Source organism: Streptomyces sp. NBC_00878, assembly GCF_026341515.1.
GTDB lineage: Bacteria > Actinomycetota > Actinomycetes > Streptomycetales > Streptomycetaceae > Streptomyces.
Genome location: NZ_JAPEOK010000001.1, coordinates 7,502,640 through 7,617,643 on the forward strand (window position 1 = coordinate 7,502,640; position 115,004 = coordinate 7,617,643).

Here is a 115,004-nt window from a genome sequence, read left to right on the forward strand (position 1 = left end):
ACGGCGATGCAGACGATCGCGGGCGTCGGCCGGGACGCGCTGGAGGACATGGGCCGCATCGTCGAGGTGCTGCGGGGCACGAAGGGGTCCGACGCCGAGGACGGCAGCGATCGTCGCCGGGTCGGCCTGGCCCATCTCGAACCGCTGGTGGAGCGGGCCCGCGTCGCCGGACTCCAGGTGGAACTGCGCATCGAGGGAGAGCGGCAGGGGCTCTCGGCCGCCGACGAGCTGACCCTGTTCAGGATCGCTCAGGAGAGCATGACGAACGCGCTGCGGCATGCCGGCCCCTCGGCTCAGGTCTCCGTCGCGCTGCGGTTCGACGACGGCACCGCCGTGCTGGAGGTCGTCGACGACGGGGCCGGCAGGCTGGCCGGCTCCGCTCCGGTCGTACCCGGGTCGGGCGGCAACGGGCTCGTGGGCATGCGGGAGCGGGTCGAGGTGCACGGCGGACGGTTCACCGCCGGCCCCCGGCTCGGCCCGGGCTGGCAGGTCAGGGTCGAGCTTCCGGTGAGGACAACCGCATGAGTGACACGAGTGGCATGAACGGCATGAACGGCATGAACGGTTCGAGCGGTGCGACGAAGCCGATCCGGGTGGTCGTCGTGGACGACCAGCCGCTGGTGCGCGCCGGATTCGCCATGGTGCTGGACGCCCAGTCCGACATCGATGTGGTCGGCGAGGCCGGGGACGGGGCAGAGGCTCTCGCGCTGCTGGACAGGACTCCGGCCGATGTCGTCGTCATGGACATCCGTATGCCGGTCATGGACGGGGTGGAGGCCACCGAGCAGCTCGTCACGCGCCCGGACCCGCCCAAGATCCTTGTGCTCACCACGTTCGACACCGACGAGGACGCGTTCGCCGCGCTGCAGGCCGGCGCGAGCGGCTTCCTCATCAAGAACGTGCCACCCGAGGAATTCCTCGCCGCGATCCGGGTGGTGGCCGCGGGCGACTCCGTCGTGGCGCCCCGGGTGACCCGCCGGCTCCTCGACCGGTTCGCCGGACAGCTCAACCCCGCACCGCAGCAGGCGGACGACCGCCTCGCCGTCCTGACCGAGCGGGAGCGGGAGGTACTGGAACTGGTCGCCCAGGGGCTGTCCAACTCCGAGGTCGCCGCCCGCCTGTACGTCGCCGAAACGACCGTGAAGACGCACCTCGGGCGGATTCTGACCAAGCTGGAGTTGCGCGACCGGGTGCAGGCCGTCGTGCTGGCGTACGAGGTCGGTCTGGTCCGGCCGTCGTCCGGCTGACCCCCCTACCGCGCTGCGATGCACTCCACTGCACTGCATCGCACCGCCTACCCGCCCTCCCTGCGCTGTCCGCCGCCTGGTCCCCTACCGGCGTAGGACCCGGATCCCACCCGGCGTACGACCCGGGTCGTACGTGCCCGGCCCCCGAGGTCGTGTCCCGATCCGATGTGCCGAAAAGCCTGCCTGGCAAGAATCGTTGATGACACGAACGAACGTGTCCCGACAATTCTCTGGGGGCCTCACATGACTACATCTGGAATGCAGACCGGCACGACCGGAAGCCTGAAGGTAAAAGCGCTGGTACTCGGAGTCGTGGCGGTCGCGATTCTCGTGGTAGGAGCCGGCGGTGCCTACTGGTGGCATCAGCACAATCTGCCCAGCCAGGCCTCTGCGGCCGACTGTGCCCTGGCCCAGAAGATCATCGACGAGGCGCAGAAGCAGGACAAGTCCACCGTCACGAAGTGGCTGAAAGACGTGCGTGAACTGCGCTACGCGGAGATGAAGGACGGCTACCTCTCGGGGCAGATCGGCCGGTACGAGGGTGCGACGGCCACTCACCTGACGGGAGAGGGCGAGGCGTCGACCAAGGCGGAGCTGGCCGATATGTCGAAGCAGGCGAATGCGCACTGCACCGCCGCCAAGCGCACCCTCGTTTTCCCGCCCATCGCGGCCTGACGCCTTCCACGTCGAAGAGTCGTAAGTCCCAAGTCATAAGCCGAAAACCGCAAGCCGTAAAGCAGTTGAGGGGAAGCAGGAAATGAGTACCCGCGCCGCCGCGCACGACAATGAAAGCATTATCCGGGACGATGGCGATGTCGCCGTCGGCGCGGAGGACCTCGTCAAGGTCTACGGCCAGGGCGACACCGGAGTACGAGCCCTGGACGGGGTCACCGTCGGCTTCGCCCGCGCGCGGTTCACCGCCATCATGGGCCCGTCGGGTTCCGGCAAGTCCACCCTCATGCACTGCCTGGCCGGCCTCGACACCGCGACCTCCGGGCGGGTGCTGCTCGACGGTACCGATCTCACCGGTCTGTCCGAGCGCGCACTGACCGCCGTACGGCGAGACAAGATCGGCTTCGTCTTCCAGTCGTTCAACTTGCTGCCGCAGCTGACCGCGTTGCAGAACATCACGCTGCCGCTCGACCTGGCCGGCCGGCCCGTCGACCGGGAGCTGCTCGACCACCTCTCCGGCGTGCTGGGCATCGGCGACCGGCTGACCCACCGGCCGAGCGAGCTCTCCGGTGGCCAGCAGCAACGGGTCGCGCTGGCCCGGGCGCTGGCGTCACGGCCCGCTGTGGTCTTCGCCGACGAGCCCACCGGCAACCTGGACTCGCGCTCCGGCGCGGAGGTGCTCGGCTTCCTGCACGACTCGGTACGCGACCTCGGACAGACCGTCGTCATGGTGACCCATGACGCGGGCGCCGCCGCCTACGCCGACCGCGTCGTCGTCCTGGCCGACGGCCGGATCGTCGGCGACCTGGACGCCCCGACCCCGACGTCGGTCACCGACGCGCTGCGGAGCATGGCGGGTACCCGATGAGCCGCCGACCGGGCACCGGCAACGCCGCCGTGCTGCGCACCCAGCTTGCCGGAGTGCTCGTCCGGCCCGGCCGGCTCGTCATGACGGGTCTGGCGGTGGTCGTCGCCGCGTTCGTCGTGTTCGGCACCGTGATGGCCCAGCAGATCACCGAACGAACCGCCCTCGACCGCTTCAGCGGCACCCCCGAGGCGACCAGCCTGATCCTCACGGGGGACGGAGGCGGGGACGATTCGGCCATTACCGACGCGAAGATCAAGGCAGTCCAGGCGGTGTCCGGCGTGGCCGAGGTCGCGGCCAGGACGGAGACCGGGGTATCGCTCGCCGGTGTCTCCCCGCACTACCTGGAGCTTCAGGGCGACCCGGGCAGCGGGCGGCTGTCACGCATTCAGGTCGTGGCGGGCAGTTACCCGGACGGTCCCCGGGAGATGGCCGTGAACCGCCAGGCCTCGCAGCGGTTCGAGATCGAGCCCGGCGACCGTGTCGGCCTGCTCGTCCCGGAGGGCGAGGACGGCGGGACGAAGACGGTCACCGTGACCGTCACGGCCGTGGTGCGGGCGGACTCCGACCGGTGGGCCACTGGTTACGCCCCCGCCGCCACCATCAACTCGCTGGGCGACATGAAGGGGTATCCGCAGCTGGACGTCCGCGCGGAACCCGGGGTGTCCGCCGAAGCCCTGTCCGAGCGGCTGTCTCCAGTGCTCCAGGGCGCTGGCGGCGCGGCTGTCGTGATCACCCCCGGCGACACCGTGCGGGCCCAGGAGGCCAAGGACGCGGTCAAGCAGTACGCGGAGGTCTTCCAGCTCATCGCGATGTTCCTGGCGATCGCCGTGGTCGCCGCCGCCCTCGTCGCGACGTCGACGTTCCGCATCGTCTTCGCGCAGCGACTGGGCCAACTGGCGCTCCTGCGCACCATCGGGGCCCAACGGGGCCAGCTCGTCCGGGCACTCGCCGTCGAGGGCGCACTGGTGGGCCTGGCCTCCGGAGTAGCCGGCGTCCTGCTGGCGCTCGGTGCCGGACACGCCGCCCCGGTGATCGCGGGCGCCGCCGGGCAGACCCTCCTGGCTCCCGGGGTGCCCGTTCCCGCGGCCCTGGCGGTGGTGCTCGGCGCCGTGCTGGTGACACTGGGCGCGGTGCTCGCCCCCGCGTTGTCCGCCGCCGGCGTCTCCCCTCTGCAGGCGCTGCGCAGTGCCGGCACCGTGTCGGGGGAACGCGGCATCGGCCTGATACGCGTCGGCTCCGGCCTGTTCCTCGCCGCGGCCGCCGCCCTCCTGATCGGCCTGGTCCTCCTCGACATGCCCGAACCGGGCGACGCGAACTACGACGCGTTCGCGAGCCTCATGGTGATCGTCGCGTCGGGCGGGCTGGCCTTCCTCGCGCTGATCGCCCTCGGCCCGCTGCTCGTACGCCCGGTGCTGGCCACCGCCGGGTGGCCGCTGCGCCGGCTCGGGCCCACCGGCACCCTCGCCGTCGGCGGGGTCGGCGGAACCCCGCGCCGCGCCGCAGCCGTTTCGGTCGTCGTCGCGCTCGGCGTCACCCTGGTCTCCGGCACCCTCGTCGGCGTCGCGAGCCTGCAGGGCTGGGCGGATCGGGACCTCGCCCTGACGGCCCCGGCGGACTTCGACCTGAGCGTCGGCGGCAGCGACAGCGGCAGCGACAGCGACGGCGGCAGTGACGGCGGTAGCGACGGCGGTAGCGACGGCCTCGGTGACGAGGCCGTACGCCGGGTCAAGGCCCTGCCGCAGCTGGCCGACGCGACCGACTACCGCATGACCGACGTCTCCATCGACGGGTCCGACGTGCGTGCCACCGACCTGGACCTGGCCGCCCTGCCCACCTCACGGCAGCTGTACACGGACACCGGCAAGCTGAGCGATCTCGGTCCGGGCCGAGTGGTCGTCAACGCCCGGCTCGCCCAACTGCTCGGCGTGACGGCCGGCGACAGCATCACGATCACCACGCCCAAGAAGGGCACCGTCCGCGAAACCGTCGCCGCCACGCTGCCCAGCGAAGCGCCCATGCAGGCCGACCTGATCGCCGTACCCGCCGACCTGGAGAAAATGGGCGCCTCGTCGCGGCCGACCGGCATCCTGGCGAACGCCGCCAAGGGCGGGCAGACGGCCCGCAACGCGGCGGTGAGGGCGATCGAGAAGACCGTCGGCCCGAACACCGACGCCTCCCTGACCATCCTCGCGGAGGACCGCGACGACAGCAGGGCCGACCTTGAGGTGGCGGCCACTTCGGCGCTCGGTCTGCTCGGGCTCACCGTGCTCATCGCCGTCGTCGGCGTCGCCACCACGACCGGTCTCACCGTGCTGGAACGCACCCGCGAGTCGGGACTGCTGCGGGCGCTGGGACTCGGCCGCTCCGGGCTGCGCTTCATGATCGGCATCGAGGCCGGCCTGTACGGGGTCCTCGGCGGCGTCCTCGGCCTGGCCCTCGGCGTGCCCTACGCCTGGCTGGCGGTCCGGGTACTGAACATCGGCGCGCCGCTGCTCCTGCCCGTCGGGCAACTGCTGGCGGTCTTCGCGGGGTTGGTGGGCATCACGGCGCTCGCCGGCCTGCTGCCCGCCCGCCGCGCGGCCCGGGTCAGCCCGGTCGCGGCACTGGGCACCGCGGACTGAGCCGAGGGGGTACTGGGAGGGGGCGATGGAGGGGGGTTTCGCCCCCGCCGCCCCTACCCTCCCCCACTCTCGGCTTCGCTCGAGCGGGGGGACCCCCACCGTCCCTTTCTGGGGGCTCCGCCCCCAGACCCCCGTGTCGGCCTGAACGGCCTCGTCCTCAAGCGCCGGACGGGCTACTCAGTGACTGGGAGTTCTAGGGGCTGGCGTGCATCTCACCGTGGTTCTCTGCAAGCTCACACGTAACGTAAGCGGGTTCAGGGGGGTCTCCGATCACGGCGTGTGTGGGCCGTATGACGGCAACGGCCGTGCACTGCAACATGGAGGGTCTTCCTCGGCAGGGGGAGAAATGGAGAAGCCCCGCCCATGCGCCACGGGGGAGCACACAGACGGGGCAGTGGCGACGCTCACGGCATCGCCAGGAGGTACGCCGAACGGACAGGCGGGATCGTTCAGCGCACTCGGCTATTGCACGCCCATGGACGCGCCCCACTTCCCGCGGGACAAGTGGCACACCCCGTCCGGCGTGATACGAAGCCGCGCGCCGAGCAACGGCAGCAAGCCTTCCGCGTTGAGCTGGTGGCGGATGCGCTCAAGCGCAGTCCACAGACGTTGCGGTCCGCCCTGGTGGACTGATGGCGGGTTGGTCCCGTCGGCGGATGCTCGGGCCCATGAACCGTCCGGATGGACCAGGTAGGCGGTACGGGTCCGGTCGCGCTGTTCGTAGTCGAGTTCCACACCTGGTGTCGTGACTTGGAGCATGGAGCTCAACTCCCATGCGTTCGACAGGTCCACCACGGGATGGTTGCCCGTGCTGATGTCCTCGCCCTTCCCGTCACGGGCAAGCGTGAAGAGTTCGGCGAGGGCGGGCGGGTAGTCGTCTCCGGACCGAGTGAGCATGAAACCGGCGGTATCGCGTTCCACCTGCCCAACCACGTCACCGTTGGCGCGCTTCCACCCCGTGAGGATCAGACAGGTACGCCCGATGGTGGTGGCGATCCGTCCGCCTGGTGCGAGAGCGGCGACGCTGGGAGCGAGCCCCGGACCGGCGGGCAGCCCGACCGTGGAAAGGATCCGGTCGTATCTGCCTGGCACGTGATCGGTGGCGTCCGCCGCGATCATTTCCGGGTGGTAACCCATGGAAGCGAGCCGTTCCCCCGCCGCACTGGTCAGGTACGGGTCCACGTCCAGACTAGTCACGCACTCGTCCCCGAGTCGGTGACAGGCGTACGCGGTGAGCCCGCCCGCTCCGGTACCCAAGTCCAGGAGGGACAGCCCGTCACCAAGTCGCCCATGCCGAAGCATCCGCACCACCAGGCTTGGCAGTGTGGCGGAAGACGTGGGCATCCCGCTTGGCTGGTCGCCGGGCTTTGCGCGGTCGGCATGGTGTGGACCAACACGGGTGATCAGAGAGCGGTTTGAGTACGCGGCTTCCATCCACGCTGCGTGGTCGGTAGCCCCGTCCCGCAAACGCCACCCTCCAGACCCGTCCCGTACCCACCATCGGGGCACCAACTCATGGCGTGGGGTCTCTGCTACCGGTGCGAGCCACCGGGAATCCGGGTCGGTCACTTGGTCTGCGAGGCGTACCGCATGCTGTTGCCAATCCATCCGGCAACCTTTCTGTGAGTGCGCGGGGTCACTGCGGGTCGCACGATGGCGTGTTCGCGGGGTCGCAATCGTCGCTGTCATCGGGCGGGCACGCATTTTGTACCGGGAGCGGGACACTCGCGGCGAGCTGTACCCAAGAGTCCCCGCCGAGTAGGTCAGAGAGTCGGGTTTCCCGCACGTTGCCTACCGGGAAGTCTCGCGAGAGCACGCAGCCGGCTAAATCTCCGTTCGGCAGGATTGCCGCTCGCCCTCGCGTGCACCGCCCGCACATCTCGTCAAGGGTTGGTTTCCATCCGGGTAGTGCGGCCCGACCGACGGACCGCACCCGGTCTGTGTTGACCCGGTGAACCCCCATGGATTCCAACTCGGCCCGTGCTTCGGCAACGTGTTGCCCCGGCAGGATGTCCACGATTCCGGCCCGCACGGTCACGCCACGGTTGACGGCTTCCCGAATGTTGCACCGAGTGCGGACGTAGCTGCCCGCCTTCCCTGTGATCCGGTCGTGTTCCTCGGGGTCGTCGCTGTAGTAGCTCGTCCCGAGGGTGATCCCGTCACGCTTGAACAGGTCCCACCATGCGGGGTTGACGTTGAACAGGTTGGAGTACACCTCTACGTGCAGACCGAGCGAGAGCCCGAGTTCGGCGAACTCCCGCCACTGCGGGTGAACGGTCGGCTCGCCCCCGATGAGTTGGACGGTGCGGACGCCGAGCGTGGCAGCGTCGATGATGACCGTTCGCCAGTTCTCGGAGGTCATGTCCCCGTGGGATGCCTGCGGGCTGGACTCGGACAGGCAGTGAATACACGTGAGTTGGCATTTTCCGGTGATCTCCAGTTCAAGGGACTGGATTCCGGCGAGCGGGGATGCGGCGGTCGGTTCAATGAGCGTTGTCATGCGTCGGTTCCTTCCTGGTTGTCGGTCGCCGAGTGGTCGCCATACAGGCTGTGCGGGGTGTGATGATCGGGGGCTCAGATGCCCTTGTGCTTATCGGCCAACTCGGCTGCCGCAGCATCGGCAACCAGCTGCCCAAGCGCCTGAATTTCAGGGGCATTACTGGGGTCCTTCGCGACATTGATCCCGGCTCCGAGATCGGCGGCCAGATCAAACAACTCGTCGTCATCCATGCCGTCAGTTCCACTTGCCATTGCGTGGCTCTCGCTTCTCTCGGTTTTCATGAATGGGGGTTTCAGGCGCTGTACTCGATCGGCTTTCCCTCGCAGAGGAACGCCGTTTTCCGCCCGTCTTCAAGCACGGCCACCGCCGCCCGAATGCGATTTTCCGAGTACGGCATGGCGATCTCACTCAGCCGGTAGAGAGGAACGAACTGATACGCGGTCAACTCCGGTTCCTCTCCCGGCTCGGCGTCGGGCAGCGTGATTTCCACGCCGTTCGGCACGGTCCCGCCGTCGTACACGTAGTTGTATCCCTCGGCGGAACCGGTCTCTTCATTGCGCGGCATGTAGTCGAGCGCGAGCACCTCTCGGGGGGTGATCTCCAGCCCGGTTTCCTCGCACACCTCCCTCGCACAGGCGACGTGTGGCATTTCATCGGCGTGAGCACAGCCGCCCGGCAGACCCCAGTGACCGTTGTAGCTCTTCTCGACCATGAGCACCGCGCCGGACTCGTCGCGAATCAGCGCCAGAGCGCCAATGCGACGACCGGGCGGATTGGCAAAGTCGGTGTCTTTGTGCATGTCTCTCCCTTGTTCGTGTTCTGTACGGGGTAACCAGCCCCCATCGGGACCATTTGAGGCATGGGGGGGGAATCCTCGATTCTGGCTCATCCGGCAGAGGGCCGGGACTCAGAGTTTCCCAGTGCCCGCCAACGTGAGGAGTAGCGCGGATACGCCCCACGTCATGAATGCGAATACCGGTCCAGCGAAACGCCTCAGGATGACCCCTACACGTCGCATGGGTGTTCCAAAGGCTCGGCACTCAGTTGAGCTTTCAGCTCGTCCGGGGGCTCCATGGCCGCATAGCCCGTGCACGTCTGCGCATAACGCCAGTGCCCCCGGTTGTCCTGGGCGTGCTTTCGCATCCACTCAGTCATAGCGTCCATGCCGTAAAGAACCCCGGACGATTCGCCGCAGTCCTTTTCGTCACCTGATACGCAGGTAGCCGTGAATACCGGGTCCGCCGAGGGGTCTTGCACGATTTTGAATTCCACGAAGCGGAACGTTCTGCGTGCCATTACTCGCCTTCCCCTGAGCTGCTCTGGTGGTCGCTCACAGCCGCTCCAGGTGCTTGCGAATGGCCGCAACAAGCTGGTCAGCGCGCTCCGCCAACTCCGCAAGGGTGGGCAGGGGTTCGGCGCTCTGCTGTCCCTCTTGCGGCTCGTCGGGGGGTGTTGGGGTGCTCACGTGTCATCCCCCTTCCAGCCCGTTGCCCGGCGGTGAGGGTGGTTGCTGATTTGGTCGTTCACGCCCTGCACAGTGACCATGCTGCCCAACCGTCGCGCGGTGTCGCGCTGCCCGGCGAGAGCGGTGCAGATGCGGCAGCCGTCCAGCGGCACGGGTTCAAGGGCGGGCATGTGTACCGCCGGGGGCGTCGTGCGCTCGCTGCCGCTCACCGGTAAGGCCCGAGCCGTCTCATGCTCGCCGACGGGCTCGCCCTGGTCCGCGGGGCGCACTTCCGCGGGCTTCGCTTCCCACTCTGTCCCGCCGCCCATCGGGCGCAGGGACCAGTACGGGCCGGCGTCCCCGCGGAACTCTCCAACCCGGTCATCCCGGCTGGTGTCCATCATGAGCGTGCCGGGTTCGGGAACGCGGTCGGGCTTGTTTGTGGGAACGTTCTGCGCAGACACCGCCGCTCCTCTCCGTAGTGCTTCCGCTACTCGGGCGGCCCAGCGTGGCCTACTGTCGCGGTGTCTTCAACCTGCGGCATTTGCTCGGAGAGTTAGGAACTCTGCATGGTGAACCGGAAGGAGCTGGACCCCGAAACGTCGCCGGGGGCAGCGTTCGGCCAGCGTCTGAGGCAACTTCGGGACGAGCGTGGGTGGACGCAAGACGAGCTAGGCGCGCTCATCGGGTGCACGGGAACGCATATTTCCGCCGTCGAAACTGGTCGTCGCCCTCCAACTAGCCGCTTTGCGGCAGGTGCTGACAGGGCGTTCGGCACCGGCGACAAGTTCCAACGCATGGTGAGTGCACTACAGAACACGGCGCTACTGGAGGGGTTCCCGGAGTACGTGAGGCAGGAGGTACGAGCCGCTGAGATCAGGCTCTTTGAACTCGGGATCGTTCCGGGCTTGCTCCAGACTCCGGAGTACGCAGCAGCCATTGCCACAGGTGCAGTGCGACGGGGTGCGGTCACGGAGCAACAGGCAGACGAGCGGCTAACTCTTCTCGCCGAGCGGCAAGCGTCGCTAGAACGAACCCCACCGCCGTTCGTCTACGCGGTGTTGGACGAAAGCTGTATCCGGCGACCAGTCGGCGGGCTGGGAGTCATGGCTGCCCAGTTGGACAAGCTCGTTGCGTTCGCCGAGCTGCCAAACACCGTGCTCCAAGTCGCCCCGTACGAACTTGGCGAGCGACGACCCTTTGACCTACCCGTCAGGCTGGTCACGCTCGCCGACCGTTCGATGATCGCGTACGCAGAGTCCGCGATGCAGGGTCACCTAGACCGGAATACCGGGCTCGTTCTGCCCATGCTGACGGCCTACCATCAGTTACAGGCCGAAGCGATGCCCCAGGCGGCATCCGTGGCCATGATCGAACAGCTTCGAAAGGGCACCCCGTGACGACCGAAGACCCGCAGTGGTTCACGTCCTCGTACAGCAGCAACGGTGGCGACTGCATCGCGGTCGCCGGTAACCTCGTCGCTTCCTGCGGCGTGGTCCCCGTCCGTGACTCCAAGGACCCGTCCGGTTCGGTCCTGGAATTGTCCGCCTACTCGTTCGCTTCCTTCGTGGCGAGCGTCAAGGCTGGAGAGTTCGGGGCCGTCTGACAAGTCGGTCCGCCTGATCTGGTCAAGGCAGCCCCATCGTGCTCGGCATGGTGGGGCTTCGCTGTTCTCTCGCACGCAACGGCGAAAGCCCTGCCACACCTCCCGGTCGGGCCTCAACTGCGTCGGAGTCGGGCATCAGGGTCATTCCGATGCCGCCGTGTTCCTTTGGCATCGGTACGGACACGTAGCCGATCCCGAGCGCCGCCGCTATGTAGTCGGTCTCACGCTGCCGCTCGGGACTGGTGGTCTCGTCAGTAAGAACAGAGAGCCGGACTCACCGCACACCACGCAGGTCTTGGTGAAGACCGTGCCCGCCAGGGGTTTCCGGGGTGTAGTCGTCATGTCGGCTGTGGGGACCGACAGATTCCCGGTGGCGCTGACGAGCGGGGTGGCGAGTACGCTCACCTGCGATCACTCCAGAGTGGTACGTCTGGAGTATCGGAGGACGGGCTGGTAGTGAGCGGTGAACTATCGCCCTCGGGTTCCGGGCATGGTGCAATCGGTCGGACTTCGGACTACCGACAGCGAGCAGGGAACGCATGGAACGCGCCGACGGAGAGGGACCAAGACCGGACGACCTGGAACCGGACCTGACCATGGCCGGGGGGTTGCGGGTCGGAGTTCTCGGCGAGCTGACCGTGACGCGGCACGGACGTCCCCTGAGCCTCGGCGGGCCCCGGCAACGTGCGGTGTTCGTCCTGCTGGTGCTGGCACGGGGCACTGTGGTCACCAGCGACCGGCTGATCGACGCGGTGTGGCGAGAGGAGCCGCCGCCCAGCGCGGTCGGTGCCCTCCAGGCGTACATCTCGCGGCTGCGACGGGAACTCGAACCGGGCCGGGCGGCCGGTACCCGCAGCGGTGTCATCGTGCGGGAAGGCGCCGGCTACTCGATGTCTCTCATCGAGGACGCGGTCGACGCGTGGCGGTTCGAACGGCTGCTCAAGCGGGCCGGTTCGGCCGGTTCGACCGGTCCGGCTGCGCCGTCGGGTCCGCAGACGGTGGCCCTGCTCACCGAGGCGCTCGCCCTGTGGAAGGGCAGCCCGGCCTTCGCCGGATTCGCGGACGAACCCTGGGCACGAACGGAGGCGGCGCGCCTCGGAGAACTGCGTGAGGTGGTACGGGAACGGCTGATCGCCGCCCGCCTGGATCGAGGCGAGCACACCGAGGCTCTCCTTGCCGAGGCCGACGCCCTCGTCACCGAGCAACCCCTCCGCGAGGAGCGCTGGTCCCTGCTGGCCCTCGCGCACTACCGGGCCCACGGACAGGCCGAGGCCCTCTCCGTACTCCGCCGCGCCCGCCGTACCCTCGCCGACCGGCTGGGTATCGACCCGGGACCCGCCCTCCGCGGCGTCGAGGCCGAGATCCTGTCCCACGCGCCTTGCCCGGCCGTCCCCTTGCCGCCTGCCCCGGTGTCCCTCCGCGCGGCGGCGTCCGCACCAGTGGCCGGTGAACTCGTCGAGCGGGAGCGGGAGTTGGCCGAGTTGCGGATGTGCTTGTCGGACGCGGCCACGGGGCGCGGCGGGCTGGTGTGCGTTCAGGGCCCGGCCGGGATCGGCCGGAGCGCGCTGCTCGACGAGGTGCGGCGGCTGGGCAGTGAGTGGGGGGCGCGGGTGCTGGCCGCGGAGGGCACTTCGAGCACGGAGGGCACTTCGAGCGCGACGAGCAGCCGCCTGCACGACGGCCATGACGGCCGCGACGGCGATGACGGCCGCGACGGCCGCAGCAGCCACGACAGCGACAGCTTCGTCGTCGTGCGGCGGTTGCTCGGTCCGGCGGTCGCCGGGCTCGGTGGCGCACTGTCGGCCGGTGCGGCAGCGCCGGTGTTTCACGGGCAGGCGGCAGCCGGACCTGGCGGGCTCGCCAATCCCGCTGATCCCGCCAATCCCGCTGATCCCGCCAATTCCGCTGGTCCTGCCAATCCCTCTCATTCCTCTGATCTCTCTGATCTCTCTGGTCCCGCGGGGCCCGACGACTTTGCTGTCCTCCACGCGCTCTACCGGCTCACCGAGCGCCTCGCCACCCGCCACCACCACCATGTGCGGCGGCCTCTGCTCCTCCTCGTGGACGATCTCCAGGCGTGCGATGCGCCATCTCTTGCCTTCCTGGCCCATCTCCTGCCGCGTCTTCAGACAACGCCGCTCCTCGTCGTCACCGCGCTGCGCACCGGGGAACCCCATATCCCCAACGAGATCGAGCAGTTGCTGGCCGACATCGCGCGAGACCCGGCGGTGGTGCACATCCGTCCCGATCCGCTGAGTGCCGCCGGCGTCGCCGGACTCGTACGCCGACGGATGGGGGCGGCGGTGGACGAGGAGTTGGCCGGTGCGTTTCACCGGGCCTCGGCGGGACTGCCCCTCCTGCTGACGAGGCAACTGCGGGCGCTGGAGGGGGCGGACGGTGTGGACGTGCGGGCCGTCGTGGAGTCGGGCATTCGTGCCGTCTCCGGACTCGTGCTCGCGCGACTGGAACGGCTGCCGTCCGCCGCCACGGCCGTCGCACGGGCGATCGCCGTCCTCGACGGCGGCGATGACGGCGACGGCGATTCCGGCGGTGTCGGCGGTTTCGGCGGTGTCGGCGGGGCCGCGCTGCCGGTGGTCGCGGCCTTCACGGAGCTCTCCGAGCAGGACGTGGTGACGGCGACGGCGGTGCTCGCGCGGGCGGAAGTGGTCCGTGACCAGTACCCGTTGGCGTTCGTGCATCCCCTGGCCGGCGAGGCCGTCCTGCGGACGGTCCCGGCTCAGGAACGCCCGGCCCTGCACGAACGGGCGGCCAGACTCCTCGACGCCATGGGTGCCGCTCCGGAGAAGACCGCCGCGCATCTGCTCCTGGTCCCTTACCGAGGCGACCCCTGGGCCGTCGGAGTCCTGCGCGCCGCCGCGACCCGCGCGACCGCCCGCGGTGCGAACGACGTGGCCGCCACCCTGCTCACCCGGGCGCTGCTTGAGCCGCCCGCCCGCGACGTACGCCCCGAGGTGCTGCTGGAACTGGGCCAGGCCGAAGCACTCGTCGACGGGCGGGCGGCGGCCCGGCACCTTCGGGAGGCGTATACGACGTCGCCGCCGCGTGCGAGCGTCGCGCGCCTGCTCGCCCAGACGCTGATCTACACCGGCAGGCCGGGCGAGGCGGCCGAGTTGGCGGCACACGCCGCGGCGGAGCTGTCCGGTTCGGCCAGTACGGCCAGTACGGCCAGTAGGGCCAGTAGGGCCAGTAGGGCCAGTAGGGCCAGTACGGCCAGTACGGCCAGTACGGCCAGTGCCGTCAGCGCCGTCAGCGCGGACGATGAACGGCAGGGGCTGCTGGCCCTGGCGCGGCTCGGCGCGTTCGCGCACGGGCTCCACGGCATGGGCACCGACCACGCGGACACCCCGGCCGCGGTCCCCGTCGGAGACGGCCCCGGCGCCCGTATGCTCGCCGCCGACGTGGCGCGGGAGGCCACTACGAAGGGGCTCGACCGCGCCGCCGCCGTCGCCTCGGCGCGGTTCGCGCTCACCGACCGGGTGCTGCTGCACAGCGGCGAGGTGCTCTCCTGGTGCACGGCGGCCGTCGTGCTGCACCTCGCCGACGAGGACGTCACGCTGCTGTGGGACGAGACACTGACGTACGCGGGGCAGCGAGGGTCGCTGATCGGATCGCTGTCGGCGCACCTGTGGCAGGGGTTCACCGAGTGGCGGCACGGCGAACTGCACCGGGCCCGCCGCTCGCTCGGCACCGCGCTCGAACAGTTCGGCGCGTGGGGCGTCACGCCCGGAGCTCCGCAGTGCAGGGCGTTCCTGACCGGGGTGCTGCTGGACCTCGGGGACACCGCCGGGGCGCGTACCTGCCTGGAGCGGATGCGTGCGGGGTACGGGAGCGCCGAGGGGGCGCGGTTGCGCGGGGAGGCCGAGGCCCGGGTGCTGATCGCGGAACGGCGGTACGCGAAGGCGCTGGCCGTGCTCGACGGCGTACGGCATCTTCAGCCGGCCGTGGTCAACCCGGTGTGGTGGGAAGGGGAGTTGCTGCGGGTACGGGCCCTGACCGGGCTGGGTGAGGGGGACCGGGCCGAGCGGCTCGCACGGGAACAGCTGCGGCTGGCCCGTACGTGGGGTGCGCCCGGCACCGTAGGCCGGGTGCTGCGGCTGCTCGGCGAGGCCCGCGGGCCCGAGGGGGCACCCGAACTCCGGGAGGCGATCGGCCTGCTGGGCGATGGCCGGGCCCGTCTGGAGCAAGCCCGCGCCCAGCAGTCCCTGCACGCTTTGACCTGAGCGGATTCCTCCAGTAACGCCGTCGGACGCCGATTCCCCCCAGAGTGACCGGCGTCCGCCGGTCGTCGGCCACGAGAATGCGTCGGCCGACTTGCGATCGGCTTGCAAGCGGTTCGCAAGACAGGTGGCAGACCATGCGTGTCTCGGACGTAACTGACGTCACACGAGAACGAACGGGGGCCGGCCCCGGGACGGGCCGGGCCGGGGGGCGAAGGACATGGGCGACGGGTCGCGCAACGGGGAACAGTGGGCCGTCCCCGGCTACACAGAGGACAAGGAGCTGGGCTCCGGAGCCAGCGGCCGGGTGGTCCTGGCCACGCACGACACGACCGGCACCCGGGTCGCGATCAAGTACCTCGGCGACCAGCTCCGTGACGACACCGATTTCCGCGAGGGCTTCCGTGCCGAGGCCCGGCTGCTGGGTGAGCTCCGCTCTCCCCATGTCGTCGAGCTGTACGAGTACGTCGAGAGCCCGCGCGGCGCCGCCATCGTCATGGAACTCGTGGACGGCGTACCGCTGCGCAAGTTGCTGCGGGAGCACGGTGCCACCACCCCCGAGGCGGCGCTCGTCGTGCTCAAGGGCTCGCTGCTCGGCCTCGCCGCCGCCCACGCCGTGGGGGTCGTGCACCGCGACTACAAGCCGGACAACGTCCTGGTCGCCGCCGACGGTGCCTCCAAGCTCGTGGACTTCGGTATCGCCGTGCCCAGCGGCGTGGCCGCCAATGCCTCGGGCACTCCGCTCTACATGGCGCCCGAGCAGTGGACCGGCGGCCGGGCGGCCCCGGCGACCGACGTGTACGCGGCGACCGCCACCTTCTTCGAGTGCCTGACCGGGACCAGACCGTACCCGGGGCAGACGCTGGCCGAGCTGGCGGTCCAGCACATCGAGGCACCGATCCCGGACGAGCAGGCTCCTGAGCCGGTGCGCCCGTTGATCCGCAGGGGTCTGGCCAAGACGCCGCAGGAGCGCCCGGAGAGCGCGGCGCTGTTCGTCGAGGAGCTCGAGTCCGTCGCCGGGGCGGCGTACGGCGAGGAGTGGGAAGAGCGCGGCCGGCGTGAACTCGCCGCGCTCGCCGCCCTGTTCTTCCTCTTCTTCCCGCTCGCGGACGGCACTGCCTCGGGTACGACGGCCCTGGCCACCACCACACTCGGGCGGGGTGGCCGGCGCTTGCCCGGCCGACGCGGGAAGGTGCTGGCCGGACTCGCGGTGGGGGCCGTGCTGGTGGTCGGCGGAGTCGCGGTGACGGCGGTCGCCACGGGTTCGGGTCCCGGGGACCGGACGACGACCGGGTCCGGAAACGGACCGGGCTCGGGCGGTACCGGCGACGCGACCGATGCGACCGGTACGGCCGGCTCCCCGGACGAGGACCCCTCGGCCTCGGACGGTTCCGTGTCGCCCTCCGGGTCCGAGTCCGCCTCCGGGACCGATTCACCGTCCGCGTCGGCATCCGGGGAGGACGTCGCCTCGCCGGACGGGGGCGGGGGCTCCGGCGGGTCCGCGTCCGGTGCCACGGGCGGCACGACCGCGGGCGGATCGTCCGACGGTGGAGGAACGAGCACGACGGGCGGCACGAGCACCACCGGCGGCACGGGGACCACCGGTGGAGATACGAGCACGACGGGTGGCGGCGCGACCACGACGGGCGGCACGGGGACCACCGGTGGAGGTACGACCACGACCGGCGGCGGCACCACCGGCGGCGACACCCCGGCACCGGCGCCGGTCCTCGACGTGACCTCCGTCCGGATCAACGCGGTGGGCCCGGTCCAGACGGCCTGCACCATCGTGGCCTCCGTCAGCGTGACCACCGACGGAGCCGCCGACGGCACGCTCTACCTCAGCTGGTACGTCAGTGACTCGCCGCGCGTCGCCGGAACCGTGGTGGCCACCGATCCGATCGCGCTGCCCAAGGGGAAGACGCAGATCGCGGGCCGCTACACCCACTCCTTCTCCATTCCGACGCGCTCCGCCTACCTCGGCGTCAGGGTCACCACCGACCCGGCCGCCGACTTGGGCAACGGAGCCTTCCGGGCCACCACCGCACCCGCCGATTGCGACCCACCCCGATGAACGCCCCCATCGAGGACCCCAGAGAGCGGTTCGCCCGTACCAACCCGGCGCTCGCGAAGCAGAACGGCGACCCGGTGACCGACCCCGCCGGACCGGCGGACCTCGCCGCCACCCTCCCCCCGGCGGAACCGGCCGCCACGCTCCACCTCCCGGAGCCCGCGGCGGCCGAGGGGGCCGAGGGGGCCGGGGGGTCCGAGCGGTCCGAGGGGGAGACCCGTTTCGGCCCCGGCGTGCCCGGTGCCCGCGGTGGCACCGGTGACCGCGCGGCGGACGTCTGGCGAGGCATCGTCACACCGGGAGCGCTGGGCGCGCCGGGGACACCCGCCCGCCGACGCCGGCGGCGTGGGCTCTGGCCCTTCTTGCTGGTGCTCGCCGTGGTCGTGGCCGTCGTCATCGGCATCCGCTTCTGGATGTCGGCCGAGCCACCGCTCGACGTGTCCGACGTCCTGGTCGAGACGCCCACGGTCGACCGCTGCGCGAAGACGGTCGTCATCACGGGCGTCGTGAGCACCAACGGCAGCTCCGGCACCGTCGACTACCGCTGGAAGCGCAGCGACGGCACGACATCCGGCGTCCTCCACCAGCAGGTCGGCAAGAACGCCGGGCGTTTCGAGGCCGTACTGCGCTGGAGCTTCGACGGACGCGGCACGGTGAAGGCCACCGCCACCCTGGAAGTGCTGTCGCCGAACCCGAAGACGGCATCGGCCGACTTCACGTACGACTGTCCCTGACCCGGTCGCTGTCCCTGTCCCTGACCCGGTCCCGGTCCCGGTCCCGGTCCCTGACCCTCACCCCTGTTGCCGCGCGCCTTCCGCGAGACGCGTCGCCCCGCACTCCCGCGCGATGTGCCGTCCCCGGCTCAGGAAGGAGGCGGCCTCGTCGGCGGGGGCGTACTCGGCGAGCGCGTACAGGGCGCGGGCGTACTCCAGGCGCGCCGGACCGGTCGCCAGCAGGGCGACCGCCTCGCGGAGCCCGGGTTCGCCCGCGGCCCCGCGCAGTTCGCAGACGATCCGCAGCACTCGCCCCAGCGTGCTGGGCGCACCCCAGCCGCGGGCGACCGTCAGCTGCTCCTCGGCCAGCACCAGCGCATCGGCCCGCTTGCCCGCTCCCGCGAGCGCCCGCACCCGCAGCAGCGACCACGGCCACCACGCCGGGTTGGCCACGGCGGGCTGGAGGTGCCGTACGCCGTCGAGCGCGGCGAGCGCCTCCTCGTACCGTCCCTCCTCGATCAGCACCCGTGCCTCGCTCTCCCCGAGCAGCCGCTGACCCTCCGCGCCCCGGACCCAGCCGCGCATCCGCTCCAGGCAGGCGCGCGCCCCGGCGGTGTCGCCCAGGTCCAGCAGGACGGCGGTCAGGAAGGTGCGGCCCTGCGGCGCGCCCGGCGCCAGGCCCCAGATCTCCGACAGCTCGACCGCGTTCTCCAGTGACCGCCGTGCAGCGTCCAGATCTCCGTGGTTCCACTGGGCGAAGCCCCGCCACAGATGGGTCGCGAGCACGGAGAACAGCGAACCGCGCTCCTGGGCGCGGGCCAGTGCGGCGTCCCACAGCTCGCCGACCTCTTCGTCGGCGAGGTGCAGCACGATGGCGGCGGTGTACCAGAGCATCTCCTCCCCGGCGGCCTGGAGCACGCCGTCGGCGATGGCGAAGCGGGCGAGTGCCGCGGCCCGCGCGCGCTCGCTCCCGTCCGACGCCGCCTCCCGGGCGAGGTTGGCGGCGAGCATCCGGGCCCCGGGGCCCTCGCCCTCGACGACCGGGTCCTCGACGGTGCGCCACAGCCGCTGGTCCAGGCCGTGCATGAATCCGCTGATCCGCTCCAGCGCGAGCAGCCCCTGCCGTTCGTCGCGCAGCTCGGCGGGCAGCTCCGCCGCCGCCCGGCGGGCGAACTCCGTCGCCTGGCCGTGGCCGCTGGCGAAGACCAGGATCCGGGCGAGCAACAGCGCCGCGGCCGCCTTCCTGCCCGGGTCGGCGAGTGTTCCGTATGCCAGGCGCAGATGCTCCACGGCGGCGGGGCCGTTGCCGAGCGTCTCGGCCCGCCCGAGTTCGAGCAGCACGTCGGGACGGCACTCGGGGGGCGGCGGTTCGTCGAGCGCGCGGGTGAGATACGTCGCCGCGGCGTCGGGAGCGGCCCGGCCGACGGCCTCCCGGGCCGCCGCGCGGAGCAGATCCACCACACCCGGATCGCCCCGGTGCGGAGCGAGGAGCAACTGGGCCGCCGTACGCTCGGCCGGAGCGCCGGCGGCGGACAGTGCGCGCGCCGCCCGCTCATGGCGCAACTGCCGCTCTCCAGGAGGCAGTTCGCGATAGACGGCCTCTCCTACGAGGGGGTGTACGAAGCCGTAGGGGTGGCCCTCGCGCAGGATCTCGGCCCGTACCAGCGGCACGATCGCCCGAGCGGTCTGAGCCTCCGGCCGCTCCATGAGCGCCGCCACCTCCGAGAGCGTCGCCGCCCCGTCCCCGAGTACGGCGACGGCCTGGGCCGCGGTCCTCGCCTGCTCGGGCAGCCGGGCGAGCCGCCCCAGCACGAGTCCGGACACCGCCTGCGATCCGGTCTCCGTGACCGCCGCGCTCTGGGCGGCGCCGGGCCGTATCCCGCGCACGTGCAGCGCCCGCAGCAACTGCCGCAGCAGCAGCGGATTCCCGGCCGTGGCGCGATGGCAGGAGGCCGTGAACTCCCCGTGCGGTTCTTCGCCGAGAGTCTGCCGTACGAGATCGGCGACTCCGGTCGCCGTCAGTGGCGTGGGCGTGATCCGCACCACCGAGGGGCCTCTCGTCAGAGTCCCCGGCAACTCCCCGCCCTGCGGCGGCTCCCCGGTCCGCAGCGTCAGGGCGATGAGCACCGGGAGCCCCTCCAGGCACTCCGGCAGATGAGCCAGGAACCGCACCGAGCCGCTGTCGCACCACTGCACGTCGTCCACGGCCAGCACCAGCGGCCCCCTGGCCGCCACCAGCCTCCGGGCCAGCTGGTACAGCCCGTTCAGCACCGCGAAGCTCGCCGGCGGCCGCCCTCGCACCGCACCGAACACCGCCCCCGCCGCGACGGCGGCACCCGCGACGAGCGACACCCGGCCTCCGGGAACGTTCGCGCCGTGCGGCTCGTCGCCCACTACCCGTTCCGTCCCGTCGTCGTCCACCACCCGTTCCGTACGTTCCGTACCGTCGTTGTCCACCACCCGTTCGAACAACTGCCGAACCGTCCCGAACCCGTAGTCCTTCTCCCGCTGGCTCCCCCTGGCGGTCAGGGTCAGGATTCCTTCCTCGGCCGCCAGTCCGGCCACCTCGCTCAGCAGGCGGCTCTTGCCGATGCCGGCCGGACCCTCGATGAGCACCACACGAGGCTCGCCGTCCAGGGCCGAGCGCAGACAGCGGCGGAGCTCGGCGAGTTGGGGTGCGCGGTCCACGAGCAGGTCGGTGCGCACGGGGAGACGGGGCACCTGTCCCGCCGGGGCTGCTGCTGGCGCGGTCGGTCCCGCCGGGCCTGCTCCGGGCGCGGCGGACGTCCCATCCGACCCGCGAACGAGGTCCGCCGTCCGTCGGTCAGGAGCGTCGAGGGCGGGGGACTGGTTCAGGATCTCGGACTCCAGGGCACGCAGGGCCTGTCCCCCCGGGTGTCCCCCCGGCGTGCCGGGTCGGGCGGGCAGGATCTGTCTCGCCCGGCGGAGCGCGTCGAGGGCGTCGGCCTGGCGGTGGGCGCGGTAGAGGGCGAGAGCCAGGAGGCGCCAGCGTTCTTCCCGGAGAGGATCCTGGGAGACCAGGGATTCGAGTTCGGGGACGAGGACGGTGTCCTCGCCTCGGGCGAGGCGGGCGGCGAGCAGTCGTTCGCATGCCAGTTCGCGGAGTCCGGCGAGGCGGGCCGCCTCCTGGCGGGCCCAGGGCTCGGCGGCGTACTCGGCGTAGGCGGGGCCGCCGCGCCACAGACCGAGTCCCGTCTCCAGGACGGACACGGCCTCGGACGGCCGGTCCTCGTCGGCGTGCGTGGTGGCGGACCGCAGGGCCTGCTCGAACCGCCATGCGTCCACCGCGTCGGCCGGCAGCCGCAGCGCGTACCCCGCACCGTCGCTGACGATGATGCCGCCGCGCGTCCTCGCCTCCCGCTCCGGTTCCAGACTGCGCCGCAGATGAGAGACATGGGCCTGCAACGAAGCGGCGGCGCTCGGCGGGGGAGTGCCGCCCCAGACCTCTTCGATCAACCGGTCCCGGGCGACGACCGAGCCCCGGGCGACGATCAGCAGGGCGAGTACCGCCCGCTGCCGTCGCCCGCCCAGCTCCAGAGGCTGTGCCCGGAAGGCGGCCCCTACCTCGCCGAGCACCGTCATGCGCAGTTCCTGAAGTGACACACAGCGCATCAAATCAGACCATCGGCTTGCCGCACAGGGATGTGGTGTAGTGCATGGATTTGCGCGGAGATGTGATCATGGCCGGCCGGCCGGTCGGGTCGGTCGGGTCGGTCCGTCGGCCAGCCGGCATGGGCTGCCAAGATCTTCAAGGAATCGATGATCCTCCGTCACGGGCAGGCACTCGGCGAGCAGGTCGACGACGTCGCGCCAGGCTCGCTGCGCGTGCTGCGGGTGGTAGCCGACGCCGGGGACCGTGGGGTGGTCGACCGGCGGATGGTGGAAGGCGTGCAAGGCGCCGCCGTAGACCGCGAGGCGCCAGTCGACGCCCGCGGCCTGCATCTCAGCGGTGAACGCGTTCCGTTGTGCGGGCGGCATGATCGGGTCTTCCGACCCGACCCCGGCCCACACCGGGCAGCGAATGCGCGCCGCCTCGCCCGGTCGGCCCGTGGTCAGTGCGTTGACTGTGCCGATCGCGCGCAGGTTGACGCCGTCGCGCCCGAGTTCCAGCCCGACGGCGCCCCCGGTGCCGTAGCCGACGGCGGCGATCCGGTCGGGGTCGGTCCGCGGTTCGGTGCGCAACACGTCGAGCGCTGCATGGCCGATGCTCCGCATCCGGTCGGGATCAGCGAGCAGTGGCATGCAACGGGCCAGCATCTCCTCGGGGTCGCTCAAATAGCGCCCGCCGTGAAGGTCGAAGGCCAGCGCTATGTATCCCAGCTCGGCGAGAGCATCGGCCCGGCGGCGCTCGACGTCGCTGAGCCCCGTGCCCTCTGGTCCGAGCAGCACTGCGGGCCGGCGGTCGACACCGGCCGGGAGCGCGAGGTGCCCGATCATCGTCAGACCGTCGGCCGGGTACTCGACCGTACGCGTCGTAATCGTCGTCATGAGACTGGACTGTAGTGATCGTCGAGCCCGGTCCGGCCGCTGTTCTGCCGCTGGCAGAGCAGCGCGGACATCCCCCCGGAATACGTCGAGGGCTCACAAGAACCGTCACAAACCTCGTCCCCACGGCAGCTATCCATCCCGTTGCCCCTTTGACCCGTATCTCGGTCAGGCCTCTCACCGGTTTGAAGATGGGTTCTGAGAGGACCCCAGGTCCTGCCCGGCAAGGCGCGGGCGGCGTCCGGGAGGCGGCGGTCGGGGGAGCGGGCGTCGTAGGCCCTCAGGGTGGTGACGGACCGTTCCGTGCCCGTGTGGCGGCGTTCGGGTCGGCTCGGGCGGGGCAAGTCACAGCACACCGCCCGGAAGGGCGGGCAGCGCCGGAGCGAGCCAGCGCGTGGCGGCATGGGGCAGGGGAGAGGGCGGCGCTGATCGGGCGGTCCCGATGCTCTCCCGCCCTCGACACGGGTGGGCGGTGGCCTGCCGGCCCGCGTGACCGGCCCGCCGCACCTGCCCACCGACGCGGTCAGCGATTCGACTGCGTCGTCACGCCGGTGACGTGAGCTCCGCCTCTGGCAACGGACCGGCGCCGGCCGGACGGCGGCATCGGTGAGTGCCATGCGCGGCTGACTGTCACCGACTGCGGTCGCTGATCGCAGGTGAAACACCGTCAGCTGGGCAGTCGTCCCGTACGCACAGTTCCGTGCACGCGGGAGAGTGTTGCCACGCGACCGTGAATCGCTCCCCGGACCTCCATCAAACCTCGCGTCGACCCCGCCGTGAGCGGGACAGGCCCGGCCGTCACTCAGTGACCGCCGGGCTCCAGAGCTATCAAAGGATATTGATGGAGAATCACAGAGAAGAAAGAGAAGAAAGAGAAGAAGAGGAACGGGCGCCGAAGCGCAAGGTGCTCGACCTGACTGTCGTCCAGGTAGTGGCGAGCGCACTCGCGACTGTGGTGGGCGCGGTGCTGGCGTCTCTGCTGGGGGTGACCGGGACGATCATCGGCGCCGCCGTGGTCAGTACCAGCGCGACCACTGGCGCAGCGGTTTTCTCGCATGCTTTCCGACGGACGGGTGAGGGGATCCGTGGCCGGGTGCCGCCGGTAGGAGTGCCGAGGACGCCGGGCGAGGACCGGGCGGAACACCGCGCGGACGCCCGGGCGGTGTTCCGTTTACCTGCGGACGCTTCGGCTGCCGACGCGGCACCGTCCATCGCGCCTTCCGAAGGTGAGTCGGTCACCACCTACCGGGGTGGCTCGGTCCGGAAGTCCATGGGCTGGAAGAAGTACGCACTGGCCACGGGCCTGGTGTTCGCCCTGGCGATGGTCACGGTGACCGCGGTCGAGCTGATCATGGGCAAGCCGGTGGCGGCCGTCGTCAAGAATGAGCCGGGCAGGGGAACCTCGGTGGGCGGCGGCACGGCCGGTACCCCCGGTCCCGCCGACAGCCGCACACCCACCCCGGGTACGTCCAGTGGCGCGGCGCCGCAGACGAGCGTCTCCGCCTCGCTGGATGAGAGCGCGGCGCCGCAGACCAGCGCTGGCCCCAGCTCCCGCTCCAGCTCCAGTCCCAGCGCCAGTTCCAGGCCTTCGGCGTCGTCCGCGCCGTCCAGCGGCGGTGCCGTGAGCAGTCCCGATGCCACCGCTGATGAGCGATGACGAATTGGTCCCGGCCTCGATGGGTTGTCGTGCTGACGGTCGCGACAACGACTCCGGCGTATACACGCCGGAGTCGCCCTTCCGGGCGGTTGCACGTGAGCGTGAACCAACCCACATTCGATGTTACTCCGGTCAGTACGGCTCGGTCATGATCGTGCGTCGCATTAACCCGTACTTGGCGAAATCCGGCTCGCCAGGTGTTTCTATGTATTTCACGATTCGCTCGCTGATTCCGGCGATGTAATTCGAATGAATCGAAACCGGATTCCTGTGTTGCGTAAGACGTCAGCGGCGGAAACAGGGAATTCTGTGGGACCGAGAAGTCAAGCAGAGGCCAACCCCTCACAGGAGTTGGCCCCTCGATGACGCTGAATATCCCTGTCGCGCCGTACCGCGATGCCGCCGGACAGTCGCTTACCCGCGCGGCAGGTGCTGCGTGATCTCCCCGTAGTGCCTCAGTGCGAGTAGGAGTTCCTCTGTCTGTGTTCCGGTGTCCGGGTCCTGCCGGCTGCCGAGGGCCTTTTGGAGACGCAATGCAGATGCGGTGGGACGCGCCTGCGGGGTGCGCTGCATCGCGATCGCAGGGCTCGCGGTCGCAGGGCTCGTGGTCGCAGGGCTCGTGGTCGCAGGGCTCGCGATCGCAGGGCTCCCGGCCTGGGGCTGCCGTGCGGGTTCGGCGTCGTGTGCCATCACGTGCTCCTTCCCCTCGCGTGACGTCGGGTCAGCGGCCACGGCGCGTGGCCCTGGTCGTCGGGGGACGGCGGACGGCGCCGGGCCGGAGCGGTCGGCTGCTCGGTGACCAGCGCCTCGAAGAGGCCTCGGGCTTCGACCATGGCCTCCCACATTTGGATCAGCAGTAGGAGAAGAATCCAAAGAAGCCGCTGGGGTGAACGGAGCCTCGACGGAGGCGGCAGTCGGCTCGGTGGGCGGCGACGGCAGGATGTGGTCCTCCCACCAGGACAGGCCCATCACGGTGGCGAGCAGGACGAAGGGAACCGAAGCGGGAACGACCAGCGCGTACATGTGTACCGCCTGTTGTGGGATGCGTGCGACGCGGCGGGTAGCGGATCGTTGCCCGCTTGAGGCACATCGGGGCCGCGCCGGGATCACAGGACGATGGGCGCGTGCGGGACGGCCTCGCTCGTGGACACGGCGGATTCCGGCGCCGACGCGCGCGGTGCGCCCCCTGGGGAGCGCGATGGCGGTGCGACGCTGCCGGGGGCCGGGGCGGCACTACGCACGTTAGCCCTCCCCGCATATTCCGGATAGGTGTCAAGGAGCCATCCATGCCCGGCAGTACGCGGTCGCGTCGCACGGTATCCGCGGCCCTTGGACAGGACTACGCTGTTGAACGAGGCCCCGGTCCCCGGTTCGATGCTGTGTCCCGCTCCCGGGGAGGCCCGCCGTGTTCGTCCTCGTACTCATCCTCGTCCCGGTCTTGTTCGGCCTCGGCTTCCTCGATCCCATCTGGTGGGTGGCCGCAGCGGTGTTGGTCTTCGGGGCCACCCGCTACGGCCGCATTCGTGGCGGGGGCCTGGGCCGCGGCGGGTCCGATCTCGGGGACTACCGGGTCTATGAGGAGCGCCGGGACCGTCAGGACCGCTGGGACCGTCGCTACAGCCGGCGGCATCGAGCGCGCTGGAGGCGTGAGGACCGACGGGACCGCGAACACCGCAGGTGACCCGTGAAGCGACCCAGCAGCCGGTGAATCAGGAACGGCGTGATCCAAGAAGAGTGATGGCCCTACTGTCTGTCGGCCATGTCAAGTCGCTGGTGAAGCAGGCTCCTTCGATCGGCACCGACGACGTGCTGCCCGCCGAGCAGGAGGAAGCGATCTTCGAGCACTACGGACCGGCCTACAAGCCCGGTGCGGCCGGCGCGCGGCAACTGGCGCGCCGCTGACCGTCTATGGACAGGATGGCCGCGTTGTGAGGTACGCACCATGCACCAAGTGACCAGGCACCGCGAGGTACAGCCGCCGTTGACGGCTGTGACGTCGACGGGGGACCTGGCCCTGGCTGCCGAGGTTCTCGAACTGCGGGCCAGAAACGAGCAGTTGAGCCAGGCGCTGGTGAGTCATGCGGTGATCGACCAGGCGCGCGGCATGGCGATGGTCCTGGCACCGTGCTCCAGTGAGCGAGCCTGGGACCTGCTCGTGGACGTGTCGCAGCACTGCAACGTCAAACTCCGCGACGTGGCCGCGGCCCTGGTCGCCACCACGAAGGGCCAGGAACTCCCGGAGGCGATACGTCACGAGTGGCGTCGCGCGTTGCGGCGCCTTCACGCGCTGGAGCGGCGGTGACGGCTCACGCGTTCACGGCTGTAGATGATGTCGCCACATGTGATGGTCGACCTGCATGCCGAGGAAGTCTTCCGGCGCCGCCGCCCGCCTGACCGGCGAGGAGAACCTGCGCGGCACCCTCACCCCCGGCCGCCCGGCCGCCCGGCCGCCCGGCCGCCCGGCCGCCCGGCCGCCCGGTCGCCCGGCCGACGTCACCGTCCGGGACCGGGACCCCGCCCACCGCCCCGACGAGACCCTGCGCGATCTCAACCCCTCCCGCACCTTCGTCCGAGACCTCCCCATGCCCCCTTGCTGTACGCGGCGGGACGGATCCTGGGTGTGTGACACCTGGGGACAGGGCGGCCTGGTTCCGGGTCCGCCACGCGACGAACCTGGTGGTCAGGCAGCCGCTGTAGCTGCCGAACACTCGCCTCGGATCTGTACCGGCGCTGATTTCGCGCAGTGGGGACACCGATGAGGCGACTCCACTGAGGAGCGTGCGATGAGCATCACCGACACCCACACCGGCACTGACCCTGACACCGGCACCGTGCTCTGGAACCCCGAGGCCCTCGGCCAGATCCTCTCGAACGATGAGGGGCGTCCCGTTCTGTTCACCAACGCCCGCATTCTGACCATGGACCCGCTGATCGGGACCATGACCGGCGCCGACCTGCTGTTCGTCGGCTCCCTGGTCGTGGGGGTCGGGCCCGGCATCGTCACCGCGGCGGGTGACGACAACGCCATCGTCGTCGACTGCACCGGGTCGACCATCGCCCCCGCCGTCGTGGACACCGTGGCGCTGGCCGGCGGCCGCGGCCACCGGTCGGAATACGTCGCGACGCTGACCCCGGGCAACACACCCGACTTCCTCGTCGTGCCCGACGAACTCGCCGCCGACGTGCCGAGCGCGGTGGCCACCCTCATGACTCGGCCGGAGCAGGTCCACGCACTCGTCGCGGCGGGGCGGCCGGTCCTGTGGTCCGGTGCCGACGCCCCCGGCAGGTCCACCGCCCCGGAGGCGGGCATGCCGGCCGCCGCGGATCTGACCGGCAGCCCGCGCGTCGGTGTCTGGATCGACAAGAACGACTTCCTGCACCAGGAACTCACCGCCGACGGCCGCTACGACGAGACCCGGGGCGGGCGCCCGCACGCCTACGAGGGCCGGTACTGGATCGACGGCGACCGCATCGACTACCTGGACGACCTCGGCTTCTGGGCCTACGGGGAGTTCCAGGGCGACGAACTCCACCACGCGGGCTACGTCATGAAGCTCGGCTGACCATCCCCGGTCTGCGCCCCGGGCCCCGGCAACCCACCCCCCCCGGCCCTCCCCATCAGAGGGCTCACCCTCCCAGCCCCTCCCGCGGACGGGCCGTCCTCCTGGCCCCCTCCGCCGTATCGAAGGAAGACCTCTCATGAACGTCAACGACACCACCAGCGCCGCCGTGCTCGAAGAGCTCCGGCGCAGGCCCGCCGACCGGCGGCGCATCCTGTTCACCGGCGCGACCATCGTCACCATGGACCCCGACCTCGGTGTCATCGACGGCGGCGACCTCCTCGTCGAGGGCGACACGATCACCGCGATCGGCCGCGACCTCGACGCGGGCGACGCCGTGGTCGTCGACGCCACCGACACGATCCTCACCCCCGGCTTCGTCGACACGCACCGGCACGCCTGGGAGGCCCAACTGCGCCGGATCATGCCGGACGTCGACGACCTCGGCGGCTACGTCATGGTCACGCTCGCCGGGTACGCCACCGTCTACCGGCCCGAGGACATGTACATCGGTACGAGACTGGCGGCGCTGACCGCGATCGACAGCGGCATCACGACCATGCTCGACTTCTCCCACAACTCCCGTACCCGCGAGCACTCCGACGCCGCCATCACGGCCCTCGTCGACACAGGCATCCGCGGCGTACACGCCTCGATGGGCCCGCACTTCGGCGAGTGGGACCGGCAGTGGCCCGGCGACCTCACCCGCATCAAGGACCGGTACTTCAGCAGCGACGACCAGTTGCTGACGCTGCGCCTGGCGACCCTGGCCACCGACGAGATCGCCGGACCGGTACTCGCGTACGGTCCCGAACTCGCCCGCGTGGCAAAGGAGTTGGGCGTCGGAGTGAGCGTGGACGCCGTATTCGGCACGTCCGGCTCCGAAGCGGTGCTGCGCTGGGCCAAGGACGGCATCCTCAGCCCCGACGTCACGCTCATCCACTCCACCGGGCTGACCTCCGAGGCCTGGCGGGCGATGGGCGAGACCGGCACCACCGTCGCCCTCGCCCCGACCTCCGACGCGCAGATCGGTCTGGAGACCGCGATCCCCGCCGTCGACGAGGCCCTGGCCGTCGGCATCCGGCCCGGACTGAGCATCGACGTCGAAGTCGCCCTCGCCAGCGACATGTTCACGCAGATGCGGGCCCTGCACGCCATCCAGCGGATGCGCGCGGTCAACGCCGCCTACGGCACCGGCGGCGACCTCTCCCGCATCACCACCCACGACGTCCTCGACTTCGCCACCCTTCAGGGCGCCCGCACCAACGGCCTGGCCGCCGTCACCGGTTCACTCACCCCGGGCAAGAAGGCCGACCTGCTGGTCATCCAGGCGGAGGACCTCAACAACATGCCGCTCAACGACCCGATCGGCACGGTCGTGCTGGGCTCCGACGCCCGCAACATCAGTGCCGTCCTCATCAACGGCGAGCCCCGAAAGTGGGACGGCCAGGTCCTCGACGTCGATCTGGCCGCCCTGCGCGGCGAGGTGCACGCCTCGCGCGAGTACGTGCTGAACGCCCTGCCCGCCTGAGTTCCCCCGCTGCCCGAGCCCTCTCATCGACGGAGCTCTCCCGTCGCCTGAGCTCTCTCATCGACGGAGCTCTCCCGTCGCCTGAGCTCTCCCATCGACGGAGGTCTCCCGTCGACTGAGCAGTCGCTCGACTGAGTAGTCCCTCCATCGTCCCCCGGCCGTTCCTCTCCTCCCGCGGCCGGGGGACGGCCACCGTTTCGGCGGCGTCATCGGCCGATCGTGCCGCGTGCGAACACGCGGGGCGGCAGCCGGACGCCCCCTCCTGGAGTTCCCATGTCCCACCCCGTTCCCGCCACTACCCCCCGGCACACAGCTGCCGCGCCCAGTACCCCGGACCAGCCGCCCTCCTGGGCCCCCGCCGCCCCGGCCATCGCCCTGCTGACCGCACTCGGTGTCCTGATGGTCGGTCAGATGTACACCGTGCTCGCCCTGTTGCACCCCATGGCCACCGCGCTCGGCACCACACCGGAGCAGGTCACCTGGACCGCGACGGCGTTCGGTTTCGCCTACGCCGCCGGATTCCTCCTCGCCGGTCCGCTCTCCGACCGCTACGGTTCGCGGGCCGTGATCACCGTCGGGCTCGTGGCCGCCACGGCAGCCACGCTGGCGGTCAGCGCCGCCCCCGACCTCCCCACGGCCATCGCCCTGCGCGGCGTGCAGGGACTCGCCACCGCGACCTTCGCGCCGTCCGCGCTCTCCTACGCCGTCCACCACATCGCGCCACAGCGCCGCGGCACCGCCCTGACCTGCATCACCAGCGGCATGTTCGCCGCCGCCGTGCTCCTGCAGATCGGTGCCCAGGCCGTCGCGGCCGGGCTCGGCTGGCGCGCGGTCTTCTGGATCAGCGCCGCCCTGATGGCCCTGAGCCTGATCCTCGTACGCCGTGTTCTGCGGCCCACCTTCCGCCACGACACCGGCGGCGGTCTGCGCCAGGCGTTCGCGGCGATGCCACGGTTGCTGAGCCGGCCGCGCCTGGTCGCCCTGTACCTGTCGACCGTGGTCCTGATGTCCGCCTTCGTCGCCGTCTACACGGCGGTGGCGATCGCCGGACCGCCCGGCATCGCCGGGAACTCCTCGGCGATCCTCGCCCTGCGGGCCAGCGCGCTGCCCGCCCTGGTCGCCGTACCCGTGCTCGCGCCGGTACTCCAGCGCCTGGCCGCACCCCTGCGCGCGGTCCTCGCCATCGCACTGGCCGCCCTCGCCGTCGCGGCCGGCTCCTTCCTCGGCCCGCACACCGTGCCGCTGGCCTTCGCCCTGCTGCTGTTCGTGGCAGCCGTGGCAGCAGCGGCGCCCGCAGTCGTCGAGACGATCAACGCCGCCGCCCCGCACGCACGCGGCGCGGCCGTCGCCCTCTACGGATGCAGCATGTTCATCGGCGCCAGCCTGGGCCCGCAGCTCACCGGCGCTCTGACCGGCCTGGGCTTCGGCGGCATCCTCCGTGTCGTCGCCGCCGCGCTCGCCCTGGGCGTCTGCCTGGCCCTGCCGGCTCTCCGCCACCACCGAGCCGAATGACCTCTACTTGCACCCAAACTCAAGAAGTAACCTGTCAATAGGGTTTGTTTTGCTCATGGACTGCGCTGTTCTCGGCGCATTCTCTCTATTGACAGGCGATGGGACGACGCCTCACCCTGTCTCAGTAACCGCACAAAGTGGTTATCGCGTCGCCTCTCCATTGATGAGGAACCCCTCCCGTGCAAGATCAGATGCAAGATCAGAACGAGTACCTGTACTTCTTGCGTCGCGCCTTCGACGGCATGCTCGACGTGCTGGAGGAGCTGGGCGACGACCTGGCGAACACCCGTCCGCCGCTGCCCGGTGCGAACTCCGTCTACGCGATCGCGTACCACTGCGCGGCGGTCGCCGACTACTGGACCGGCCATGTCATCGCGGGACGCGAGGTCGACCGTGACCGCGCTTCGGAGTTCACGGCCACCGGGCACGGAAAGGACCTTCACCGACACGTCGACGCGCTGTTCGAGCGGCTCAGGGCCGATCTCGCTCAGGCGATCCCGACCTCGTCGCCGCGCAACACACCGCCCGCCGACTTCGAGGGCCCGGACCGCCCGTTGAGCGTGCGGGGCGTCCAACTCCACGTACTCGAAGAACTCGCCCAGCATCACGGGCAGATCCAGATCACCCGCGATCTGCTCAAGCAGGGAGCCTCCTCGTGACCTTCCTCGCGAACTCCGCTGAGAACGCCGAGTCGCCCGAGTCGCCCGAGTCGTACGAGCCCTCGGAGTCGCCCGAGCCCTCGGAGCCCTCGGAGTCGCCCGAGTCGCCCGAGTCGCCCGGGCTGTCCGGGCCGTCCGAGTCGCTGCGGCTGCTCGGCTTCGACGACCTGGACCGTGACTGGCTGCGCGCCCGCGCCAGTGTGAAGTGGCACCGCCCGGGGCCGAACGTGCTGCCCGCCTGGGTGGCGGACATGGACTTCCCCATACCCCCGGCGGTCACCGACGCACTGCGTGACGCCGTCGAGCGACGCGACCTCGGCTACCCGGACTGGCCGGACGGCAGCCCGCTGCGCGCCGCCTTCGCGCGACGGATGACCGACCGCTACGGATGGGCCGCCGAGGCGGACCGGGTACGCGAGCAGACCGATCTGATCCAGTGCCTCCAGCTCATCCTGCACCTGGCGACGAGCCCCGGCGACGCGGTCGCCGTCCAGACGCCCAACTACCCTCCATTCCTTGCCACGTTGGCGACCATGGGGCGGCTCGCCGTGCCCATCCCGATGCGGGACACGGACGAGGGCTGGCGCATGGACTTCGCCGCCCTGGACGCCGCCGTGGCGCGGGCGGGCTGCAAGAGTCTGGTGCTGGTCAACCCGCACAACCCGACGGGCCGCGTCCTGACCCGCGCGGAACTGGAAGAACTCGCCGCCCTCGCCCGGCGCCACGACCTGCTCGTCATCAGCGACGAGATCCACGCCGAACTGGTCTACGCCCCGCACCGGCACATCCCCTTCGCGAGCCTGTCCCCGGACGCGGCCCGCCGGACCGTGACGCTGACGTCCGCGACCAAGGCGTTCAACCTCGCAGCTATCCGTTGCGCCATCACCCACTACGGCCCGGACCGGCTGCTCGCGATGCGGGACGCGCAACCGCCGGATCTGTACGGCACCGTGTCCCCGCTCGGCGTGGTCGCCACCGAGGCCGCGTGGGGGCACGGCGACGCGTGGCAGCGGGAGTTGCTGACCGTTCTGGACCGCAACCGCCGCCGGGTCGAGCAGGTGCTGCGTACGCAACTGCCGCCCCTGCGTCATCACATGCCGGAGGCCACCTACCTGGCCTGGATCGACGCCCGCCCGCTGGGACTGGAGGAACCGCCGGTGGAGCGGGTGCGCAGGGCCGGTGGCGTTCAGCTCGATGGCGGCAGCCCCTTCGGGCCCGGCGCCGACGGGTTCCTGCGGCTGAACTTCGCGACGTCCCACGCCGTTCTGGAAGACATCCTGGCGGGCGTCGCCCGGGCGCTCAAGACCGACGAGTGATGATCCGGCAGCACCCTCACGGCGACCGTTGACCGTTGCCGGACGCCGGTCACACCGCGGACTGCTGCTGCTTCTGCCGTCGCCGGAAAGTGGCGGCCTTCTGTCTGTTCCCGCACTCCGCCATCCCGCACCATCGCCGAGCGCCGGAGCGGGACAAGTCCACGAACAGGCGCGTGCAGTCCTCGTTGGCGCACTCCCGCATCCGCGAGAACTGGGAAGAGCTCAACAAGTCCACGGCATCGCAGCCAACCGCTCCGAGGACCTCGTCGACGCTGCCGGTCCGCGTCGCCCGGCCCGACTCGTCGAGCTGACGCCTCGGCAGCGGAAGCCGGGCCGCTTCGTTCACCTCCGCGAGAGCGTCCTTGACGGTCGTATCCGCGTCGTCGCCCAGGGGCCAGTGACGGGCCAGCAGATAGACGGCCTCACGCAGCCGGCGGACTCGCTCCAGCCCTCGGGAGTCCACGGCACCGGGATCGTCCACGACGCCCGCCGCACCGATCCAACGCCGCAGGTCATCGGGGGAACCCAGCAGTTCGGTACGGAGGCTGCGCCGCCACAGCTTGGTGCCCGCCAGATCGAGGCACAGCCGGCCACTCACGAAAACGAACTCATCCACGTACCCATCTTGACAGGTGACGACACCTCGGTCCAGGGGCCTCAAAAGCTACCAAAAGAGGGGAAGTCTGCATGAGAGTAACTGTATGAAGCGGTCACTGCCGGGCGGGGTGTCCGCGCGTTTCCCTGACTCCTTCGAGCCGTTGAAATGTGTGACCTTTGGTATAGACCTTGACGTTAAATCCAACATGACCTGACACTGTCGCGCAAACCTCCACGCACGGTTCGACAAGCGCCCTTCGGTAAGCGCCCTTTCGACAAGTGCCTTTCGACCAGCGCCTCTTGACGCGAACTCTCCGAAGCTGTCCTCACCCCCCACTGGAGAAGGACGACGCATGCCCGCACCCACCCGCACCCCCACCCCCTCCCCGAGACCCCTGCCTCAGCGCTGCCTCCCGGCATTGCTGTTGGCCCTGCTACTGCCCCTGGCTCTCCTGGTCGTGCCGGCCCACACCGCGTCCGCGGCCGTGGCCGCGACCGACTGGACCGTCACGGGCCCGTCCGCCGGCTCCCCGACGGCGGCGCAGGTCACGCTGGACGACGGCACGCTCACCTTCGCCGCGTCCAGCAACGGCCAGACCGTGCTGTCACCGTCCCCGATCGGGATACGCACCGGCGCCGCCGACCTGACGAAGAACCTGACGTTCCTTCAGCGCGCCGACCGGACGGTCACCGAGTCGTACACGATGACCACGGGCAAGCAGCGCACCCAGCGGACCGCCTACACCGAGACCACCCTGTCCTTCTCGGGCACCGGCGGCGCCCGGCTCGACGTCGTGGTCCGCGCCTCGGACACCGGTGTGGCCTACCGCTATGTGCTGCCGGGCAGCGGATCGGTGACCGTGACCGGTGAGGCGTCGTCATGGACGGTCCCGGCCTCGGCCGCCGCATGGCTCGTACCGCCCCACACCGAGGACCAGGGCCAGTGGTTCGCCACCACCGCGGGCGGCGCTCCCACCGACAACTACCGCCAGCCCGCGCTGTTCCAGGTCGGCGGCGCGTACGCGCTGGTGGCCGAGACCGACCTCGACGGCCGGTACGCCTCGTCGAACCTGTCCCATACCTCCGGCTCCGGCACCTACACCACCCGGCTGGAGGGCGGGATCACCACCACGCTGCCGCTGTCGACGCCGTGGCGCACTGCGGCACTCGGCGACCTGGCGAGCGTCACCGAGTCCACGATCGTCGACGATCTGGCCGCGCCCTCCAAGGTCGCCGACACCTCCTGGGTCAAGCCGGGCGTAGTCGCCTGGTCCTGGCTGAGCGAACACGGCAGCCCGTCCAGCGCGACCCGGCAGAAGCAGTACATCGACTTCGCCCAGCGCCACGGCTGGGAGTACGTCCTCATCGACGAGGGCTGGTCCTCGTCCTGGGTGCCGGACGTCGTGTCCTACGCCAAGGCCAGAGGCGTACAGGTCATCCTGTGGTTCAACTCCTCCAGCCTGCGCACCGCACAGCAACGCGACCAGTGGCTGACACAGGTCAGGGACTGGGGCGTGGCCGGGGTGAAGATCGACTTCATCTACGAGTACACGCAGCCGACCCTGCAGTGGTACGACGCCGTCCTCGCCCAGACCGCGAGCCTGAAGCTCATGGCCAACTTCCACGGCGCCGCCATGCCACGCGGCATGCAGCGCACGTGGCCGCACGTGACCACGGCCGAGGCGGTGTACGGCGCGGAACAGTTCCGCAACCGGGCCGCCCTCAACACGATCCTGCCGTACACCCGGAACGTGGTCTCCAGCATGGACTTCACCCCCGTGGTGTTCAGCATGACCGGCCGTGACACCACCGACGCCCACGAACTGGGCACCGCCGTCGTCTTCGAGTCCGGCTGGCAGCACTTCGCCGACAGCCCCGAGAGCTACGAGGCACACCCCGAGGCGCTGCGCGTCCTCGACCAGCTTCCCACCGCCTGGGACGAGACCCGTCTGCTCGGCGGCAGCCCCGGCAAGGAGGCGTACGTGGCCCGTCGGGCCGGTGGGCGGTGGTACGTCGGCGGCATCTCGGCGCTGTCCGCCAAGACCTTCCAGACCCCGCTGTCCTTCCTCGGCACCGGGCAGTGGCTGGCCGAGACCGTCCGCGACGGCTCCGGCGGCCTGACCCGCGAGACCCGTGTGGTCACGAGCGCCGACGCCCTGTCCGTACCGGAGGCCGCCAACGGCGGTTTCGTGACGGCGCTGTGCCCCTACACCTCCGGCATGTCGACCTGCTCCCCGCAGGGGCAGGCAGGCGCGCTGAAGGGCAGCAAGTCCGGCCTGTGCGTGGATGTGCCCGGCACCAGTCAGGCCAACAGCACGCGGGTCACGCTGTGGGACTGCCACGGCCAGGTCAACCAGAACTGGACCGCGTCCCCGTCCGGGCAGCTCACGGTCTACGGCGGTGCGAAGTGCCTGGACGTCAGAGGCGGCGCCACGGCCGACGGTACGGCGGTGCAGATCTTCGACTGCAACAACTCCGCGGGCCAGCGGTGGACCGTCAACAGCGACGGCACGGTGGTCAACCCCAACTCCGGCAAGTGCCTGGACGCCACCGGAGGCAGTACCGACACCGGCACCCCGCTGCAACTGTGGACCTGCACCGGCGGCGCCAGCCAGACCTGGTACCGCTCGAACACCACCGCCGCCTACAAGGGGACTCAGTCCGGCCGTTGCCTGGACCTGCCCGGCGGCAACCAGGCAGGCGGCACCCGCCCGGTGCTGTGGGACTGCAACGGCGGCACCAACCAGACCTGGTTCTCCACGGTGACCGGTGAACTGACCGTCTTCGCCAACCGCTGTCTGGAGGCCGCCGGCGGAGCCACCGCCAACGGCACCGCCGTGCAGATCTACGACTGCAACGGCACCTACGGCCAGAAGTGGCGGGTCCGCTCCGACGGCACGATCGTCAACCTCGCCTCCGGCACCTGCCTGGACGCCTACGACAACGGCACGGCCAACGGAACGCGACTACAGCTGTGGACCTGCGACGGCGGCACCAACCAGGTGTGGACGAGGAGTTAGCCGGCCGTTGAGAACCGGCACGGCTGCGGGACCACCGCCAACGGCACCGCGGTGCAGCCCCCGGAACGTGCCGTCCGGGACGTCGGGCCGAACTCGCCCGGCGTCCCGGGCAGGTTCACCCGACGTCCCGGACAAGGTTCAGACGCGGGGCGCGGGGTGGACGAAGTGCTTGGTCTCCTGGAACTCCTCCAGGCCGCGCACCCCGTTGAGACGGCCCACGCCGGACTGTTTGAAGCCGCCCTCCTCGAACTGGTCGTGGATCACGGCCCAGACGTTGGTCCACACCGTGCCCGCCTTGATCTCCCGGCCGACGCGTACCGGCCGGTCCACGTCGCGGGTCCAGATCGAGGCGGCCAGGCCGTACTCGGTGGCATTCGCGCGCTCGATCGCCTCCGCCTCGGTGTCGAAGACCTCGAAGGTGGCGACGGGGCCGAACACCTCCTGCTGGACAATGGGCGTGGCGACATCCGTGACCTCTACCAGGGACGGCCGGATGAAGGCGCCGTTGCGCTCGCCTCGGACCACGATGTCGGCGTAGGCGGCGGCGTCGGCCACCGTGCGCTCGACGCGCTCGGCGTTGTGCTCGTCGATCATCGCGCCCATCTCGCTGGCCGGGTCGTCACCCGGGCCGATCTTGACCGCTACCAGGGCCGCGGTGAGCCGTAGGCGCAGCTCGTCGGCGATGCCGCGCTGAACCAGGATGCGGCTGCCGGTCATGCAGAACTGCCCGGTGAAGGTGGTGACGGCCTTCGTGAGCACGGGCACCGCGGCGTCCAGGTCAGCGTCGTCGAAGACGATCATCGGGGTCTTGCCGCCGAGCTCCAGGGACAGTGGCTTGAGGGTGGGCGCGGCCTGCTCCATGATCTTCCGGCCCACCGCGGTCGACCCGGTGTAGCTGAGTACGTCCACCTCGGCGGCGGAGACCAGCAGCGGGGCGCCGTCGTTGCCGGACTCGGTGAAGATGTTCAGCACGCCTGCCGGGAGGCTGGTCGTCGACGCGACGACTTCACTGAGCAGACCGTTGACCAGGCCGGTCTGGGCGGGCAGCTTCATCGCCACGGTGCAGCCCGCGGCCAGGGCCGGGGCGAAGGAGCGGACCGCGAGCACGACGGGGGAGTTCCACGGCACGATGACACCGGCGACGCCGGCCGCCTCGCGCAGCGTCATGGAGTACAGGCCGGGCCGGACCTCGGCGGCGCTGCCGTGGTCGGCGAGAGCGAGCGCGGCGTAGTAGCGCAGCTTGGGGACGGTCAGGTCGATCTCGAAGGCGGCCTCGCCGAGGATCTTGCCGTTCTCGCGGGCCAGCAGCCGGATGAACTCCTCACGGCGGGCTTCGAGCAGATCGGCCATCTCGAACAGGGCCTTGGCCCGCAGCTGGCGGTCCCGGGCCCAGTCGGTGGTGTCGAAGGTGTGGCGGGCGGCGGCGATCGCGGCCTTCGCCTCCTCGGCGCCTCCGTCGGCGAAGGTACCGAGTACCTCGCCGGTGGCGGGGTTGCGGGACTCGCTGTGCTTGCCGGAGTCGGTCCACTGTCCGGCTATGAAGTGGCGGGCGTGCGGGAGGCTGGCGGGGCTGGTCATCGCGGAGATGCTTCCTTAGTTCTCGGACGGACAACTGGTCGGTCGGGTCAGGTCGGATCAGATCTGATGAGCGATGTGCTCCAGCGCGGTCGCGCGGAGGCGGCGCGCGAGCCCGGCGCCTGCCGACAGGCGGCGGTCCGTGGTTCGGCGAGGAAGGTCAAGCCGATGCGGGGAGAGGCGGCAGGTGCGCCGGACGTGGCCGCCGGGTCCCGGCCGACCAGAGGCGGGGTGCCCTGCGAGGCGGGGCGTACCGGGCCGGCGGCGAGCACGAAGGGTGATCCCCACCTCGGTGCCGATGACCGGCGTGCCCCCGCCGATCCGGTCGAGGCCGGCGGCGTAGGCGTTGCGGGGGAAGGGGGGTCCCGCAGGCGCGGGCCGGTGAGGCGGGTGGTCGGGACGGCTTCGGCCGGGCATGCGCCGACGATGACGGTGTCATCGCGGGTGTCACCGGCCATGGCCGCCTCCGCGCGCTCCTGCTGCCTGCCTTCTCTCCGGCCGGTTGGCCGGACGACAGCGAAGGTACGAAGATGCGCGGGTTTGCGAATCGGTCACGGTATCGGTCGGTGGGGAAGCCCGGACCGATGGTCGCCTGGGTCAGCGGTCGCCCCGCGTGACCTGAACCCCGTTGCCTGAACCCCGTGGCCCGAACCGCGTGACCTGAACCCCATCGCCTGGACGCCCGTACCGACCTGGTGCCGACGGCTCGGGCGCCTCGGTCACCCGGTCAGTCGCAGGCCGCCCTCGAAGTCGACACGTGAGAGCTCGGCGCGCGAGACGATGCCGAGTTTGGGGAAGACGTTGGACAGGTGGTGGCCCACGGTGCGCGGGCTGATCAGCAGCTGTGCGGCGATCTCCCGGTTGGTGAGCCCCTCTCCGGCCAGCCGGGCGACCCTCAACTCCTGAGACGTGAGGATGTGCCGCGTGTCCTGGGCCGGACCGGGGCGGCGCAACTGCTGCCCGGTGAGCTCCTGTTCGGTCAGGGCGCGCTCCAGCAGCGGGGTGGCCTTCAGCCGGCGGAAGGTCTCAGCGGCCTCCGCGAGCTGGACACGGGCGTCGGTGCGACGGCGGGCCCGCCGCAGCCACTCGCCGTACAGGAGCCGCGTACGGGCGTGGGCGAAGGGCCGGGACGTCGCTCCGGGGACGGCCAGAGCGAGCCGGAACGAGTCCTCCGCCTCGGGACCGGAGGCGAGCAGGGCGCGGGTGAGGTGTACGGCGGAGACGGCCCAGGCCGCGTCGGTACGCCTGGCCCAGTCGTGCAGCAGCCGCGCCTGGGGCTCGATCGCCTCCGGCTGTCCGGCGTGCACCGCTGCCTCGATGGTGTCCATGGCGGCGAGGACGGCGAACGTGGGGTGCGCGGCGTCGTGGCCGGGCTCGGTGAGCCGGACCAACTGCTCCAGTGCCTCCCCGGCCCGGCCCGCGAAGAGCGCCGACATGCCCAGGTTCCAGTGGGCGGCCGCGCTCAGGGCGCGCACCCCGCGCGGTACCGACAGTTCCAGGGTGCGGGCCGCGGCGGTGGCGACGGTTTCTTCGTCGCCCCGCGCGGCGGCCAGCCAGCCCAGGCAGTTGCGGCACTGCGAGGACGGGTGGTCGGCGCCGATCTCCTCGGTGAGCCGCAGCCCTTCGGCGGCGTTGGCGGCGGCCTCCGCCCAGTTGCCCCGCGCGAGGTCCAGGGTCACGGTCTGTGCCAGGACCACGGCCAGGGCGGTCACCGAGTCCGTACGCCGCAGCTCGACGATCTTGCGCCGCAGGGCGTCGGACAGCGAGCGCTCCATGCCCCACGCGACGCACAGCGGCGTGGGCGGTGCCAGCCGCCAGGACCCTGAGCCGAGCCGGGTGAGGACATCATCGGCGGACCCGGCCGTGGCCGGGGTGAGAACCGCACCCGTGGCGGCGCCCTCGGTCCACCACTCGTACAGCAGCGGCAGCAGATCCGCTTCCGGGAAGTGGTCCGCCGGTGCCGGCGTGCCGAGCTGCCGCAGTGCCTCGGCCTGCAGATCGGGGCGGCCCGCCGACCAGCCGGCCCGTACCGCCATGCTGCCCAGCTCGATCGCCTTACGCGGATCGGACACCACCCGCATGTCACGTGCCAGGTAGCGGTACGCCTGCTCCTGGTCGCCGTGGGCGAACTCGATCAGGCCCCGCAGCCCGCCACTGAGCTCGGTGACGGTGGATTCGCACGTCAGCCGTTCGGCCCGGAGCAGGAGCTCCCGCGCCACGTCCACCTCGCCCGCCTCCCATGCGGCCAGGGCTCCGCGAGCCAGCCGCCGTGCAGCGTCGGCCACCGCGGGTGACAGCTCCGCCGCCCGCCGCAGCGCACGAGCGGCCGTGGCGCAGCCGCCACGCGTCCAGGCACGGTCGGCCGAGTGCTCCAGCAGCCTCGCCACCGACTCATCGGCTTCCTCCGCCGCCGCGGCCAGATGCCAGGCGCGCAGCTCCTCGGCGTCCTTGCCGGTCAACGCTCGGGCGAGCGCGAGGTGAGCGGCCTTCCGCTCGGAGAACGGCGCGTCCTCGTAGACGACGGCCCGGATCAACGGGTGCCGGAACCGCACCCGGTCGCCCCGCACGCTCAGCAGACCGGAGCGCAGCGCGTCGTCCCAGGCAGCCGCGTCCACGCCGAGGACGCCTCCCGCCTGACGCAGGACCTGCTGGTCCCCCCGGTCCTCGGCGGCGGCGAGCAGCAGCAGGGCGCGCGTCGGCGCGGCCAGCCCCGCGATCCCGACGTTGAAGGCGTGACGCAGCCGGGGCCCGACGGAGATCTGCTCACCGGGCAGGGCGTGCGCCGACGCATCGGCGGCCAGCAGGGCGGGGGGCAGCTCCCGGAGGGCGAGCGGGTTGCCCGCTGCCGCGCGGACCGTGCGGCGGATCAACGCCTCGCTCACGTCGGGTGCGGCGGCGGAGGCGAGCAACTGGGCGTCCTCGTCGGCCAGGCCCCGGATCTCCATGGCCGGCAACCGCTCCCAGGTGCCGCACGCCGGATCCTCGTGCGCGGTGAGCAGGGCGGCGACATGCTCGGTGCGCAGGCGCCGGGCGACGAAGGCCAGGCACCGCGCGGTCGGCTCGTCCAGCCACTGTGCGTCGTCGGCGACGATCAGTACCGGCTGCTTCTCGGTGAGGTCGCAGACCAGGGTGAGGACGGCCGCGCCGATGAGGAAGCGGTCGGCCGGGTCGTCGCTGTGCCCCAGCGCGCCGCGCAGGGCGCTGGCCTGGGGTTGCGGGAGGTCGGCGATCCGGTCCATCACCGGCCACAGCAGTTCGTGGAGCGCGGCGAAGGCCAGCCCGGACTCCAGGCGGGTGCCGCGGCAGGTCAGAACGGTGAAGTCCGCGGCGGCGGCCTCGACCGCGTGGTCCAGCAGCGTCGTCTTGCCGATGCCGGGGTCACCCCACAGCACCAGAGCGGCCCCCGTGCCCTCGCGGGCCCCGGCGAGGATCTGGTCAAGGGCCGCCTTTTCCCGCTGCCGTCCGTACAGGTCCATGTGGCAAGGAGCCTAGGCGACGGTTGTCCCGGTTGCCACGGGCGGACCTGCGCGCATTCCGCGGGCTCCGGTCGGGGCGCTGTTCGGCGAAGCCCCGGTAGACCAGCATCGCGAGCAGTCGATGCGCGGTGGACGGCGAGACGCCCAGTCGTTCGGCGGCATCGCTGACGCGCAGCGGCCCTTCCTGCTGGAGGAGTGTCGCCAAGTGCAGCGCGTGGTCGACCGAAGTGATCGGGTACGGCGCTGATTCTTCACAGCAGAAAATGTAGTCCCGTACAGAAGAATTCTGCCAGCCTTGTCTGCGAGCCGTACGACAGCCACGGGCAACGGCAGGCAACAGCGGGCCACCCCTCTTGGAGTCCGGGAGCACAGGCATGACCTCAAGCGCTTCACCGGTGACGGTCAGGGCCACCGACGCCGCCGACCAGCCCGAGCGCACCCCGCAACTGGAGGCGCTCTACCAGGGGTTCGAGTCGGAGTTGCTCGTCCCCCTGTGGACCGAGATCGGTGATCTGATGCCGGTCCACCCGAAGTCCCGTGCGCTACCGCACCTGTGGCGGTGGAAGAACCTGCTGCCGATGGCGGAGCGGGCCGGCCGCCTGGTCCCGGTCGGGCGCGGCGGAGAGCGCCGCGCGATCGCACTGGCCAACCCCGGTCTGGGCGGGCGCCCGTTCGCCACGCCGACGCTGTGGGCGGCGATCCAGTACCTCAACCCCGCGGAGGACGCACCGGTCCACCGGCACACTCAGCACGCGTTCCGGTTCGTGGTCGAGGGCGAGGGCGTCTGGACCGTCGTCAACGGGGACCCGGTCGCCATGCGCCGCGGCGACTTCCTCCCCCAGGCGGGCTGGCACTGGCACGGCCACCACAACCTCAGCGACCGGCCGATGGCCTGGATCGACGGGCTGGACATCCCCTTCCAGCACTACCTCGACTCCACCTTCTTCGAGTTCGGTCCGGAAGGGCGGGCGGAAGGGGAAGGGACGGCGGAACCGGCAGGGGCGGCGGAACCGGAAAGGGCGCAGGAGAGGGAGGAGGAAGCGGCGGAACCGGAGGAGGCCGAGGCTCGCCGGGCACCGGAGCGTTCGTACTCCGAGCGGCTGTGGGCCCATCCGGGACTGCGTCCGCTGACCCGTCTGGGGCCGACACCGTCCACCCCGCTGCTGGCCTACCGCTGGGAGCACACCGACCGTGCGCTGTCCGAGCAGTTGGCGCTGGAGGCCGAGGGCTACTCGGCGACCGTCGAACCCGGCCACGCCGCGGTCCGTTTCACCAACCCGACCACCGGCGGCGACGTCCTGCCGACCGTGCGCACCGAGTTCCACCGGCTCGCGCCCGACACCGGGACCGCCACCCGGCAAGAGGTCGGCTCCTCGGTCTTCCAGGTCTTCGAAGGCACCGGCCGGGTCACCGTCGGCGACGTCTCCTGGACCGTCGAGCACGGCGACCTCTTCGTCGTGCCGTCCTGGCAGCCCCTCACCGTGTCCACCGAGAACGGCCTGGACCTGTTCCGGTTCAGCGACGCCCCGATCTTCGAGCAGCTGCACCTCCACCGCCACCGCCAGGAAGAGAAACCGGCATGAAACTCGCGACCGTACGCACCGACAGCACCTTCCGCACCGTCCGTGTCGAGCGGCACGGGTACGTCGACCTGGGCCCCGGCGACGTCGGCAGCCTGCTGGCCCGCCCCGACTGGCAGTCACTGGCCGCGGACGCCGACGGCGAATTCCTGCAGATCGAGCGCACCCGGCTCGCCCCGGTGGTCCCGCGCCCCGGAAAGATCATTTGCGTGGGGCTGAACTACCGCACCCACATCACCGAGATGGGCCGCGACCTCCCCGAACACCCCACCCTGTTCGCCAAATATCCCGAGGCGCTCATCGGCCCGTACGACCCCCTGACGCTGCCGCCCGAGTCCGACGCGATGGACTGGGAGGCCGAACTGGCCGTGGTCGTCGGGCGACAGGTGCGGCGCGCCGACCGGGCCACCGCCGAGGCCGCCATCGCCGGGTACACCGTGCTCAACGACGTGACGGCGCGCGACTGGCAGTTCCGCACCAAGGAGTGGCTGCAAGGCAAGACCTGGGAGGCCACCACGCCACTCGGCCCCTACTTGGTGACCCCGGACGAACTCGCTCCCGATGCCGTGATCAGCTGCACGATCGACGGCGAGGTCGTGCAGAAGTCCACCATCGGAGACCTCCTGTTCGGCGCGGCCGACCTGGTCGGCTACATCTCGACCATCCTGACCCTCAACCCCGGCGACGTGATCGCCACCGGCACCACCGGAGGCGTAGGACACGCCCGCAAGCCCCCGCGCTACCTGCGGGACGGCCAGACCGTGGTCACGCGCGTCGAAGGCATCGGCGAGATGATCACCCCCGTACGGCGAGCCCCGGCCGGCGAGCCCCGGCCGGCGAGCCCTCATGACCGGGGCTGAGGCCGGGGCCGGGGCCGCACCGTTGCGAGAGCTCCGCTGGACGGCCCAGGGGCACCAGTACTTCATGTCCTGTCTGAAGCTGATCGACGACTGCCGGCTGGAAGGACCGAGCGCCCTGCCGGGGTGGTCCGGCCGGCACCTCCTCTCCCACGTCGGACACAACGCACGCGCCCTGGCACGACTGGCGCACTGGGCCGCGACCGGGGAACCGACACCGATGTACCCGAGCCCGTCCGCACGCGCCGAGGAGATCGACACGGGTGCGCGATGGCCGGTGCCGCGGCTGCGCGACTTCGTGGAGGAGGAGCAGGACCGGCTGGTCGCCGAGCTGGACCGGATCATCGACGAGAGGTGGCAGGCCGACGTCGTCACGGCCCAGGGGCGCACCGTCCCGGCGAGCACCATCCCCTGGCTGCGCAGTCGCGAGCTGTGGATCCACGCCTGCGATCTCCCGTCGGCCGGTGATCTCCGGTCGTCCTGCGATCCTCCGTCCTCCTGTGGCGACTTCGCGGCCATGCCCGACGATTTCGTCGATGCGCTGATCAGCGACGCCCTCACCCGCCGGCGCACCGTGCACTCCTGCGACCTGCGTGTACGGGCGACCGACCGTGACACCGGCCGCGAGCAGACCGGCCCCGTGCGGACCGGCCCCGTGCCGACCGGCCGCGAGCAGACCGGCCCTGTACAGACCGGCCCCGTGCGGACCGGCCGCGCGGAGACCTATGCGGCGGAGACGTACGTACAGGGTTCCGCCGCAGACCTGGCGCGCTGGCTCACCGGCCGTGGCGCGTCCCCGCGACTTCGTACGGCCGCCGGTGAACTGCCCGAGCTGCCGCCCTGGTTGTGACCGGGACGAACGAGGCCGCAGGCAGCACCGACACCAAGGACGATGATCATGACGATGAAGACCACCGCCGCCGTCGTGGAAGCCCAGGACGGACCCTTCCGGCTCACCGAGGTGACCCTCGACGACCCGCGCCCCGACGAGATGATCGTGCGCATCGCGGCCGTCGGGATGTGCCACACCGACCTGGCCGTGCGCAGCGGCTCCACCCCCTTCCCGTTGCCCGCCGTGCTGGGCCACGAGGGGGCCGGTGTGGTCGAGGCCGTCGGTTCGCGGGTCGGCCGCTTCGCACCGGGTGATCGCGTGATCATGAGTTTCAACTCCTGTGGTGCGTGCGCCGGTTGCCGGGCCGGCCGCCCGGTCTACTGCGACCACTGGGTGCCGCTGAACCTGCTCGGCGGCGCCCGTCTCGACGGCTCCGCACCGATCACCCGCCCGTCCGGACCGGTGCACGGTCACTTCTTCGGACAGTCGTCGTTCGCCTCCCATGTGCTGGTGAACCAGCGCTCCGCGATCAGGGCGCCCGACGACATCGGCCTCGATGTGCTCGCGCCGCTGGGATGCAGCGTGCAGACCGGCGTGGGAGCGGTGCTCAACGTGGCCCGGCCGCAGCCGGGAAGCACGCTGGTGGTGTTCGGCGCCGGCGGTGTGGGTCTGGCCGCGGTGATGGGGGCGAAGCTGACCGCGGCGGCGCGCGTCGTGGCCGTGGACATCAACTCCTCGCGGCTGGAGCTGGCCCGCGAACTCGGTGCCACCCACACCGTCGACTCCGCCGAGGTCGACCCGGCCAAGGCCGTGCTGGAGCTGACCGGAGGTGTCGGCGCGGACTACGCGATCGAAAGCAGCGGCCGTACGGCCGTGCTGGAAACGGCCATCTCCTCCCTGGCCGCGGCCGGCACCTGCGTCGTGGTCGGCGCGCCCCCGCTGGGTACGACCATCCCGGTCGACGTTCCGAACCTGCTCGGGCGCGGCATCCGTCTGCTGGGGACCAACCAGGGCGACAGCGACCCGCAGCTCTTCCTGCCCCGGCTGCTCGACCTGCACCGGGAGGGCCGCCTGCCGTTCGACCGGCTCATCCACCGGTTCCCCTTCGAGCAGATCAACGAAGCGGCGGCGGCAACCCTGGACGGAAGCGTGATCAAGCCGGTCCTCGTCATGCCGAGCTCCGCCTGACGTGCTCCAGGGCCGGCGGCGTGACCCGCGTCGGCCCAGGTCGGCACGGGGTGATGCGCTGGGTCGGGCAGGCGCGTGGCGGTGGCCGGCTCATAGACGTCGGCGAGCGTGGTGAACAGCTGTGCCGCCGCACGGTGACCGTACGAGCCACCGGTCCCGACGCCCACGCCGCGGCCGCCGCGCCGACCGACATCCTCGCCAACGCCGAACAGTCCTCCGGCGCGTGCTCGCGCATCCGCTGCGTTCGGAGCCTCCCGTCCTCATCATGTGAGCAGTGTTTCGCTCCCAGAAAGGACGTACACACAATGAAGGTCATCATCATCGGTGCCGGCGTGCTGGGCGTAAGTGTCGCGAGGCAGCTTGCGGTCGCAGGTGAGGACGTTCTCCTGCTCGATCAGCGGAAAGCCGGCGCCGGTACCACCGCGACCACCTTCGCCTGGACCAACTCCAGTCGGAAGCCCGATCCGGACTACCACCGGCTGAACCTCGCGGGGATGGAGGAACACGCCAGGCTCGCCGAGCAACTGCCTGGTGCGCGGTCGTACTTCGCCAGCGGGGCGCTGCAGTGGGCGGACGCCGCAAACGAGCAGCGGCTCGCTGCCAACGTGGAACGACTGCGGTCTCTCGGCTACCCGGCGCACTGGGTCACGTCCGACGAAGCGACCCGGATCGCGGGCGACCTCCGGATCCCGGCGACCACCACGTCCATCGCGCACTTCCCCAGCGAGGGATACGTTCTGCCGGACCTCTTCGTGAACACCGTGCTGGCGGATGCCGAGCGGCACGGAGCCAGGTGCGCGGTCGGCGAGGTCGTGGCCATCGGCGACAGACCTGACGGAGTGTCCGTCACCCTGGCCGGAGGCGACGTCCGCACGGGCGACCGCCTCGTCCTGGCGGCAGGCCGCTGGACACAACGGCTCGCCGCACAGGCCGGGATCGACGTTCCCATGGTGACGGACATCGGCCGTGGATCCCAGACAGTCGGTCTGCTCGGATACTCCAGGTCCCCGGAAGTCGACCTGCGCTGCGTGATCCACAGCCCCGGACTCAACCTCCGTCCCGCGGCCGGCGGGCATGCCGTCCTGCAAGCTCTCGATCTGAACGCCGACGTCGATCCCGCGGATCCTCCGTCCGCGGACGGGAACATCGCGAGCACCCTCGCCCGGCGGTTCTCGGCGCTGCTGCCCAACCCGGGCCGGGCACCGGAGATCGACCTGCGCATCGGCTTACGGTCACTGCCCGCGGACGGCCGCACCGTCGCCGGCTACGCCTCCCCGCAGTCCCGCGTCTACTGCCTCGTCTCGCACAGCGGGGTCACCCTGGCGCCGGTACTCGGACGGCTGGTCGCGACCGAGATCACAACCGATCAGGAACAGGGCCTCCTCGGGGCCTTCCGGCCCACCCGGTTCGCCGGCGTACGGCGCTCGGACATCGAGGTGGACCAACACGCCACCGGTCTGGGCGATCAGTAGCCGACGCCCCCCGACGCCCCCCGACGCCCTCAAGCACGAGTCCTTTCCCATGACCTGCAACTCCCACGACCTGCAACTCCCATGACCCGCAACGCGATCCAGCGCCTGTTCACCACAAGCGCTCGGCGTGACGAGACGTCAGCCGAGCAGGATGGCACGGAGGTTGGGGACGAGATGTCGGACGAGTTCCTCGTCCGACATCTCCGCCAGCGGGCCGCTCTTGAAGACGTACCGGGAGAAGGTCACCCCGATCAGATACGCGCCCACGGAACTGACGCGTTCTTCGAGGTGCGGGCCCGGAATCACGCGCCGGTACATCTCCAGGCTCTCGTCCTGCATCGCGGCGAACAGCCGCCTGGCCGCCTCCTCTTCGGAAGCCACCGCGCGGATCAGCGCGACGAAGGGGTCGTTGCCCCCGCTCTCGGACATGCGGCGGGCGTACGAGCGGGCGACGCGCGTGGGCAGCGAGTTGGGATCGCCGGCCACCTCGGCAAGCAGGTTCCGGGAGCTCGGGACCGCGGCGAGGAAGAGCTGCTCCTTGGACCCGAAGTGGCGGATCACGAGACCGTGGGTCACTCCGGCCCGGCGCGCCACGTCCCGGATGGTCGTCTTCGCGAAGCCGAGCTCGGCGAACGCGTCCCGTGCCGCCTCCAGGATGGCCGCCCTGCGTACTTCCGGTTGCCGGGTGCGCTTCCTGGCCGGAGCGGCGTCCTCGCCACTCTCCGTCGGCGTCATCTCGGCTGGTGATCCAGTCATTCCGTAAGTGTACGTGTGGTCATCTCGTCCTGGTCTTTCTGGTTACTGGCGAGTGGCTTCCGCGGTGGAGGGCATAGCCCTGTACCCATCTCACCTGCACTCTTATGGAATCGCTTAGTGACCAGGTGGACATTAGCGATTCCCGCGTCGTAGAGTCACTAGTGACCACTTGGTCACTAGTGAATAGAAGGGAAGTCCCGTCATGGCCCCCGAACCTCTGACCCCGGCCAACACCACCATCGTTCTCGTCGACTACGCCGTCGGCTTCGCGAACCTGCTCGGCTCCCACGATCTGAACTCGCACATCCATGCCGTCACCGGCCTGGCCAAGACCGCGAAGTGGTACGGAAGCGGTCTGGTCGTCACCAACGGCGAGGCCGGCAAGCCGTCCGGGCCGCTCTATCCGGAGCTGCTCGACGTCATCGGTGACGAGCCGGTCATCGAGCGCGCCACCGACTTCAACTCCTTCCTCGACGAGCCGTTCGCCGAGGCGGTCCGTGCCGCCGGCCGCAAGAACCTGGTGATCGGCGGTATCGCCACCGACGGCTGTGTCCTGCAGACCGTGCTCGGCGGGCTGCGTGAGGGCTACCGCGTACACCTGGTGGTGGACGCTTCCGCGAGCCTGACGACCGAGGCCCACGAGACGGCGGTGCAGCGCATGGTCCAGGCCGGTGTAGTGCCGGTGACCTGGTTCTCGCTGGCGGCCGAGTTCCAGCTCGACCCCGCGTTCCATGACGCCCCGCACCGGTTGCGGCTGATGCAGGAGAACGTGCCGTCCATGGGCATGAGCGTCCGGTCGTACGGCAACGCCCTGGCGCAGGGCCGCCGCGCAGCCGCCGCTGTCTGAGCCGGTCCCCTCCGACTCGTCGGCCTCCTCCGATTCGCCGGCCTCCTCCGATTCGTCGGCCCCCTCCGATTCGTCGGGTCCCGGCCGCGCCTGAACGCGTCTTCGAGTGGCCGGGCGGGGAGTTGCGGCGGGGATAATCGTGGCATGACGGAGGAGCTGGGCACGCGGGTGCAGGCGGCACGGGACCGGGCGTTCGCGGGCAGGGTGGGCGAACTGGCCCTGTTCCGGGCGGCGCTCGCCGGTGAGGCGCGCGCGTTCACCGTCCTGTTCCTGCACGGCCCCGGCGGCATCGGCAAGTCGATGCTGCTGCGGCGCCTCGCCGAGGAGGCACGCTCGGTGGGCCGTACGGTCGTCGAGGTGGACGGCCGTACCACCCAGGCCACGCCCGCCGCCTTCGAGCAGGAGGCGCGGGCGGCGCTCACCGACGAGCGTGCCGTACTGCTCGTGGACACCTTCGAACGGTGTCAGGGCCTTGAGGGCTGGCTCCGCGACAGGTTCCTGCCCAGGCTGCCGGCCGGGGCGATCGTGGTGATCGCCGGACGGCTGACGCCCGATCCCCGGTGGACCACCGATCCGGGCTGGTCGGATCTGCTCCGCGTCACCACACTGCGCAACCTCTCCCCGGACGAGTCCACGGCCTTCCTCGACGCCCGAGGAGTCCCGGGCCACGCGCACGCCCCGCTGCTCGCGTTCACCGGCGGCCACCCCCTCGCGCTCGCCCTCGCCGCGGCCGTCGCCGTCAAGGACGAAAAGGCGGCCGCGCGCTGGGAGCCGAGCCGCGAGGTGATCGAGACACTGCTGCCCGAACTCGTCGGCGAGGTGCCGTCCGCCCTGCACCGACGGGCGCTGGAGGTGTGCGCGCACGCGTACATGACGTCGGAGTCGCTGCTCAGGGCCATGCTCGGCGACGAGGAGGCCGGACCGCTCTTCTCCTGGCTGCGCTCGCTGCCGTTCATCGAGTCCAGTCCGCAGGGCCTGTTCCCGCACGACGTGGTCCGCGAGGCCCTGGAGGCGGACCTGCGCTGGCGCGACCGTACGGGCTTCGAGGAACTGCATCTGCGGCTGCACCGGCATCTGTACGAGCAGGTCAGGGCCGTACCGGAAGCCGCACTGCTGCCCGCCGTCGGGTCGCTCCTCTACATGTACCGCGGCGACGGCCATATGTCGGAGTTCCATTCCTGGCGCGCCGAGGGCGAGGTGTCCGAGGAGCCGTGCGGCCCGCGGGACCACGGTCGCGTGCTCCAACTGGCCGCCGAGGCCGAGGGCGAGGCGTCCGCGGCGATCGTCCGCTTCTGGCTCGGCGAGCAGCCCGGGGCGTTCCGGATCTACCGCTCCACGCACACCGGCGAGATCGTCGCCTTCGCCGCCTGGCTACGGCTCGAAGAGCCGGTGGGCGTGGACACCGACCCGGTGGTCGCGGCGGCCTGGGCGCACGCGCGTGCCACCGCCCCGCCCCGCGAGGGCGAGCATCTGGGCATCGCGCGCTTCTCCGTGTACCCGCCCGCCTATCAGCTGCCCTCCGGGCCCATGGATCTCATCCAGTGGCACACCATGGGCGACATCTTCCGCGCCGAGCGCCTCGCCTGGTCCTACATCGTGATGCGGGACGCCGACCTCTGGGGGCCGCATCTGCGGCACTTCGACATGCCGCCGCTCGCCGAGGCGCCGCCCGTCGGCGACTTCACGTACACCCTCTTCGCCCATGACTGGCGGGCCCAGCCGGCCGGGCCCTGGCTGGACCTCAAGACCCGGGTGATGCTCGACGGGCCCCAGGCGACGCCCCCGCCGGCGGAGCTCGTGGTGCTGTCCCGGCCGGAGTTCGACGCGGCCGTGCGCGACGCGCTGCGCGGGATGCGCAAGCCCGAGGCGCTCGCCGGCAGCCCGCTGGCGCGCAGCAAACTCGCCGTCGAGTACGGCATGTCGCTGGGCGACGTCCTCGTCCAGGCGGTCGGCGAACTGCGCGAGGAGCGGGGCGGCGAGAAGTACCACCGGGCCGTCGTGGCCACGTATCTGAGTGGGGCGCCCACGCAGGAGGCGGTCGCCGAACGGCTCGGACTGCCGTTCAGCACCTATCGCCGGCATCTGACCGGCGGCATCGACCGGCTGTGCGACGCGCTGTGGCGACGGGAGCTGTACGGAGTCCTGCCGTCCGGCAAGTGAGCTGTACGGAGTCCTGCCGTCCGGCGAGTGAGCTGTACGGAGTCCTGCCTTCCGGCAAGTGAGCAGGGAACCGGACTGGGAACCGACCACCTCCCGAGCCGATCATCGGCGCCGTGAAGGCCGCGGTTCAGGAGGTCGTACGGTGAAGATCGTCGTGATCGGCGCGGGAGTCGTCGGACTGACGACGGCGCTGCTGCTCGCCCAGGACAGGCATCAGGTGGTGGTCGTCGACCGGGACACCGCCGCGCCCGCCGACGCCAACGCGTGGGAGCGGCCCGGGGTCACCCAGTTCCGCCACCCGCACATCATGATGCCGCGAGCGTGTCAGCTCCTGGCCACGGAGCTTCCCCCGGTCCTGGAGGAGCTCATGGCCCGCGGCGGGCGTACCCACAACATGATCGCCGGGGCCTGGCGCCTCCCGGCTGTCGGCGGCCGACTCCCGGGCGACGAACGGTTCGACACGATCGCCGTCCGCCGCCCCGTCATCGAGGCCGCGCTGACCGCGGTCGCGCTGCGTCACCCGTACCTGACCATCCACCGGGACACCCCGGTGACGGAACTGCTCACCGGCACCGACCGGATCCTCGGCCGGCCGCACATCACCGGCGTGCTCACCCGGTACGACAAAGTCCTGGACGCGGACCTGTTCGTCGACGCGGCGGGCCGCAACTCACCCGTGTCGAAGATGCTCACCGATGTCGGAGCGCCCCGGCCCGTCGAAGACCACGCCGACACCGGATTCCGGCTCTACACCCGGTACTTCCGGTCCACCGACGGAACGCTCCCCGCACAGGCCGCCTGGCCGCTCGATCACCACGACAGCGTGTCCACGATCACCGTTCCCGGCGACTCGGACACCTGGGCCCTGTCCCTCGTCGTATCCGGCCGTGACCAGGCCCTGCGCGCGCTGCGCTCGGAGTCGGCCTGGCAGCGGGCTGCGGCGCTGTACCCGAACGTCGCGCACTGGGCCACGACCGGCGAGCCGATCAGCGGCGTCCTCGCCATGTCCGGTACGGAGAGCCGGATCCGCCGCTTCGTCCGCGACGGACGGCCCGTCGCGACCGGGCTGGTGAGCGTCGGGGACGCCTGGGCCGCCACCAATCCGCAGTTCGGCCTCGGCATGGCCATGGGCATGACCCATGCGGCGATGCTGCGCGATCTCCTGCGCACCACGGGCCCCGACGAAACGGAGAAGCTCGCCCTCGCCTTCGACGAGGTCACGCACACGACCCTCGCCCCGATCCATCAGGCCCTGGCCGACTGGGACCGGCACCGCCTCGCCCAGATCGACGGCGGGATCTCCGGCGTCCCCTACGAGACCCAGGACCCGGACTGGAACTTCCGGCAACTCCTCGAAGCCGCCAAACTCCGTGACCCCGAGCTCCTGCGCGCCACGGGCGATGTCGCCTCGATGCTGGCAACCCCGGACGAGGCACTCGCCCCGCCCGGCCTCCCCGAACGCGTGGTGCTGCTGGGCGGGGGAGCACCTCGCTACCCGGAACCGGGGCCTTCGCGGGCCGAGCTCCTCGAAGCGATCGGCGCGTAGCCGTCGCCGCACAGCTGATCACCGCCTGGTCGATCGCCGCCGGTAGCACGGGGCCTGGTAGCACGGGGCCCGGAAATACGGTGCCCGGAAGCACGGTGCGAGGCGTAGGTGAACACCGGACCGGACTGTTTTGTGAGCAGTCCTCGGCCGTAGCTTCCCGTCAGCCAACTGCCCACCACTTTGCCCACCACTGACGAAGGATCACCCATGTCCACAACCACTGTCGTCCACCCCGGCAACGGGCCGACAGCCACCGAGTCCGCCAATGCCGAACTGGTGGCCGCCGCCTACCGTGCCCTCGCGGCCGGTGACATGGCCGCATTTCTGAACTGCCTCTCTCCCGCCATCACCTGGACGGTCGCGGCGGGCAGCCCGACAGCGGGGATCTACTACGGCGGCGAAGAGGTCCTGGCCAAGGCCATGGGGCCGCTCGCACTGGAGTGGGAGGACTTCACGGTCGCCCCCGAAGAGATCTGCCCGACCGGCGACAGGGTCTTCGTGACGGGCAGGTACACCGGAGAGCATCGCGTGACCGGGAAGATCGGCATCGCCAGGTTCGTACACATCTGGCATGTCGAGGACGGCGCGGCCGTCGAGTTCGAGACCGTCTTCGACACCCACCCCATCCGGGAAGCCGCCAAGTAGCCCTTCCTCGGCTCCGCCTCCCGGGGACCGGTCAGGGCTGTACGGGCTTGCCGCGGCCCCAGCCCCAGGTGAGGCGGTCGGCGCCCGACTGGTTGGTGGTGGCCAGCCAGGGGCGGGCGGGGTCGCCGGTCAGGGTCTGCAGCGAGTACGTGTCGTCGGTGCGCAGGCCGGGCCAGTAGACCGACCCCATCCTGAGCTCGCGGAAGGTGTCCGTGACGGCCTGCAGATAGTTGACGAAGTTGTTGTCGGGGGCCGGCCTGTTGTAGTCGAACCCGGTGGTCATCGGGGAGCCGAACTCGTCCGCGACGGTCCGGTTCGCGCAGTCGCCGATGCGCACCTTGAGGTCGGCCACCCACTGGTCGTAGGTGGCGTACTCCTTCCAGAACCCGTAGTGGTGCAACGACAGATAGGTGCCCTTCAGACGCGGGTCGGCGCAGACGGACGTGACGTGGTCGTTGTAGCCCGCGCCACTGACGAAGACCCGGTTGCGGGGGACCTGCCGGTACGTGTCCAGCCACTTCGCGGCGATGTCCGCCCACTCGGTGTCGGTGTAGCCGTGGGGCTCGTTCATCGGCTCGAAGTAGACCCGCTTGTCGTTCTCGTAGGCCTTGACCACGGTGTTCCACATGGGCCAGTAGGTCGCCGGGTCGTCGATGAAGCCGTCCTTGCGGGGGCCCGTGCCCTCCCAGTAGGAGAGGATGATCTTGAAGCCCTTGTCCGAGGCCGCGTCGATGACTCCCCGATAGGACTTCCAGTAACGGCCGTTGACCGTGTACGGGTTGATGGGCAGTCGGACGGTGTTGGCACCGAGGTTCGCGCGGAACGCCGAGATCACCCGGCTCGCCTTGGTGTAGGTCTGGGCGTAGGTGTCGGAGGTCGACAGACCGGACAGCACGACAGGGTCGTCGGCGAAGTTGTCGCGGGGGTCCGCCCAGTTCACGCCCTTGAACTGGGTCGTGTCCCTGCCGAGCCCGCTCGCGTCGCCGCTCGGCGTGGCACCGGCCGGGCGGGCGGCCGGGCCGGCGTCGGCCGGGCCGGCGGCGACGGTGGTGCCGCTGGTCCCGGCGATCAGCAGCGCCACGAAGGCGGCACGCAGCCGGGGGGTGAGGCGGGCTCTGGCGGGGGCGTGGGGCATCGGCTTGCCTTTCGGGGGTGATGTTTACGTAAACATCGCGGCGCCGGAATCGTGGCACCCGGTGCGGCGGCCGTCAAGGTTTCTTACGTGTAACGGGTGTTGGGGTGTTTGCGGCCAGGGTTTGTGGTTGACCGTTGCCTACTTCCTCAGATTGGCGTTTCGGGCGACGAGCCTGTCCTGTCGTAGCGGGTCGGTTCGTCTGGTGCTTCTGGCGACGTCGGAAGAACGCAGGGTCGTGGGCGCGGGCAAGTCGCGGCTCATGAAGTGCACCGTCCACCCGGTCTGCTCAACGCCCGCGGACCCCAACCGGTCAGTGACCGGGGTCTGCATCCGGGCAGGCCAGCGCCCGGGTCAGAAGGTCACTCCGGTGTGCCCGCCGCCTCCACCGCCCTGCGGCGCAGGGAGAGGCCGGCCGGAGCGACCGCCGAGACCACGGCGAGCACCGCGCAGGCGCCCATGGCCGCCGCGAGCGTCGCCCACGGGATCTCGATGGACGTCCACACCGAGAGCAGGCCCAGCGCGCTCCACATGCCCACCAGGTTGAGCCCGGCGACCAGCGCTCCCAGCAGCCCGCCGACCATGACCACCATCAGCGCCTCGGCACCCACCAGCCGCACCACCTGCCACCTGGTGGCGCCGGCCAGCCGCAGCACAGCCAGCTCGCGGACCCGGTCGGAGGTCGCCATGACCATCGTGTTGGCCAGCGAGATGCCGGTGTAGAGGAGGGCGATCCCGAGGACCAGGAAGAAGCCCATCCGGGTCGTCCGGTTGGTCTCGGGGTGCATCGCGCGCACCCAGGCGTCCTTGGTGAGGACGTCCCCGCGCGACGCCCGCACCGCCTGACGCAGACCGGCGGTCACGGCGCCCGCGTCGGCACCGTCTGCGAGGCGTACGTCGACCCGGTCAACGGGTGCCTCGGGGGCGTTGCGCGGGGTGACGTAGACGCCGTTGTCGCCGGTGCCGGTGGTCATGACCGCGGCGATCTTCAGGGACTTCCTCGTGCCGTCGCCGGTCCACACGTCCACCCGCTCGCCCACTGTGTGCTTCTTCCACTCCTCGTTGACGATGATCGAGTCGTCGTCCAGATCGCTCACCTTCCCTGCGGCGAGCGGGAGACGGGCCGTTGCCGCGAGTGGTTCCGGCTCGACGGCTCTGGCATCGGACCTGACGAGCGCCACGCCGTCCTCCAGGACGTACACGGCGCTCGACGAACTCGCCGAGACCTCGGCGCCGGACACGGCCCGAAGCCGCTGCACCGTCGCCTCGTCGAAACCGGCGTCGCCCGCCGGGGCGACCACGAAGTCGGCGGCCGTCTGCTCACGCACCTCGGTGGCCTTCGCCTCGTCAAGGGTTGCGGTGGCGCCGAGCAGCGAGCCCGCCAACGCGACCATGACCAGCACGGGCGCCGCGACGGCGGCGGTGCGGCGCACCCCGGCGGCGGCGTTCTCCCGCACCAGCATCCCGCCGGCGCCCGGTAGTTGGGCCGGCAGCCAGGCGATCAGCCGGGCCAGTGGCCGCACCAGCACCGGCGCGAGCAGCGCGACCGCGGTGATCAGCAGCATGGGCCGGCTCACATAGGTCTTGCGCTGCAGCAGGTCGCCCGGGTTCGTCACCAGGGCCAGGGCCAGTGTCACCGCGGCGGTGATCAGCAGGGCCACGCCGAACAGCCGACGGCCCCATGTCATCGGCCGGGTGTCCACGGACGCCTCGCGCAGCGCCTCGGTGGGACCGGTGCGCCCTGCCCGCCAGGACGCGGCCAGTACGCCGCACAGGGCCACCAACAGGCCTGTCCAGAACGCCATGTGGTAGGGCCAGATGTAGTCGCCGATGCTGAACCAGCGGGGTGCGAGGCTCTCGCCGACCGCCCACTCGGCGAGCTTCGGAGCCCCGTAGGAGCCAAGCACACAGCCGGCGGCCGAGGCGAGCACACCGACCACGAGCGCCTCGCGGACGACCATGCGGCGGATCTGCCCCGGGGTCGCCCCGGCGGTGCGCAGCAGCCCGAACTCGCGGCGCCGCTGGGCCACCGCGAACGCGAAGGTCGAGGCCACCACGAACACCGACACGAACCCGGTGACGCCGCCGGCCGTGCCGAACATGGCGTTCATCGCGGTGAGAGCCTCGCTGTCCCGGTCGGGGTCGGCGTCGGCGTACCGGCGCGCGTCCCCGGTGAGGACCTGTACGCCCTCGCTGCCGCGCACCGCCTCGCGCACGGCCGCCGCATCGGCGTCGACCACGAGCTGGACGCTGCGCGGCGACAGTTCGGCGGCGCGCACGTCGGTGTAGAACACGGCGTTCTCGAAGCCCGGCCCGGCCACGGTGCCGACGACGCGCACGGTGCCGACGCCGGTCCGCACCCCGGTGCCCGGACGGGCCCAGTCACCGCTGACGACGACCTCGTCCGCGGCCTCGGGCGCGCGTCCCGCGTCGAGTTCGTACGGCGCGAAGGCCGCGGTGGACCAGGGGTGGCCGACAAGATCGGCGGGCCCGCCCTCGGCCCGCACGGCGAACGACCGGTCCTCAGCGACGGTCCCGAGGTCCCGCAGCTTCGCGAGCGCCTCGTCGGGCACGGCCCGCGGCTGCGCGAGCTTCTCGGTGCGGTCGCCGATCGAGGTGGGCACCTCAAGGGTGTCCTGGCCCTTGACGACGACCGGCGCGGCGGCGAACCGCTCCGGCCCCCGGCCGGGTGCGTCCAGCGAGGACGCCAGGGCCAGCCCCATCACGGCGATCAGCGCCACACCCAGGGAGAGGGCGACGAAGCTGCCGACGAAGGTGACCCAGCGGGTGCGCAGGGTGCGCAGCGTGGTGCTCAGCACGGCGCCGCCTCAAGCTTGGTCATGCGCGCCGCGATGTCCTCGGCACAGGAGCCGATCAGCTCGCCGTTGACACGGCCGTCGACGAGGAAGACGACGCGGTCGGCGTAGGAGGCGGCGACAGGGTCGTGGGTGACCATGATGATCGTCCGGCCGTCCCGGTCGACCATGCCGCGCAGCAGTGTCAGCACCTCGCGGCTGGTCTGCGAGTCGAGCGCGCCGGTCGGTTCGTCGCCGAACAGCACTTCGGGGCGGGTGATCAGGGCCCGGGCCAGGGCAACCCGCTGCTGCTGGCCACCGGACATCTCTGTCGGGCGGTGCCGCGCCCGGTCGCCGAGTCCGACCTGTTCGAGAACCTCGCGCACCTGGGCCTTCTTCGGGCGGCGGCCGGCCAGCCGCAGCGGCAGGGCCACGTTCTGCTCGGCGGTCAGCGAGGGCAGCAGGTTGAACGCCTGGAACACAAAGCCGATGCGCTCGCGGCGCAGCAGGGTCAGCTTGGTCTCGCTCACCCTGGTCAGCTCCGTGTCGCCCAAAGCGACCGAGCCCGACGTGGGCCGGTCCAGGCCCGCGGCGCACTGCAGCAGGGTCGACTTGCCGGACCCGGAGGGGCCCATCACGGCGGTGAACGTCCCCCTCGGGAAGGCGAGCGATACCTGGTCGAGGGCGGTGACGGACGTGCCGCCCGAGCCGTACCGCCGGGTTACGGAGCGCAATCGGATCGCGTCGTTGCTCATATGTTCCCCCACCAGTACCTGCTCCTCGGCTCGTTGGTGCCTCCACGAAACCGCGGAAGCCCCTCGCGACGCAGTACGGCCCGAACGAGACTTGGGGTGGTGCCAGGCCTACCCCCGATACGCACCCTGGACCGATGGCACCGGAACGATAGGGCCACCTACGGTCATGCACATGCACCCTCGGAATGTGTGGCAGGCCATGTCCCGGCCGGGCTTCCTGCTGTCGGCCTGGCCCTGGCGGTCCGCCGCGTATCTGCTCACCGGCGCGGTGACCGGCGTCGCCACCTTGGTGGGGATCGTGACGGTGGCAGCGGTCTGCGGTGCGCTCGCCATCGTCTTGGTGGGGCTGCCCCTGCTCGTCGTGGTTGCCCTCAGCGGGATACCGGTGGCCCGGGTGGAGCGGCGCAGGGTGCGCCTGATCGACCGCAACCCGGTGTCCGGCCGGCACCAGGTGCCGACCGCGCCGGGACTGTGGGCCTGGCTGACCACCCGGCTGCGCGAACAGACGACCTGGCGGGAGCTCGGGTACGCGCTGCTGTTCGCCGGGCTGCTGTGGCCGGTCGACGCCCTGGCCATCACGGTCGCCCTGCTCTTCCCACTGTCCATGGTCGCCACCCCGCTGCTGATGGCCACGGTCGGCGACGGCCATGAGGCGAAGGTGCTCAAGCAGTGGACGGTCACCACATGGCCGACCGCTTTCGGCGTCGCCGTACTGGGCCTGCTCCTGATGAGCCTGTGCGCTTACGTGCTCGGCGTCACGGCGGGCGCCCGCGCCGAGCTGGCCCGGCTGCTGATCGCCTCCCCTGAGGGCGAGCTCAGTGCCAAGGTGGTCGAACTGGCCCGCTCCCGCGTCCGGTTGGTCGATGCCTTCGAGGCCGAGCGGCGACGTATCGAGCGCGATCTGCACGACGGCGCCCAACAGCGCCTTGTGGCCCTGACGATGGCCCTCGGGCTGGCCCGCCTCGACGCCCCGCCCGGCCCGCTCGCCGACCAGCTCACCAAGGCCCACGAGGAGGCGGGCAAGGCGCTCGCGGAGCTGCGCGAGCTCATCCACGGCATCCACCCCAAGGTCCTCACGGACTACGGACTTCCGGCCGCGGTCGCCGACGCAGCTGATCGTTCGACGGTCCCCGTCGACGTGAACCTCGAACTGCCGGGCCGGCCGCCCCAGGCGGTCGAGTCCGCAGCGTATTTTGTGGTCTGCGAGGCACTGGCCAACGTCGCCAAACACAGCGGGGCCGACCGCGCGCAGGTGAGCGGCGGTCATCGCGACGGCCGCCTGTTCCTCGAGGTGCGCGACGACGGCTGCGGCGGCGCGGACGCCTCGGCGGGCAGCGGCCTCACCGGGCTCGCGGACCGGGTATCGGTCCTGGATGGCAGACTTGCCCTGACCAGTCCGCCGGGTGGACCGACTCTGTTGCGTGTGGAGTTTCCTTGCGAGTTGACCAAGGCGGCCGATCGCTCCGCATAGTGCTGGCCGAAGACAGCGTGCTGCTGCGGGAAGGGCTCATCGGCCTGCTCAGCCGCTGCGGCCACGAGGTGGTGTCGGCCGTCGGGGACGCGCAGGCACTGGTCGCCGCGGTCGAGGAGCATGCCCCCGACATCGTGGTGACGGACGTACGCATGCCGCCCGGTTTCCAGGACGAGGGCCTGCACGCGGCAGTGCGGCTGCGTGAGAAGCGCCCCACACTCCCGGTCCTGGTCCTCAGTCAGTACGTGCAACGGACGTACGCCGCCGAACTCCTGGACTCCGGAGACGGATCAGGCGTCGGTTATCTGCTCAAGGACCGGGTCGGCCAGGTTGAGGAGTTTGTAGAAGCGCTGCACAAGGTGGCGGACGGCGGGACGGTGGTCGACCCCGAGGTGGTGCGCCAGTTGCTGCGCCGCCGCCGCGATCCGCTGGAGCAGCTCACCCCGCGCGAACGCGAGGTGCTGGCACTGATCGCCGAAGGCAAGTCCAACGGCGCGATCGCCAAGGAGCTGGTGGTTTCCGAAGCGGCGATCGGCAAGCACATCGGCAACATCCTCACCAAGCTGGACCTGCCTCCGACGGACAAGACCCACCGCAGGGTCCTGGCCGTCCTCACTTACCTGCGGGCGTGACCCACCGAGCGCGCTGGGCTGCCATGCCTGGCTCGACATCAGCCGCAAGGCACGGCGTCGACAGCCCGTTTTGCGGGTGTTGATACCCGACACGGGTTGTCGGCACTGCCGACCCTCGGTTTCGCCGTGGCCGGGGCCAGGGCCAGGGTTCGGCTCGACTCGGCTCGGCTCGGCTCGGCCGAGGGGTGGTCGTGCCTGGCAGGAACCCGAGGACCGCCGCGGCGCCCTCCGTCTCGCGAAGGACCTTGCCCCGGAACGTGGTCGGGGCTTCGGCGGGCGGCTGTCGCAGCGCGAAGTTCGCCGTAAGGACCTCCTGGACGGTCGACCGGAGTTCGTCGAGTGCGCGGCCCAGCATCGCGTGGACCTCGGCGTCCCGCTCCTCGTCGGCGGTGCGGCGCCGGGTGGACTCCAGCATCATGCCGGTCGCGAAGAGCCGCTGGACGACCAGATCGTGCAGGTCACGGGCGATCCGGTCACGGTCCTCGAAGACCGCGAGCCGCTCCCGGCGCTGCTGGGCGTCCGCGAGGACCAGCGCGAGCGCGGCCTGCGAGGCGAACTGCGTGGCCGGCGGCTGCTCGACGGACGTGTACGAACGGTCGCCGCGCCTGCGGGGAAGAGCGAGGGTGCCGATGAGCCGGCCGTCGGCCTGGAGCGGCAGCAGCATGCTCGGCCCGAACCGGTGCCGTACCCGCGTCGTCATGCGCGGGTCGGTCGCCGAGTCCTCGACGAACACCGGTTCCAAGCCCGGGAGTTGCACAAGGACCGAACTGCCCGGCTCGATGGTCGTACCGACGAGGTCGGCAACGGCCCCGCCGCGACGGCGGCGCCGCCCGGGTCGTCGAGCGTCGACGCCGCCACGATCTCCATGCCGCCCTCTCTCGTGGGCAGCAGGATCACACCGGCCGAGGCGTCGGCGAGGATCCTGGCGCCCTCAGGTGGCCAGCGGGTCGAGGACCAGCGGCTCGATCCTGCCCTCCAGCATCGCGCCCAGGCCGAGGATCGCGCACACGTCGGGCCGTTCGGCGATGTGCACCGGCATGCCCGTCGCGTGCCGCAGCATCTGGTCGAGGCCGGGCAGCAGCGCGCTGCCGCCGACCATCATGATCCCGCGGTCGGCGAGGTCGGCCACCAGGTCCGGCGGGCAGACCCGCAGCACCTTGCCGATGCCGTCGAGTACGGCGGTCAGCGGGGTCTGGATCGCGTCGCGCACGGCGGCCGTGTCGACCTGTACGGAACGGGCGAGACCGGTGGCCACGTCCCTGCCGTGGATCTCGGTGGAGGCGGGACCGTGCGCGGTGAGCCCGTTCCCGGAGAGGGCGAGCTGCAGCGGTCGTACGGACTGGGACGGGAGCATCAACTCGTGCTGGTGGCGCAGGTGTTGGACGATCGCGTGATCGATGGCCTCGCCGCCGACGGGGATGCGCGCGGCGGTCACGATCGCTCCGAGGGACAGCACCGCGACCTGGGTGGCGGCGGCCCCGCACACCATGATCATGGTGGCCTCGGGCCGTTCCACGGGCAGTCCGCAGCCGACGCCGGCGGCGATGAGCGTGTCGACGAGCTCGACGCGCCGCGCACCGAGTCCGACGAGCGTCTCGACCGCGGCCCGCTCCGCGAGCGGGTCGGCGTCGTGCGGGGTGCAGATGGCGGCCCGCAGCCGGGGCTTGCGGCGCAGGGCGCGGCGGACCTTGTCGCCGAGCAGCTGGCGCAGCATGCGCTGGGCCATCTCGATGTCGACGACCGTGCCGCCGGAGACGGGCCGCACGACGCGGATGTAGTCGGGCGTACGGCCCGTCATCTTCTCGGCGAACTCGCCGACGGCGATCAGGGCGCCGGTCTTCGTGTTCACGGCGGCCACGCTCGGCTGGTCCACGACGAGCCCGGCGCCCTTCACGAAGACCCGTGTCCTCGCCGCCCCCATGTCGACGGCGAAATGACAGCGGCGCAACTGCTCCAGGCTGGCGGTCATGGCTGGTCCTCCCGAGAGCGCGGACGGTGGGACGCGGCCGGGATGGCGGTCCTCCTTCGCATCGTGGGGGACCTGACAGGGTGTCGCCTTTCGGGTGGGCCGGGCGGGGTGCCGCCGTATGGGTGGTTTCTGGGCGACGGCGACGGCGGAGGTTCCGCGGTCGGCGGCGTCGGGCGGTGGCTCAGGTGTTGGGGAGCGCCCGGAGCAGGGGTGCCCATGAGGCCGTGGTCAGCTCGCAGCCCGCGTGGGCCAGGCGCTCCCTGTGCCGCTCGGAGCGGGTGTAGCCGAGGAAGCGGAGGCCGATGGCGTTCGCGGCGGTCAGCTCGGCGACCGACGAGCCGACCAGGATGGCGTCCGACGGCGACGCGCCGAGGTGGTCCAGAGCCCGCAGGAGACAGTCGGGGTCCGGCATCAGCCGGGTCAGGTCGTCGGCGCGGCCGTGCACTCCGCCCGTCACCAGACCGGTCAGCCGTCCGTGGGCCTGCAGATACTTCCAGACGGCACTCGGCGCGTTGTCCGCGACGACGGAGACGCGTCGGCCCAGGGCGTTGAGCGTGGTGATCAGGGAGTCGGAGAACGGGGTCGTCGCGGCGGTCGTCACCGCCCGTTCCTCGATGCGGTTGAGCCGGCGGCGCAGATCGGCTCCCAGCGGGTGGCCGGCGAACGCGCGCAACAGGTCGAGCGGGTTGGCGTGCCCTTCCAGGGGCGGGGTGGGCGCGCCCTGCGCGGAGAGCGGCTCACCGCCCAGCGCGGCCTCGGGGTGACGCAGTTCGGCGAGGAGGGCGGCGAGTTCCCGGGTGGCCTGGTCCTCCTTGGCCCGGGTGTAGAGGCGTACGAGGGGGCCGTCGAAGCCGATGAGCACGTAGGGGGCGTCGAGCAGGGCGGTGGCGGCGTCGTCCGGGGGCACGACCGGCTTCGACGGCGCCCGGAGGGCGGACTGCGCCTCGCCCTCCGCCACCAGCCCGATCGAGCACGCCACCGACAGCCCCGGCACCGGCCAGCCGCGCAGCCCGCCGCGCGCCGCGTGCTGTGCCGCGCCCGCACGACGGAGTGGGTGCCGCCGCGTGACGCGGCCCGTCTCTTTGATCACGTGGTGGAGAAGGCGTTCGGACACGTCGGCGGTTTCCCCGCGCACGAAGGCCACCGGGTCGTCGACGTGCCAGGACAGCTCGACGGACGCCGCGAAGGTTCCGTCGCCGGAACTGGGGAACGACAGCTCGTGACTGGCCTGGTGGGCGGTCAGGTCGACCTCGTAGTACGTGATGAGGCTCCCCGTGGTCGGTGTGTCGTCGAGCCGTTCGGGGTCGAGGAGCGTCAGCGCGTCGTCGTCGGCGGGCTGGACGACGACGGCGGTGCGGCCGGGCTCGGGGAGGCGGATCGACCGGAGGTCGTGGGTGGTGAAGGGGCCGCGGACGAGGTCGCGCTGTTCGGGGGCGGGGGCGGGGGCGGGGTCCGGTGCGTGTTCCGGGCTGCGTTCCGGGACGTTAAGTTGGCAGTACCAGGCGAGGGGCGGCCCGTCGGTCGCCCGCTGCGGGGGCAGGGGCTGGAAGCGCGCCGGGTCGACGGGCAGACTCCCGGCTGTCAGTTCCTGGTGCAGGGCGGGGGAGAGGACGACGGTGATATCCGCGGAGGAGTCCTCCAGGGAGGCCCGCAGATCGTTCTCCGGTAGGAAGCTGCCGACGAACTGGATGGTGTGCCAGAACGTCACCCGGATCCTGGGCGGGTCCTCCAACTCCAGCAGCGCGCCCGGTAGTTTGCGCAGCACTGCGCCGAGGACGGGCAGTACGGACGCCTCGGGTTCGGTGACCACGAGGTAGCCGTTGTCACGGGCCAGCACCTCGTACTGGTCCGGTGCCAGGTCAGTCAGGGAGAGCAGCCGGGTCAGGGCGCGGCCGAGGACGAGGTGTGCCAGGCGGTGCTCGCCGGGGTCGTCGGGGTCGTCGGCGAACGGAGTGAACTCAAGGAGGACGGTGGCTCCACCGCTGTCCCGTCCCTCCAGCGGCTGGATGCTCCGCTCGAAGTCGCCGATTTCCAGGCCGAGTTCCCGGTCGGGCGCCCGGTCGGGTTCGAGGCCGAGTTCCAGGTCGAGTTCGGCAAGGTCCCTCAGGAGGCTCTGGTGCAGGGACGTGAGGCGGGCGCGGGCCGACTCGGCGGCGGGCCCGGGGACGCCGTCGAGGGGTTCGCCGTGCCAGAGGTCGAGTGCCTGCCGGACGGCACGGCGGGCTTCCGCCGGGTCGCCTTCGTCCCGGCGGGACCTCGCGCGGGCCGCGCATTCCTCGAAGAGGTGCACGTCGATCGTTCTGGGCGGCGCGTATACGGCGTAGCCGCCGGGGGTGCTCGCCAGAATCCCGTTGCCCAGAACGCCGCGCAGGCGGGCGGCGTACAAGGAGAGGAGGTGGGCGGCCCGCTCGGGCAGTCGCTGCCCCCACAGACCTGTGGCCAGTTCGGCGTACGGCACTGATCTGCCGTTCCTGAGGAGCAGCATGCACAGGAGCGCCTGCTCCTCAGGGGAGGCGAGGGGCAACTGAGCTCGGCTTTCCTGCGCCACCAGAACCGGGCCGAGGAGACGGTAGACGTGCCGGTCGCTCGCGGCGGCGTGCCGTGCGTCAGCCTTGAAGACCGGGGAGAGGAAGGCGTCTCTGCCACGCTGCTGTAGGGCCAGGTCCCAGGAGACGAGGTCGGTGACAGAGTCGGCGAAACCCGTCCGGAAGAGCGGGCTTGGGTCCTCCCCGGCCAGCTCGATCAGCAGGTGTCCGAAGTCGTTCAGATCCTGCGACTCCGTGCGGTCCCGCATGTTCCCCAGCGCGAAGGGGGTGATCGCGAAGGAGCCGTCCGGGCGTGCCAGAACGTTGTTCGGCGTGAGTCGGCCGTGCGCCTGGCCACGAGCGTGCACCGCGGCCAGGCCCTGTGCGACCTGGTGCGCCAGTTGGGCGAGCATCCAGTCGGGCAGCCGGGAGCCCCCCTCGGCGATGAGCTCGGCCAGGGTGACCCCGTCCACGAACTCCGTGACCAGGTACGGGACGCCATTGTCGACGCCGCAGTCATGGACGGCGATGACGTGAGGGTTCTCGACCTGGGTGAGTGCGCGTGCCGTCTCCAGGAGTCGCTCGTGGTGCTCCGGACCGATGTCGTAGTCGATGTCGTACTGGTAGACCGCCACCGTCCTGCCGAGCCGTGTGTCCTCCGCCTGCCACACCTGCGAGCCGGCCGCCACCTCCCGGACCAGCCGATACCTGCCCAGCACGAGTCGTGGTTCGGCCGGCTTCGCCGGGGCCCCGCCCAAGGCCGGCTTCGGCGGGGCCCCGCCCAGCCTCCGTACGCTCTCCTCCCGTACCGCCGCGAACGGTTCGCCGCCCGCCGTGACGTTCCCGGGTCCCGGAACGGCGACCCGGAACTCGCCGGGCTTCACCCCCGCCCGGGCGTCGATCAACGCACCTGCCCGCGCGACGAGTTCGGAGGTACGACCGCGCGCCGAGCGCGGCAGCGTGCGCAGCAGCAGCTCCCGGACGCCAGGTCGGAAGGCGTACGAACCCGCCGTGCCCGGGACCGCGGTCAGCGCGCCGCTGAGGATCACCTCCGCGAGGTGCTGCGGCTGGGGGTTCCGCTCGATCGCCGCGTGGACCAGGCGCATGACGGGCAACTCGGGCCGCCCGACGGCCAGATGACCGGCCAGCCGGAAGGCCTCCGGGGAGGCGAGGGAACGGAAGCGGAGCAGCAGCTCCTCAGGAGTGAGCCGTTCGACGTCGCTGCGGCCCCGTTCGTCGACCGGCGCGGGCGGCGGCGCGGCGCCCAACAGGCCGACCGCGCCCGGCAGTCGGCCCCCGCCCGCCACCAGCGCCGACCAGTTCGCAAGCCAGGGCGCCGAGGCCTCCAGGACGGGGACGGGGAGCACCTCGCGAGGCAGTTCCTCCATGTCGATGGCGTACGAGTCCACGTCGTACCCGGAGTTGGGCGTCGCGGGTCCCGGCGCGGCGATCCGGGCGGTCGTCGCTGGCAGAGCCGTGGTGCGCCACAGGCGTTCGGGCAGCGGCTGGACCACGGCGACGGGCATCCTGGCGGACCAGCGGCGCAGTGTGGCGTACCAGCGGCTGCCCGCCGGGCCGTCCCGCCACTGCGGGCCCATGCAGTCGCTGATCAGCAGCGTGACCGTACGCCCGTCCGCGTACGCCTCCTGCGAGCCGGGGCGGCGTACCGTGCCGTCGGTCTCCAGCCGGTGCAGCTCCACCGTGCGGAAGATGCCCGACTGGGCGAGCGCCGTGTGCAGTTCGCGGACGAGCGGCCGCCAGACGGGCATCGTCGGGCCGGCGTCGTACACGAGATGCAGGGTCAGCCAGCGCTCGGTCGTGGGCCGCAGCACGGGCAGCCACCACTGCGGGGCGGCTCCGAAGCGGGCGATCCGGTGTGCGGTCGCCGCCTCGTCCAGTTCCTGCCCGAACGGGGCCGGGACCCGCCGCTTGAGCGGGCGGAGGGCGCGTTGGAGTGTGAGGGGGTGGGGCAGCATGGGGGGTGCGGGGGCCAGGAGGGACGTGTACGGACCGTCTGTGTCCGGGTCCTCTGGCCCCTGTCGCCCGTTCGGTCCGTCCGCCGCGTCGGGTGTGCCGGGCAGGCGGAGCGGGACTCGGTTGTCAGGGTGCCCCTGTCCAGTGTGCGGGGGATTTGCTTGTGTGTTGGGTGCGGGTGAGTGGGTGCTTGTCGCGCCGTTCCCCGCGCCCCTAGAGGCAGGGGGCGGCGGGCTGGGAGAACCCGTGCCCGAGGTGGACGAGCCTGAGCCGGAAGAGTCGGAGTCGGACGAGCGCGTAGCCGAATCGGTGGTCGTCGCATCGGTCTCGGGGGTCTCCATGTGGCCTGCCAGCCACAGCAGTTCGGCCAGTTCGACGGAGGTGGGGCGGGGTCCACCGCCGGCCTCCGTGAGGATGTCGGCGAGGCGAGCGGCACCGGCACCGGCACCGGCACCGGCACGGGAACCCGTGTCGGCGTCGCTTCCGGTACCGGCGTCGGCCTCAGAACGCATCCGGCTCGTCCCCCGTGCGGCTCAGGTACGGCATCAGCTGCTCCGCCAGCTCGTCGCGTGACGAGGCGTCGATGCCTGCCGCCCCCGTGAGGTAGATGGCGTTGAGGAGTTGGTCCGTCGCCAGTTCGCCGTCCGTTCCCCGGGACAGGAAGCGGTCGATCAACTTCCGGGCGTACGCGTCGGGTTCGCCGAGGTGCGCGCGGACGATGCTCTCCAGGTGGGCGTCGCGCGGCTGGTGGAGTTCGAGGCGGACGCAGCGGCGGAGGAAGGCGGGCGGGAACTCGCGCTCGCCGTTGCTGGTCAGGACCACGAAGGGGAAGGAACGGCAGCGGACGCGACCGCGTGACACCTCGACCCGTTCGTCCGTGCCGTCGACCATGACCTCGGCGGAGGGGGTGTGCCGGGCGGCGCGGACCAGTTCCGGGATCTCGTACTGGCCCTCCTCCAGGATGTTGAGGAGGTCGTTCGGCAGGTCCAGGTCGCACTTGTCGATCTCGTCGATCAGCAGGGCACGCGGACGTCCGTACGGAAGGAGCGCCGTGCCGAGCGGGCCGAGGCGCAGATGGTCCTGGAGCCCGCTGTCCGGAGCGAGCCTGCGGTCGGGAGCGAGCCGGTGGTCGGGAGCGAGCCGGTGGTCGGGAGCGAGCCTGCGGTCGGAAGGGAGCCGGTGGTCGGAAGGGACTCCGCCGTCGGGAGCGAGCCTGCGGTCGGAAGGGAGCCGGTGGTCGGAAGGGACTCCGCCGTCGGGAGCGAGCCCGCCGTCGGAAGGGAGCCCGCGGTCGGACAAGTGCCCTCCGCCCGGCGGGAGTTCGGTGTCCGGCGGTACCTCGCGTGCGGCGGCGCGTCCCGCCGCGTACAGGCGCGACAGCGGGTCGTACTGGTAGAGGCCGTCGTGGAGCGTGGTGCGGCTCGTGATGTTCCAGCGCAGGACGGGGCCGAGCCTCAACTCCCGTGCCACCGCGTACGCGAGGCTCGACTTGCCGCTGCCCGGCGGGCCCGTCACGAGGAGCGGGCGGCGCAAGTACAGGGCGGCGTTGACGAGTTGGACCGCCCGGTCCGTGGCGCGATAGGTACGGGCGCGGTGCCGGCGGTCCGGGGAGGTCGCCGAGGCGTCGTCGCCCTCGGCGGGAGTCGCCAGCTCGGGGCCGCCCTCGAAGGCACGCCACGGTGGTGGCGCGGGCAGCTCGGCGATGCCGTCGTGCGGCTCGCTCGAACCCGTGTAGACGGGCCACAGGGACATGGGCTCTTCTCCTAGAGGGCGCGCGGTTCAGGCGACGGGGGAGTGGCGGTAGCCGACGGGTTCGGGCAGGTATCTGGGGTCCTCCCAGAGCAGTGCCAGGTCGTACGCCCAGTGCGGTTCCAGGCCGTCGGAGGCGAAGGCGGTCTTCCGCAACTCATGGACGTACGAGGGGAGTTCGCCTGGTGGCAGACCCGCGACGTGGTCGGCGAGGCGGTCCAGGAAGGCCGAGCCCCGGCAGCCCTCGTGCGACGGTCCGCCCTGACAGTCGGTGCGTGGCCACAGCATCACCGGAACCGCGGCGTTCAGACTCGCGTGGAACAGCATTTTGTTGTGGTGTGAGCGCGGCGGCGCCCCGAAGCCCACCATGTCCGCGCTGTGGTGCAGGTCGACGGCCAGCTTCGCCGGGTCCTGGCCGCGCTGGTCCGTACAGCCGATGCGGAGCAGTTGGGCTGTGGGCCGCCCGTCGAGGTGCTGCCATTTCTGGGCGAGCTTGTGCTGGAGGCTGCCGCTGCGCCGCCGTTCGAGGTCCATCACGACGAGCGGTGCGAGCGAGCCGAGCGGGCTGTCGTCGTCGGCACCGAAACGCCACTGCGCGACGTCCGAGTTGAGCCAGCGGCGCGGCAGGACGAAGACGATCAACTCCCGTTTGCCCAGCTCCAGTTCGTTGTACGCGTCGTCGATGCGATCCAGGGCGTAGGGGCGGACCCGGTCGGCGGACAGGCGGCGCGAGCCGACCACGCGGCGGTGTGTGCCGTTGTACGCGGACACCTCGACGAGGAACTGGTCGATGCCGCTGCCGCTGGGCGCGATCTCGACGAGGATCGGCGACCACGCGTGCACGTGGACGGGCCTCGGGACAGGCGCCGGCTTGCGGCGGGCGTACGGCCACGACCGCAGTGCGCTCCGTGTCGGCGCGTCCCTGCTGAAGTCGGCCAGCCGGGCCGCGAACCGGACGACCGCCTTGGGGTCGTACTCCTCCGAGAGGAGATGCCAGGCCGCGTCCCACAGCGAGTTGAAACCGTGGGGCGGCGGATACGCTCCGACGTTTCCCACGGCGTCGCGGTAGAGCCGCTCGGGGCCGCACTCCGGCTCGCCGTGCCGCGCCACCGCCTCGACCAGGCGTCGTAACGTCTCCTTCTGCGCACGGTCGTACTCCGGAGTCGGAATCAGGTCGCCGAGGCGCGGCCAGTAGCGGGCCATGACCTGCGCGGGCAGCATCCGGCCGTTGCGGTTCGCCGGGTCGCGTGCCGCGGCGGAGACCATGCCGACGACCCGCCCGCTGTCCGCGAGCGTCACCGCCGCGCCGCTGAAACCGGGTGCCAGCGGTTGCCCGTGTGCGGTCCACGCCTCCAGCTGTACCCACTCTCCGGCGATCAACTGGTCGGCGGTGGCGCGGTATTCGACGATGGCCCCCTCTTCGTACCGCTTGGGAAAGCCGTACGCCAGCAGCTTGCGCGGCGGATGCCCGTGCGCGTCCGAGGGCGCCGCGAACTCGGCGGGTTTCAGGGCGACTTCGCGGTCGAGTTCCAGTACGGCGAGATCGCCGCGGGCGGTGTCGCTGCTGTCCCAGCCGCCGTGGGCGATCACCCGGGCGGGAATCGCCTCTTCACCGCTGTGCACGAAGGAGACGCTCACCTCGTCGGCAGGGCTGCTCGCGACGACATGCGCGCAGGTCAGCACATGCCGCTCGGTGACCAGGAAGCCGGCTCCGGTGGCGCGTCCGCAGGTGATCCTGGCGTGCCAGGAAACGCTGGTCATGAGGCTGAGGTGGTCTCCTGGGAGCCGGTGATGGACTCAGGAGCGCCGGGAACGGACTCGCCGGAGCCGTCCGGGCCCCCTGATGACGGCGACCAGGAGAGCTTGACGACGAGATGGCCCTCGACAGCGCTCTTGGCGATCAACGCGCCCGCCTCCGCGGTGAGTTTCACCCCGAACTCGATCTCCACGGTGTCGGGCTGCAGCGAGCCGTCCCGGAAGACGCGGAGCGCCGACTCGGCCGCCGCCCGCACCCCGTCCAGAGAGCCCTCGAACGTACGGGCCGCCTGGACCGTCCCGTCCGCGCGCGCGACCAGCCGGGAGCCGGACTCGTCCTCGACGCCCTCGACGACGACCACGGCACCGTCGTCGGTCTTGAACTCCACTAAACCGTCCATGGTGCGGCAAAACCCCCGTTGAGCGTGACTGCTGACCCATTGATCGTGACTGTCGACCCACCCATTGTCACGGACGGTGCTTGGCGCTGTCGCGTTTTCCACAGGTCGTACACCGTTCCTCTGGCGGAAAACCGCCAGGGCAGCTTCCCGCCAGGCCCGCCGACACCGCCGCAACACCGGCCCCACGACGCGTGGACCGCCCGGCGTCCGTGGGGCCGCCATGGCCGAAAGTCATACCGAGAGAGGCTTCAGCTCGGCGACGCCGGCGGCGTCAGCGGCGTCAGCGGCTCGGCGGCCGCTTCGGTGGCTTCAGCGGTTCAACGATGCCGCGTACGACACCGAGGTCCAGCAAGTCCTGGGGGCGGATGCGGAGTTGGTCCGCCGTGGCGCGTGCTTCCGACGGTGGTCGCTTGAGGATGGCGGCCGCGAGCTCGGGGGCGATGACGGAGAAGTAACTGTCGGGCGTGGCCCAGGTGTTGTCCGGTGCGGCGAGGGCCAGTGCGCCGCCCGAGCCGCCCTCGCCGATGAGGAGCGTGGTGACGGGCGTCCGGGCGGCGGCCACGGCCGCGAACACTTCCGCGATCGCCGCGCCCGCGCCCTGCCGCTCCGCCTCCGCGTCGTTGGCGGCACCCGGGGTGTCCACCAACGTCAGTACGGGGATACGGAGTCGGTCCGCGAGCCTGATCAGCCGGGTGGCGGTGCGGTAGCCGGCGGGACGGGTGGCGGTGCCTGTCTGGGCGGCGTAGGCGATCGTACGGCCGTCCTCCGCCCAGGTGCCGAAACCGCAGAGCAGCCCGTCGTCGGTACCGCCGCAGCGGTCGCCGCTGATCGCGGCACGGTGGGTGAAGCATGTGTCCAAGTAGGCGGTGGCGCGGGGGCGTTGGGGGGAGCGGGCGTTGTGTACCGCCTCCCAGCCGGTGGCGGGGAGGCCGGTGTCGGCCAGGGCGGGCGGAGGCGGGGCGGCCTCGGACGAGGGGCGGCTCAGCAGGCGCACCCAGAGCGCCAGCGTCTCCCGCAACTCCTCCTGGGGGACCACCGCGTCGACCGCTCCCGCCGCCAGCTGGGACTCCGCCGTGTACGCCGCCGGGTCGGCCTCGGGCGGTCGTACCCGCGAGCCCGCGAAGCCCACCTGGGCGCCCGGGAGCGCGAGGACGACATCGGCGCCCGCGCCCAGGGTGGCCCAGCCGCCGCCGGTCGTGGGGTCGCGCAGGACCGCGATCTGCGGCAGCCCGGCCGCCCGGGTGAGCGCCGACTGCCGTGCCACACGCTGGAGTTGGACCAGCGCGCGCATGCCCTCCTGCATACGGCTGCCGCCCGTGGCGACGAGGGAGACGACCGGGAGCCGGTGCTCGCGCGCATGGGCGTACGCGGCCTCCAGCCGGTCACCCGTACGCTCGCCCAGCGATCCGCCGAGGAAGCCGAACTCGAAGGAGATCAGCACGGCCGGAACCGTACCGAGGACGGCGGTCCCGCAGACGACCGACTCCTCCTCACCCGTACGGGCGGTGGCGCGGGCGCGCGAGGCGTCGTAACCCTGCCAGGACAGGGGCCCGTCCGGCCGCCCGTACTGCCTCGGGGGGCCTACGGGGCTTGCGGGGCCTACGGGTCTTGCGGGGCCGGTCAGTTCGGTGAACTCGGACGTGACGAGGGCGATCGCCTCGCGGGCCGTGTAGCGCGGCGGGACTGCCTCAGTCATGGGCCAGCGCGCGCTTCATGATCTTGCCCATGTCGTTGCGGGGCAGGGTGTCGAGGTAGTGGACGACGCGGGGTCGCTTGTGGGGCGCGAGGCGGTGGGCCACGTGGTTCGCCAACTCGTCGGCGGGCGGTGGTGATTGGGGATCGGCGGGCACGATCCACGCCACGATGCGCTCGCCCAGGTCGGCGTCCGGCTCACCGGTGACCGCGGCCTCCCGTACGCCCCGGTGCTCCAGGAGCGCGTTCTCGATCTCGCCCGCCCCGATCTTGTAACCGCCGCTCTTGATCAGGTCGGTGGCCTTGCGGCCGACGATGCGTACGTATCCGTCGGGGTCGCGCACCGCCATGTCGCCGGTGCGGAACCAGCCGTCCTCGGTGAAGGCCGCCGCCGTCGCCTCGGGCCGGTTCAGGTACTCGGTGAAGAGGTTCGGCCCGCGGACCTGGATCTCGCCCACGGTCTCCCCGTCGTACGCCTCGACGGCCGTCGTCCCGTCCTCCTCCGTCAGCCGTAGCTCGACCCCCGGCAGCGGGACGCCGACCGTGCCCGCGCGCGGCTCCCCGTCGGCGCGGACGCTGGTGTTCATGAGAGTCTCCGTCATCCCGTACCGCTCGATGACCCGCCGCCCGGTCGCTTCCGCGATCCGCTCGTGGTCGTGCACGGGCAGGGCGGCCGACCCCGACACGAGCAGCCGCGCCCTGGCCAGGGCCTTCGCGAGCGCGGGGTCGTCCGGCAGGGACTCCGCGATCCGGTGGTACATCGTCGGCACCCCGAACAGCATGGTGGCGCCCTCGCTCAACTCCCTTGCCACGCCCGCCGTTTCGAAGCGACCGAGATGCCGTACGGATCCGCCGCGGCGCAACGGGCCGAGGATGCCCAGGATCAGGCCGTGCACGTGGAAGAGGGGGAGACCGTGTACGAGTACGTCGTCGCCGGTCCACGCCCAGGCGTCCGCGAGGGCGTCGAGGCTGGTGGCGATGGCCCGGCGGGGGATGACGGCGCCCTTCGGGGGGCCGGTGGTGCCGGAGGTGTAGACGATGAGGGCGGGGGATTCGGGGGCGAGGTCGGGGGCGCCGGGGGCAGGGATGCCTGTGCTGGTGCTGGTGCTGGTGTCGATGTCGAGGCGTTCCAACGCGCTGAGTGCAGGCGGGAGTTGGTCGCCCGGTGCCGCGAGGACGAGTGACGGGGCGCTGTCCGACACCATGTGGCCCAGCTCGCTCTCGCCCGACTTCGGGTTGAGCGGTACGGCGGGGACGCCGGCCAGCAGCGCCGCGACCACGGCGACGGCGGTCTCCAGGGTGGGGGTGGCCCAGACGGCGACCCGGCCCGCCTCCGTGACACGAGCGGCGAGCGGGGAGGCGGTGGCGGTGGCCGCGAGTTCGCCGTACGTCAGGGAGCGGTCGCCGAAGCGCAGGGCGGGCCGGTGCGCGCCGGCGCCGTCCGGGTCCGTCTGGGCCTCGGTCAGGGCCGGGAAGAGAGGGGACACGCGTCGTACTCCTTAGCCGTTCGTCTTCGTTCTGGTCGTGCGTTCTGGTTGTGCGTTCTCGTCGTTCGTGTTCGTTGTTCGTGTTCGTTGTTCGTCGAAAGCCGCCAGGCGCCGGTGTCAGCCCCAGTGGGGTACCACCAGCGCGAGCCACACCACGGCGGGCACCACAGCCACCACAACCCCTCCGTACACCATCAACTGCCGGAAGAAACGTTCCCGGTCGACGCCGGGTGCCGCCGCGAGCACCAACGCTCCGTTCGTCGAGAACGGGCTCACGTCCACCACCGTCGCCGACACCGCGAGCGCCGCCACCATGCCGACCGCCCCGATCTCGCCCTGCGCCAGGAACGGCACCGCCAACGGGATCAGCGCCCCCATGATGCCGACGGACGAGGCGAACGCGGAGACCAGCGCGCCGATGTAGCAGAGGAGTACGGCGGACAGCAGTGGGACGCCGATGTCGCTGACGCCCTCGCCGGCCCAGTCGATCGTGCCCATCTCGTCCAGCACGCCGACGTACGTCAGCACACCGCAGATCAGCAGGACCGTAGGCCAGGCGATCTGGGTGACGGCGGTACGGCTGTCCTCCGGCCAGAAGGTGCTGAGCAGGACGGCGAGGGTGATGGAGGTGAGGCCGGCGTCCAGGTCGAAGGCGAGTACGGCGACGACCAGGGCGACGAGGGCGGCGAGGGTGGCCATACGGGCGGGGTTGAGCCGGGTGGTGTCGTCCTCGGGCCCTTCTGCACGGTCCTCGGGCGCGCTCTTCGCGTCGGCGTCGGGGCCGGGGCCGGGGTCGGAAACGGTGTCGGCGCCCGCGCTCGCCGACGACGCGGCCGGGACCGCCGAAGTTGCCACCGAAGACGCCGAGGAAGGAGCTGCCGAGGAAGGAACGGAGGAAGACGCCGAGGAAGAAGAGGAAGAAGCCGAGACCGAGGCTGTCTCCGTGACCGAGTCGTCGTTGCGCAGCTTCAGCCCGCCGAACAGCACGAACACCACCGCCGCGATCACGAGGTTGACGACGAGCGAGGCGAGGAACAGCGCGATCTCGTTGCCGGGCAGCTTCTCGCGCTCGACGATGCCGTTGACGATCGTCCCGTAGATGCTGATCGGGGAGAAACCGCCGCCCTGCGCGCCGTGCACCACCATCGCGCCCATCAGCAGCGGGCTGATGTGGTACCGCGCGGCGAAGCTCAGCGCGATCGGCGCCACGATGGCGACGGCGGCCGGGCTGACCGCGCCGATCGCGGTGAGCGCGCCCGTCAGCACGAACATCACCCAGGGGATCAGTACGACCCGCCCGCGCACAAGCCGGATCGAGGCGTGCACCAGCCAGTCGGTGGTGCCGTTGGCGCGGGCGATCGCGAACAGATACGTCACGCCGACGAGTACGACGAAGAGGGCGCCGGGAAAACCGGCGAAGATCTTGTCGGCGTCGAGGTCCGCGACGAGTTCGCCGACTCCGAAGGCGGCGGCGAAGGCGAGGGCGCCCATGTTGATGGAGCGGGTGGTGGCGATCACGAACACCACGACGAGCACGAGGATCGAAATCAGTTCGGCGGACATACGGGCTCCCGTCTTTGGGTCCCTTGTCGAGCGGGCGGCCGGTGGGGTGACCGGTGAGACGACCGGTGGGGCGACTGGTGGGGCGGCCGGCGGGGTGACCGGTGGAGTGGCTGATTGGCCAAGTGACTAAGTGACCAAGTGACCAAGTGACCAAGTGGCTGAACCACATTGGGCGGTGCTCGTGGAGAGCGTCAAGAGAAGTGACGAAATTGGCTCAGCCACTCATCCACTGGTCCACTTCTCCACAGAGCCGCTGAGCCGGTCACCCTCGGTGTTACGCTGCGCCGCAGGGGGACGAACCACCCGCAACAGGTGGGACGAACCACCCGTAAGAGGCGACAAGGGGGACGGGCATGACCGACGCACTGCGCCCGATGACGGCCAAGCCGCGCCTGTACGAGCAGGTCCTCGACCGGCTGCGCAGTTACGCGGCGGAGGGCGGTCTGGGTGCCGGCGACCGCCTCCCGCCCGAGCGCGACCTGGCGGCGCGCCTCGGTGTCAGCCGTGCCTCCGTGAAGCAGGCGATCGTCGTCCTGGAGGTGCAGGGCCTGGTCGAGGTCCGCCACGGCGGCGGCACCTACCTGGTCCGCGACACCCTCGACGCCGAACCGGTGGACCAACTCGTCGACCGCCGCCGCCGGTTGCCCGACGTGCTCGACGCCCGCGAGGCCCTGGAGACCAAGCTCGCCGAACTGGCCGCCGAGCGTCGCACCGACGAGGACGTCGCCGCGATGGACTCAGCCCTCGCGCACATGCGGACCGAGATCGCGGAGGGCGCACACGGCGTGGAGGGCGACCGCCTCTTCCATGCGGCGGTCACGGCCGCCGCGCACAGCGGCATCCTCGCCGAGTTCATGCGCTCCATCGCCGACCAGATCACCGAGAGCCGCCACGAGTCACTGCGCCAGCCGGGCCGCCCCACGCGTTCCCTCACCCAGCACCGCGCCATCTTCGACGCGATCGTGGCCCAGCAGCCGGGCCGTGCCGCCACCGCGATGCGCCGACACGTACAGACGGTGGCGAGGGTACGACTGCTGGACTGGGACCCGGAGGAGAACGACGAGCAGGGGCTTTGAGGGCGGTGGTGACGAACAGGCGCTCCGGCAGCCCCAGTACGTCTTGGGTCACCTCCCAAGCTCAGCCCTGAACAGGCCGATCTCGCACGCCAGATGCACGCTGCGGGCCACCCCGCCCCAGCCTCGCCGCCATGCTCAAGGTCGCGACATCGACCATCTACCGCCTCGTACGGCACACCCCGACGCCGTCGATGACTGAGCGGCCGGCACACCACCCCCTTCGGGCACGGGCTCAAGCGGACGGCGTGACCGGGGGCCGCTGGCCGAGCCACTGCTCGGCGTCCCAGGCCCGGAACCGCTCTACCTCGGTGAACCCCAGCTTTGCCGCGAGGCGCATCGAGCCGACGTTGGCGGTCTGGGTGGTGAGCACCACCGGCTCGCCGGGAAGGACGCCGTCGAACCAGTCGAGTGCCGCCGCGCACGCCTCGGCGGCATACCCGAATCCCCACGCCCGCGGCAGGAACAGGTAGCCGAGATCGGCCGTCCCCGTGGCAGCCGGGCGACTGTGCCCCGTTGCTCTCCTGAGCAGGATCTGGCCGATCATCGCCCCGTCGAGATCAACGACGAAACTCCCGGGCCACCGCTCGGGCACCGCGGGCATCTCGCACTCAAGCTCGTCACGCGGGCGGGGGCCGCCGAGGTAGGTGTGCACCTCTGGCGACGCCAGCAACTCGATGAACGCCGCACGGTCCCGGGCCTCGGACTCGCGGAGCACGAGCCGCTCGGTCTTGATCGGGGCAGGTGGCCAGGTGACGGGCCCTAGTTCGGTCATGGCGGGCAACCTATCGCGCACCCGCAAACGGGCCTTCACCACGTCCAAAGCCACAGCAGATAGCGGTCGCCGACGAGGGCGTCGTGCAGCCGCACGTCGGGGGTCGGGGCGGGGGTGGACCCGCCGCCCGTCAGTTAGACGGTGGCGAGGGTGCGACTGCTGGACTGGGACGCGGAGGAGAACGACGAAGAGGGACCTTGACAGTCGCAGTGACGAACAGACGCTCTGACGGCCGTAGTCAAGGGACGGCCGCAGCCAGAGCGAAGTTAGGATCCCCTGTCATGACCGCGTCGAGCACGCCGCCCCCTGCCTCCCCTGCGAACGGCCGCGAGCCCACCATTCTCGCCACCTCGGGCGGTCACCGTGCCGGGGCCGGCCGGACCATGGTGACGTTCAACTCCCTGGTGCACCACGCGGTCGACCTGTCGGGTGCCCACGGCCGCCGCCCCCGCGTCATGTACATCGGTACGGCCATAGGCGACGCGGAACACTTCACGGCCCGTATGACCGAGGCTGCACGCGTGGCGGGCTTCGACCTCACGCCCCTTAACCTCTTCCCGATGCCCAACCTCGACGACGTCGAGGGCACCGTCCTCGACCAGGACGTCGTCTGGGTCATGGGCGGCTCGGTGGCGAACCTCCTCGCGGTCTGGCGGGTGCACGGACTCGACGACATCCTCCGCCGTGCCTGGCGCTCGGGCGTCGTCCTCAGCGGCGTCAGCGCGGGCTCGATCTGCTGGTTCCAGGGCGGCACCACGGACTCCTTCGGCCCCGAACTCCGCCCGATCACCGACGCGTTGGGCTTCCTCCCTTTCGGCAACGGCGTCCACTACGACACCGACCCCGGCCGCCGCCCTCTGGTCCACGACCTCGTCGCGAACGGCACCCTCCCCACCACCCACTGCACCGACGACGGAGTGGGCCTGGTCTACCGCGACACCGAACTGGTCGAAGCCGTAACGGAGTTGCCGGGCAAGGGCGCGTACATCGTGACGCGCGACGGCGAAACGGCGGCCGAGGAACGCGTCGAGCCGCGCCGCCTGCCCGGGGTCTAAGGGGGTCCAGTAGGGCCTGTTCTGAGTGGTGATCAGGGAGTCCGGGCACTCGGCGCCCCGCTGGGAGCGAGGCGCCGGTGCCGCCGGTGGGCTCAGAGGATGAAGACGCTCTGGGCCGTTTCCGTGTGGTACGTCTCGCCCGGGTGGACCAGCCACTCGACCGGGCCGGTGCAGTCCGGTCCGGAGTGGACCTCGGCGATGGCGTCGGTGTGGTTGGTCACCGAGGTCGGGAACCAGTCGACGGAGTAGCAGCCGCTCGGGTTTTCGTATTCAGTGCCGTTGACGATTAGGACGCCTTCCGCCGCGTACGCCGATCCCGGCACCGCGACCGCCAACGTCACGGCGGCCGCCAGCGCCCCCAGGGTCACGGCAATGCGTCGTCGCATCATGGTGAGATCCCCTCATCGAGTGGACCGCGCCTGATGCGATCCACTTGAGTCACTCAGAGTATTTGGTCGAGTGCTGTCCGTATTCGGCGTACGGAGGCAATCCCTCCATCACTGGAGTGCGCCGCCTGGCTTCAGTTGTGACCAAAGCCGGGTTTGCGTCGAGGGAGAGTGTTGATCGGGCAGGGCTCGACGGGGCTTGTTTCTCCGCCCGCGCTCTCGACCGGCCTGGTCGCGACTTTGAACGCCGCCCACGCTGTCTTGCCCGGGACGTGCTGAGTAACGCCGAAGTCATCTGCCAACTCGCTGACCAGGAAGAGTCCCCGGCCCGTGCATCCCTCTGTGTCCGGGAGTCGGACTTCGGGGCGGCCGTCACCGCTGTCGCGCACCTCCAGTCCGAGGAGGGCGCCGTCCAGGAGTAGCTGGACGCAGAACTCCCGTCCCGGCGGCACTCCATGGAGCAGGGCATTGGTGGCGAGTTCCGAGACGCACAACCGTATGTCTTCCTGGCGGTCGTCGATGTTCCACTCGACGAGGGTGGTGAGGGCGAACTCGCGGGCGGCGCCTACAGAAGCGCGCGTTCGGGAGAAGCGTCGTTGCCGTAACAGGGGCACGGTGGACCACCACCTTGAACCTTGGCTGTACGATCTCGCAGAAGGTATCGCTATTCGCGAAAAGCGGCAAGGTTGTCGAGAGGGGTCGCCAGGATCAAGTCGCTTACTGTGTAAGGCGGCAAGGTAAGCGGTAGGTGGTCGGCAGGAGGACCTCGTGGACAGTGGTAAATGGGTCAGTTCCTCGATGTCGTATCTGACGCCCCGCGCGAAGGGGCAGCCGGACGCCTGGAGTGCTGAGCTCGCAGGGCACGGGCGACGGGGTGGCCAGCTGATCGTTCACGCCGGTGAGGTTCCCGCGACCAGCGCTGTCGCGGAGTTGTTCGGACTGTCCGAGGGTGAGGCGGTGGTCGTACGCCGTCGTGTCATGTATCTCGGCGACGAGCCGAGCGAGCTCACGGACACCTACTACCCGGTCGACATCGCGCGCGGTACTCGTCTGGCCGGGACCGCGAAGATCCGAGGTGGGGCCGTGACACTGCTCGCAGAGTTGGGATACGTGGGTGTACGTGTTCGTGAGGATGTGGTCGCGCGAATGCCGAGCGCGGAGGAGCGGGACGTACTGCGCACCGCATCCGATGAGCCCGTCCTGGAGTTGACCCGGCTCACCCTCGATCGCGACGGCCGTCCGATCCAGGTGGACCGCATGGTCATGCCTGCCCACCGGCAGCAGTTGCGGTACGAGATGCGGATCGGGGAGTGATCGTGCCCAGGGCCGAGGAGGAAGACGTCGACCGGCGTTCCCTGCATGAGCGCATCGCGGCGGATCTGCGGGACGACATCATGAGCGGACAACTGGCGCCGGGGGCCAAATTGCCGTCGACGGTGCATCTCAAGGCTCGGTTCGACGCGTCGAATGCCACTGTGCAGAAGGCGTTGCAACTCCTCAAGGACGAGCGGCTCGTCGTCGGGCGGGCCGGCGCCGCCGTGATGGTGCGCGAACATCGGCAGCGGACCATCCATCCGGCCTCGTACATGGCACCGGCAGGACCGGGCGAGCCGTACCGCTGGCTCGCAGCGGTGGAGAGGCAAGGGGTGCGGGCCCGGAGCAAGCTTCTCGACGTCTCGGAGGTAACACCTCCCGCGGACGTCGCCGCGGCACTGAACCTCCCACAGGGCGGTGAGGCAGCCCTGCGCCACCAGCTCCTTCTGATCGACGACGAGCCGGTCGAACTGGTCAAGTCCTACTACCCGTTGGAGATCGCCCGCGGCACCGCAATCACGGAGCGCCGCCGGATCACGGGTGGTACGCCCGCACTGCTCGCCGGCCTCGGCCACCCACCACGGCTCAGCGTGGACCGCGTCTCGGCCCGCGTCCCCACCCAGGAGCAGTACCGGGCCCTGCGCCTCCCCAGCGACCTTCCCGTGCTGCGCACCCTCCGGGTCGTCTACAGCGACGACGAACGGCCCATCGAAGCGACCGTCATGGTCAAGGCCGGGCACCTCTATGAGTTGCAGTACGAGTTCGCTGCTGATGCGACCGGTTAGGTTCGAGACGTCCTGACTGCCGAACACAAGGAACGCGCCCGCATCCGAAGCGAGAAAGGCATCCGCTGGGGTGGACGCCCCCTCAAAGCCGCAGCCTGACCGATCCCGGCGAACCTCCCCGGACAGAGCGATTAGCGAACAGCGGCTGCGGTCTTGGGCGGGGCGGTCAGTCGCAGGCCGACCTCCACGAGGGTCCAACCGAGGCGGGCCCGGAGGTCCCGGGGGCGCCGGGCCGCGGCGGCGAGACGGTACGCGTCGGCTTCGGCACGGAGTTCGGCGGCGCGGATATGGTGCAGCGCGAGGTGGGTCTCGGGGTGCATCGGGCTGTGGCCTCTCATTCCGTGGTGAGGGGGAACGCGCGTGTGTGGATGCGTACCTGAGCGGTGTCGGCGTCGCCCTCGTCGGTGGCCCGGTTGCGGTAGGTGTCGACGAGGGCGTGTATCTTTTCGACAAGTTCTTGGGTGAGTTCGGGCGTCAGCCGTAGCGTCGCGCTGCTCATGTCCCAGGTGCGGTTCCACTCTTCCGGCCATGCATGGCGGTTGCCGAGCCAGGTCGACAGGTCCCGGGTCTGGGTGGTCGCGACCTCATGGAGGTACATGTCGGCGGCCCCGCGTACGTCCGGGTTGGCGTCCGTGAGCAGGGCGTCGTCGAAGCGCAGACCCTGGTGGGCCGCCTTCCACCACCGCTCCCGGCCTTTGCCCCGCTCGGGGGCGTCCTCGATGAAGCCATGTGCGGCGAGCTGTCGCAGGTGGTAGCTGGTGGCACCGCTCGACTCGCCGAGCCTCTCGGCGAGTTGGGACGCAGTGGCCGGACCGCCGAAGCGCAGGGCGTCCAGCAGCTGCATGCGCAGGGGGTGCGCGAGCCCACGCAGGGAGCGGGCGTCGAGACTGCGGACCTGTGGGTCCTGGGGCTCGTTCATACCTACAAAGCTACTGTTGCAAAGAACCCGTTGCAACGGAATCTTTGCAACGGGTCCTTTGTGAGGCGACTGGGTCTTCCTGCAACCTGGCGCTCAGCTGCCCTGACTTGAACGAGGAACCTACTGGGCCTCGGTGTTCACGAGGTCCGCCACTACGCAACTCACGTTGTCCGGGCTGCCGGAGTCGTTCGCCGACGCGACCAGTGCCCGTACCGCCTCGGCCGGTGCGGGGGCCGCCGTGAGCGTCTCCTTGATGGTGTTCTCGGACACGACGGCCGACAGCCCGTCCGAGCACAGCAGATAGCGGTCGCCAGCGAGGGCGTCGTGGAGGCGCAGGTCAGGGACGGGGGAGGGCTCGTTGCCCAGCAGGGCCTTCAGGAGCAGGGTGCGCTGGGGGTGGGTCGTGGCCTCCTCCGGTGTCAGGCGGCCTTCGTCCAGCATCGACTGGACCATCGTGTGGTCGTGGGTGATCTGGAAGAGGTCGCCGTCGCGGAGGAGGTACGCGCGGGAGTCGCCGATGTGGACCAGGGCCAGTTGGGACCCGGTCCACACCATCGCGGTGAGGGTGGTGCCGGTCTCGGCCGTCGAGCCCGCCACCTCCTGGACCGCCTGGGTGGCGCCCTGGACCGCGTCCTCCAGGAGGTTGAGGACGCCCCCGGCGGGCAGCGGCTCGTGGTCGAGGAACTTCAGGGCCTCGACGGCCGCGCTGCTCGCGGGCGCGCCCCCGGAACCGAAGCCGTCGGCGACGGCCAGGACGCGGGTGCCCGCGTACGCCGTGTCCTGGTTGGCGGGGCGTACGAGACCGGTGTCGGAGAGGGCGGAGTAGCGGAGTTCCAGCATGGTGGTGTCCTTCCTTGGGGCCGTCGGAACGGTCGGGACCGTCTGAACGGCCGGGACGGTTCGTGACAGGTGGTCGACGAGGAAGGCCGCCAGGTCGCGGCGGGTCGCCGTCTCCGACTCGATCCGCGCCCAGAACGCGCGGATCTCCCGTGCCGCAGCCGCCGGTTCCAGGGCGCGGACCTCTCGGATGTCGGCCAGCGGCATCCCCAGCCGCCGCAGCCACGCCACCAGGCGTGCCTGCTCCAACTGCTCGGGCGCGTAGTAGCGGTACCCGGTCTCCGGGTCCACCCGCGCGGGGCGCAGCAGCTCCAGCTCGTCGTAGAGCCGAAGCGCCTTCGGCGACAGCCGGGACGCCCTCGCGAACGCCCCGATCGTCAGCATCTCCATGCGTGCACCCCTATGAGCAGCCTGCCGGTTGATTGGTCGGCCAGTCGGCCGTTCCTCGTCTAGTCACCGATGCTGTGGCCTCCCCAAAGGTGAAGGTCAAGCGGCCCGATCCGGTTCCCGATTCCGTTCCCGAGGCGGTTGTTAGTCTGCGACCGGGATCACCGGAGCCGACGTACCCATGAGGAGTCCGCCGTGGCACACACCGCCGTCCGTATCGCCCTTGTCACCTGCCGTGAGGTCGAGGAGTCCGGGTACGACCGTGATCTCCCCGTGCTCGCGGACGCGGTGCGGCGGGCCGGAGCGGACGTCGCCGTCGTGTGCTGGGACGACCCCGAGGTCGAGTGGGGTGGCTTCGACCTCGTCGTCATACGCTCCACCTGGGACTACAGCTGGCGGGCGGCCGAGTTCGTGGCGTGGGCCGAGCGGTGCGGGGCACTGACGGCACTGGCGAACCCCGCGGCCGTCGTCCGCTGGAACACCGACAAGCGGTATCTCGGCGATCTCGCCGCCGTCGGCGTGCCCGTCGTCGACACCCGTTTCCTCGCCCCCGGCGACCCGGCCGACCTGCCCACCGACCGCGAGTACGTCATCAAGCCCACCTCGGGGGCGGGCGCCCGGAACGCCGCCCGCTACACGCCCGAGGACCACGACAGAGCCGTACGCCACCTGGAGTGGATGCACGCGGAAGGACTGACCGCGATCGTGCAGCCGTACGTACGGAGCATCGACACGGCGGGCGAACGGGCCCTCGTGTTCTACGGCGGGCGCTTCCTCCACGCCATCCGCAAGGGCTCAGTCCTGGCACCCGGCACCGCGTACGACGCGGACAAGGTCCCGCACCCGAACCTGACGCCGTGGGAGCCGACGGCCGCCGAACTTGCCGTCGCCGAACAGGCGTTGGCCACCGTGCCGGACGCCCCCGAGCTGCTCTACGCCCGCGTGGACCTGGTGGACGGAGATGACGGGGCACCCCGCGTCATGGAGCTGGAACTCGTCGAGCCCAATCTCTTCCTCTCCCTGCACGAGGCGTCCGTGCCGATCGTCGCCGAGGCGATAGTCAAGGCCGCCGCGCGCTGACGGGCCCGCCGCTGACGGGCCCGCCGCTGACGGGCCCACCGCTGTGGGCCCACGCTTGTAGGCCACTGCTGACGGGCCCACGACTATAGGCCCACGCTTGTAGGCCCGCTGCTGGCAGGCCTACCGCTGTAGGCCAACGCCTGTAGGCCAACGCCTGTAGGCCCACCGCTGTCGGCCAAGCCCCGAACGTCAGGCGCGCGGCTCGGCGACCGCCACCCGCTGGAGCAGCCCCCACGTGAACTCCGCCACGCAGTCGCGCCGTACGCCCGATGCGTCCGGTGCCGTGAACGCCAGCCCCCACCGTGTCGGCGCTGTTCCCTCCAGCGGGCGGGCGGGGGCGAAGGCGCGGGCCGTCTCGTCGACCGCGCAGGACCAGGGGGTGAGGTCCTCCAGGGTGCGCAGCTCGGGGGACGGGGCTCCCGGCGCGCGGACCAGCCATTCGTTCCAGGCCGCGCCGTTCGGGGCCACCAGGACCTCGAAGCGGAGGTCGGGCCAGAGCGGGACCGGCCACAGGAGCGCCTCGCACGACAGGTCGCCGATCTGCCGGGGTGTCACCGACTCCGGTTCGCCCAGGATCGAGCGGTAGCGGGCGACTGCTCCACGGGCCCGCGGGACGTGCCGCATCGCCTGCCAACGGCGGTTGGCCTCGCGCATGTCCGCGATCGAGGCGCCCAGCGCGTGGCGGGCGTCCTCCACGAGGTCCGGGTTGTGGTCGGCCATGCGGCGCAGCAGCACCAGCTGGAAGTCGAGCGGAGTGAACGGGCCGGCGGGCCTATCTGGCCTATCGGGTCGCTTGGCGGGAGGCATGGGTCCCATGGTCGCGTACGTGTCCCGTGCCGCGCGCTTCGCCCGGGGTGCGGCCCGCCGGGAGGAAGAGCACCGAGTTCACGTACCGGACGTACCCCGGGCTCCGCACGGTCAGTACCCGCCGCAGCAGGCCCTGGGCGACCACGTGCGAGGCGTGGGCCTGGTGGGACTCCAGGTCGAAGGAGGCGAGGGGGAGCCAGGTGTCGGCGGGCAGCACCCAGCCCCGGTAGCCGCGCTCGGCCAGGAACGACACGACCGGCGCGATCGGCTGGATGCGCGCCTCCAGCTCGATGAACAGCGCCGGGCGGTCCCGGGTGAGGAGCGTGGTCGCGCCGCGCAGCACCGCCAGCTCGTTGCCGTCCACGTCGATCTTGATGAAGTCGACGTCGTGGAGGTTCAGGCTGTCGAGGGTCAGACAGGGTACGTCCAGGGCGCGGGCGTGGATGTCCCGGCGGACGAGGGACGAGACGCCCCGGTCGCCCTGGTCGCCGGGCGGCAGCCAGAGGCGGGCCGTGCCCCGGCGGTCGCTCGCGGCGGCCCGGACCACCCGGACGTTCCCGGGCGTCGCGGCGGTCAGCAGCCGGGCCAGGTGCGGGACGGGCTCGACCGTCACCACCCGGCGCGCCCGGTGCGACAGGCGGCGCGTCCAGGGGCCGTACCAGCCGCCGACGTCCACCGCCGTGCCGCAGCCGGGCGGGCAGAGGTCGCCGAGCCGGGCCAGTTCGGGCTCGAAGCGCGGATAGACGAACCGGGCGGCGGCGGCGACCAGCCGCACCGGCACGAAGGGGGCCAGGCGGGCGGCCAATGTCATGGGGTGATCCGTTTCAGTAGTTCGTCGTGTTCGCGCTCAGTCACTTGCTCGCCCGAGGACGGGAGGAGCTGCGGAATGCCGTCCACGATCGGATAGCGGCGGTGCAGACGCGGGTTGTACAGCGCCTCCTCCGGCTCCTGCACCAGGAGGTGCAACGGCCCCTTGTCCAGCGGGCACGCCAGGATCTTCAGCAGCGGGTCGTCCGGGTTCATGGCTGGTCAACTCCCTTGTGAGGGACGGGGGTTGGGGCTCCGTCGGTAAATCGTCCTGGAGTGTCGGGTCGGGCCGGGGCGGTGGGTCGTGCTGGGGTGGCGGGTCGTGCTTCGGCATCGCCAGGAGTACGGACACCGCCAGCGCCGTACCGCCGATGCGCAGCGCCAGCCGCAGTGGATCCTCGGGCAGCGCCTCGCCGAACGCGAGCGTGCCGAGCACCGCCGTGAACAGACAGGTCACCGTCGTGCAGACCGGCACGATCAGCGAGGCCCGGCAGCGCTGCAGCGCCGCCTGCGACATCACGAGGCCGAACACGCCGGTGAACAGCAGGAGATACGGGTACGGGGAGCGGAACAGGTCGACCACCGCGCCGCCGAGGCCAGTTGACGTCAGGTGGCTCGACACGCCCTTGATGGCCAGCGAACTCACCCCGTACAACAGGCCCACCGCCACGCCGTATTCGACGCCCGTCGTCGGCATGCGGTGCCGGTGACGGGCGCGGCGCTCGGCGGACGCGTACAGCCAGACGCCCAGCGCGAGCGACGGTACGCAGACGAGCAGGATCAGCGGGGCGGGGGCGCTGCGGCTGACCGTGTCCGCGCCCTCCTTGAGGGACAGGACCACCATCAGCAGCGCGATCAGGATCGCGCCGATCGCGTACCGCTCGCGGCCCGAGGTCTCCTCGCCGAGCAGCACCGAGGAGAGCAGGACGAGGATCACCAGGCCGGAGACGAAGATGCCCTGCGCGGCGGCGATCGGCAGCGTGCGGTAGACGACGAGCTGCGCGCCGAAGCCGGACGCCAGGGCGAGGGAGCCGCCGATCCACAGCGGACTGCCGAGAACCAGCCGCAACAGACGGGCGGGCTGCCGGACGGTCACCTGGGGCATCGCCGCCAACGCCCGTTTCTCCAGCACGAATCCGGTGCTGTACAGCAGGTTCGCCAGCAGGGCCGCGGCCACTCCCCACCACATGGTCTACGTCCTTCGCGCGTGCAGGAGCAGGATCGAGGACATCGACGGCACGGCACACGCCAGCCGGTCCAGGGGCCGCAGCGGCCGTGGCACACCGTGGAAGGGCGCGCCCTTCAGCCGTACGACCTCGAAGCCCGACGCGGTCACGAACTCCCGCAGTGCGCGGGCCGTGTAGAGCCGCAGATGGCCCACGACCTCCTTGCCGGGGCGGCCGTGGATGGCGCGCAGGCTCACCTCGGAGAAGACGGGCTGGACACCGGCGAGCAGCAGGGCGCGGTTGTACCAGGCGGCCAAGTTGGGTGTGGAGAGCATGAGATGACCTCCCGGGCGGAGGATCCGGTGGATCTCGTCGAGCGCCGCGTCCGGGTCCACGAGGTGTTCGACGACCTCGCTGAACAGGACGGCGTCGGCGGAGGCGGACCTGAACGGCAGCCCGCCGTCGGTGAGTTCGCCGCGCACCGCGTACGGAAGATGGGCGTGGGCGCGTCTGAGGGCGTCCTGGGACCAGTCGACGCCGACGATGCGGTGGCCGGCCAGGAGCGGCGCCGCCGTGGCGGCCGCCGAGCCGTCGCCGCAGCCGATGTCGAGGACCGTACGTGGACCGGATGTCGCCGGGCCGAGGACGGCGGCCAGCATCCGGGCCTGGCGGAGACTGCGGGGCGTGCCGGAGGCGACGGGGACGGCCGGGTCCTCGTAGAAGTCCCGTAGTCCGTGCGGAGGTTGGCCGCCGGACGGGCGGCGGGGCGGGGCCGTGGTCATGGGGCACTCTCCGTGGCGTGTTCCGTCGCGTGCAGGTAGTGCTCGAAGAGGTCACGGAGATGGGAGCCGTCGCCGTGACTGAGAAGCGTGCGGGACCAGCGGAACGCCACGTGCAGCCGGCCCGCCGTGGACGCCGTCGTGACCGTCAGCCCGCGCGGCATCCGGGCCGGCGCCGAGAACCACACCGCGTGCGCGCGCCCCGCCCCCTCGCCGAAGTCGAGGGCGTACGGAATGCGGCCGATGTTGCTCAGCAGGGTGGTCGACGTCCAGGGTCCGGCGGCTCTCCGCAGCCCCCGGGTGAACGCGGCCCGCCAGGCCACCGGGACCACCGGCGCTGTCAACAGGGCTGCCCCGTGCCCGAGTTGGGGCCGCGGCAGCGCCTTGAGCGCACGGGTGCGGTCCGCCGTACGCCGCAGCAGGGCCGCCATGTCGGAGGCGTCCAACTCCTCGGGCGCGAAGGGGACTTCGACGAGCCGCGTGCCGTTGCCGATCGGCATGTCCGTGTCGCGCGTGCGGTCGTCCACCGGCATGGTGATCCGCAACGGGCGCGGGCGGGCGCCGTGTTCCCGGTTCCAGTGGGTGATCATCAGCGCCGTGGCCACCATGAGCTGGTCGTTCACGGTGTACGGGGAACCCTTGGGCCGGCGCGGGACGCCGAACTCGGCGACGAGCATGCCGTTGCCGGGCGAGGGCTCGGGAGCGCCGTGCGCCACCCGGGCGGGCGGTGCCCAGGTGGAGGGCGCGTCGACGGCGCTCGGCACCTCGGCCGTCGTACGGGTCGGGGGCGCCGCGGGGGAGTTGTCCCGGCCGCCGTACAACTCGGCGGCGGTGGCGAGGACTCGTAGGCAGGCCGGGCCGTCGAGGGCGGTGTGGTTGATGGTGAGGAAGAGGACGGTGTCGTCGGCGTCGGGATCGAGGACGACCTCAAGGCGGATCGGCGGCGAAGCGGACAGCGGCGGGGCGTCCTGGAGTGCCCGGTCGCGGGCGTGCTTCAGGGCGTCCCGGTCCGGCGGCGGGAACAGGACGGCCTCCACGTCCGCCTCCGGGGTGAGTTCCCACTCGTACCGCCTCCCGTACCAGGGCCGCCGCGCCTCGCGCATCAGGATGCGGGGATGGCGGTGCAGGGCGCCCGTGAACGCCCTCCGTAGCCGGTCCGGGTCGAGACGGCCCGGCAGATGCACCTCGATGTGGACGGTCTCCGGCTCCTCCTCCTGAAGGCAGTGCCGGGCGACCTCGTCCACCACGGGGAACGGGATGCGGGCGGGCGGCCGTACGGGGCCGTCCCCGTCCGTGCCGTCACGTGCCGGGTGGTCCAGCGTGGTCATGTGGCTTCGCCTTCTCCCGTCTCCTCGGAGCGTGTGGGTCGTGTGGGTCGTGTGGGTCGTGTGGGTCGTGTGGGCTGCGGGCCCTCGGTCTGTGCGGGCCCGGCGTCCTCGGGGTGGGCGGGCCTCGCCGCCTCGGGCCGTTCCGGCATCGTCGCCTCCGGAGGAGACACCTTGAACTTCGGCTTCCGGAAGCCGAACCGGGTGGTGGGCGGGTCGGGCTCCGGCTGCGCGGACCCCGGCCCGCGGGCGGAGACCGTCGGACCGGACGCCATCCTGGGGAAGGGCGGGGCTTCGCCCTCTCCGGCCCCTCCGCCCTCTCCGCCCTCTCCGGCTTCCCTGGCTTCCCCGGCCCCTCCGGCTTCCCCGGGAGCCCCGGTTTCCCAAGCCTCCCCGGGAGCCCCGGACACCCCAGGCATCCCATGCCGTGCCTCAGGTGCCCGGGACGATTCGGTCGCCCCCGGCCCCGCACTCTCCCCCCGCCGCCGCTGCGGCAACGGCTCGGTCGGCGCCTCGGTCCCCGGCGCCGGTGGCGGCAGCGCGCTGGCCCTGGGGGCGCCGGGATACCCCGGAGCGGCGGGAGTACCGGGGGGAGTGCCGGGGGCACCGGGATACCCGTGGGCTCCCGAAGCCCCGAAGCGCTGGCCCCCGCCGGGACCCCGAGCCCCGTACGACGTCTCCCCCACCGACACCAACCCGGCGAACAGCCCGATCAACGCCAGCAGTTGGGCCGTCGGCCCGAATGCCCCCGCGCCCTCGGCCACCGGCTCCCCGGCCCCGGTCGCGGCGGCGATCCCGGCCCCCGCGAGCGCGAGGAACGCGATGGGCACCAGCAGGGCGTGCCGCCGCCACGCGAGCAGCGCCAGTACCGGCACCAGCAGCGCGAAGAACCCGGCGATCACGATCCCGACCAGCGTGAGCGCGACCGTGCCCAGGATCAGACCGGGCGGCGGCGGCACCGGCGACGGTTCGTCCACGTTGGGCGACCGACGCCGGTAGAGGACGAGCCCCGCGAGCGCGAGCACCCCGACCCCACCGCCGATCAGCCCGGCCTCGTACAGCGTCGACGGCTCGTACGAGAGCTTCACCGTGCCGCCCGCGCCCGCCGGGATCCGCCAGCCCTGCTGCCAGCCGTCGAGCCGTACCGGGTCGAGCTTCTTGCCGTTCAGCGTGGCGTTCCAGCCGTCGTTGAAGTTCTCGTACGTCGTCAGATACGAGGCCGCCGCGCCCGAGCCGACGGTCATCTCGCGGCGGTCACCGAGCCAGTCCCGTATGCCGAGTTCACGGTCGAGCGCGGTGGGGGTCGTCAGTGTGCCGCGGGTCAGCGTCACGTCGGTGACGGCGAGCGGTCCCGCGTCGCCCGCCTCGACCCGGTGCGCGCCCGAGCCAAGCGACAACTCGGCGTTCGCACTCCCCTCCTGACAGAGCGTCAACTCAACGGGCCGCCGCTCGACCAGGTCCCCCACCGTCCCCTTGGCGCTGGTCTCGTACAGCTCGTCGTCCACGGCGAGCGTCGGGCCCTGCCCGCAGGGGAGGTCGAAGGCGCGGTTGGAGCTGGGCTTCGGGGTGCGGTACTGGTCCAGGGCCGGGACGTACGCCTCGGTGAGGCCGACCGGCAGTTGCAGGTCCTCGTCGGCGAGCGGGTTGTGGACGGTCATCGGGGCCGTGTCGGTGATGGTGATGTCGAGCCGGTCCGTGGTGATCGGGTCGAAGCGGACGTTGCCGTTCTCGTCGACCCCGGCGATCGCCGCGCCGTCCGGCGAGCTGATGTCGACCTCGGTCGGCCGGGTGGAGAGACCACCGGCCGGGGCCAGGACGATCTCGCCGACGGCCTGCTTGTCCGGCCAGCGCAGATGGATGGTCGGGTTGTCCCCGGCGATCCAGGCCGTGGACAGATTCCCGTCGGTGAGGTTGCGCGGCGAGAGCCCGGTGCCGAGCAGGGCCGTCGAGTCGGCGGTCGCCGTGATCCGGTTCTGCTGCTCGGGCGCGACCTTGTACAGCAGCGCGTCGAGCGCGTCGCCCGGCACGGGGATCGCGCTCGCCTTCACCTCGTACGTGCCCGCCGACTCCGAGGTCCAACGGCGGTGCAGCCCGGCCTCCGTGCCCGTCGGGGAGAAGCCGCCCGGGTCGGTGGCGCGGTGCAGCGAGACGACCTCGGCCGCCGCGTCGGAGCGCTCGGCGTCCGTCGGGAGCCGCAGCATGCGCGTCACCTGGACGTCGGGAATGGTGATCTCGGAGAAGCCCGCACCGGACAGGCCGGAGTGCCGGGCCACCGAGTCGACGACGGTGATCTTCAGCCAACTCGTCGCCCCTTCAGGGGCCTTGACGCGCTGGCGCATTCCGTTGGCCTGGAGAGTGCTCGTCTCGGAGCCGCGCTCCGTCTCCACGCGCACCCGGGTCGGCGCCGACCGCACGCTGTCCTGCGGCAGCGGCGTGACCCGGATCGAGGACGGGATCTCCGTCTCCTCCGTGAAGCCGATCCGCAGCCACTGCCCGTCCGCCGAACCCGCCGCGCCCTCGGCCCACGCGGTGTCCGGATTGCCGTCGAAGGCGTTCACCGGGTCGTACTGCGGCAGATAGAACATCCAGTTCCCGCTCGACGACGCGGTCACCGAGCGCGCGCCGCGCAGCTCGGCCACCGTCTGGTGCTGGATTCCCTTCGTCGGCAGGATCTGGTGCGGTTCCTCCCCGGCGTCCTGGAAGCTGCCGGAGTGATTGCGCTCGTTACGGGTGTACGTGTACGAGGTGTTGGCGTTGACCAGGCCGAACCGGGTGTCTGCGCGCCGCAGTCCGTCGCCCACCACCTGCAACTCGGGGGCGCCGAGCCCGGGATGGTTGTCCCCGGTCAGCACGGCGGCCCGGTCCCGCATGGTCGGGTCGGCGGACAGCGGCAGCAGCGCCTCGGGCCCGCCGGACACGACGGCCGTGTCGGCGACCGCCTTCAGCCCGGCCTGCCCGGGACGCGGCACGTCCGCGCTCGCCGGCTCGTAGATCTCGACGGCCCGCTGCCGCGGGTACAACCCCTCTATCTGGATGGGGGTGTTCTCCGCGATGCGCCCGCCCGTCATCACCGGACCGAGGCCGGTCACACGCCGGTAGCCCGACTCCTCCAGGGTGCGCTTGACGGTCGCGGTCGGTACGTAGCCGAGCTGGTCGGGGTCGAGATCGTTGCGTACGACGACGTAGTAGAGGCCGGCCCGGCTCAAGTAGTCGGCCAGGCCCGGGACTTCGCCGCCCGTCAGCAGCGACTGCTCGACCGCGTCCATCGCGCGCCGGTTGCCCGCGGTGCCGAACGGCACGTAGTCCCGCTGCGCCCAGCGGGAGTCGGCGAGCACGTCGAGGGGCTGGTCGATGGGGGAGCCCCAGGTGTAGATGCCGTGCGCGGTGGCGGGCACGACGAGGGCGCGGGAGTCCGGCGAGTACTTCTCCAGCCAGTTCGCCGTGGACTGCCAGTACTTGGGAAGCTCCTGGAACGAACCCGGTTGCAGGATCGACCCGTTGAGGTAGGGCCAGGCGAGACCGGGGAGTACGAGGATCGCCGCGACCAGGGCCACGTACCGACGTCCGCGAACGGGACGGGCGCCGCGTGTCTGGGAGGCGACGCCGAACAGATGCATCAGGCCGAAGACCAGGGCGAGGGCCAGCCCGGTCTGGAACTTGTAGATGTTGCGGAAGGGTACGAGCCCGCCGTCCAGCCAGTCCTGGACGACCCCGTGGAAGGGCGCGCCGAACGAACCGCCGTACCCGGCAAGGGTGATGAGCGCGACCGACAGCACGGTCAGCACGAGCCAGCGCCGCTCGGGCAGGTCACGGCGGGCCAGTCCGGCGAGGCCGAGGCCCGCCGCTAGCGCCGACGAGACGATCACGACCACCGAGGCCGCGACCGACCAGCCGGCCGGCAGCCAGGCCTCGCCGAAGTGCAGATAGGCGACCCAGTTCCCGGCGCCGCGCAGGGCCTCCGTCGCCGACATGGTGTCCGTGGTGGTCTGCGAACTCTCCACGTACGGAAGGAAGTTCTCGCCGTAGAAGCCCAGCATGAGGAGTGGGACCACCCACCAGGCGGTCGCCAGGAGCACGCCCGGGATCCACCAGGCGATCAGCTTGCGCTGCCGGGGGCCGCGTGGTCGGGAGAGGAGGTAGAGGCCGACCGGCAGCAGGGAAGCGAGAGTTGAGGCCGCGTTGACGCCGCCCATGAAAGGGATGATCAGCGCCGAGCGCAGTGCGGCGACCCGGGCGGTGTAGCGCTCGTTCGTCAGTGGCAGCAGCACCCACGGGAGGAAGGCGCCGGGGAGTGCGGCGGCGGAAGTTGAGCCGACGACGATCGTGAATACCGGCCACAGTGCGTACGCGACCGCGCCGAGGAGTCGGGACGCGTGGCTGCCGATGTCCAGCCGTTCGGCGAGCCGCAGCGCGCCCCAGAAGGCCACCGCCACGATCAGCGACATCCACAGCCGCTCGGCCAGCCACACCGGGAGGTTGATCAGCTCGCACAGGCCGTAGTACGGCAGCATCGGGAAGGCGTAGCCGACGTACTGGTCCGCGATGCCGCCGAAGCCGCCCCGGTCGTGCCAGAGCTGGCCCAGGTCGGACAGGAACTGCCATGGGTCGAGCGCGACACCGAGCTTCGTGTCGAAGGTCTGGCGGCCCGGGTCCACGGCGAGGAACAGCACGAACACCACGGCCCAGAACCCCAGCAGCCACCGCCGCGACCGCGGGCCCTGCGCAGGGCCCGGGGCGGGGGCGAGGGGGCGCGTGGGCGCCGGAGGAGGGGCCTGGACCGTGCTGGTCATGGATACCGCCGGAGAATGAGGAGGAGGTTCCAGGTGGCGAACTCGCGCAGCCCCGGCGCCTTCGCGACGGCCTGGGCGAGGAACGGCCAGTAGCGGGAACGCGCCGAGACGACCGTGACGTCGTCCCGGGCGCGCACCTGCCGCAGGGTGGGTCCGATGTGTACGGCGAAGAGGTTCTCGCCGAGGGTGTGCTTGGCGGGTTTGCCCGTACGACGGCTGTAGCGGGCGCGGGCCCGCTCGGCGCCCAGGTAGTGCCAGGGCGCCCACTCGTGACCGCCCCACGGGGACAGCCAGTTGGTGAACGACACGTAGATCAGGCCGCCGGGTTTCGTCACCCGCACCATCTCGCTGAGGAAGGTCTGCGGATCCGCCACGTGTTCCAGGACGTTGGAGGAGAAGCAGACGTCTGCGACCGCGTCGGCGAGCGGCAGCAGGTATCCGTCTGCGACTACCGCGCCCTGTGGTGGTTTCGGTCCGAGTTCCCGCATGTCCGGCTCGAAGAGATAGCCGTGCGCGCCGCGCCGACGGAACTCCTCGGTGAAGTAGCCGCCCCCGCCGCCGATGTCCACGACGGTCCGGCCCTTCACCGGACCGTCGTACGCCTCCACCTGGTCGGCGGCGTCGCGCGCGAGCAGCGAGTAGCAGCCTTCGGGGTCGTGCTGCTCATTGCGGAAGGCGCGGAAGAGTGCGAGGGAACGGCGGAAGGAGGGGTCCTTGAAGCCTGTGCCTGGGCCTGGGCTTGGTTTTGTGCCTGGGCTTGGGCCCGTGTTCTTCCCCCGAGCGGGCGTCACGGCGTCCAGCTCCTCACCGCCTCCGTCGCCACCGCTCTGAACTGGCGGACCGTGCGGTGCCAGCGGTACTGGGCGGCGCGGTCGCCGGCCGCCTTGCCCATGAGGGTGCGGCGGTGGGTGGACAGGGCGAGGGTGCACCAGGCCGCCGCGAACGAGGACTCGCCGCGGGCCAGCAGGCCCGTCTCGCCGTCCACGATCGAGTCGCGCAGGCCGGGTACGTCGAAGGCGATGGCCGGGGTCTCGCGGGCCGCCGCCTCCGTCACCACCAGGCCCCAGCCCTCGACCGCCGAGGGGTGCAGCAGCAGCCAGGCGGCGCAGAGCAGGCGGTGCTTCTCGGCCTCGGAGACATGGCCTCTGAACTCGACGCCCGGGCCCGCGAGTTGTTCGAGCCGCTGCCGCTCGGGTCCGTCGCCGACTATGACCAGTCGGCCGCCGGTGACCGGGCGGACCCGCTCCCACAGTCGAAGGAGCAGATCGATCCGCTTGTACTCGACCAGCCGGCCCATCGCCAGGAACAGCGGTTCCGGTGAGCGTTCGGTGGGTGGGCCCGGCTCCTCGACACCGTTGTGCACGACCCGGATGCGCTCGCGCTCCACCCCGATCGCGCGCAGCGCGTGTGCCGTCGACGGGGAGACGGCGACCAGCAGGTTGTGGCGCTGCGCGCCCGCGAGAGCCCAGTGTTCGAGTCTTCGGCCGAGCCGGGCGGCGGGCGCCAGCGGTCCGCCGAACCTCATCCGCCACAGGTCGGTGTGCACGTGGTTGACCAGGCAGAGGGTCGGCCCGCGGTGCCAGAGCGGCGCCAGGTACGGCATGCCGTTGCAGACCTCGACGAGCAGGTCGCAGTCGCCTATCTGACGCTGGAACGTCGATCTGGCGCGCAGGTAGTGGCCGAGGTCGCCGCCCGCCGACACGACACGGTAGTCGCGGTACGCGGCGGGGCCGCCGCACAACAGGGTGACCTGGTGGCCGAGGTGGGTCAGGCCCTCGGCGAGTCTGTCGACGAGGAGTTCGGAGCCGCCCGCGGCCTCGTTGCCGAAGTCACGACGGGCGAGAAAAACGATTCGGCGCGGCTGTGGGGGGAGCGCCGGGGGTCGCTGCGCGGAGCGGGGGAAGGCGGCGCGCATCGACGAAGGCACGTGCTGGGGCATCGGTGCTCCAACTCGTCTCGGGGTGCGGAACCAGCGTGGGGGTGGGGGGTGAGGTGGGGCCTGGTGTGGTGGGGCTGTGTGTGGTGGCTGTGGTGTCTCCCGGTGCGGATCGGTGGTGTCTCGCGGTGCGTTGTGGGTGTGGTGCGCGGTCGCGGTGCGTTGTGGGTGTGGTGCGCGGTCGCGGTGCGTTGTGGGTGCGCGGGCCGTGCCGGTACGTCGAGCCCGCCGCTTTCCGGGTGTACGGCTGCGGTTTCTGGGGTTCCGATTACTGGAGGAGCCCTACGCGGCGGGCTTCGACGTACCGGCACGGCCCGCTCCCGTGGGTTGTGCGGCTGCGGGGGTGGTCTGTGCTGGTGATGCGGGCCGACTGTGATGGGGGGATGGGTTTGGTCGGGCTTTGTTCGGGTGGGGTGGACAGTTTTCGCCCGCTGGTTCGATGCGGCTACTCACCGAAGTGATAATTTTGGGGGTTTGTCGAGCTGACGTCTCATCACATTGTGAGCGGGTGCTGGGAGCTCTCGGACGTTTCGGGATGTGGACGCCCGCGTACCACCAAAACGACCCCCACAAGTGCGAGGAGGAGGCCCGCCACTCCTGTTCCGACGGGCAGTGTCTGTCCCACCATGCGCAGTTGTCCGCTGTCCGTGTCGGCTAGATCGACCTGTTGCTTCTGGGTTTTGGGGGTGAACGCGATGCGCTTGCTGTCGAGCAGTACTGCCGCGTCCTTCTTGCCGCCGGGGGCCCGGAGTGTTTTGCGGGGGCCGATCGCCGCGTAGATGATCCGGCCCGTGCGCTGGTCGGCCACGAGCTCGATGCCGTGGTTGGCGTACCACTCCTCGGCGAGTACCTGGCCGCCGGGCTTGCCCACGATGCTGCCCGGTACTAGTCGGGTTCCGGTCTTGGTGGCGGGCACGGTTCCGGTGAAGCGGAGGCCCTCGTACCCCTGGATCTTCTTCGTGCCCTTGTACGCCAGCGTGACGGTCGAGCCGAGCGTGCTGTCCCACCAGATGTAGGAGCGTTTCTGCACGTCGAAGGGGAATTTCAGATACGCCTCGCCCTCGTAGTACGGCTCCTCGTCGCAGCAGTGGACCGGCTTGTTCGTCTTCCGGTCGGTGACCCAGCGCTCCACGGTCCACTGGAGCGAGTCGTGGGGGTCGGCGGCGGGCAGCGACTTGTCGGTGTCCACGGAGGTGGACACGTCCCAGACGGCCCGGCCGCTCTTCTCGCTGTCGGCGACATCGCCGCGGACCTGGCGGGTGATGGTGATCTTCTTGTCGGGGACGGTTTCGATCTCGTCCGTGTCGAAATAGCTGCCGGTACCGGTGAAGACGGTCTTCGAGTCGATGTCGATGGGCGTGCGCTGGGCGCGCGGTTCGACGTACCAGGCGAGCAGTGGGGCCAGGACGAGCAGGAACACGCCCAGACCCAGGATGACCAGTGAAAAGGCGACTGGAGGGTGCGGCCCGAAGGGCCTCCGTGAGGGGCGGTGGTCGGGAGACGGGTGGGATGTACGGCGCATCCGGGCACTCCAGGGGCTCGTGGTGACACGGCACGGGCTGTGCCGGCACGGTGGGGGAGGGTGCACGTGCGGTATGGGGCGGGAACCGTAGGCGCACCCTTGACGAAGTGTCAATGCGTTGTCGAGACTGGGGGCTTGCCGGACGGGACCGGTGAACAGGTTGGGCTGGGGCTGGAGTTCGCGAGCCGCGATCGCGGGCGTACCGGGGTGGGTGGACCTCCGACAGAGAGGCTGACCCGCGATGCCCAGACTGCTCGCCGCCCTGCTGACCGTGGCGGCCGCCGCCGTACTCGCCGTGGGCGCCGCCCTCGGTATCGTCGCGCTGCTCGACGCGACCCCCGAACAGCCGAACACGCCGCTCATCACCTATGAGACGGCCGGCCAGGAGCGCTGACCATGGCCCTACGCCGGGGACCCGTCACCGTGCGCTCGGCCTGGCACGACGTGCCGCGCCTCCAGGTGCGCCAGTTCGCGGCGCTCGCCATGGCCGAGGCGCCCGTACTCGCCGAGGAGATCCTCCAGGAAATACGTCATGAGTATCCCCATCTGCCCGTCGTGCTCGACGACTCCGGCGAGCCGATGGCGCTGATCGGGATCCGGCGGGCCATCGAGGTGTTCGTCCAGCATCTGGAGACCGCCGAGGGCCGCCCGCGCGTCCATCCCGAGGTCTTCCAGGAGTTCGGGCGTGGCGAGGGGCTGAACGGCCGCAGTCTCGATTCGCTCCAGGCGATCTACCGGCTGGGTGTACGGCTCGCATGGCGCCGGTTCGCCGAGATCGGGACGCGGGTGGAGATCCCGCCGCCCGCGATGTACGAGCTGGTCGACGCCGGATACGAGTACCTGGACGGGCTGGTCGACCAGTCCGTACGCGGATACGCCGAGGCCGCCGCCCGGCAGGCCGGGGAACGCCTGCGTCTGCAACGACGGTTGATGGAGTTGTTGCTCGCCGAGCACCACCGGGGTGATCCGGCCGAGGCGCTCTCGGAGCGGGCCGCCCGGATCGGCTGGCCGTTGCCCGGCAAGGTGGCGGTGGGTGTGCTGTTGCGGCCCGCCCGTGAGGCCGTCGCCCCTGCTGTCGGACAGGGTGTGCTGTTGGATATGGAGTGTGAGCAGCCTCGTATGGTCGTGCCCGAGCCGGATGCCGCCGGGCGCCCCGAGCTGTTGCATCGGGCGCTGACGGGATGGGCGGGTGCGATCGGACCGCCCGTTCCGCTGGCCGACGCGGCCAAGTCGCTGCGCTGGGCCGAGGCGGCGGTACGGCTGATGGAGCGGGGGCTGCTGCCGCCGGGCGAGGTGCTGTACTGCACCGAGCACACGGAGGCGCTGGTCCTGCTCCAGCCCGAGGAACTGATCGACGACCTGGCGCTGCGGTGTCTGGAGCCGCTCGCCCACTGCGGGCCCACGCACGGGCGGCGGCTCGCGGAGACCCTGCTGGCGTGGCTGGAGACGCGGGGCGGCGCTCCCGAGGTGGCCGCGCGCCTTGGGGTCCATCCCCAGACCGTGCGGTATCGCCTTCGGCAGATCCGGGAACTGTGGGGCGACGAGGTCGACGACCCGGATCGGCGGTTCGAGCTGGAGTTGGTGCTGCGGGCTCAGCGGCTTCGGGGGGAACTGGGAGACCCGCGCGCCCGGCGTTGATCGACACTTCTCGGTCCACCCGCCCACCCCACTCGCCGGGGCTTGGTCATGGTCCTCGATCAAGACTGCCGGGTCCTCGTGCGGGAAGGTGGCCTCCGGCGCCGAGTGGGGTCTCAGTCCGCGGCGTCCAGAGTGGCTCTGACGAGGGTCTCGGCCATCCAGGCGAGGGTGTCCAGGGCTTCGGCACGTTCCAGGCGCGCCATGTCCGTCGTCCACACCACGGCGTCGGAGCCGAAGAGTCCCGCCAGGGAGGCGGCGAGCCGGTGCCTGGCCGACGCCGGGACCTCCTCCGGCAGCCCGTCGAGGAGTCCGGCGATCCATCGCTGGCGGTCGGTGCGGCGCGTGAGTCCCTGTTCCGCGCTGTCCGGCTCCAGGGACACACGCAGCAGTGCGCGCAGTTGGTTCTCCCGGTCGAAGGCCCACTCGCCCGCCGCCCGGACGAGTGCCGCGGCACGGCCCGGCAGGTCCTCGGGTACGGACTTCGGCGCGTACGGCCACGACGGGTCGGTGAGCGGATCGTCGGCGGCAGGGGCGGCAGCGTGGATGACAAGATCCGCAGTGGAGGGAAAGTAGCGGTAGATCGTCGCCCGGGAGATGCCGGTACGGGCGGCGACGGTCTGTACCGTGACCGTCTCGTCGTTCGCCAGCATGTCACGAGCCGCGTCCTCCACGAACTGCCGCGTACGCTCACGCTGGCGGTAACGGCCCGACCGCTCGTCCTGCGCCTCCATGCCCATGTGCTTCTCCACCCTCGCCCGATCAACACTCTCATTGTACGGTTATGAGGCACATGTTTCACGAAGAGTTCGGGCTGAGGGCGGCTGCGGACTTGAGGTCGGGGCGGGAGGGGACGCGGGCGGCCCGCGCGGTGGCGAGGTCGGCGGTGAGGCTCAGGGGGAGGGCGAGGAGCCGCACCAGGGCCGGGGGCCGACGCGGCCGAGGGCGAGGCCGGAGGTGGGGCCGATCGCGGACGCACCGGGCATGTCGGCCTCGAAGCGCCGGCCGGCCGAGACAGGCTCGCTCACGAGGCCGGTCACAGAGCCGGCCATGGGTTTTTCACCTCTCGTCTCTGGTCATGTCGCCCGGTACAGGTCGTAGGTGACGTGCTCTGGGCCGCGAGCGCCGGTGGCCAGGAGGACGCTTCGGCCCAGCCAGGCGTATTCCTCCGAAGATGTCTCGGCCGCCACCGTGAAGCGGAAGTAGTAGTCCCGCGGGTCGACGTCCTCACCCCGGGCGAGGGCCGCCAGCACGTGGGGGCGTCCGGTGCGTACGCCCTGGGCGGAGAGTGCGACCAGGGCCCCGTCGGTCAGTTGCAGGGTGTAGCGGGCTTCGATCAGCGCCGTGCCGTTGTCCAGGACCGTCTGCCAGTCGGCGCCGCCGGGCAGCACCCGTCCGGCCAGGGCGGGGCCCTGCAGGTTTCCGCCGGCGATCGGGACGATGCGGCGGCGGCCTGACGGTGTTTCGCCCAGTTCGATCACCGGCCCGAGGTCGACGGTGACAATGGCCAACGGCTCCAGGGTCGGCAGCGGAAGGCTCAAGGTGGGCAGGGGATCGGTGTGGCGTTCTGTGTCATTCATGGGGTTACCGTCCCGTCATCGCGGCTGCGGCCAGCCGCGGGAACAGGGCGTGGGCGTTGGTCTCGTTGACCGCGGCAAGGCTGTCCGCGTCCAGATCGCCGTACGCGTCCAGACCCGCGGTGAAGTGGGCGATGGTCGGCTCGGGCGGGTACGGGTAGTCGCTGCCGAACAGGACGTGCCCGGGTGTGGCGAAGGCCAGCAGGCTCGGCAGTGAGGCAGGGCTGGCGCTCAGCGCGGTGTCGAAGTAGAAGCCCGCCAGCGTCTCCAGCAGTTCCTCCTGGCTGCGCCGGGGGCGGCCGAGCGCGGTCTGGAAGTCGTGGGCCACGGTCAGGGCCGCGATCCGGTGGCTCGCGTACGGGGTGAATCCGCCGGCGTGCGAGAGGATGATCTTCAGGCGGGGGTAGCGGTTCGGAATGTCGTTGAGCAGCAGGTTCACCGTGGCGCGGGTGGTGTCCAGCAGGAAGTCCACGGCGAAGGCCGGGATGCCGGAGACTGCGGGCCCGGGCAGCGCGTTGGGGTGCAGGAGGACCACGGCGCCGCGCCGGTCGAGCTCGTCCATCAGCGGGTCGAACCGGGGGTCGCCGAAGTACACCCCGTCGTTGTTGGCGAGGACCACCACGCCGTCAGCCTGCAGTTCGTCCAGAGCCCGGACCGCTTCGGCCATCGAGGCGTCCACGTCCGGCAGCGGCAGGCAGGCGAACTGGCCGAAGCGGTCGGGCCGGTCCTTCGCCAGCTCCGCGCCGTAGTCGTTGACGGTTCTGGCCAGCCGCAGCGACTGGGCGGGGTCGCCGACCCACACGCCGGGGGCGGACAGGGACAGGATGCCGACGCCGATGGCGTTGCGGTCCATGAAGTCCAGGGCGCCGGCGGCGTTCCAGCCGGGGAAACCGCGCCCGCCCGAGGTGAGCACACCGTGATCCTTCAGGGTGTCGACGTAGCCGGGCGGTATCAGGTGTTGATGGACGTCTATGCGGGTCATGTGCCACTTCTTTCTGATCTCGAGGCTGGCGCGGCGCGTCGGCCGGAGAGCATGTCGCCGACCGGCACGAGGCGGGGATGGGGCGCGGTACGCGCCGCAACAGATGCCAGCGCCGCGAGCGGCGCGAGGTGGGCGTAAGACCACGGTCCGCGCGCGGCGGACACTGGGGGCCACGCTGAGCTGAAGGCCGGGGCCTAGCGCGGCGGATACGGCTCTGTGTCGTATCCGCGCATCAGCTCCAGGGTGGCCTCGGCCTTGATGCCCCCCGGCCCGACGCCGAGCGCTCCCATCTCGCGGAAGTAGCGGATGTAGCGGTCGGGTGTGTAGGTGACGAGCATGACCGCGGGCTCGTCGGGGTCCGGGTTCGCGAAGGTGTGCGGCGCGCCGATCGGTGCGGTGATCAGTCCGCCGCGCTTGACGTCGATGTGCTCTTCCGCCGAGGTGAAGCGGATCAGCCCGGAGACGACGTAGAAGACCTCTTCGTGGACCCGGTGCAGGTGCTGGGGCGGCCCCTGGGTCGAAGGGGCGATGTGTACTTCGGTCAGGCCGACCCGGTGGCTGGTGTTGCTGCCGTCCTCGACGATCCGGATCTGGATCGGACCGTTGTCGATCAGTTCGCCGCCATCGGCGGCCACGTATTTCACCTTCACGACGCAACCTTTTTTGTGAGACGATTGGACCGTCATGAGGCGTGTGTATCACGAAAGAGAGGGGGTGCCAATGGTGCGCCTTCACTCGGCCGCACGTTTCGGGTGTGCCAGTACCTGCCGGCGGTTGCGCGGGTTGCGCTCGCGGCGGAAGGAACGTGATGACTGAACTGAACGGCGCGACCGTTGTCGGCAATCTCGCCGTCCATGCCCTCGTCGAGAGGCTCGCCGTCGAGCTCGCACCGCGGGCCCGCGCGAACGCGGTCGCGCCGACGTGGACCGACACCCCGCTGTGGGCCGAACTGCCCGATGCGGAGCGCGCCGCGACCAAGCGGCACTTCGCCGAGACCATCCCGCTCGGCCGCACCGCCACGATCGACGAGCTCGCCGGCGCCTACCTCTTCCTCATAACGAACGACTTCGTGACCGGCCAGCAGCTCGCCGTCGACGGCGGCATCATGCTCGGCTCCTGAATCCGCACGACACCCCGCGAAAAAGAAGGACGGATACTCATGACGACTTACACCAACCCCTCCGTGCGCAGCGACCATGCGCTCACCCTCACTGGCGCGGAATCGCTGCTTGAGGAGGGCCTGCGCATCGCGCGCTCGCGCGGCCTCGAGCTTTGCCTCGCGATCGTCGACCCGGCGGGCTTCCTCCTCGCATTCCGGCGCATGGACGGTGCCCCGCTCGTCTCGATCGAAGTAGCGATCAGCAAAGCCCGCACCGCTGCCTACCTCAAGAACCCCTCCAGGGCATTCGAGGAGATGATCGACGCAGGCAAGCCCTCGATGCTCTCCACGCCCGGCATCGTGCCCCTGCGCGGCGGCGTGCCCGTGGGACTCGGCGACGCGCTCGTGGGCGCAGTCGGTGTCAGCGGCGCCACCGGCGAAGTCGACGACGAGGTCGCTGAGCAGATCGCGGCCTCGCTCGTGTCAGAGCAGGCGCGCGACGCATAAGGTATGCCGGCGCCTCCGCCCTCCGGTGTAGCCACGCTTGCTGCGTCAGCGTGCCCACCGGTGGCCCGGACGATTCGCGAGCCAACTCGAACGCGGGCGTACGGATGGTGCGTGGTTGTGCGGATGCGCTGGACCAGGATGGTCGTGGCACGGTGCGTGCCCTGGCCGGAGCGTTCCGAGCGGAGTGTGCCGTGCCGCCGCTGCTCTGATCGGCGAGGAGTGGCTTGACCGCCCTGAATCATGTGGATCTTGAGTGCTCCCGCCTGACGCTGCAAGTCGGTGGCGCTTTGTGCCCGGCAGTCCCTTGCTCGGCCGCCCGACTTGCAGGGTTGGGCGGCTCGGCTGGAGAGATCTCGCCACTCACCCCGGAGCCTTGCCCGGGCCCGGTGGCCGCCTTCCGGCTTCTGGCCCGCCGTCGGCAGTCCGGCCCCGCCGGCAGCCGGGCGAACCACTGCTCGGGCCCCGTCGGGATTTCCACAGCTCACCCGTCACCAGCCACACCCGATCCCTCTGCCGCAACCTCACCGTTACCCGCCCATTGCCCGGCCAAGCCAGTATGACTAGCCTGTGTTCGTCATGCCGATCGTCTGTTGAAATTTCGAACACAAGGGAGGGGGCCAGTTGTGGGACGCCTCGTACCTGCCGTAACCAGGGCTCTCGACATACTCGAGCTCTTCCTCGACGGAGACGGCACGCTCTCCGCCCCCGACATCGTGCGCAAGCTCCAGTTGCCGCGCACCACCGTGCATGAACTGGTGACGACACTCGCCGCCCGTTCCTATATCACGCCCGTACCGGGTCAGCCGGGACGTTACCGGCTCGGGGTGCGGCCGTACCAGCTCGGGAGCCGTTACTCCGAGCAGCTGGACCTCGCCGCCGAGGGCCAGCAGGTCGCCCGGTCCGTCGCGGAGACCTGTGACGAGACCGTGCACGTGGCGATCCTGGAGGGCGCGGACGTCATCTACATCGCCAAGGTGGATTCCACGCACGCGGTGCGCATGGTGTCCGCCGCGGGCCGCCGGCTGCCCGCCCACTGCACCTCCGTGGGCAAGATGCTGCTCTCCTCGTTGCCCGAGTCCGAGCTGACCGCGCGGATCCCCGACAACGCTGACCTGGTCCGGATGACGCCGAACAGCATCACCGAACCGGCCGCCCTGCGCGAGGCCCTCGCCGAGATCCGCGCCCGCGGCATCGCGGTCGAGAGCCGCGAGTCGAACCCCGACGTCAGCTGTGTCGCCGCGCCGGTGCGTGACCGCACGGGCCAGGTCGTGGCCGCGCTCTCCATCTCCGTACCGATGATCCGCTGGAGCGACGAGCGCCGCGCCGAGCTGGAGCAGCTCGCAGCGAAGGGCGCCGCCCAGCTGTCGGAGCGGCTCGGACACCGGAGCGTGGGATGACGTACGCGTACGACGTCGCCGTCCGCGCGGAGGCGGACCTCGGCGAAGGTCCCACCTGGGACGCCGACGCCCAGCGGCTGATCTGGATCGACATCCTCGGCTCCCGGGTCCACACGTACGACCCGGTCTCCGGCCGTCGTACGGTCATGGTCACCGAGCAGCACGTGGGCGCCGCGAAGCCGCGCGCGGGGGGCGGCCTGGTCGTCAACCTCCGTGACGGCGTGGGTCTTTACGGTCCCGATGCCGGTCCTGATTCCGATTCCGATGCCTACTCCGGCGGGGAGTCCTCCGGTGGTCTGGGCGCCTCGGGCGGCTTTCGGTGGTTGTACCGGGAGGTCGTCCCCGGCCGTCGTGCCAACGACGCGGCGGTCGCGCCCGACGGTGCCCTCTGGGCGGGCACCATGCGCTACGACGAGGCGCGGGGCGGCGGGACCCTCTCCCGTTTCGCCCCCGACGGCACGGCCGAGACGGTCCTCGACGACGTGGCGGTGAGCAACGGCACGGGCTGGAGCCCCGACGGCCGCCTCATGTACTACATCGACTCACCGACCCGCCGGATCGACGTCTTCGACTTCGACGGCCAACGGGCCACCGACAGGCGCCAGTTGGCGATCATCGAGGAGGGCGCGGGCTGGCCCGACGGCCTCACCGTGGACGCCGACGGCTGTGTCTGGGTCGCCCTGTGGGACGGTGGCGCGGTCCGCCGCTACACCCCGGCCGGTGAGTTGGACCGTGTCGTGGAGCTTCCCACTCCGCGCCCCACGGCCTGCGCCTTCGGCGGCCGCAATCTGACCGACCTCTACATCACCACGGCCCGTACGGGCCTGGCCGCCCCGCACCCGCTCTCGGGCTCGGTCCTGGTGATCCCGGGTGCCGGAAAGGGCCTGCCGCAGCCGGCGTTCGCGGGCTGAGGCCAGGGTGTAGGCCGGCGAGGGCAGGGTGCGCTGGGCGGTGTGGCCCCGCGCCTTCAGGGCGCGGGGCTGTGTCCATATGCGGCTCCTCCCCCACTCTCGGCTCCTCCCCCACTCTCGGCTTCGCTCGAGCGGGGGGACCCCCATGAGCGGGGGACCCCCATCGTGGGCGCGACCAGCCACGATTCACCCGCAGCCGCAAACGCACCAGTCCACCCACCCCACCCGGCGCTCCGAAGGGAAACCATTGCGTACCGCCCGCTTCACCCTCGACCCCGCCTTCACCGTCGGTGAAGTCAACCCCCGCCTCTTCGGATCCTTCGTCGAGCACCTCGGCCGCTGCGTCTACACCGGCATCTTCGAGCCCGGCCATCCCGAGGCCGACGAAGCGGGCCTGCGTACGGACGTGTTGGAGTTGGTCCGCGAACTCGGCGTGACCGCCGTCCGCTACCCCGGCGGCAACTTCGTCTCCGGCTACAAGTGGGAGGACTCGGTCGGTCCGGCCGAGGAACGGCCCCGTCGGCTCGACCTCGCCTGGCGGTCGACGGAGAGCAACCGTTTCGGGCTCTCCGAGTACATCGCCTTCCTGAAGAAGATAGGCCCGCAGGCCGAGCCGATGATGGCGGTCAACCTCGGGACCAGGGGAGTGGCTCAGGCTCTGGAACTCCAGGAGTACGCCAACCACCCGGCCGGGACCGCCCTGTCCGAGCAGCGGATCGCCCACGGTGACAAGGACCCGTTCGGCATCAGGATGTGGTGTCTCGGGAACGAGATGGACGGCCCCTGGCAGACCGGTCACAAGACCGCCGAGGAGTACGGGCGGGTCGCCGCCGAGACCGCCCGCGCCATGCGGCAGATCGACCCCTCCGTCGAACTGGTCGCCTGCGGCTCCTCCAGCCAGTCCATGCCGACCTTCGCCGCGTGGGAGGCGACGGTCCTGGCGGAGACGTACGACCTCGTCGACTACGTCTCGCTGCACGCCTACTACGAGCCCCAGGACGGCGACGTCGACTCCTTCCTGGCCTCCGCCGTGGACATGGAGTCGTTCATCGAGAACGTCGTCGCCACCTGCGACCACATCGGTGCGAAGCTCAAGTCGAAGAAGAAGATCAACCTCTCCTTCGACGAGTGGAACGTCTGGTACATCTCGGAGTGGCACGCGATCGAGAACTCCGCCGAGCGGGACTGGCCGGAGGCCCCCCGCCTCCTGGAGGACAACTACAGCGTCATGGACGCGGTCGTCTTCGGCTCGCTCCTCATCGCACTGCTGCGGCACGCCGACCGGGTGACCGTCGCCTGTCTCGCCCAGCTCGTCAACGTCATCGCGCCGATCATGACCGAGCCGGGCGGCCCGGCCTGGCGGCAGACGACGTTCTTCCCGTTCGCGCAGGCCTCGCGGTACGGGCGCGGGGAGGTCCTCGACGTACGCGTCGACTCGCCGACGTACGAGACGAAGAAGTACGGGGAGGCCGAGCTGCTGCACGCCACCGCCGTGCGCGCGGCGGACGGCTCGGTCACCGTCTTCGCGGTCAACCGCAGCCGGGATGCGGCGATGCCGCTCGAAGTTGCCCTGAACGGGCTGGAGTTGACTTCGGTCGTTGAGCACAGTGTGTTCGCGGACGCGGATCCGGATGCGCGTAACACGCTTGCCGAGCCGGAGCGGGTCGCTCCGCGGGTTGTGCGGGGGACCACGCTCCAGGGCGGCACCCTCGGCGCCATCCTGGAGCCGTTGTCCTGGAACGTGATCCGGCTGGCCTGACAAGGGCTGAGCCGGGGGAGGAGCCGCATATGTCACAGCCCCGCGCCCCCAAAGACGAAGGGCGCGGCGAACGGTCTCCCCCGTGGACCATTCGCCGCCGCCCCTCAGCCGCCCCTCACAGGAGCACGTTAGGAGGCGGCGTGGCTTGGGGACCACCGTGCACGGTGGTCAGATTCGTCGGTCGGGTGTGCACGGTGCGCAGCAGCCACGCGCAGCGCGTGGACCAGGTCGTGGATGCCCGAACCGGTGGTCAGCAGATCGCGGTTGAGGAGGCGTTCGGCGGCGCGCAGATGGGCGCGGACGGTGTTGCGGCTCAGGCCCACCCGCGCGGCCGTCCGCTGGGCGTCGGTGTTGGCGTCGATCCAGGCCTCCACGGTGAGCAGCAGATCGCGGTGCTGGGTGTCGTGGAGCGGGCGGAGGAAGGGTTCCGCCCACGCGGTGGCGGGGGCCGTGCACAGGAGTTCGCCGAGCGGCGGCGCGACCGGCTGGACGGTGTCGGCGGGGCCGGGGAGCAGGGGAGTGAGGGCCAGGGCCAGATCGAGCGTGGCGCGGGTACGGACCTCGCCGAGGTCGATGCCCAGGGCCTCCTCCGCCCGGCGGCAGTGCGCCGTGACCGTGGTGCGGCTGAGATGCAGCAGGCGGGCCACGGCGGCCCGGGGGAACGTCACGACCATGCGGATGACGTCCACGGTGGGCTTGGGGACGGTGTGCAGCGGCTCCAGGAAGGCGCCCGCCCAGGCGACGGCCGGCCGGCGGGGCAGCACGTGTGCCAGCGAGGGCCGTCCCCGGTAGGCGGCCAGCCGGTCGGGGGAGTTGCGGGCGACGGCCAGGGCGTGCACGGCCTCGCCGTAGGCCTCGGCCGTGGCGGCGAGCGGATGCGGGCGGCTGACGCCCAGCGCGTACCCGGGGTTCTCCTGGACCAGCCGGCGCAGCACCTCGCCCTGCCGGAAACGGCCGCCGAGTTCCGGGTCCTCGGCGATGGGGCAGATCAACTGCTCCTTGAACGCCGGGCAGTGCACCATCAGGCCCGGACCGTGGTAGCCCGAGGAGTCGAGGTAGGTCCTGGTCAGCTGGTCACGGTCGCCGGGCGGGCAGTGCAGCAGATGGACGCGTACGCGCTCCGCGTTCAGCAGCGGCGGGACGTCGCCCGTGGTCATCCGCCGGGCCATCGTGACGTCCCCGGCCAGCAGCGCGGTGAAGACCGCGAACCGCATCTGCCGTGCCTTGTGCTCGTAACCGCGCGAGCTGTCGGCGGACTCGGACGCCCGGCCCAGCAGTTCGACGAGGCCGCCGGCCTGCGACGCCAGGGTCACGGCGTCCCGGGACAGGGGTGAGGCGCTGACCGTCATCAGCACCGGACGCGGCTCGCGGGTGCCGAAGGCCTCCAGGTGCACCTCCAGCTCTCCGGCCTGTGTCGTGGCGGCGGCCAGCCGTCCGTCGGCCAGGCGTGCCACCTGGTCCCGCAGTTCGCGGGCGAGCCGCCGGGGGAATCCGGCCGTCGCCACCTCGATGGTCTCCCCGCACCCGATCCACGCGACGTCCGCTCCGATCCGCCGTCCGAGCCACGTCAGCACCTCCGCAGGGCTCCCGTGCCGCCGTACGAGCCGCAGCAGCTCGTCGAGATCCTCCGCGTGCCCCGGCACCTCCACAGCCGCACTCACCTTCCTGCCATCGCGACGAACCTCCAAGGTTAGATGCTGTTCCTGTCGGTGGTCAGCCTTCGGCGTTCTGTGTTGCGTGTTCTGTGTTCTGTGTCAGGCGACCGCCGTCGGCGCCAGGGAGCGGAGCTGGCTCAACGCCGCCGCGACGGCGGGGCGTTCGTGGCCGCCGGCGCGGGTGCAGGTGAGGAGTTTGCGATGCGGGTCGCCGGTGCACCGTACGCGGGTGATCGGCAGGTGCGGGGTGAGATGGGCGAGCCGGGGGATGAGGGCGATCCCCAGACCGTGGGCGACGAGGTGGGCCATGACGTTCCAGTCGCGCGCGTGGTGGACGACGTCGGGGGTGAAGCCGGCCGCCCCGCACGCCGACATCACGTGCACCCGGCAGGGGCTGTCCTGGACCGGCGCGATCCAGTCCTCGCGGGCCGCCTCCGCGAGGTCGATCCGGCCGAGCCCCGCGAGACGGTGGCGGTCGGGCACGACCAGGTCGAACGGGTCGTCCAGAAGCGGCTGTTGGTCGAAGCGGGCGTCGCCGAGCGGCGGGTTGCGCGGGGTCGCCTCGACGACCGCGAGATCGGTCTCGCCCTCGAAGAGCAGGTCGAAGCTCGACGGGACCTCTGCCTCCTGGATCCGTACGGAGAGCCGGGGGTGGCGTTCTCGCAGCAGGGCCGCCATCGGGGCGAGCAGGACCGAGATCGCCATCGGGATGCCGCTCACCCGCAGCAGCCCGGCCGGGTCTCCGTGGTCGGCCCGCAGATCGAGTTCGGCCCGTTCCCAGCGGGCCTGGATCGCGTCCGCGTGGATGATCAGACTCCGTGCGGCTTGCGTCAGCCGTACGCCGCGTCCCTGGGGCTCCAGCAGATCGACCCCCAGTTCCCGTGCGAGCTGGCGGACCTGTTGCGAGGCGGCGGACGTGGTGAGGTGCAGGGCGCGGGCGGCGGCGGTCACCGTGCCGTAGTGCTCGACGGCGCGCAGTACGTGGAGCCGGCGCAGATCAATCATGAAGCCCACGCTTCAAGGTTCGGTCCAGAAAGTCAACCTGGACGTACACAGAGCTTCCGGTTCACGCTGGTGGTGTCGCGACGGTTCATCCGGCCAGCCCGCCAGCCCGCCACCCCACCCCACCAACTCGCCACCTCGCACGAGGAGTTGCAGACAGATGACCAGCACAGCTCACCCCCTGAACCGGCCCGAAGATGACGCGTGCCCGTTCTGTGGTTGGCCCGACCGGGCCGAACCGTTCCAGGTGGTGTCCCGGCATGGCACCGCGGGCGGCCAGACCGTGTGGGTCCGCTGCGGGTGCGGCTCGCTGCAGATGCGCGTCGTGGACGCCCGCGGCATGCGCGTCGCCTCGCGCAGTCGGCCCGCCGAGGAGGGGGCTGCCGGTGTGTGTTCGCTGCGGGCCGGTGGGGGCTGGTCGCGCAGTTCCCCGCGCCCCTAAAAGCCCCGACCGGCCCGCAGCCGAGCCACAGGACTCAGCCGGTTTCCGGAACTCAGCCCGTTTCGACGCCGAGCGTCAAGGTGCCCGCGTAACCGGAATTCGCCGTGCTGCCCAGTGCGGTGAGGGTCAGCAGGCCCGAGGCGGCGCCGCCGTCGTCGTAGATGGAGTCCTGCGCGAGGGTGGTGCGGGGCACCGTGTTGGCCGCGTACGCGGCCACCTCCGCCACGTCCTCGGTGATCGCCTCGTCGAAGAACAGCTGCCCGGTGTGCAGCTCCTGGCCGCCCTCGAAGGAGCCGTCGGAGGTCAGGGTGACGTCGGTGTGCACCTTCACGTGGATGTGGATGCACCGGCCCCGGTACCAGCCGGGATAGACGCTGGTGATCCGGGCGATCCCGTCGGAGCCGGTCAGCACCCCGCCCCGCAGGAACGTCCCGTTGTCCGGCTCGTCGTGCCCGTTGCCCCCGACGAATCCGGAGTACTCGCCGAGCGCGTCGCAGTGCCAGATCTCCACGAGCGCGTTGGCCAGCGGGGCACACGTGTCGTCGTCGACGACGGTGAGCGTGAGTTTCAGCGGGACACCGGTTTTGTCCTCGCTGACGTCGGCGCGGACGAGCTGTCCGTCGAGGTAGTAGGGGCCTTCGGTCATCTCCTTGGTGAGGGTGCAGACGGCCGCGGCGGCCACGGGAGCCTGGTCGGCGGTCGAGGAGGTCGAGGAGGGGGCTTCGGGCGCGGCGGCGCCCACCGCCAGCGTGGCCGCCGTTGCGCCTGAGGCGATGAGTACGGTCCGGCGTCCGATCGTTGTGTGTGTCATGAGCACGGGACCGTAGAAGCGGAATCTGTCGGGGTGCTGTGGGAACGGCAAAGTGACGAGGCGTCAAGTCGCTTGTGAGACACGTGGGGCTGCTGTGCTCCGCACCCCTCGGGACGCGAAAAGGGTGCGGGCCCGCGTCTCCCCTCCGAGCGCGGGCCCGCACCCTTTCCCCTTGTGCCGGGGCCGGGAGGGTCCTGGCCCCCCCGGCCGGCGAGGGCCTCGCTGCGGGATGGCGAGGCCCTCGGGCAACCGGTCCGGTGGTCAGCCGACCCGGTCGACAGCCGCGGCCGGCCAGCCGGCGCCGTTCGGCGGCGTGTTCGGCCAGCCGGTGGCCTGCTGCGGCACGGGTTGGGGCACCGGCTGCGGCATGGCCTGCGGCTGCTGTTGCGGATACGCCTGCGGCTGGCCCTGGGCGGCCACGGCGGTCAGCCCGCTCGGCATACCCGTCGTGCCGCGGGTCTGGGCGGCCGTGAGCGGCTGCGGCTGCCCGGGGATCCCGTTCGCCGCGGCGACGAGCGGCTGTTGTGGCTGGGGCTGTCCCATCATCCCGTTCGCCGCGGCGGTCAGCGGCTGTGGCTGCGGCTGTCCGGCCATCCCGTTCGCCGCCGCGGTGAGTCCCGGGTACCCCTGTCCGTTGGTCGAGCCGACGAGCCGGTCGACCGCCGCCGTGCCCGAGCTGTAGCTGGTCCCTGTGCCCAGCGCCGGCACGGCGGCTCCCCTCCTGGTCCCGTAGAGCACCGACTCCAGGCCTGCCACCAGGCGTTGTACATCGGCCTGGGGGCGCACCACGAGCCGCAGGAAGCGGCTGGACGAGCCGATCTTGTTGCCGCACTCGCGGACCAGGACCCGGTGCTCGGTGAGCAGTCGGTCCCGGACCACGGTGCCTTCGGCGCCCACGGGGAGGCGCACGAAGAGGAAGTTGCCCTGCGACGGGTAGATCGTGAGACCGGGCAGCGCGGACAGCTGGCGCGCCATGTCGAGCCGGTCCCGGCGCACCATGTGCAGGCTCTCCAGGTACTCGGGACCGTGGTCCCTGAGCATGAACACCACGGTCTCCGCGAAGGAGTTGAGGTTCCACTTCGGCAGCATGGAGCGGACTCTGCCCGCCAGGCTCGGGTTGGCCACCATGTAGCCGAACCGCACGCCGTGCAGACCGAAGTTCTTGCCGAGGCTGCGCAGCACGATGACGTTGGGGCGCAGTACCGCGTCCTCGACGACACTCGGCTCGGACTCCGCGTCGGCGAACTCCAGGAACGACTCGTCGATGACGATCAGGTCCAGGTCGGCGAGCGCGTCGCAGAAGGCCATGATCGTCTGCCGGGGCAGGAAGCCGCCGTCGGGGTTGTTCGGGTTGCAGATGACGGCGGCGCGGGTGCCACGGGACCGGATGAACTGGATGTACTGGGCCGGGTCGAGGGCGAACCCGGCGCTTTCCTGGAGCGGGAACATGTCGACGCGCTTGCCGGTCTCCAGCGGCTGGTCGGTCCAGCGGCCGAAGGTGGGGACGGGAATGGCCAGCGACTCCCGGACCAGCAAATGGTCGATCCAGGTGATCAGTTCCGTCGATCCGTTGCCCATCGCCACGCACTGCGGGGGAAGTTGAAGCAGATTGCACAGCTCGCTGGTGATGGTGTCCGCGCTGCTCGGGTAGTACGTGATGATGTCGCGCAACCGGTGGGTCAGCTCATCGAACATCGCGGGCGTGGGGAAATACGGATTGCACGGGATGCAGAAGTCCAGCGGACCCGCCTCCCCGCTCTCGCGTGCCAGCGCGGCCATCGAGGGGCTGTGCGCGCCGGTGCGGAACAGCGAGGTGACATTGTCGGCCATGGACCCTCCGTCCTTGAGGGGCGGCCCGAGCGGGGATACGCGAGCCGCCCTCTAGTACGGGCGGCTGTGTGTCTCTGTTCAACGACTGTGAACTGATGTGGAAGTTGTGAAACACCTGTGAAGGCTGTTCACAAGTTGAACGAGTGCACCGTCGTCGTCCGGTACGTCTGCCCCGGCCGCAGCACGGTCGACGGGAACTCCGGGCGGTTCGGCGAGTCCGGGAAGTGCTGGGTTTCCAGGCAGAGCGCGTCGCCAGGGCCGTACGCGTGGCCGCCGGGGCCCACGAGGGTGCCGTCCAGGAAGTTGCCGGAGTAGAGCTGTACGCCGGGTTCTGTCGTCGCGATCCGAAGGGTGCGGCCGGAGAGCGGCTCGTGGACGGTCGCGATGTGTTCGGGCCGTTCCGTGAGCCCCTTGTCGAGGACCAGGTTGTGGTCGAGGCCCTGGGCGTGCCGGAGTTGCGGATCGTCCGTCCGCAGGCGCAGGCCCGCGCCGACCGTCCTCGGCTCGCGGAAGTCGAAGGGTGTGCCCGCGACGTCGGCGAGCTCGCCGGTGGGGACGAGGTGCGCGTCGACCGGTGTGTAGCGGGACGCGGCGATCGTCAGCTCGTGGCCGTGCACCGGGCCGGTGCCCTCGCCCGCCAGGTTCCAGTACAGGTGGTGGGTGAGGTTGACGACCGTGGCCCGGTCGGTGACCGCCTCGTAGTCGACGCGCCAGTCGCCCTGTCCGGTCAGCGTGTACGTGACCTTCGTCGTCAGCGTGCCGGGGAAGCCCATCTCGCCGTCGGCGGCCGTGCGGCGCAGGATGAGGCCCACGTCGGAGCCGGCGGTGAAGTCCTCGACGTCCCAGACCTGCCTGTCGAAGCCCTCGGGGCCGCCGTGCAGGTTGTTCCCGCCGTTGTTGGCGGGGAGCCCATGCTCCTCGCCGTCGAGGGTGAACCTGCCGCCTGCGATGCGGTTGCCGTACCGGCCGATGAGGGCGCCGAAGTACGGGCTGGACGCCTCGTACTCCTCGATCGTGGCGAAACCGAGTGACACGTTGGCGTACCGGCCGTGGCGGTCGGGGAGTTCCAGCGACTGGACGACACCGCCGTACGACAGGACCTTCAGCCGGGTGCCGCCGTTCTCCAGCGACCAGCGGTGGACCAACGCGCCGTCGGCGAGTGTTCCGAACAGTTCCTTCACGGTCGTCCTGTCTTCCAACTGTCTTCCAGAGCAGAGAAATGGGGCCCCGCGGGCATGTGCCCGCGAGGCCCCATCGGGAACGCTACGAACCGACCTTGCGCTTGTTCCACACGTCGAAGCCGACCGCCGCGAGGAGCACCAGGCCCTTGATGACCTGCTGCCAGTCGCTGCCGACGCCGACGAGGTTCATGCCGTTGTTGAGCACACCGAGGACGAGGCCACCGATGATCGCGCCGAGGACCGTGCCCACGCCGCCGCTCATCGACGCGCCGCCGATGAACGAGGCGGCGATCGCCTCGAGTTCGAAGTTCACACCGGCCTTGGGCGAGGCCGCGTTGAAGCGGGCCGCGAAGACCAGACCGGCCAGCGCCGCGAGCATGCCCATGTTGAGGAAGACCAGGAAGGTGACCTTCTTGTCCCGCACACCGGACAGCTTCGCCGCGGGCAGGTTGCCGCCGATCGCGTACACATGGCGGCCGATGATGGCGTTGCGCATCACATAGCCGAAGCCGACGACGAGGACGCCGAGGATGATCAGCACCACCGGGGCGCCCTTGTAGCTGGCGAGCAGCATCGTCACCGTGAGGACGGCCGCGACCAGGGCCACGATCTTCAGCAGGAAGAGCTTGGCGGGCGGCACGTCGAGCGCGAACTCCTGCTGCCGCCTGCGGTCGCGGACCTCCTGGAGCACCACGAACGCGATCACGGCGAAGCCGAGCAGCAGCGTGAGGTTGTGGTAGTTGGTGTCCGGACCGACCTCGGGGAGGAAGCCGTTGGCGACCTTCTGCAGACCCTGCGGGAACGGGCCGACGGTCTGGCCCTCCAGGAAGATCTCCGTGAGACCGCGGAAGAGCAGCATTCCGGCGAGGGTGACGATGAACGAGGGTATGCCGAGGTAGGCGATGAAGAACCCTTGCATGGCTCCCGCGGCGGCGCCCAGGAGCAGGCACAGCACCACGGCCAGCGGCCAGGCCACGTCGTGATTGACCATCAGTACGGCCGCCACCGCGCCCACGAACGCCGTGAGCGAGCCGACCGACAGGTCGATGTGGCCCGCGATGATGACGAGCATCATGCCGATCGCGAGGATCAGGATGTAGCTGTTCTGCAGCACCAGGTTGGACACGTTGCGCGGCAGCAGCAGGTCGCCGTCCGTCCACACCGCGAACAGCACCACGATCAGGCCGAGCGCGATCAGCATGCCGTACTGCCGCATGTTGCGGCGCATGCCGTCCAGCATCAGCTGGAGCAGGCCGTCGCCCCCGGTCGAACCCCCCTTGCCGGCGGGCGCCGGGGCCGGG

General features: G+C 71.0%; 95 protein-coding genes and 3 pseudogenes (2 of these 98 cut by a window edge). 45 read left to right on the forward strand and 53 right to left on the reverse strand.

Annotation, left to right across the window (positions count from 1 at the left end; all coding sequences use genetic code 11):
- The 5 genes from OHA11_RS32480 to OHA11_RS32500 form a co-directional block, all read left to right on the forward strand.
- A protein-coding gene (locus OHA11_RS32480) for a sensor histidine kinase (protein ID WP_266502451.1) crosses the window boundary here: on the forward strand, positions 1–525 show its 3' end. 675 nt of this gene lie to the left of the window's left edge; the window shows 525 of its 1,200 coding nt (coding positions 676–1,200); its start codon lies off the left edge, out of view; it ends in the stop codon at positions 523–525.
- 32 nt (positions 526–557) lie between these two features.
- A complete protein-coding gene (locus OHA11_RS32485) occupies positions 558–1,247 on the forward strand; it encodes a response regulator transcription factor (protein WP_266507621.1) in 690 nt (229 codons plus the stop codon).
- Positions 1,248–1,490: 243 nt separating this feature from the next.
- Positions 1,491–1,922, forward strand: a complete 432-nt coding sequence (locus OHA11_RS32490) for a hypothetical protein (protein ID WP_266502453.1) — start codon at positions 1,491–1,493, stop codon at positions 1,920–1,922.
- A gap of 82 nt (positions 1,923–2,004) precedes the next feature.
- Positions 2,005–2,787 (forward strand): ABC transporter ATP-binding protein, encoded by a 783-nt coding sequence (locus OHA11_RS32495; protein WP_266502455.1) that lies wholly within the window; start codon positions 2,005–2,007, stop codon positions 2,785–2,787.
- Complete coding sequence (locus OHA11_RS32500) at positions 2,784–5,408, forward strand: FtsX-like permease family protein (RefSeq protein WP_266502457.1); 2,625 nt, start codon at positions 2,784–2,786, stop codon at positions 5,406–5,408. The genes OHA11_RS32495 and OHA11_RS32500 overlap by 4 nt, the downstream gene beginning before the upstream one ends.
- 462 nt (positions 5,409–5,870) lie before the next feature.
- On the opposite strand, the gene OHA11_RS32505 is transcribed toward OHA11_RS32500, so the two are convergent.
- From OHA11_RS32505 to OHA11_RS32530, 6 genes are all read right to left on the reverse strand, one after another.
- On the reverse strand, positions 5,871–7,112 hold the full coding sequence (locus OHA11_RS32505) for a methyltransferase type 11 (RefSeq protein ID WP_323186719.1): 1,242 nt from the start codon (positions 7,110–7,112) through the stop codon (positions 5,871–5,873).
- Positions 7,045–7,908: a radical SAM protein gene (locus OHA11_RS32510; RefSeq protein WP_266502461.1), complete on the reverse strand. Its 864-nt coding sequence runs from the start codon at positions 7,906–7,908 to the stop codon at positions 7,045–7,047. The genes OHA11_RS32505 and OHA11_RS32510 overlap by 68 nt, the downstream gene beginning before the upstream one ends.
- 74 nt (positions 7,909–7,982) lie before the next feature.
- Positions 7,983–8,138: a hypothetical protein gene (locus OHA11_RS32515; RefSeq protein WP_266502463.1), complete on the reverse strand. Its 156-nt coding sequence runs from the start codon at positions 8,136–8,138 to the stop codon at positions 7,983–7,985.
- A 62-nt stretch (positions 8,139–8,200) separates the two neighbouring features.
- A complete protein-coding gene (locus OHA11_RS32520; RefSeq protein WP_266502469.1) occupies positions 8,201–8,707 on the reverse strand; it encodes an NUDIX domain-containing protein in 507 nt (168 codons plus the stop codon).
- Between the two features lie 531 nt (positions 8,708–9,238).
- Complete coding sequence (locus OHA11_RS32525) at positions 9,239–9,373, reverse strand: hypothetical protein (RefSeq protein WP_266502471.1); 135 nt, start codon at positions 9,371–9,373, stop codon at positions 9,239–9,241.
- Positions 9,370–9,816 (reverse strand): hypothetical protein, encoded by a 447-nt coding sequence (locus OHA11_RS32530; RefSeq protein WP_266507891.1) that lies wholly within the window; start codon positions 9,814–9,816, stop codon positions 9,370–9,372. Before OHA11_RS32530 ends, OHA11_RS32525 begins: the two co-directional genes overlap by 4 nt.
- A 105-nt stretch (positions 9,817–9,921) precedes the next feature.
- Here OHA11_RS32530 and OHA11_RS32535 point away from each other — a divergent pair, with 105 nt between their 5' ends.
- The 5 genes from OHA11_RS32535 (at position 9,922) to OHA11_RS32555 (ending at position 18,001) form a co-directional block, all read left to right on the forward strand.
- Positions 9,922–10,752 carry a helix-turn-helix transcriptional regulator gene (locus OHA11_RS32535; RefSeq protein ID WP_266502473.1) on the forward strand — a complete coding sequence of 277 codons (831 nt, stop codon included), beginning with the start codon at positions 9,922–9,924 and terminating at the stop codon, positions 10,750–10,752.
- A complete protein-coding gene (locus OHA11_RS32540) occupies positions 10,749–10,958 on the forward strand; it encodes a DUF397 domain-containing protein (protein ID WP_266502475.1) in 210 nt (69 codons plus the stop codon). Before OHA11_RS32535 ends, OHA11_RS32540 begins: the two co-directional genes overlap by 4 nt.
- A gap of 539 nt (positions 10,959–11,497) precedes the next feature.
- On the forward strand, positions 11,498–15,199 hold the full coding sequence (locus OHA11_RS32545; RefSeq protein ID WP_266502480.1) for a BTAD domain-containing putative transcriptional regulator: 3,702 nt from the start codon (positions 11,498–11,500) through the stop codon (positions 15,197–15,199).
- A gap of 217 nt (positions 15,200–15,416) precedes the next feature.
- Complete coding sequence (locus tag OHA11_RS32550; protein ID WP_266502482.1) at positions 15,417–17,270, forward strand: serine/threonine-protein kinase; 1,854 nt, start codon at positions 15,417–15,419, stop codon at positions 17,268–17,270.
- Complete coding sequence (locus OHA11_RS32555; protein WP_266502484.1) at positions 17,267–18,001, forward strand: hypothetical protein; 735 nt, start codon at positions 17,267–17,269, stop codon at positions 17,999–18,001. The genes OHA11_RS32550 and OHA11_RS32555 overlap by 4 nt, the downstream gene beginning before the upstream one ends.
- Positions 18,002–18,058: 57 nt before the next feature.
- Here OHA11_RS32555 and OHA11_RS32560 read toward each other — a convergent pair whose 3' ends face one another.
- Positions 18,059–21,604: a BTAD domain-containing putative transcriptional regulator gene (locus OHA11_RS32560; protein WP_266502486.1), complete on the reverse strand. Its 3,546-nt coding sequence runs from the start codon at positions 21,602–21,604 to the stop codon at positions 18,059–18,061.
- Between the two features lie 75 nt (positions 21,605–21,679).
- A complete protein-coding gene (locus tag OHA11_RS32565; RefSeq protein WP_266502488.1) occupies positions 21,680–22,489 on the reverse strand; it encodes a dienelactone hydrolase family protein in 810 nt (269 codons plus the stop codon).
- An 838-nt stretch (positions 22,490–23,327) separates the two neighbouring features.
- Here OHA11_RS32565 and OHA11_RS32570 point away from each other — a divergent pair.
- Positions 23,328–24,143, forward strand: a complete 816-nt coding sequence (locus OHA11_RS32570) for a hypothetical protein (protein ID WP_266502490.1) — start codon at positions 23,328–23,330, stop codon at positions 24,141–24,143.
- Positions 24,144–24,832: 689 nt separating this feature from the next.
- On the opposite strand, the gene OHA11_RS32575 is transcribed toward OHA11_RS32570, so the two are convergent.
- The gene (locus tag OHA11_RS32575; RefSeq protein WP_266502492.1) at positions 24,833–24,976 is read right to left on the reverse strand and encodes a hypothetical protein; all 144 of its coding nucleotides are present in this window, start codon (positions 24,974–24,976) and stop codon (positions 24,833–24,835) included.
- A 572-nt stretch (positions 24,977–25,548) separates the two neighbouring features.
- Between OHA11_RS32575 and OHA11_RS32580 the strand changes: the two genes are divergently transcribed.
- The 9 genes and pseudogenes from OHA11_RS32580 (at position 25,549) to OHA11_RS32620 (ending at position 32,721) form a co-directional block, all read left to right on the forward strand.
- On the forward strand, positions 25,549–25,824 hold the full coding sequence (locus OHA11_RS32580) for a hypothetical protein (protein WP_266502494.1): 276 nt from the start codon (positions 25,549–25,551) through the stop codon (positions 25,822–25,824).
- 65 nt (positions 25,825–25,889) lie between these two features.
- Positions 25,890–26,045: pseudogene (locus tag OHA11_RS32585) on the forward strand (PRC-barrel domain containing protein); the annotation flags it as partial.
- 40 nt (positions 26,046–26,085) lie between these two features.
- Entirely contained in the window at positions 26,086–26,445 is a 360-nt protein-coding gene (locus OHA11_RS32590) for an ANTAR domain-containing protein (RefSeq protein WP_266502496.1), read from the forward strand.
- 55 nt (positions 26,446–26,500) lie between these two features.
- Positions 26,501–26,902 carry a hypothetical protein gene (locus OHA11_RS32595; protein WP_266502498.1) on the forward strand — a complete coding sequence of 134 codons (402 nt, stop codon included), beginning with the start codon at positions 26,501–26,503 and terminating at the stop codon, positions 26,900–26,902.
- A 24-nt stretch (positions 26,903–26,926) separates the two neighbouring features.
- A complete protein-coding gene (locus OHA11_RS32600; protein WP_266502499.1) occupies positions 26,927–27,706 on the forward strand; it encodes an Atu4866 domain-containing protein in 780 nt (259 codons plus the stop codon).
- 136 nt (positions 27,707–27,842) lie between these two features.
- On the forward strand, positions 27,843–29,234 hold the full coding sequence (locus tag OHA11_RS32605) for an amidohydrolase family protein (protein ID WP_266502501.1): 1,392 nt from the start codon (positions 27,843–27,845) through the stop codon (positions 29,232–29,234).
- A gap of 273 nt (positions 29,235–29,507) precedes the next feature.
- Positions 29,508–30,746 (forward strand): MFS transporter, encoded by a 1,239-nt coding sequence (locus OHA11_RS32610; protein WP_266502503.1) that lies wholly within the window; start codon positions 29,508–29,510, stop codon positions 30,744–30,746.
- Between the two features lie 179 nt (positions 30,747–30,925).
- Positions 30,926–31,405 carry a DinB family protein gene (locus OHA11_RS32615; protein WP_266502505.1) on the forward strand — a complete coding sequence of 160 codons (480 nt, stop codon included), beginning with the start codon at positions 30,926–30,928 and terminating at the stop codon, positions 31,403–31,405.
- Positions 31,402–32,721, forward strand: a complete 1,320-nt coding sequence (locus OHA11_RS32620) for a MalY/PatB family protein (RefSeq protein ID WP_266502507.1) — start codon at positions 31,402–31,404, stop codon at positions 32,719–32,721. The genes OHA11_RS32615 and OHA11_RS32620 overlap by 4 nt, the downstream gene beginning before the upstream one ends.
- Before the next feature lie 49 nt (positions 32,722–32,770).
- Here the strand turns inward: OHA11_RS32620 and OHA11_RS32625 are convergent, their stop codons facing one another.
- Positions 32,771–33,337 (reverse strand): ABATE domain-containing protein, encoded by a 567-nt coding sequence (locus OHA11_RS32625; protein ID WP_266502508.1) that lies wholly within the window; start codon positions 33,335–33,337, stop codon positions 32,771–32,773.
- A gap of 334 nt (positions 33,338–33,671) precedes the next feature.
- Between OHA11_RS32625 and OHA11_RS32630 the strand changes: the two genes are divergently transcribed.
- On the forward strand, positions 33,672–36,338 hold the full coding sequence (locus OHA11_RS32630) for a glycoside hydrolase family 97 catalytic domain-containing protein (RefSeq protein WP_266502510.1): 2,667 nt from the start codon (positions 33,672–33,674) through the stop codon (positions 36,336–36,338).
- Between the two features lie 138 nt (positions 36,339–36,476).
- Here OHA11_RS32630 and OHA11_RS32635 read toward each other — a convergent pair whose 3' ends face one another.
- The 3 genes from OHA11_RS32635 to OHA11_RS32645 all read right to left on the reverse strand — a co-directional run bounded on the left by OHA11_RS32635 (position 36,477) and on the right by OHA11_RS32645 (position 41,765).
- Positions 36,477–37,916, reverse strand: coding sequence for an aldehyde dehydrogenase family protein (locus tag OHA11_RS32635; RefSeq protein ID WP_266502512.1), 1,440 nt, complete (start codon positions 37,914–37,916; stop codon positions 36,477–36,479).
- A gap of 716 nt (positions 37,917–38,632) precedes the next feature.
- A complete protein-coding gene (locus OHA11_RS32640; protein ID WP_266502514.1) occupies positions 38,633–41,389 on the reverse strand; it encodes an AAA family ATPase in 2,757 nt (918 codons plus the stop codon).
- The gene (locus OHA11_RS32645) at positions 41,349–41,765 is read right to left on the reverse strand and encodes a helix-turn-helix domain-containing protein (protein ID WP_266502516.1); all 417 of its coding nucleotides are present in this window, start codon (positions 41,763–41,765) and stop codon (positions 41,349–41,351) included. Before OHA11_RS32645 ends, OHA11_RS32640 begins: the two co-directional genes overlap by 41 nt.
- Here OHA11_RS32645 and OHA11_RS32650 point away from each other — a divergent pair.
- The 5 genes from OHA11_RS32650 to OHA11_RS32670 are packed head-to-tail and all read left to right on the forward strand — an operon-like array spanning position 41,764 to position 47,318.
- The gene (locus OHA11_RS32650; protein ID WP_266502518.1) at positions 41,764–42,972 is read left to right on the forward strand and encodes a cupin domain-containing protein; all 1,209 of its coding nucleotides are present in this window, start codon (positions 41,764–41,766) and stop codon (positions 42,970–42,972) included. The genes OHA11_RS32645 and OHA11_RS32650 overlap by 2 nt on opposite strands.
- The gene (locus tag OHA11_RS32655) at positions 42,969–43,829 is read left to right on the forward strand and encodes a fumarylacetoacetate hydrolase family protein (RefSeq protein WP_266502520.1); all 861 of its coding nucleotides are present in this window, start codon (positions 42,969–42,971) and stop codon (positions 43,827–43,829) included. The genes OHA11_RS32650 and OHA11_RS32655 overlap by 4 nt, the downstream gene beginning before the upstream one ends.
- Positions 43,816–44,676: a maleylpyruvate isomerase N-terminal domain-containing protein gene (locus OHA11_RS32660; RefSeq protein WP_266502524.1), complete on the forward strand. Its 861-nt coding sequence runs from the start codon at positions 43,816–43,818 to the stop codon at positions 44,674–44,676. The genes OHA11_RS32655 and OHA11_RS32660 overlap by 14 nt, the downstream gene beginning before the upstream one ends.
- A 48-nt stretch (positions 44,677–44,724) precedes the next feature.
- On the forward strand, positions 44,725–45,846 hold the full coding sequence (locus OHA11_RS32665; RefSeq protein ID WP_266502528.1) for an NAD(P)-dependent alcohol dehydrogenase: 1,122 nt from the start codon (positions 44,725–44,727) through the stop codon (positions 45,844–45,846).
- Positions 45,847–45,866: 20 nt separating this feature from the next.
- Entirely contained in the window at positions 45,867–47,318 is a 1,452-nt protein-coding gene (locus tag OHA11_RS32670; protein ID WP_266502530.1) for an FAD-binding oxidoreductase, read from the forward strand.
- 138 nt (positions 47,319–47,456) lie between these two features.
- Here OHA11_RS32670 and OHA11_RS32675 read toward each other — a convergent pair whose 3' ends face one another.
- Positions 47,457–48,074, reverse strand: coding sequence for a TetR/AcrR family transcriptional regulator (locus OHA11_RS32675; RefSeq protein WP_266502532.1), 618 nt, complete (start codon positions 48,072–48,074; stop codon positions 47,457–47,459).
- Between the two features lie 202 nt (positions 48,075–48,276).
- Between OHA11_RS32675 and OHA11_RS32680 the strand changes: the two genes are divergently transcribed.
- From OHA11_RS32680 to OHA11_RS32695, 4 genes are all read left to right on the forward strand, one after another.
- Positions 48,277–48,921, forward strand: a complete 645-nt coding sequence (locus OHA11_RS32680; RefSeq protein ID WP_266502534.1) for an isochorismatase family protein — start codon at positions 48,277–48,279, stop codon at positions 48,919–48,921.
- 144 nt (positions 48,922–49,065) lie between these two features.
- On the forward strand, positions 49,066–51,081 hold the full coding sequence (locus OHA11_RS32685; protein ID WP_266502535.1) for an ATP-binding protein: 2,016 nt from the start codon (positions 49,066–49,068) through the stop codon (positions 51,079–51,081).
- A gap of 142 nt (positions 51,082–51,223) precedes the next feature.
- A complete protein-coding gene (locus OHA11_RS32690; RefSeq protein WP_266502536.1) occupies positions 51,224–52,627 on the forward strand; it encodes an NAD(P)/FAD-dependent oxidoreductase in 1,404 nt (467 codons plus the stop codon).
- Between the two features lie 207 nt (positions 52,628–52,834).
- Positions 52,835–53,272 carry a nuclear transport factor 2 family protein gene (locus OHA11_RS32695; protein ID WP_266502538.1) on the forward strand — a complete coding sequence of 146 codons (438 nt, stop codon included), beginning with the start codon at positions 52,835–52,837 and terminating at the stop codon, positions 53,270–53,272.
- Positions 53,273–53,303: 31 nt separating this feature from the next.
- On the opposite strand, the gene OHA11_RS32700 is transcribed toward OHA11_RS32695, so the two are convergent.
- The 3 genes from OHA11_RS32700 to OHA11_RS32710 form a co-directional block, all read right to left on the reverse strand.
- The gene (locus OHA11_RS32700; protein WP_266502539.1) at positions 53,304–54,407 is read right to left on the reverse strand and encodes a glycoside hydrolase family 5 protein; all 1,104 of its coding nucleotides are present in this window, start codon (positions 54,405–54,407) and stop codon (positions 53,304–53,306) included.
- A 359-nt stretch (positions 54,408–54,766) separates the two neighbouring features.
- Complete coding sequence (locus tag OHA11_RS32705) at positions 54,767–57,223, reverse strand: ABC transporter permease (RefSeq protein ID WP_266502541.1); 2,457 nt, start codon at positions 57,221–57,223, stop codon at positions 54,767–54,769.
- Entirely contained in the window at positions 57,217–57,954 is a 738-nt protein-coding gene (locus OHA11_RS32710; protein ID WP_266502542.1) for an ABC transporter ATP-binding protein, read from the reverse strand. Before OHA11_RS32710 ends, OHA11_RS32705 begins: the two co-directional genes overlap by 7 nt.
- Positions 57,955–58,153: 199 nt before the next feature.
- Here OHA11_RS32710 and OHA11_RS32715 point away from each other — a divergent pair, with 199 nt between their 5' ends.
- Together OHA11_RS32715 and OHA11_RS32720 are read left to right on the forward strand one after the other, a co-directional pair.
- On the forward strand, positions 58,154–59,425 hold the full coding sequence (locus OHA11_RS32715) for a sensor histidine kinase (RefSeq protein WP_266507622.1): 1,272 nt from the start codon (positions 58,154–58,156) through the stop codon (positions 59,423–59,425).
- Positions 59,425–60,057 carry a response regulator transcription factor gene (locus OHA11_RS32720; RefSeq protein ID WP_266502543.1) on the forward strand — a complete coding sequence of 211 codons (633 nt, stop codon included), beginning with the start codon at positions 59,425–59,427 and terminating at the stop codon, positions 60,055–60,057. Before OHA11_RS32715 ends, OHA11_RS32720 begins: the two co-directional genes overlap by 1 nt.
- Positions 60,058–60,253: 196 nt before the next feature.
- Here the strand turns inward: OHA11_RS32720 and OHA11_RS32725 are convergent.
- The 9 genes and pseudogenes from OHA11_RS32725 to OHA11_RS32765 form a co-directional block, all read right to left on the reverse strand.
- Positions 60,254–60,990: pseudogene (locus OHA11_RS32725) on the reverse strand (histidine kinase); the annotation flags it as partial.
- Positions 60,989–62,026 (reverse strand): rod shape-determining protein, encoded by a 1,038-nt coding sequence (locus OHA11_RS32730; RefSeq protein WP_266502544.1) that lies wholly within the window; start codon positions 62,024–62,026, stop codon positions 60,989–60,991. The gene OHA11_RS32730 and the pseudogene OHA11_RS32725, both read right to left, overlap by 2 nt.
- Before the next feature lie 181 nt (positions 62,027–62,207).
- Complete coding sequence (locus tag OHA11_RS32735) at positions 62,208–67,037, reverse strand: SAV_2336 N-terminal domain-related protein (protein ID WP_266502545.1); 4,830 nt, start codon at positions 67,035–67,037, stop codon at positions 62,208–62,210.
- Entirely contained in the window at positions 67,027–68,277 is a 1,251-nt protein-coding gene (locus OHA11_RS32740; protein ID WP_266502546.1) for a MoxR family ATPase, read from the reverse strand. The genes OHA11_RS32735 and OHA11_RS32740 overlap by 11 nt, the downstream gene beginning before the upstream one ends.
- A gap of 27 nt (positions 68,278–68,304) precedes the next feature.
- Positions 68,305–70,035: a trypsin-like peptidase domain-containing protein gene (locus OHA11_RS32745; protein WP_266502547.1), complete on the reverse strand. Its 1,731-nt coding sequence runs from the start codon at positions 70,033–70,035 to the stop codon at positions 68,305–68,307.
- Positions 70,032–70,430, reverse strand: coding sequence for a CU044_2847 family protein (locus OHA11_RS32750; RefSeq protein ID WP_266502548.1), 399 nt, complete (start codon positions 70,428–70,430; stop codon positions 70,032–70,034). The genes OHA11_RS32745 and OHA11_RS32750 overlap by 4 nt, the downstream gene beginning before the upstream one ends.
- Before the next feature lie 280 nt (positions 70,431–70,710).
- On the reverse strand, positions 70,711–72,126 hold the full coding sequence (locus OHA11_RS32755; protein ID WP_266502550.1) for a carboxyl transferase domain-containing protein: 1,416 nt from the start codon (positions 72,124–72,126) through the stop codon (positions 70,711–70,713).
- Positions 72,119–73,609 carry an acyl-CoA synthetase gene (locus OHA11_RS32760; protein ID WP_266502551.1) on the reverse strand — a complete coding sequence of 497 codons (1,491 nt, stop codon included), beginning with the start codon at positions 73,607–73,609 and terminating at the stop codon, positions 72,119–72,121. Before OHA11_RS32760 ends, OHA11_RS32755 begins: the two co-directional genes overlap by 8 nt.
- A gap of 117 nt (positions 73,610–73,726) precedes the next feature.
- Positions 73,727–75,172: an SLC13 family permease gene (locus tag OHA11_RS32765; RefSeq protein ID WP_266502553.1), complete on the reverse strand. Its 1,446-nt coding sequence runs from the start codon at positions 75,170–75,172 to the stop codon at positions 73,727–73,729.
- Positions 75,173–75,525: 353 nt separating this feature from the next.
- On the opposite strand from OHA11_RS32765, the gene OHA11_RS32770 reads away from it, so the two are divergent.
- Positions 75,526–76,248 (forward strand): FadR/GntR family transcriptional regulator, encoded by a 723-nt coding sequence (locus OHA11_RS32770; protein ID WP_266502555.1) that lies wholly within the window; start codon positions 75,526–75,528, stop codon positions 76,246–76,248.
- Between the two features lie 232 nt (positions 76,249–76,480).
- Here the strand turns inward: OHA11_RS32770 and OHA11_RS32775 are convergent, their stop codons facing one another.
- Complete coding sequence (locus OHA11_RS32775; protein ID WP_266502556.1) at positions 76,481–77,020, reverse strand: GNAT family N-acetyltransferase; 540 nt, start codon at positions 77,018–77,020, stop codon at positions 76,481–76,483.
- Between the two features lie 281 nt (positions 77,021–77,301).
- Here OHA11_RS32775 and OHA11_RS32780 point away from each other — a divergent pair, with 281 nt between their 5' ends.
- Positions 77,302–78,075: a peptidase E gene (locus OHA11_RS32780; RefSeq protein ID WP_266502558.1), complete on the forward strand. Its 774-nt coding sequence runs from the start codon at positions 77,302–77,304 to the stop codon at positions 78,073–78,075.
- 92 nt (positions 78,076–78,167) lie between these two features.
- On the opposite strand, the gene OHA11_RS32785 is transcribed toward OHA11_RS32780, so the two are convergent.
- Both OHA11_RS32785 and OHA11_RS32790 read right to left on the reverse strand, forming a co-directional pair.
- Entirely contained in the window at positions 78,168–78,464 is a 297-nt protein-coding gene (locus OHA11_RS32785) for a hypothetical protein (RefSeq protein WP_266502559.1), read from the reverse strand.
- Positions 78,465–78,595: 131 nt separating this feature from the next.
- Complete coding sequence (locus OHA11_RS32790) at positions 78,596–79,075, reverse strand: ATP-binding protein (RefSeq protein WP_266502560.1); 480 nt, start codon at positions 79,073–79,075, stop codon at positions 78,596–78,598.
- A gap of 154 nt (positions 79,076–79,229) precedes the next feature.
- Between OHA11_RS32790 and OHA11_RS32795 the strand changes: the two genes are divergently transcribed.
- Both OHA11_RS32795 and OHA11_RS32800 read left to right on the forward strand, forming a co-directional pair.
- Entirely contained in the window at positions 79,230–79,775 is a 546-nt protein-coding gene (locus OHA11_RS32795; RefSeq protein WP_266502561.1) for a GntR family transcriptional regulator, read from the forward strand.
- Positions 79,772–80,560 (forward strand): GntR family transcriptional regulator, encoded by a 789-nt coding sequence (locus OHA11_RS32800; RefSeq protein WP_266502563.1) that lies wholly within the window; start codon positions 79,772–79,774, stop codon positions 80,558–80,560. The genes OHA11_RS32795 and OHA11_RS32800 overlap by 4 nt, the downstream gene beginning before the upstream one ends.
- A gap of 131 nt (positions 80,561–80,691) precedes the next feature.
- Here the strand turns inward: OHA11_RS32800 and OHA11_RS32805 are convergent, their stop codons facing one another.
- The 3 genes from OHA11_RS32805 to OHA11_RS32815 all read right to left on the reverse strand — a co-directional run bounded on the left by OHA11_RS32805 (position 80,692) and on the right by OHA11_RS32815 (position 82,706).
- The gene (locus tag OHA11_RS32805) at positions 80,692–80,880 is read right to left on the reverse strand and encodes a hypothetical protein (RefSeq protein WP_266502564.1); all 189 of its coding nucleotides are present in this window, start codon (positions 80,878–80,880) and stop codon (positions 80,692–80,694) included.
- Between the two features lie 14 nt (positions 80,881–80,894).
- Positions 80,895–81,479, reverse strand: a complete 585-nt coding sequence (locus OHA11_RS32810) for a transcriptional regulator (RefSeq protein WP_266502565.1) — start codon at positions 81,477–81,479, stop codon at positions 80,895–80,897.
- A 120-nt stretch (positions 81,480–81,599) separates the two neighbouring features.
- Positions 81,600–82,706: a MerR family transcriptional regulator gene (locus tag OHA11_RS32815; protein WP_266502566.1), complete on the reverse strand. Its 1,107-nt coding sequence runs from the start codon at positions 82,704–82,706 to the stop codon at positions 81,600–81,602.
- A gap of 213 nt (positions 82,707–82,919) precedes the next feature.
- On the opposite strand from OHA11_RS32815, the gene OHA11_RS32820 reads away from it, so the two are divergent.
- Entirely contained in the window at positions 82,920–83,783 is an 864-nt protein-coding gene (locus tag OHA11_RS32820) for a RimK family alpha-L-glutamate ligase (RefSeq protein WP_266507623.1), read from the forward strand.
- Positions 83,784–83,972: 189 nt separating this feature from the next.
- Here the strand turns inward: OHA11_RS32820 and OHA11_RS32825 are convergent, their stop codons facing one another.
- The 10 genes and pseudogenes from OHA11_RS32825 to OHA11_RS32865 form a co-directional block, all read right to left on the reverse strand.
- Positions 83,973–84,599 (reverse strand): hypothetical protein, encoded by a 627-nt coding sequence (locus OHA11_RS32825; RefSeq protein ID WP_266502567.1) that lies wholly within the window; start codon positions 84,597–84,599, stop codon positions 83,973–83,975.
- Positions 84,565–85,401: an FkbM family methyltransferase gene (locus OHA11_RS32830; RefSeq protein ID WP_266502568.1), complete on the reverse strand. Its 837-nt coding sequence runs from the start codon at positions 85,399–85,401 to the stop codon at positions 84,565–84,567. Before OHA11_RS32830 ends, OHA11_RS32825 begins: the two co-directional genes overlap by 35 nt.
- A complete protein-coding gene (locus tag OHA11_RS32835; RefSeq protein ID WP_266502569.1) occupies positions 85,398–85,613 on the reverse strand; it encodes a Trm112 family protein in 216 nt (71 codons plus the stop codon). Before OHA11_RS32835 ends, OHA11_RS32830 begins: the two co-directional genes overlap by 4 nt.
- 103 nt (positions 85,614–85,716) lie before the next feature.
- Positions 85,717–86,586: pseudogene (locus tag OHA11_RS48430) on the reverse strand (hypothetical protein); the annotation flags it as partial.
- 3 nt (positions 86,587–86,589) lie between these two features.
- Positions 86,590–87,345 (reverse strand): class I SAM-dependent methyltransferase, encoded by a 756-nt coding sequence (locus OHA11_RS32840; RefSeq protein WP_266502571.1) that lies wholly within the window; start codon positions 87,343–87,345, stop codon positions 86,590–86,592.
- Positions 87,342–88,670 carry a condensation protein gene (locus OHA11_RS32845; protein ID WP_266502572.1) on the reverse strand — a complete coding sequence of 443 codons (1,329 nt, stop codon included), beginning with the start codon at positions 88,668–88,670 and terminating at the stop codon, positions 87,342–87,344. Before OHA11_RS32845 ends, OHA11_RS32840 begins: the two co-directional genes overlap by 4 nt.
- Positions 88,667–93,457 carry an alpha-(1->3)-arabinofuranosyltransferase family protein gene (locus OHA11_RS32850; RefSeq protein WP_266502574.1) on the reverse strand — a complete coding sequence of 1,597 codons (4,791 nt, stop codon included), beginning with the start codon at positions 93,455–93,457 and terminating at the stop codon, positions 88,667–88,669. The genes OHA11_RS32845 and OHA11_RS32850 overlap by 4 nt, the downstream gene beginning before the upstream one ends.
- Positions 93,454–94,248 carry a class I SAM-dependent methyltransferase gene (locus OHA11_RS32855; protein WP_266502576.1) on the reverse strand — a complete coding sequence of 265 codons (795 nt, stop codon included), beginning with the start codon at positions 94,246–94,248 and terminating at the stop codon, positions 93,454–93,456. Before OHA11_RS32855 ends, OHA11_RS32850 begins: the two co-directional genes overlap by 4 nt.
- Positions 94,245–95,396: a glycosyltransferase family 4 protein gene (locus tag OHA11_RS32860; protein WP_266502578.1), complete on the reverse strand. Its 1,152-nt coding sequence runs from the start codon at positions 95,394–95,396 to the stop codon at positions 94,245–94,247. The genes OHA11_RS32855 and OHA11_RS32860 overlap by 4 nt, the downstream gene beginning before the upstream one ends.
- Before the next feature lie 490 nt (positions 95,397–95,886).
- Positions 95,887–96,915, reverse strand: a complete 1,029-nt coding sequence (locus tag OHA11_RS32865; protein WP_266502580.1) for a DUF3068 domain-containing protein — start codon at positions 96,913–96,915, stop codon at positions 95,887–95,889.
- Between the two features lie 241 nt (positions 96,916–97,156).
- Here OHA11_RS32865 and OHA11_RS32870 point away from each other — a divergent pair, with 241 nt between their 5' ends.
- Positions 97,157–97,309: a hypothetical protein gene (locus tag OHA11_RS32870; RefSeq protein ID WP_169801995.1), complete on the forward strand. Its 153-nt coding sequence runs from the start codon at positions 97,157–97,159 to the stop codon at positions 97,307–97,309.
- 2 nt (positions 97,310–97,311) lie between these two features.
- Positions 97,312–98,553, forward strand: coding sequence for a CdaR family transcriptional regulator (locus tag OHA11_RS32875; protein ID WP_266502584.1), 1,242 nt, complete (start codon positions 97,312–97,314; stop codon positions 98,551–98,553).
- A 113-nt stretch (positions 98,554–98,666) separates the two neighbouring features.
- Here OHA11_RS32875 and OHA11_RS32880 read toward each other — a convergent pair whose 3' ends face one another.
- The 5 genes from OHA11_RS32880 to OHA11_RS32900 all read right to left on the reverse strand — a co-directional run bounded on the left by OHA11_RS32880 (position 98,667) and on the right by OHA11_RS32900 (position 101,759).
- Entirely contained in the window at positions 98,667–99,290 is a 624-nt protein-coding gene (locus OHA11_RS32880; RefSeq protein WP_266502585.1) for a TetR/AcrR family transcriptional regulator, read from the reverse strand.
- Positions 99,291–99,443: 153 nt separating this feature from the next.
- The gene (locus tag OHA11_RS32885) at positions 99,444–99,602 is read right to left on the reverse strand and encodes a hypothetical protein (RefSeq protein ID WP_266502587.1); all 159 of its coding nucleotides are present in this window, start codon (positions 99,600–99,602) and stop codon (positions 99,444–99,446) included.
- Between the two features lie 24 nt (positions 99,603–99,626).
- A complete protein-coding gene (locus tag OHA11_RS32890) occupies positions 99,627–100,130 on the reverse strand; it encodes a DUF3237 domain-containing protein (protein ID WP_266502589.1) in 504 nt (167 codons plus the stop codon).
- Positions 100,131–100,134: 4 nt separating this feature from the next.
- On the reverse strand, positions 100,135–101,109 hold the full coding sequence (locus OHA11_RS32895; RefSeq protein ID WP_266502591.1) for an amidohydrolase family protein: 975 nt from the start codon (positions 101,107–101,109) through the stop codon (positions 100,135–100,137).
- Positions 101,110–101,303: 194 nt separating this feature from the next.
- Positions 101,304–101,759 (reverse strand): cupin domain-containing protein, encoded by a 456-nt coding sequence (locus OHA11_RS32900; protein ID WP_266502593.1) that lies wholly within the window; start codon positions 101,757–101,759, stop codon positions 101,304–101,306.
- Between the two features lie 158 nt (positions 101,760–101,917).
- On the opposite strand from OHA11_RS32900, the gene OHA11_RS32905 reads away from it, so the two are divergent.
- From OHA11_RS32905 to OHA11_RS32925, 5 genes are all read left to right on the forward strand, one after another.
- Positions 101,918–102,229 (forward strand): SDR family oxidoreductase, encoded by a 312-nt coding sequence (locus tag OHA11_RS32905; RefSeq protein WP_266502595.1) that lies wholly within the window; start codon positions 101,918–101,920, stop codon positions 102,227–102,229.
- Between the two features lie 39 nt (positions 102,230–102,268).
- Positions 102,269–102,715 carry a heme-binding protein gene (locus OHA11_RS32910; RefSeq protein ID WP_266502597.1) on the forward strand — a complete coding sequence of 149 codons (447 nt, stop codon included), beginning with the start codon at positions 102,269–102,271 and terminating at the stop codon, positions 102,713–102,715.
- 623 nt (positions 102,716–103,338) lie between these two features.
- A complete protein-coding gene (locus tag OHA11_RS32915) occupies positions 103,339–104,112 on the forward strand; it encodes an IclR family transcriptional regulator (protein ID WP_266502599.1) in 774 nt (257 codons plus the stop codon).
- Positions 104,109–105,023 (forward strand): SMP-30/gluconolactonase/LRE family protein, encoded by a 915-nt coding sequence (locus tag OHA11_RS32920; protein WP_266502601.1) that lies wholly within the window; start codon positions 104,109–104,111, stop codon positions 105,021–105,023. Before OHA11_RS32915 ends, OHA11_RS32920 begins: the two co-directional genes overlap by 4 nt.
- Positions 105,024–105,270: 247 nt before the next feature.
- Positions 105,271–106,782 carry an alpha-N-arabinofuranosidase gene (locus tag OHA11_RS32925; protein WP_266502603.1) on the forward strand — a complete coding sequence of 504 codons (1,512 nt, stop codon included), beginning with the start codon at positions 105,271–105,273 and terminating at the stop codon, positions 106,780–106,782.
- A gap of 128 nt (positions 106,783–106,910) precedes the next feature.
- On the opposite strand, the gene OHA11_RS32930 is transcribed toward OHA11_RS32925, so the two are convergent.
- Together OHA11_RS32930 and OHA11_RS32935 are read right to left on the reverse strand one after the other, a co-directional pair.
- Positions 106,911–108,443, reverse strand: a complete 1,533-nt coding sequence (locus tag OHA11_RS32930) for a helix-turn-helix domain-containing protein (protein ID WP_266502605.1) — start codon at positions 108,441–108,443, stop codon at positions 106,911–106,913.
- 93 nt (positions 108,444–108,536) lie between these two features.
- Positions 108,537–109,442, reverse strand: a complete 906-nt coding sequence (locus OHA11_RS32935; RefSeq protein ID WP_266502607.1) for a LysR family transcriptional regulator — start codon at positions 109,440–109,442, stop codon at positions 108,537–108,539.
- Positions 109,443–109,599: 157 nt separating this feature from the next.
- Between OHA11_RS32935 and OHA11_RS32940 the strand changes: the two genes are divergently transcribed.
- The gene (locus tag OHA11_RS32940) at positions 109,600–109,881 is read left to right on the forward strand and encodes a hypothetical protein (protein WP_266502609.1); all 282 of its coding nucleotides are present in this window, start codon (positions 109,600–109,602) and stop codon (positions 109,879–109,881) included.
- A 52-nt stretch (positions 109,882–109,933) separates the two neighbouring features.
- Here OHA11_RS32940 and OHA11_RS32945 read toward each other — a convergent pair whose 3' ends face one another.
- The 4 genes from OHA11_RS32945 to mmsB form a co-directional block, all read right to left on the reverse strand.
- Positions 109,934–110,692: an intradiol ring-cleavage dioxygenase gene (locus OHA11_RS32945; protein WP_266502610.1), complete on the reverse strand. Its 759-nt coding sequence runs from the start codon at positions 110,690–110,692 to the stop codon at positions 109,934–109,936.
- Positions 110,693–110,953: 261 nt separating this feature from the next.
- Positions 110,954–112,522 (reverse strand): aminotransferase class I/II-fold pyridoxal phosphate-dependent enzyme, encoded by a 1,569-nt coding sequence (locus OHA11_RS32950; RefSeq protein WP_266502611.1) that lies wholly within the window; start codon positions 112,520–112,522, stop codon positions 110,954–110,956.
- A 128-nt stretch (positions 112,523–112,650) separates the two neighbouring features.
- Positions 112,651–113,703, reverse strand: coding sequence for an aldose epimerase family protein (locus tag OHA11_RS32955; protein WP_266502612.1), 1,053 nt, complete (start codon positions 113,701–113,703; stop codon positions 112,651–112,653).
- A gap of 82 nt (positions 113,704–113,785) precedes the next feature.
- Positions 113,786–115,004, reverse strand: the 3' portion of a protein-coding gene (gene mmsB / locus OHA11_RS32960) for a multiple monosaccharide ABC transporter permease (protein ID WP_266502613.1). Its footprint extends 26 nt past the window's final position; the window shows 1,219 of its 1,245 coding nt (coding positions 27–1,245); its start codon lies off the right edge, out of view; the stop codon is at positions 113,786–113,788.

Coding starts and splice junctions, on each gene's coding strand:
- OHA11_RS32485 (WP_266507621.1), top strand. CDS start 558: ATGAACGGTTCGAGCGGTGCGACGAAGCCGATCCGGGTGGTCGTCGTG.
- OHA11_RS32490 (WP_266502453.1), top strand. CDS start 1,491: ATGACTACATCTGGAATGCAGACCGGCACGACCGGAAGCCTGAAGGTA.
- OHA11_RS32495 (WP_266502455.1), top strand. CDS start 2,005: ATGAGTACCCGCGCCGCCGCGCACGACAATGAAAGCATTATCCGGGAC.
- OHA11_RS32500 (WP_266502457.1), top strand. CDS start 2,784: ATGAGCCGCCGACCGGGCACCGGCAACGCCGCCGTGCTGCGCACCCAG.
- OHA11_RS32505 (WP_323186719.1), bottom strand. CDS start 7,112: ATGCGTGCCCGCCCGATGACAGCGACGATTGCGACCCCGCGAACACGC.
- OHA11_RS32510 (WP_266502461.1), bottom strand. CDS start 7,908: ATGACAACGCTCATTGAACCGACCGCCGCATCCCCGCTCGCCGGAATC.
- OHA11_RS32515 (WP_266502463.1), bottom strand. CDS start 8,138: ATGGATGACGACGAGTTGTTTGATCTGGCCGCCGATCTCGGAGCCGGG.
- OHA11_RS32520 (WP_266502469.1), bottom strand. CDS start 8,707: ATGCACAAAGACACCGACTTTGCCAATCCGCCCGGTCGTCGCATTGGC.
- OHA11_RS32535 (WP_266502473.1), top strand. CDS start 9,922: ATGGTGAACCGGAAGGAGCTGGACCCCGAAACGTCGCCGGGGGCAGCG.
- OHA11_RS32545 (WP_266502480.1), top strand. CDS start 11,498: ATGGAACGCGCCGACGGAGAGGGACCAAGACCGGACGACCTGGAACCG.
- OHA11_RS32550 (WP_266502482.1), top strand. CDS start 15,417: ATGGGCGACGGGTCGCGCAACGGGGAACAGTGGGCCGTCCCCGGCTAC.
- OHA11_RS32555 (WP_266502484.1), top strand. CDS start 17,267: ATGAACGCCCCCATCGAGGACCCCAGAGAGCGGTTCGCCCGTACCAAC.
- OHA11_RS32565 (WP_266502488.1), bottom strand. CDS start 22,489: ATGACGACGATTACGACGCGTACGGTCGAGTACCCGGCCGACGGTCTG.
- OHA11_RS32570 (WP_266502490.1), top strand. CDS start 23,328: ATGGAGAATCACAGAGAAGAAAGAGAAGAAAGAGAAGAAGAGGAACGG.
- OHA11_RS32575 (WP_266502492.1), bottom strand. CDS start 24,976: ATGGTCGAAGCCCGAGGCCTCTTCGAGGCGCTGGTCACCGAGCAGCCG.
- OHA11_RS32590 (WP_266502496.1), top strand. CDS start 26,086: ATGCACCAAGTGACCAGGCACCGCGAGGTACAGCCGCCGTTGACGGCT.
- OHA11_RS32595 (WP_266502498.1), top strand. CDS start 26,501: ATGCCGAGGAAGTCTTCCGGCGCCGCCGCCCGCCTGACCGGCGAGGAG.
- OHA11_RS32600 (WP_266502499.1), top strand. CDS start 26,927: ATGAGCATCACCGACACCCACACCGGCACTGACCCTGACACCGGCACC.
- OHA11_RS32605 (WP_266502501.1), top strand. CDS start 27,843: ATGAACGTCAACGACACCACCAGCGCCGCCGTGCTCGAAGAGCTCCGG.
- OHA11_RS32610 (WP_266502503.1), top strand. CDS start 29,508: ATGTCCCACCCCGTTCCCGCCACTACCCCCCGGCACACAGCTGCCGCG.
- OHA11_RS32630 (WP_266502510.1), top strand. CDS start 33,672: ATGCCCGCACCCACCCGCACCCCCACCCCCTCCCCGAGACCCCTGCCT.
- OHA11_RS32635 (WP_266502512.1), bottom strand. CDS start 37,916: ATGACCAGCCCCGCCAGCCTCCCGCACGCCCGCCACTTCATAGCCGGA.
- OHA11_RS32640 (WP_266502514.1), bottom strand. CDS start 41,389: ATGGACCTGTACGGACGGCAGCGGGAAAAGGCGGCCCTTGACCAGATC.
- OHA11_RS32650 (WP_266502518.1), top strand. CDS start 41,764: ATGACCTCAAGCGCTTCACCGGTGACGGTCAGGGCCACCGACGCCGCC.
- OHA11_RS32645 (WP_266502516.1), bottom strand. CDS start 41,765: ATGCCTGTGCTCCCGGACTCCAAGAGGGGTGGCCCGCTGTTGCCTGCC.
- OHA11_RS32655 (WP_266502520.1), top strand. CDS start 42,969: ATGAAACTCGCGACCGTACGCACCGACAGCACCTTCCGCACCGTCCGT.
- OHA11_RS32660 (WP_266502524.1), top strand. CDS start 43,816: ATGACCGGGGCTGAGGCCGGGGCCGGGGCCGCACCGTTGCGAGAGCTC.
- OHA11_RS32665 (WP_266502528.1), top strand. CDS start 44,725: ATGACGATGAAGACCACCGCCGCCGTCGTGGAAGCCCAGGACGGACCC.
- OHA11_RS32675 (WP_266502532.1), bottom strand. CDS start 48,074: ATGACTGGATCACCAGCCGAGATGACGCCGACGGAGAGTGGCGAGGAC.
- OHA11_RS32680 (WP_266502534.1), top strand. CDS start 48,277: ATGGCCCCCGAACCTCTGACCCCGGCCAACACCACCATCGTTCTCGTC.
- OHA11_RS32685 (WP_266502535.1), top strand. CDS start 49,066: ATGACGGAGGAGCTGGGCACGCGGGTGCAGGCGGCACGGGACCGGGCG.
- OHA11_RS32695 (WP_266502538.1), top strand. CDS start 52,835: ATGTCCACAACCACTGTCGTCCACCCCGGCAACGGGCCGACAGCCACC.
- OHA11_RS32700 (WP_266502539.1), bottom strand. CDS start 54,407: ATGCCCCACGCCCCCGCCAGAGCCCGCCTCACCCCCCGGCTGCGTGCC.
- OHA11_RS32710 (WP_266502542.1), bottom strand. CDS start 57,954: ATGAGCAACGACGCGATCCGATTGCGCTCCGTAACCCGGCGGTACGGC.
- OHA11_RS32715 (WP_266507622.1), top strand. CDS start 58,154: ATGTCCCGGCCGGGCTTCCTGCTGTCGGCCTGGCCCTGGCGGTCCGCC.
- OHA11_RS32730 (WP_266502544.1), bottom strand. CDS start 62,026: ATGACCGCCAGCCTGGAGCAGTTGCGCCGCTGTCATTTCGCCGTCGAC.
- OHA11_RS32735 (WP_266502545.1), bottom strand. CDS start 67,037: ATGCGTTCTGAGGCCGACGCCGGTACCGGAAGCGACGCCGACACGGGT.
- OHA11_RS32740 (WP_266502546.1), bottom strand. CDS start 68,277: ATGTCCCTGTGGCCCGTCTACACGGGTTCGAGCGAGCCGCACGACGGC.
- OHA11_RS32745 (WP_266502547.1), bottom strand. CDS start 70,035: ATGACCAGCGTTTCCTGGCACGCCAGGATCACCTGCGGACGCGCCACC.
- OHA11_RS32750 (WP_266502548.1), bottom strand. CDS start 70,430: ATGGACGGTTTAGTGGAGTTCAAGACCGACGACGGTGCCGTGGTCGTC.
- OHA11_RS32755 (WP_266502550.1), bottom strand. CDS start 72,126: ATGACTGAGGCAGTCCCGCCGCGCTACACGGCCCGCGAGGCGATCGCC.
- OHA11_RS32765 (WP_266502553.1), bottom strand. CDS start 75,172: ATGTCCGCCGAACTGATTTCGATCCTCGTGCTCGTCGTGGTGTTCGTG.
- OHA11_RS32770 (WP_266502555.1), top strand. CDS start 75,526: ATGACCGACGCACTGCGCCCGATGACGGCCAAGCCGCGCCTGTACGAG.
- OHA11_RS32775 (WP_266502556.1), bottom strand. CDS start 77,020: ATGACCGAACTAGGGCCCGTCACCTGGCCACCTGCCCCGATCAAGACC.
- OHA11_RS32780 (WP_266502558.1), top strand. CDS start 77,302: ATGACCGCGTCGAGCACGCCGCCCCCTGCCTCCCCTGCGAACGGCCGC.
- OHA11_RS32785 (WP_266502559.1), bottom strand. CDS start 78,464: ATGATGCGACGACGCATTGCCGTGACCCTGGGGGCGCTGGCGGCCGCC.
- OHA11_RS32805 (WP_266502564.1), bottom strand. CDS start 80,880: ATGCACCCCGAGACCCACCTCGCGCTGCACCATATCCGCGCCGCCGAA.
- OHA11_RS32810 (WP_266502565.1), bottom strand. CDS start 81,479: ATGAACGAGCCCCAGGACCCACAGGTCCGCAGTCTCGACGCCCGCTCC.
- OHA11_RS32815 (WP_266502566.1), bottom strand. CDS start 82,706: ATGGAGATGCTGACGATCGGGGCGTTCGCGAGGGCGTCCCGGCTGTCG.
- OHA11_RS32825 (WP_266502567.1), bottom strand. CDS start 84,599: ATGGGACCCATGCCTCCCGCCAAGCGACCCGATAGGCCAGATAGGCCC.
- OHA11_RS32830 (WP_266502568.1), bottom strand. CDS start 85,401: ATGACATTGGCCGCCCGCCTGGCCCCCTTCGTGCCGGTGCGGCTGGTC.
- OHA11_RS32835 (WP_266502569.1), bottom strand. CDS start 85,613: ATGAACCCGGACGACCCGCTGCTGAAGATCCTGGCGTGCCCGCTGGAC.
- OHA11_RS32840 (WP_266502571.1), bottom strand. CDS start 87,345: ATGACCACGGCCCCGCCCCGCCGCCCGTCCGGCGGCCAACCTCCGCAC.
- OHA11_RS32845 (WP_266502572.1), bottom strand. CDS start 88,670: ATGACCACGCTGGACCACCCGGCACGTGACGGCACGGACGGGGACGGC.
- OHA11_RS32850 (WP_266502574.1), bottom strand. CDS start 93,457: ATGACCAGCACGGTCCAGGCCCCTCCTCCGGCGCCCACGCGCCCCCTC.
- OHA11_RS32860 (WP_266502578.1), bottom strand. CDS start 95,396: ATGCCCCAGCACGTGCCTTCGTCGATGCGCGCCGCCTTCCCCCGCTCC.
- OHA11_RS32865 (WP_266502580.1), bottom strand. CDS start 96,915: ATGCGCCGTACATCCCACCCGTCTCCCGACCACCGCCCCTCACGGAGG.
- OHA11_RS32870 (WP_169801995.1), top strand. CDS start 97,157: ATGCCCAGACTGCTCGCCGCCCTGCTGACCGTGGCGGCCGCCGCCGTA.
- OHA11_RS32875 (WP_266502584.1), top strand. CDS start 97,312: ATGGCCCTACGCCGGGGACCCGTCACCGTGCGCTCGGCCTGGCACGAC.
- OHA11_RS32880 (WP_266502585.1), bottom strand. CDS start 99,290: ATGGGCATGGAGGCGCAGGACGAGCGGTCGGGCCGTTACCGCCAGCGT.
- OHA11_RS32885 (WP_266502587.1), bottom strand. CDS start 99,602: ATGGCCGGCTCTGTGACCGGCCTCGTGAGCGAGCCTGTCTCGGCCGGC.
- OHA11_RS32890 (WP_266502589.1), bottom strand. CDS start 100,130: ATGAATGACACAGAACGCCACACCGATCCCCTGCCCACCTTGAGCCTT.
- OHA11_RS32895 (WP_266502591.1), bottom strand. CDS start 101,109: ATGACCCGCATAGACGTCCATCAACACCTGATACCGCCCGGCTACGTC.
- OHA11_RS32905 (WP_266502595.1), top strand. CDS start 101,918: ATGACTGAACTGAACGGCGCGACCGTTGTCGGCAATCTCGCCGTCCAT.
- OHA11_RS32910 (WP_266502597.1), top strand. CDS start 102,269: ATGACGACTTACACCAACCCCTCCGTGCGCAGCGACCATGCGCTCACC.
- OHA11_RS32920 (WP_266502601.1), top strand. CDS start 104,109: ATGACGTACGCGTACGACGTCGCCGTCCGCGCGGAGGCGGACCTCGGC.
- OHA11_RS32935 (WP_266502607.1), bottom strand. CDS start 109,442: ATGATTGATCTGCGCCGGCTCCACGTACTGCGCGCCGTCGAGCACTAC.
- OHA11_RS32940 (WP_266502609.1), top strand. CDS start 109,600: ATGACCAGCACAGCTCACCCCCTGAACCGGCCCGAAGATGACGCGTGC.
- OHA11_RS32945 (WP_266502610.1), bottom strand. CDS start 110,692: ATGACACACACAACGATCGGACGCCGGACCGTACTCATCGCCTCAGGC.
- OHA11_RS32950 (WP_266502611.1), bottom strand. CDS start 112,522: ATGGCCGACAATGTCACCTCGCTGTTCCGCACCGGCGCGCACAGCCCC.